The organism is Polaromonas sp. P1_F8 (assembly GCF_056405635.1).
Map to the genome: position 1 here is coordinate 1 of NZ_JBFUBS010000004.1, position 112,598 is coordinate 112,598.

Annotated in this window: 106 protein-coding genes (1 of these 106 running past the window's edge); 53 read left to right on the forward strand and 53 right to left on the reverse strand. The window is 61.5% G+C overall.

All coding sequences use genetic code 11. The features are described 5' to 3' along the window. The 10 genes from AC1D1J_RS14930 to sucC all read right to left on the reverse strand — a co-directional run. Positions 1-139 (reverse strand): pilin (locus AC1D1J_RS14930; protein ID WP_477695361.1); only part of this gene is annotated, 139 nt, incomplete at its 3' end. Between the two features lie 172 nt (positions 140-311). Then, positions 312-2,717: a GspE/PulE family protein gene (locus AC1D1J_RS14935; RefSeq protein WP_477687545.1), complete on the reverse strand. Its 2,406-nt coding sequence runs from the start codon at positions 2,715-2,717 to the stop codon at positions 312-314. Beyond that, positions 2,714-3,505 carry a 3',5'-cyclic-nucleotide phosphodiesterase gene (locus tag AC1D1J_RS14940; RefSeq protein WP_457282076.1) on the reverse strand — a complete coding sequence of 264 codons (792 nt, stop codon included), beginning with the start codon at positions 3,503-3,505 and terminating at the stop codon, positions 2,714-2,716. Before AC1D1J_RS14940 ends, AC1D1J_RS14935 begins: the two co-directional genes overlap by 4 nt. A 36-nt stretch (positions 3,506-3,541) precedes the next feature. Continuing rightward, positions 3,542-5,791: a CHASE2 domain-containing protein gene (locus AC1D1J_RS14945; RefSeq protein ID WP_477687546.1), complete on the reverse strand. Its 2,250-nt coding sequence runs from the start codon at positions 5,789-5,791 to the stop codon at positions 3,542-3,544. 59 nt (positions 5,792-5,850) lie between these two features. After that, the gene (locus tag AC1D1J_RS14950) at positions 5,851-6,510 is read right to left on the reverse strand and encodes an FHA domain-containing protein (protein WP_477687547.1); all 660 of its coding nucleotides are present in this window, start codon (positions 6,508-6,510) and stop codon (positions 5,851-5,853) included. A gap of 37 nt (positions 6,511-6,547) precedes the next feature. Further along, on the reverse strand, positions 6,548-7,333 hold the full coding sequence (locus AC1D1J_RS14955) for a Stp1/IreP family PP2C-type Ser/Thr phosphatase (protein ID WP_457282073.1): 786 nt from the start codon (positions 7,331-7,333) through the stop codon (positions 6,548-6,550). A gap of 13 nt (positions 7,334-7,346) precedes the next feature. Continuing rightward, positions 7,347-10,067 (reverse strand): CHASE2 domain-containing serine/threonine-protein kinase, encoded by a 2,721-nt coding sequence (locus tag AC1D1J_RS14960; RefSeq protein WP_477695090.1) that lies wholly within the window; start codon positions 10,065-10,067, stop codon positions 7,347-7,349. Positions 10,068-10,389: 322 nt separating this feature from the next. Further along, complete coding sequence (locus AC1D1J_RS14965) at positions 10,390-11,091, reverse strand: TerC family protein (RefSeq protein ID WP_457282071.1); 702 nt, start codon at positions 11,089-11,091, stop codon at positions 10,390-10,392. 146 nt (positions 11,092-11,237) lie between these two features. Further along, complete coding sequence (gene sucD, locus AC1D1J_RS14970) at positions 11,238-12,131, reverse strand: succinate--CoA ligase subunit alpha (protein WP_477687549.1); 894 nt, start codon at positions 12,129-12,131, stop codon at positions 11,238-11,240. Between the two features lie 16 nt (positions 12,132-12,147). Further along, positions 12,148-13,308 carry an ADP-forming succinate--CoA ligase subunit beta gene (gene sucC, locus AC1D1J_RS14975; protein ID WP_477695091.1) on the reverse strand — a complete coding sequence of 387 codons (1,161 nt, stop codon included), beginning with the start codon at positions 13,306-13,308 and terminating at the stop codon, positions 12,148-12,150. 239 nt (positions 13,309-13,547) lie between these two features. On the opposite strand from sucC, the gene argC reads away from it, so the two are divergent. After that, positions 13,548-14,459 (forward strand): N-acetyl-gamma-glutamyl-phosphate reductase, encoded by a 912-nt coding sequence (gene argC, locus AC1D1J_RS14980; protein WP_477687551.1) that lies wholly within the window; start codon positions 13,548-13,550, stop codon positions 14,457-14,459. A 2-nt stretch (positions 14,460-14,461) separates the two neighbouring features. Here argC and recX read toward each other — a convergent pair whose 3' ends face one another. Beyond that, entirely contained in the window at positions 14,462-14,953 is a 492-nt protein-coding gene (gene recX / locus AC1D1J_RS14985) for a recombination regulator RecX (protein WP_477695092.1), read from the reverse strand. Positions 14,954-15,057: 104 nt separating this feature from the next. Then, positions 15,058-16,194, reverse strand: a complete 1,137-nt coding sequence (gene recA / locus AC1D1J_RS14990) for a recombinase RecA (protein ID WP_477687553.1) — start codon at positions 16,192-16,194, stop codon at positions 15,058-15,060. A 165-nt stretch (positions 16,195-16,359) separates the two neighbouring features. On the opposite strand from recA, the gene AC1D1J_RS14995 reads away from it, so the two are divergent. From AC1D1J_RS14995 to AC1D1J_RS15005, 3 genes are all read left to right on the forward strand, one after another. Then, positions 16,360-16,869: a MarR family winged helix-turn-helix transcriptional regulator gene (locus AC1D1J_RS14995; protein ID WP_477695093.1), complete on the forward strand. Its 510-nt coding sequence runs from the start codon at positions 16,360-16,362 to the stop codon at positions 16,867-16,869. Positions 16,870-17,075: 206 nt separating this feature from the next. Continuing rightward, complete coding sequence (locus AC1D1J_RS15000; RefSeq protein WP_477670586.1) at positions 17,076-17,750, forward strand: response regulator; 675 nt, start codon at positions 17,076-17,078, stop codon at positions 17,748-17,750. Between the two features lie 151 nt (positions 17,751-17,901). Further along, a complete protein-coding gene (locus tag AC1D1J_RS15005) occupies positions 17,902-19,413 on the forward strand; it encodes a sensor histidine kinase N-terminal domain-containing protein (RefSeq protein ID WP_477687601.1) in 1,512 nt (503 codons plus the stop codon). Positions 19,414-19,518: 105 nt separating this feature from the next. Here AC1D1J_RS15005 and AC1D1J_RS15010 read toward each other — a convergent pair whose 3' ends face one another. The 6 genes from AC1D1J_RS15010 to AC1D1J_RS15035 form a co-directional block, all read right to left on the reverse strand. Further along, the gene (locus tag AC1D1J_RS15010; RefSeq protein ID WP_477695094.1) at positions 19,519-21,933 is read right to left on the reverse strand and encodes a GcvT family protein; all 2,415 of its coding nucleotides are present in this window, start codon (positions 21,931-21,933) and stop codon (positions 19,519-19,521) included. A gap of 117 nt (positions 21,934-22,050) precedes the next feature. After that, positions 22,051-22,908: an EamA family transporter gene (locus tag AC1D1J_RS15015; protein ID WP_477687556.1), complete on the reverse strand. Its 858-nt coding sequence runs from the start codon at positions 22,906-22,908 to the stop codon at positions 22,051-22,053. Beyond that, positions 22,898-23,467, reverse strand: coding sequence for a phosphonate degradation HD-domain oxygenase (locus tag AC1D1J_RS15020; RefSeq protein WP_477695095.1), 570 nt, complete (start codon positions 23,465-23,467; stop codon positions 22,898-22,900). The genes AC1D1J_RS15015 and AC1D1J_RS15020 overlap by 11 nt, the downstream gene beginning before the upstream one ends. A 16-nt stretch (positions 23,468-23,483) precedes the next feature. Beyond that, the gene (phnY, locus tag AC1D1J_RS15025; protein ID WP_477695362.1) at positions 23,484-24,905 is read right to left on the reverse strand and encodes a phosphonoacetaldehyde dehydrogenase; all 1,422 of its coding nucleotides are present in this window, start codon (positions 24,903-24,905) and stop codon (positions 23,484-23,486) included. A gap of 99 nt (positions 24,906-25,004) precedes the next feature. Continuing rightward, positions 25,005-26,243 carry a phosphonoacetate hydrolase gene (gene phnA, locus AC1D1J_RS15030; protein WP_477695096.1) on the reverse strand — a complete coding sequence of 413 codons (1,239 nt, stop codon included), beginning with the start codon at positions 26,241-26,243 and terminating at the stop codon, positions 25,005-25,007. Continuing rightward, complete coding sequence (locus tag AC1D1J_RS15035) at positions 26,230-27,036, reverse strand: phosphonate utilization associated transcriptional regulator (protein ID WP_477695097.1); 807 nt, start codon at positions 27,034-27,036, stop codon at positions 26,230-26,232. Before AC1D1J_RS15035 ends, phnA begins: the two co-directional genes overlap by 14 nt. A 189-nt stretch (positions 27,037-27,225) precedes the next feature. Here AC1D1J_RS15035 and AC1D1J_RS15040 point away from each other — a divergent pair, with 189 nt between their 5' ends. The 5 genes from AC1D1J_RS15040 to AC1D1J_RS15060 all read left to right on the forward strand — a co-directional run bounded on the left by AC1D1J_RS15040 (position 27,226) and on the right by AC1D1J_RS15060 (position 32,873). Beyond that, complete coding sequence (locus AC1D1J_RS15040) at positions 27,226-28,284, forward strand: putative 2-aminoethylphosphonate ABC transporter substrate-binding protein (protein WP_457282057.1); 1,059 nt, start codon at positions 27,226-27,228, stop codon at positions 28,282-28,284. A gap of 135 nt (positions 28,285-28,419) precedes the next feature. Further along, positions 28,420-29,472: a putative 2-aminoethylphosphonate ABC transporter ATP-binding protein gene (locus tag AC1D1J_RS15045; RefSeq protein WP_477695098.1), complete on the forward strand. Its 1,053-nt coding sequence runs from the start codon at positions 28,420-28,422 to the stop codon at positions 29,470-29,472. Further along, positions 29,472-31,187, forward strand: coding sequence for a putative 2-aminoethylphosphonate ABC transporter permease subunit (locus AC1D1J_RS15050; protein ID WP_477695099.1), 1,716 nt, complete (start codon positions 29,472-29,474; stop codon positions 31,185-31,187). The genes AC1D1J_RS15045 and AC1D1J_RS15050 overlap by 1 nt, the downstream gene beginning before the upstream one ends. Positions 31,188-31,194: 7 nt before the next feature. After that, positions 31,195-31,707 carry a DinB family protein gene (locus AC1D1J_RS15055; protein WP_477695100.1) on the forward strand — a complete coding sequence of 171 codons (513 nt, stop codon included), beginning with the start codon at positions 31,195-31,197 and terminating at the stop codon, positions 31,705-31,707. 32 nt (positions 31,708-31,739) lie between these two features. Continuing rightward, positions 31,740-32,873, forward strand: a complete 1,134-nt coding sequence (locus AC1D1J_RS15060; RefSeq protein ID WP_477687563.1) for a 2-aminoethylphosphonate--pyruvate transaminase — start codon at positions 31,740-31,742, stop codon at positions 32,871-32,873. A 113-nt stretch (positions 32,874-32,986) separates the two neighbouring features. Here the strand turns inward: AC1D1J_RS15060 and AC1D1J_RS15065 are convergent, their stop codons facing one another. Next, positions 32,987-33,943, reverse strand: coding sequence for a helix-turn-helix domain-containing protein (locus tag AC1D1J_RS15065; protein WP_477667718.1), 957 nt, complete (start codon positions 33,941-33,943; stop codon positions 32,987-32,989). Between the two features lie 189 nt (positions 33,944-34,132). Between AC1D1J_RS15065 and AC1D1J_RS15070 the strand changes: the two genes are divergently transcribed. The 7 genes from AC1D1J_RS15070 (at position 34,133) to AC1D1J_RS15100 (ending at position 41,764) form a co-directional block, all read left to right on the forward strand. Beyond that, positions 34,133-35,623 (forward strand): amino acid permease, encoded by a 1,491-nt coding sequence (locus AC1D1J_RS15070; protein ID WP_457282051.1) that lies wholly within the window; start codon positions 34,133-34,135, stop codon positions 35,621-35,623. 20 nt (positions 35,624-35,643) lie between these two features. Further along, positions 35,644-37,029, forward strand: coding sequence for a glutamine synthetase family protein (locus tag AC1D1J_RS15075; protein ID WP_477695101.1), 1,386 nt, complete (start codon positions 35,644-35,646; stop codon positions 37,027-37,029). Next, positions 37,016-37,537: an N-acetyltransferase family protein gene (locus AC1D1J_RS15080; protein WP_477695102.1), complete on the forward strand. Its 522-nt coding sequence runs from the start codon at positions 37,016-37,018 to the stop codon at positions 37,535-37,537. The genes AC1D1J_RS15075 and AC1D1J_RS15080 overlap by 14 nt, the downstream gene beginning before the upstream one ends. Continuing rightward, positions 37,534-38,667: an iron-containing alcohol dehydrogenase gene (locus tag AC1D1J_RS15085; RefSeq protein WP_477695103.1), complete on the forward strand. Its 1,134-nt coding sequence runs from the start codon at positions 37,534-37,536 to the stop codon at positions 38,665-38,667. The genes AC1D1J_RS15080 and AC1D1J_RS15085 overlap by 4 nt, the downstream gene beginning before the upstream one ends. A 148-nt stretch (positions 38,668-38,815) precedes the next feature. Continuing rightward, positions 38,816-39,634: a gamma-glutamyl-gamma-aminobutyrate hydrolase family protein gene (locus AC1D1J_RS15090; RefSeq protein WP_477648783.1), complete on the forward strand. Its 819-nt coding sequence runs from the start codon at positions 38,816-38,818 to the stop codon at positions 39,632-39,634. Next, complete coding sequence (locus tag AC1D1J_RS15095) at positions 39,612-40,985, forward strand: aldehyde dehydrogenase family protein (RefSeq protein ID WP_477695104.1); 1,374 nt, start codon at positions 39,612-39,614, stop codon at positions 40,983-40,985. Before AC1D1J_RS15090 ends, AC1D1J_RS15095 begins: the two co-directional genes overlap by 23 nt. A gap of 119 nt (positions 40,986-41,104) precedes the next feature. Next, entirely contained in the window at positions 41,105-41,764 is a 660-nt protein-coding gene (locus tag AC1D1J_RS15100; RefSeq protein ID WP_477695105.1) for an HAD family hydrolase, read from the forward strand. 139 nt (positions 41,765-41,903) lie between these two features. Here AC1D1J_RS15100 and AC1D1J_RS15105 read toward each other — a convergent pair whose 3' ends face one another. Together AC1D1J_RS15105 and AC1D1J_RS15110 are read right to left on the reverse strand one after the other, a co-directional pair. Continuing rightward, complete coding sequence (locus AC1D1J_RS15105) at positions 41,904-44,858, reverse strand: DNA topoisomerase III (protein ID WP_477687569.1); 2,955 nt, start codon at positions 44,856-44,858, stop codon at positions 41,904-41,906. Beyond that, positions 44,855-45,388, reverse strand: a complete 534-nt coding sequence (locus tag AC1D1J_RS15110) for a TlpA family protein disulfide reductase (protein WP_477695106.1) — start codon at positions 45,386-45,388, stop codon at positions 44,855-44,857. The genes AC1D1J_RS15105 and AC1D1J_RS15110 overlap by 4 nt, the downstream gene beginning before the upstream one ends. An 84-nt stretch (positions 45,389-45,472) precedes the next feature. On the opposite strand from AC1D1J_RS15110, the gene AC1D1J_RS15115 reads away from it, so the two are divergent. From AC1D1J_RS15115 to AC1D1J_RS15125, 3 genes are read left to right on the forward strand one after another with little or no spacing between them, the layout of a single operon-like run. Further along, complete coding sequence (locus AC1D1J_RS15115) at positions 45,473-46,147, forward strand: SET domain-containing protein (protein WP_477695107.1); 675 nt, start codon at positions 45,473-45,475, stop codon at positions 46,145-46,147. 59 nt (positions 46,148-46,206) lie between these two features. Next, positions 46,207-47,124 carry a biotin--[acetyl-CoA-carboxylase] ligase gene (locus tag AC1D1J_RS15120; protein ID WP_477695108.1) on the forward strand — a complete coding sequence of 306 codons (918 nt, stop codon included), beginning with the start codon at positions 46,207-46,209 and terminating at the stop codon, positions 47,122-47,124. Then, on the forward strand, positions 47,118-47,783 hold the full coding sequence (locus AC1D1J_RS15125; protein ID WP_477695109.1) for an SPOR domain-containing protein: 666 nt from the start codon (positions 47,118-47,120) through the stop codon (positions 47,781-47,783). The genes AC1D1J_RS15120 and AC1D1J_RS15125 overlap by 7 nt, the downstream gene beginning before the upstream one ends. A gap of 429 nt (positions 47,784-48,212) precedes the next feature. Here the strand turns inward: AC1D1J_RS15125 and ypfH are convergent, their stop codons facing one another. Then, positions 48,213-48,860: an esterase gene (gene ypfH, locus AC1D1J_RS15130; protein WP_457282039.1), complete on the reverse strand. Its 648-nt coding sequence runs from the start codon at positions 48,858-48,860 to the stop codon at positions 48,213-48,215. 221 nt (positions 48,861-49,081) lie between these two features. Here ypfH and AC1D1J_RS15135 point away from each other — a divergent pair, with 221 nt between their 5' ends. The 6 genes from AC1D1J_RS15135 (at position 49,082) to AC1D1J_RS15160 (ending at position 54,803) form a co-directional block, all read left to right on the forward strand. Further along, on the forward strand, positions 49,082-49,558 hold the full coding sequence (locus AC1D1J_RS15135) for an FKBP-type peptidyl-prolyl cis-trans isomerase (RefSeq protein WP_457282038.1): 477 nt from the start codon (positions 49,082-49,084) through the stop codon (positions 49,556-49,558). A gap of 170 nt (positions 49,559-49,728) precedes the next feature. After that, entirely contained in the window at positions 49,729-50,133 is a 405-nt protein-coding gene (locus tag AC1D1J_RS15140) for a response regulator (protein WP_457282037.1), read from the forward strand. Positions 50,134-50,433: 300 nt separating this feature from the next. Next, entirely contained in the window at positions 50,434-50,721 is a 288-nt protein-coding gene (locus tag AC1D1J_RS15145; RefSeq protein WP_477687575.1) for a DUF2249 domain-containing protein, read from the forward strand. A 40-nt stretch (positions 50,722-50,761) separates the two neighbouring features. Further along, on the forward strand, positions 50,762-53,038 hold the full coding sequence (locus tag AC1D1J_RS15150) for a nitric-oxide reductase large subunit (protein WP_477695110.1): 2,277 nt from the start codon (positions 50,762-50,764) through the stop codon (positions 53,036-53,038). A 14-nt stretch (positions 53,039-53,052) separates the two neighbouring features. Next, the gene (locus AC1D1J_RS15155; protein ID WP_477695111.1) at positions 53,053-53,520 is read left to right on the forward strand and encodes an RrF2 family transcriptional regulator; all 468 of its coding nucleotides are present in this window, start codon (positions 53,053-53,055) and stop codon (positions 53,518-53,520) included. A 74-nt stretch (positions 53,521-53,594) separates the two neighbouring features. Next, positions 53,595-54,803 carry an NnrS family protein gene (locus tag AC1D1J_RS15160; RefSeq protein ID WP_477695363.1) on the forward strand — a complete coding sequence of 403 codons (1,209 nt, stop codon included), beginning with the start codon at positions 53,595-53,597 and terminating at the stop codon, positions 54,801-54,803. 123 nt (positions 54,804-54,926) lie between these two features. Here the strand turns inward: AC1D1J_RS15160 and AC1D1J_RS15165 are convergent, their stop codons facing one another. From AC1D1J_RS15165 to AC1D1J_RS15190, 6 genes are all read right to left on the reverse strand, one after another. Further along, positions 54,927-55,121 (reverse strand): CsbD family protein, encoded by a 195-nt coding sequence (locus AC1D1J_RS15165; protein ID WP_477695112.1) that lies wholly within the window; start codon positions 55,119-55,121, stop codon positions 54,927-54,929. Positions 55,122-55,319: 198 nt separating this feature from the next. Beyond that, the gene (locus tag AC1D1J_RS15170; protein WP_477695113.1) at positions 55,320-57,419 is read right to left on the reverse strand and encodes a D-(-)-3-hydroxybutyrate oligomer hydrolase; all 2,100 of its coding nucleotides are present in this window, start codon (positions 57,417-57,419) and stop codon (positions 55,320-55,322) included. Between the two features lie 265 nt (positions 57,420-57,684). Then, positions 57,685-58,830, reverse strand: coding sequence for a transporter substrate-binding and LysM peptidoglycan-binding domain-containing protein (locus AC1D1J_RS15175; protein ID WP_477695114.1), 1,146 nt, complete (start codon positions 58,828-58,830; stop codon positions 57,685-57,687). Between the two features lie 48 nt (positions 58,831-58,878). Continuing rightward, the gene (locus AC1D1J_RS15180; RefSeq protein ID WP_477695115.1) at positions 58,879-59,925 is read right to left on the reverse strand and encodes a hypothetical protein; all 1,047 of its coding nucleotides are present in this window, start codon (positions 59,923-59,925) and stop codon (positions 58,879-58,881) included. Positions 59,926-59,973: 48 nt separating this feature from the next. After that, positions 59,974-60,672: a zinc ribbon domain-containing protein gene (locus AC1D1J_RS15185; RefSeq protein WP_477695116.1), complete on the reverse strand. Its 699-nt coding sequence runs from the start codon at positions 60,670-60,672 to the stop codon at positions 59,974-59,976. A gap of 205 nt (positions 60,673-60,877) precedes the next feature. Beyond that, positions 60,878-61,510 (reverse strand): helix-turn-helix transcriptional regulator, encoded by a 633-nt coding sequence (locus AC1D1J_RS15190; RefSeq protein WP_477648756.1) that lies wholly within the window; start codon positions 61,508-61,510, stop codon positions 60,878-60,880. A gap of 305 nt (positions 61,511-61,815) precedes the next feature. Here AC1D1J_RS15190 and AC1D1J_RS15195 point away from each other — a divergent pair, with 305 nt between their 5' ends. The 4 genes from AC1D1J_RS15195 to AC1D1J_RS15210 all read left to right on the forward strand — a co-directional run bounded on the left by AC1D1J_RS15195 (position 61,816) and on the right by AC1D1J_RS15210 (position 63,922). Further along, positions 61,816-62,391, forward strand: a complete 576-nt coding sequence (locus AC1D1J_RS15195) for a DUF4142 domain-containing protein (RefSeq protein WP_477695117.1) — start codon at positions 61,816-61,818, stop codon at positions 62,389-62,391. Between the two features lie 61 nt (positions 62,392-62,452). Further along, positions 62,453-62,698, forward strand: coding sequence for a GlsB/YeaQ/YmgE family stress response membrane protein (locus AC1D1J_RS15200; RefSeq protein WP_457282025.1), 246 nt, complete (start codon positions 62,453-62,455; stop codon positions 62,696-62,698). A gap of 287 nt (positions 62,699-62,985) precedes the next feature. Beyond that, positions 62,986-63,423, forward strand: a complete 438-nt coding sequence (locus tag AC1D1J_RS15205) for an Hsp20/alpha crystallin family protein (RefSeq protein ID WP_477695118.1) — start codon at positions 62,986-62,988, stop codon at positions 63,421-63,423. A 112-nt stretch (positions 63,424-63,535) separates the two neighbouring features. Further along, the gene (locus AC1D1J_RS15210; protein ID WP_477695364.1) at positions 63,536-63,922 is read left to right on the forward strand and encodes an Hsp20/alpha crystallin family protein; all 387 of its coding nucleotides are present in this window, start codon (positions 63,536-63,538) and stop codon (positions 63,920-63,922) included. 28 nt (positions 63,923-63,950) lie between these two features. Here AC1D1J_RS15210 and AC1D1J_RS15215 read toward each other — a convergent pair whose 3' ends face one another. Continuing rightward, a complete protein-coding gene (locus AC1D1J_RS15215) occupies positions 63,951-64,328 on the reverse strand; it encodes a nuclear transport factor 2 family protein (RefSeq protein ID WP_477670550.1) in 378 nt (125 codons plus the stop codon). Here AC1D1J_RS15215 and AC1D1J_RS15220 point away from each other — a divergent pair. Further along, positions 64,327-64,524 carry a hypothetical protein gene (locus tag AC1D1J_RS15220; protein ID WP_477695119.1) on the forward strand — a complete coding sequence of 66 codons (198 nt, stop codon included), beginning with the start codon at positions 64,327-64,329 and terminating at the stop codon, positions 64,522-64,524. The genes AC1D1J_RS15215 and AC1D1J_RS15220 overlap by 2 nt on opposite strands. On the opposite strand, the gene AC1D1J_RS15225 is transcribed toward AC1D1J_RS15220, so the two are convergent. Further along, the gene (locus AC1D1J_RS15225) at positions 64,521-64,946 is read right to left on the reverse strand and encodes a YybH family protein (protein WP_477695120.1); all 426 of its coding nucleotides are present in this window, start codon (positions 64,944-64,946) and stop codon (positions 64,521-64,523) included. The two genes, AC1D1J_RS15220 and AC1D1J_RS15225, sit on opposite strands and share 4 nt — an antisense overlap. Before the next feature lie 536 nt (positions 64,947-65,482). Here AC1D1J_RS15225 and AC1D1J_RS15230 point away from each other — a divergent pair. From AC1D1J_RS15230 to AC1D1J_RS15270, 9 genes are all read left to right on the forward strand, one after another. Further along, on the forward strand, positions 65,483-65,677 hold the full coding sequence (locus tag AC1D1J_RS15230; protein WP_477695121.1) for a hypothetical protein: 195 nt from the start codon (positions 65,483-65,485) through the stop codon (positions 65,675-65,677). Between the two features lie 40 nt (positions 65,678-65,717). Continuing rightward, entirely contained in the window at positions 65,718-66,026 is a 309-nt protein-coding gene (locus AC1D1J_RS15235; protein WP_477695122.1) for a helix-turn-helix transcriptional regulator, read from the forward strand. Positions 66,027-66,132: 106 nt separating this feature from the next. Beyond that, entirely contained in the window at positions 66,133-67,074 is a 942-nt protein-coding gene (locus AC1D1J_RS15240; RefSeq protein WP_477695365.1) for a reverse transcriptase family protein, read from the forward strand. Positions 67,075-67,321: 247 nt separating this feature from the next. Then, positions 67,322-70,051: a polysaccharide deacetylase family protein gene (locus AC1D1J_RS15245; protein ID WP_477695123.1), complete on the forward strand. Its 2,730-nt coding sequence runs from the start codon at positions 67,322-67,324 to the stop codon at positions 70,049-70,051. A 53-nt stretch (positions 70,052-70,104) separates the two neighbouring features. Further along, a complete protein-coding gene (locus AC1D1J_RS15250) occupies positions 70,105-70,890 on the forward strand; it encodes a tRNA-uridine aminocarboxypropyltransferase (protein WP_477695124.1) in 786 nt (261 codons plus the stop codon). Further along, positions 70,890-71,249 (forward strand): hypothetical protein, encoded by a 360-nt coding sequence (locus AC1D1J_RS15255; protein ID WP_477688119.1) that lies wholly within the window; start codon positions 70,890-70,892, stop codon positions 71,247-71,249. The genes AC1D1J_RS15250 and AC1D1J_RS15255 overlap by 1 nt, the downstream gene beginning before the upstream one ends. 126 nt (positions 71,250-71,375) lie before the next feature. Then, positions 71,376-71,744, forward strand: coding sequence for a hypothetical protein (locus AC1D1J_RS15260; protein ID WP_477695125.1), 369 nt, complete (start codon positions 71,376-71,378; stop codon positions 71,742-71,744). Between the two features lie 109 nt (positions 71,745-71,853). Further along, positions 71,854-72,753: a hypothetical protein gene (locus AC1D1J_RS15265; RefSeq protein ID WP_477695126.1), complete on the forward strand. Its 900-nt coding sequence runs from the start codon at positions 71,854-71,856 to the stop codon at positions 72,751-72,753. A 228-nt stretch (positions 72,754-72,981) separates the two neighbouring features. Next, positions 72,982-73,902, forward strand: a complete 921-nt coding sequence (locus AC1D1J_RS15270; RefSeq protein ID WP_477695127.1) for a hypothetical protein — start codon at positions 72,982-72,984, stop codon at positions 73,900-73,902. A 157-nt stretch (positions 73,903-74,059) separates the two neighbouring features. Here AC1D1J_RS15270 and AC1D1J_RS15275 read toward each other — a convergent pair whose 3' ends face one another. Beyond that, positions 74,060-74,248 (reverse strand): hypothetical protein, encoded by a 189-nt coding sequence (locus AC1D1J_RS15275; RefSeq protein WP_477695128.1) that lies wholly within the window; start codon positions 74,246-74,248, stop codon positions 74,060-74,062. Between the two features lie 193 nt (positions 74,249-74,441). On the opposite strand from AC1D1J_RS15275, the gene AC1D1J_RS15280 reads away from it, so the two are divergent. From AC1D1J_RS15280 to AC1D1J_RS15290, 3 genes are read left to right on the forward strand one after another with little or no spacing between them, the layout of a single operon-like run. Continuing rightward, a complete protein-coding gene (locus AC1D1J_RS15280; RefSeq protein ID WP_477695129.1) occupies positions 74,442-75,254 on the forward strand; it encodes a MipA/OmpV family protein in 813 nt (270 codons plus the stop codon). 32 nt (positions 75,255-75,286) lie between these two features. Next, positions 75,287-75,994, forward strand: a complete 708-nt coding sequence (locus tag AC1D1J_RS15285) for a response regulator transcription factor (protein WP_477695130.1) — start codon at positions 75,287-75,289, stop codon at positions 75,992-75,994. A 7-nt stretch (positions 75,995-76,001) separates the two neighbouring features. Beyond that, positions 76,002-77,270: a sensor histidine kinase gene (locus AC1D1J_RS15290; RefSeq protein WP_477695131.1), complete on the forward strand. Its 1,269-nt coding sequence runs from the start codon at positions 76,002-76,004 to the stop codon at positions 77,268-77,270. Between the two features lie 198 nt (positions 77,271-77,468). On the opposite strand, the gene AC1D1J_RS15295 is transcribed toward AC1D1J_RS15290, so the two are convergent. From AC1D1J_RS15295 to AC1D1J_RS15320, 6 genes are all read right to left on the reverse strand, one after another. Next, positions 77,469-78,176 carry a B3/B4 domain-containing protein gene (locus tag AC1D1J_RS15295; RefSeq protein WP_477695132.1) on the reverse strand — a complete coding sequence of 236 codons (708 nt, stop codon included), beginning with the start codon at positions 78,174-78,176 and terminating at the stop codon, positions 77,469-77,471. 72 nt (positions 78,177-78,248) lie between these two features. Continuing rightward, complete coding sequence (locus AC1D1J_RS15300) at positions 78,249-79,136, reverse strand: AraC family ligand binding domain-containing protein (protein WP_477695366.1); 888 nt, start codon at positions 79,134-79,136, stop codon at positions 78,249-78,251. 70 nt (positions 79,137-79,206) lie between these two features. Then, a complete protein-coding gene (locus AC1D1J_RS15305) occupies positions 79,207-80,211 on the reverse strand; it encodes an ABC transporter ATP-binding protein (RefSeq protein WP_477688130.1) in 1,005 nt (334 codons plus the stop codon). Continuing rightward, positions 80,208-81,182 carry an ABC transporter ATP-binding protein gene (locus AC1D1J_RS15310; protein ID WP_477695133.1) on the reverse strand — a complete coding sequence of 325 codons (975 nt, stop codon included), beginning with the start codon at positions 81,180-81,182 and terminating at the stop codon, positions 80,208-80,210. The genes AC1D1J_RS15305 and AC1D1J_RS15310 overlap by 4 nt, the downstream gene beginning before the upstream one ends. Beyond that, complete coding sequence (locus AC1D1J_RS15315) at positions 81,179-82,120, reverse strand: ABC transporter permease (RefSeq protein WP_477695134.1); 942 nt, start codon at positions 82,118-82,120, stop codon at positions 81,179-81,181. The genes AC1D1J_RS15310 and AC1D1J_RS15315 overlap by 4 nt, the downstream gene beginning before the upstream one ends. 15 nt (positions 82,121-82,135) lie before the next feature. Beyond that, the gene (locus tag AC1D1J_RS15320) at positions 82,136-83,107 is read right to left on the reverse strand and encodes an ABC transporter permease (protein WP_477688133.1); all 972 of its coding nucleotides are present in this window, start codon (positions 83,105-83,107) and stop codon (positions 82,136-82,138) included. A gap of 464 nt (positions 83,108-83,571) precedes the next feature. Between AC1D1J_RS15320 and AC1D1J_RS15325 the strand changes: the two genes are divergently transcribed. From AC1D1J_RS15325 to AC1D1J_RS15335, 3 genes are all read left to right on the forward strand, one after another. Further along, entirely contained in the window at positions 83,572-84,615 is a 1,044-nt protein-coding gene (locus tag AC1D1J_RS15325) for a porin (RefSeq protein ID WP_477695135.1), read from the forward strand. Positions 84,616-84,697: 82 nt separating this feature from the next. Then, positions 84,698-85,858 (forward strand): ABC transporter substrate-binding protein, encoded by a 1,161-nt coding sequence (locus AC1D1J_RS15330; RefSeq protein WP_477695136.1) that lies wholly within the window; start codon positions 84,698-84,700, stop codon positions 85,856-85,858. Positions 85,859-85,899: 41 nt separating this feature from the next. Next, on the forward strand, positions 85,900-86,673 hold the full coding sequence (locus AC1D1J_RS15335) for an IclR family transcriptional regulator (protein ID WP_477688136.1): 774 nt from the start codon (positions 85,900-85,902) through the stop codon (positions 86,671-86,673). Between the two features lie 36 nt (positions 86,674-86,709). Here the strand turns inward: AC1D1J_RS15335 and AC1D1J_RS15340 are convergent, their stop codons facing one another. The 5 genes from AC1D1J_RS15340 to AC1D1J_RS15360 form a co-directional block, all read right to left on the reverse strand. After that, the gene (locus AC1D1J_RS15340) at positions 86,710-88,581 is read right to left on the reverse strand and encodes a CocE/NonD family hydrolase (protein WP_477695137.1); all 1,872 of its coding nucleotides are present in this window, start codon (positions 88,579-88,581) and stop codon (positions 86,710-86,712) included. A gap of 92 nt (positions 88,582-88,673) precedes the next feature. Next, the gene (locus tag AC1D1J_RS15345) at positions 88,674-90,272 is read right to left on the reverse strand and encodes an ABC transporter substrate-binding protein (RefSeq protein ID WP_477695138.1); all 1,599 of its coding nucleotides are present in this window, start codon (positions 90,270-90,272) and stop codon (positions 88,674-88,676) included. Between the two features lie 260 nt (positions 90,273-90,532). Continuing rightward, entirely contained in the window at positions 90,533-91,531 is a 999-nt protein-coding gene (locus AC1D1J_RS15350) for an aldo/keto reductase (RefSeq protein WP_477695139.1), read from the reverse strand. Between the two features lie 46 nt (positions 91,532-91,577). Beyond that, positions 91,578-91,976 carry a MerR family transcriptional regulator gene (locus AC1D1J_RS15355; RefSeq protein ID WP_477695140.1) on the reverse strand — a complete coding sequence of 133 codons (399 nt, stop codon included), beginning with the start codon at positions 91,974-91,976 and terminating at the stop codon, positions 91,578-91,580. Positions 91,977-92,075: 99 nt separating this feature from the next. Beyond that, positions 92,076-92,513 (reverse strand): universal stress protein, encoded by a 438-nt coding sequence (locus AC1D1J_RS15360; RefSeq protein ID WP_477695141.1) that lies wholly within the window; start codon positions 92,511-92,513, stop codon positions 92,076-92,078. Positions 92,514-92,667: 154 nt separating this feature from the next. Here AC1D1J_RS15360 and AC1D1J_RS15365 point away from each other — a divergent pair, with 154 nt between their 5' ends. Further along, complete coding sequence (locus AC1D1J_RS15365; protein WP_431099316.1) at positions 92,668-92,919, forward strand: hypothetical protein; 252 nt, start codon at positions 92,668-92,670, stop codon at positions 92,917-92,919. 21 nt (positions 92,920-92,940) lie between these two features. Here the strand turns inward: AC1D1J_RS15365 and AC1D1J_RS15370 are convergent, their stop codons facing one another. Continuing rightward, complete coding sequence (locus AC1D1J_RS15370; protein WP_477688142.1) at positions 92,941-93,354, reverse strand: hypothetical protein; 414 nt, start codon at positions 93,352-93,354, stop codon at positions 92,941-92,943. 155 nt (positions 93,355-93,509) lie between these two features. Here AC1D1J_RS15370 and AC1D1J_RS15375 point away from each other — a divergent pair, with 155 nt between their 5' ends. Beyond that, positions 93,510-94,079, forward strand: a complete 570-nt coding sequence (locus tag AC1D1J_RS15375) for a DUF1439 domain-containing protein (RefSeq protein ID WP_477695142.1) — start codon at positions 93,510-93,512, stop codon at positions 94,077-94,079. Between the two features lie 23 nt (positions 94,080-94,102). On the opposite strand, the gene AC1D1J_RS15380 is transcribed toward AC1D1J_RS15375, so the two are convergent. After that, the gene (locus AC1D1J_RS15380; protein ID WP_477695143.1) at positions 94,103-94,984 is read right to left on the reverse strand and encodes an NmrA family NAD(P)-binding protein; all 882 of its coding nucleotides are present in this window, start codon (positions 94,982-94,984) and stop codon (positions 94,103-94,105) included. 211 nt (positions 94,985-95,195) lie between these two features. After that, complete coding sequence (locus tag AC1D1J_RS15385; protein WP_477695144.1) at positions 95,196-95,693, reverse strand: hypothetical protein; 498 nt, start codon at positions 95,691-95,693, stop codon at positions 95,196-95,198. 217 nt (positions 95,694-95,910) lie between these two features. On the opposite strand from AC1D1J_RS15385, the gene AC1D1J_RS15390 reads away from it, so the two are divergent. Then, positions 95,911-97,089: an NAD(P)/FAD-dependent oxidoreductase gene (locus tag AC1D1J_RS15390; RefSeq protein WP_477695145.1), complete on the forward strand. Its 1,179-nt coding sequence runs from the start codon at positions 95,911-95,913 to the stop codon at positions 97,087-97,089. A 95-nt stretch (positions 97,090-97,184) separates the two neighbouring features. Here the strand turns inward: AC1D1J_RS15390 and AC1D1J_RS15395 are convergent, their stop codons facing one another. Continuing rightward, positions 97,185-98,201, reverse strand: coding sequence for an aldo/keto reductase (locus tag AC1D1J_RS15395; RefSeq protein ID WP_477695146.1), 1,017 nt, complete (start codon positions 98,199-98,201; stop codon positions 97,185-97,187). A 135-nt stretch (positions 98,202-98,336) separates the two neighbouring features. Between AC1D1J_RS15395 and AC1D1J_RS15400 the strand changes: the two genes are divergently transcribed. Next, on the forward strand, positions 98,337-99,266 hold the full coding sequence (locus tag AC1D1J_RS15400) for a LysR family transcriptional regulator (protein ID WP_477695147.1): 930 nt from the start codon (positions 98,337-98,339) through the stop codon (positions 99,264-99,266). A 76-nt stretch (positions 99,267-99,342) separates the two neighbouring features. Here AC1D1J_RS15400 and AC1D1J_RS15405 read toward each other — a convergent pair whose 3' ends face one another. After that, the gene (locus AC1D1J_RS15405; RefSeq protein WP_477695148.1) at positions 99,343-101,745 is read right to left on the reverse strand and encodes a glucose/quinate/shikimate family membrane-bound PQQ-dependent dehydrogenase; all 2,403 of its coding nucleotides are present in this window, start codon (positions 101,743-101,745) and stop codon (positions 99,343-99,345) included. A 181-nt stretch (positions 101,746-101,926) separates the two neighbouring features. Further along, complete coding sequence (locus AC1D1J_RS15410) at positions 101,927-102,904, reverse strand: LysR family transcriptional regulator (RefSeq protein ID WP_477695149.1); 978 nt, start codon at positions 102,902-102,904, stop codon at positions 101,927-101,929. Between the two features lie 143 nt (positions 102,905-103,047). Here AC1D1J_RS15410 and AC1D1J_RS15415 point away from each other — a divergent pair, with 143 nt between their 5' ends. Continuing rightward, the gene (locus AC1D1J_RS15415) at positions 103,048-103,914 is read left to right on the forward strand and encodes an oxidoreductase (protein ID WP_477695150.1); all 867 of its coding nucleotides are present in this window, start codon (positions 103,048-103,050) and stop codon (positions 103,912-103,914) included. A 48-nt stretch (positions 103,915-103,962) separates the two neighbouring features. On the opposite strand, the gene AC1D1J_RS15420 is transcribed toward AC1D1J_RS15415, so the two are convergent. The 4 genes from AC1D1J_RS15420 to AC1D1J_RS15435 all read right to left on the reverse strand — a co-directional run bounded on the left by AC1D1J_RS15420 (position 103,963) and on the right by AC1D1J_RS15435 (position 109,684). Beyond that, on the reverse strand, positions 103,963-104,769 hold the full coding sequence (locus tag AC1D1J_RS15420) for an oxidoreductase (RefSeq protein WP_477695151.1): 807 nt from the start codon (positions 104,767-104,769) through the stop codon (positions 103,963-103,965). Positions 104,770-104,808: 39 nt separating this feature from the next. Beyond that, positions 104,809-107,883: an efflux RND transporter permease subunit gene (locus tag AC1D1J_RS15425; protein ID WP_477695152.1), complete on the reverse strand. Its 3,075-nt coding sequence runs from the start codon at positions 107,881-107,883 to the stop codon at positions 104,809-104,811. Next, entirely contained in the window at positions 107,880-108,989 is a 1,110-nt protein-coding gene (locus tag AC1D1J_RS15430; protein WP_477695153.1) for an efflux RND transporter periplasmic adaptor subunit, read from the reverse strand. The genes AC1D1J_RS15425 and AC1D1J_RS15430 overlap by 4 nt, the downstream gene beginning before the upstream one ends. Positions 108,990-109,066: 77 nt before the next feature. Beyond that, positions 109,067-109,684 (reverse strand): TetR/AcrR family transcriptional regulator, encoded by a 618-nt coding sequence (locus tag AC1D1J_RS15435; protein WP_477695154.1) that lies wholly within the window; start codon positions 109,682-109,684, stop codon positions 109,067-109,069. 93 nt (positions 109,685-109,777) lie between these two features. Between AC1D1J_RS15435 and AC1D1J_RS15440 the strand changes: the two genes are divergently transcribed. Continuing rightward, complete coding sequence (locus tag AC1D1J_RS15440; RefSeq protein WP_477695155.1) at positions 109,778-111,238, forward strand: efflux transporter outer membrane subunit; 1,461 nt, start codon at positions 109,778-109,780, stop codon at positions 111,236-111,238. Positions 111,239-111,301: 63 nt separating this feature from the next. After that, a complete protein-coding gene (locus tag AC1D1J_RS15445; RefSeq protein WP_477695156.1) occupies positions 111,302-111,595 on the forward strand; it encodes a hypothetical protein in 294 nt (97 codons plus the stop codon). Positions 111,596-111,614: 19 nt separating this feature from the next. Here AC1D1J_RS15445 and AC1D1J_RS15450 read toward each other — a convergent pair whose 3' ends face one another. Beyond that, a complete protein-coding gene (locus AC1D1J_RS15450; RefSeq protein ID WP_477695157.1) occupies positions 111,615-112,517 on the reverse strand; it encodes a LysR substrate-binding domain-containing protein in 903 nt (300 codons plus the stop codon). Positions 112,518-112,595: 78 nt separating this feature from the next. Between AC1D1J_RS15450 and AC1D1J_RS15455 the strand changes: the two genes are divergently transcribed. Further along, a protein-coding gene (locus AC1D1J_RS15455) for an N-formylglutamate amidohydrolase (RefSeq protein ID WP_477695158.1) crosses the window boundary here: on the forward strand, positions 112,596-112,598 show its 5' portion. 900 nt of this gene lie beyond the right edge of the window; 3 of the gene's 903 nt are visible here — the first part of the coding sequence; it begins with the start codon at positions 112,596-112,598; the stop codon falls past the right edge of the window.

Sequence of the window (112,598 nt, forward strand, 5' to 3'; positions counted from 1 at the left end):
CCAAAATCAGTTCCGACAGTTTGGCGCGCTTGGTGTAGTCCTGGTAAGCAGGCAGAGCCACAGCGGCCAAGATACCAATGATCGCCACGACGATCATCAATTCGATCAGGGTAAAACCCTTTTGCATTGAACGTTTCATAAATACTCCTGGGTAAGGATGGTCACATCAATTTAAATAATTACAGCAAGTTAAACAGTTAAAGCAGTTTTTATACCAATATTGAAATATCTTCTTTTTCGTGACTTTGGGCTTCAAAAGACCCAAAAACTTACCCTTTTGACTCACGTCTCTAAATTCAACGACATTTTCGTCATTTGATGCAGACAGATCGGACCATCTTCAAATCTGTCAGGCCCATGAGTACTTTTTCCATGCCGTCCATCTTGAGCGTGCGCATGCCGCTGTTGACCGCGCTTGCAAATAGCTCCGCTACGCGAGCCCGCTCCTGGATCAGTTTTTTGGCAGCATCGTCAGCAATCATCAGCTCATGCAGACCCACGCGGCCCTTGTAGCCGGTTTTATTGCATTTGTCACAGCCAACCGCTCGGTACAAGGTTAGTTTGTCATCTTTTCCGTATCGTTCCATCCAGTCTTCATAAAGCTTTTGTGACTCGCCACCGGGATCGGCCTTCCATGCTTCGGTATTGCGCAGTTCTTCCGAGTATTCCTTGATGAAATCCTTGACTTCCTGCGCACTTGGTTGATAGGCCTCTTTGCAATCACAGAGTTTTTTAGCCAGGCGCTGGGCCAGGATGCCCAACAGTGCATCCGCAAAATTAAAGGGATCCATGCCCATGTCCAACAAGCGGGTGATGGATTCAGGGGCAGAGTTTGTGTGCAGCGTCGAGAAAACCATGTGACCCGTCAGTGAGGCTTCCACCCCCATGGCCACGGTTTCCTTGTCCCGAGACTCACCGACCATGATGATGTCGGGATCAGCCCGCAAGAATGCACGCATGACCAGCGCGAAGTCGATGCCTGCCTTCCGGTTGATTTGCACCTGGCGCAAACCCTTCTGGGTAATTTCCACGGGGTCTTCGGCGGTCCAGATTTTGGTATCCGGCGTGTTGAGAAATTTCAGGATGGAATGCAGCGTCGTTGTCTTGCCGGAGCCCGTGGGACCACATACATAGAAAAGGCCATAGGGTTTAGAAACGGTTTTTTCCAGTCGCTCTTTGTTGTGCGCCGTCAGCCCGAGTTTTTCAAGTGGAATTGGTTCGCCCGCGGCCAAAATCCGCATAACCACATCTTCCACGCCACCGGCTGAGGGAATCGTGGCCACACGCAATTCGATGTCGAGTGGGCCGTATTTTTTGAACTTGATCTTCCCGTCTTGCGGTTTGCGTTTTTCAGAGATATCAAGATCGCACATGATCTTGAGCCGCGTGACCATGGCCTGGCGAAACTGCGCCGGCACTTCGATGTAGGGCTGCAAGGTACCATCAATGCGAAACCGGATACCGGTTTTGGCTTTTCCGGGCATGGGCTCGATATGAATGTCCGACACCTTCTGGTTATACGCGTCGATGATGACCTTGTTGACAAACTTGACCAGCTCGTTGTCGGCCGCCGCAGACTCCAGGGAAGAGTCATCACCAGACTCGCTGTCCAGTGGCGAGTCCATGTCCGCGAGCAACTGGTCGATGGAGCTGCCTTCTGCAGCCGCACCAAACAGCTGCCCCAGTGTTTCTTCAAATTCCGTCTGGGTTGCGACACGATAGGAAAATTTGGAGACACGGGGAAACACCTGCGGAACTACGCGTGCACCCCGCACGGCCTCTGGATCCACACACATGATCACCAAGCCGTCCGTGGTTTCTTCCAATGGAATCCAGCCCTGCTGTTCAATGAAGTCCCGTTTCAATGCCCCGTGAAGCATTTCCGAACGGATCCGCCCGGCATTGAATGGCTCGTAGGGAACGCCGAAAAACTTGGCGAGCGAAGCACCGATCTGAATGGGCCGGATATGGAAACTGGCCATCAGCATGTGCTCGACCGACTTGCCTTCCTCCCTAGCCTGGGAGATGCATTGCTGCAGCTCCTCCTGGGACAACACGCCCTCGGTCACGAGACCGTCGTATTTGGTGGCTTTGCGCCTTTGACTGTCCCCTGCTCTTTGCATGCGCTGGCGTATGGCAATGCCCAAGGTCTTGCACAGCTGCAGTGCGCCGTCCTCCTCAAGCTTTCCAAAAGGCTGATCGCTCCGGTTGTTGATAACCTGCAGCACGCCGTACAACGTATCTCCGTCCATGACGGGAGCCACCAGCATCTGCTTGGTTCTGTACCCGGATCGCTTGTCAACTTCCTGGAGAAAACTCAACGCAGGATGAATTTTCTTCAGCGCCTCTTCATCGTAGACGTCCGCAATATTCACCATCTGGCGAGCCATGGCAACGTAGCCCGCAATGCTCTGCGCACTGACCGGGAGTTTCAGGTCACGGCTGGTATTAAGCCCCGTTTTGACCTTGGAAACAATGGAACTGCGATCTTCGTTGACAGCATAAAGCGTCAACCGGTCTGCATTAAAAAGCTTGCAGATGTCCTGGCTGGCTTCGAGCATGATCTGCTCAACATTTTCCGTCTCGTGAATCCGTGTGGTGACCAGCTGTAGCTGCCGAAAATACAAGGCCTCAAAAGTAACGCCGCGCTCCTGAGGAGGCAGCATCTGCGAGTCAAAAAACTCATCCTGGGGGTCACGTTGCAATACGGCACTCATAGCTCAAACTCCTGACCCGCCCTCAACCACCGGATGTCGTGCGATACATTCGGGCCAAACGGGCGGGTTTGGTCAAAACGCTGTATCTCGGCCATGATCAGGTCGGTCTCGGCCGGTTTGGTATGGGTAATGTAGATGGGATAACTGTTTCCTCGCTCGATACAATCGAGTTCATTGGCAAGCGCATGAGGAGAAAGATGAAGGCTCCGCTTGGCAAGGTCGCGCTCGCGATTGCTAAATGCCGTTTCGATGACCAGCATGGCAACCCTTATCTGATTAATACGGGCCCACAGAGCCGGATTCTGCTCTGTGTCGCCCGTGAACACCCAATATCCCTTGCCCGTGGCCACCGCGTAGCCTGCAGCCGGAACGGTATGCACGGCAGGTAGAACCTCTATTTGCTTACCAGCCAATAACAAGGTTTGTCCGATTTCGAGAGGGTGAAAACTGACAAACGGGGCCTCGGGGCTGGGAATGCGGGAAAAATCGGGCCAAATGGTGTTGTTGAAAATATGCGCCTTCAGTGCGTCAATCGTGCCCTGCAGCGCATGAATCTGGATAGGTGTTGTGCGCCGGGCGGCAATGGCGTCCACCATCAACGGTAGCGCAGCCACATGATCGAGGTGCGAATGCGTCAACAGAACATGGTCAACACCAGCCATCTCATCCAGCGTGAGATCTCCAACTCCCGTACCGGCATCAACCAACAAATCATGGTCAAGCAAAAAAGACGTGGTCCGGCAGTCTTTGGCAATGGCTCCCGAGCAGCCGAGTACACGTACTTTCATGAGATTTTCCGGTTGGCCTTGACTTGGAGGGTTGTGCTATTTGGTTTCAAAATTGGTTGCGCCATCCCATTCCGGATCAAAAGGCAACAGCCTCATAGAGGCTACACGCTCCGCATACAGCCGGTAAAGGAACTTTTTGCCATTTATCCGATGTAAATTGAGCAATTGCACATCGCATTGATCCCAATCCTGCGCGCGGTAAGCTTTTAGCGCCATTCCCCAGGTTTTCAGCTCAGCCGCAATGTCCTTATCGATCTGGTCTACCGGCACCGACGGCCAGAAAATGGAAACCGCCTGATCTTTGCCTTTTACGCGAACCTTGTCGAGTTCCTGCCATGCAAAATCATTCGCCTGCTTTCGGGTTGACTCACTGACCACAATGTCCACCCCGTAGGTTTTTGACAGCCCCTCCAGACGCGAACCCAGATTCACGGAATCGCCAATCACGGTGTAACTGCGGCGGATATCCGAACCCATGTCACCTACACACATCGTGCCTGTATTGACACCGATACCTATGCCAATCTCGGGTAAACCCTTGATTTTGTGTTCCTCGTTGATCTTCTTGACTGCATTCGACATCTCGAGTGCCGTTTTGACTGCAAGACCAGCATGATCTGGCGTATCGACAGGGGCCCCCCAAAAAGCCATCACGCAGTCACCCATGTATTTGTCAATGGTGCCTCGATTGCTGCGAATCAAATCTGTCAGCCGGCTGAAAACACTGTTTAGCAATGCCTGTAGTTGGGTAGGCTCCATCGACTCCGACATTTTGGTGAACCCGCGCATGTCGCAAAACATGACAGTCAACTCCTTGGTCGTTGCCTTCATGCTGTAGCTGTCGGGATCTTTCACCATCTCGTCAACCAGTTCGGGGGGTACATAGGTGCCGAACAGATGGGCCAACTCCCGCTTGGATCGGCTTTCCACGAAATATCCATAACTCATGTTCAACGCAAATGCGGTCAAAGCCATAACCAGCGCACTGGCCAACGGCAGCACAAGACCGTAACCAGAGTAAAGCCAGAAATTCAAGCCGGCTATGGCGGCAATCACCGCCAGGCTGACCAGCACCGCACGGGATGCTGAAAGCAGGGGCAGTGCAAAAGCCAGCGTCAGCCCCGAAAAAAGCAGGATGACTACCTCGAATCCGATGGCGTAGTCGGGCTTGACGAATACCTTCCCGTCAAGGAAACCGGAGATGACATTGGCATGCGTTTCCACCCCCGGATAGGTTTCCCCCACCGGAGTCACTCTCAAATCGAGCAGGCCGGGCGCTGTGGTGCCGACCAGGATGATCTTATCCTTCAGCGTGCCAGGCGCAAGGCGTTTGGCAAGGACATCCGCCGCGGAGATATACCGAAAAGAGCCGCCGTTGGCACCACCATTACCCCTGAAGGGCACCAAAGTGGCTACGCGATCATCGACCGGAATCGCCAGGGTTTTGTTGCCTTGCTTGAGCAGAATGCTTTCCAGCCCTTGATAGTTTCGGGTCAGGAATTTTTCCTGCGGAAAACCAGGCTCGACCTTGGGTAAACCCGCAAGCGTGCGAAACATGGCGAGCGCCAATGACTCGTAGTACTGCCCCTTGAACTCCGCCAGCAAGGGAATAGAACGCACCACACCGTCGCCCTCGGTAATGGAGTTGAAGAAACCTCCCAAAGGGGCCGCTTTGGCCAGCAACTCTATGTTGGCCCCGTATCCGTTCCAGCTGGTGAATTTGATAGGACGGCCACCAAGCGCATCGCTGCCCATAACCGGTGGCGGCAAAACTCCATTGACCCGGCCATCTCTGTCGCTGGTGAAGTAATACCCCATTACGACGGGGCGTTTTTCGATCGCTTTCGCGAAAACCGCGTCGTAATCCAGGCTGGTCTGCAGCTGGCTGAGTTTTTCCGAGAAACCCGGTTGATCTTTCAGTTCCGCCTGTGCAAGCTGCTTGAGCCGCTTTAGACCCGAGCTTTCGTCGGCTTCGGCAAATACGACGTCAAACCCCAACAACGCCGTTTTTTGACGATCCTGCAGCTCTTCGACCAGCTCCGCCAACCTGTTACGGCCCCAAGGCCACCGCCCCACCTCCGCAAGGCTCTTCTCATCGATGTCAACGATAACAATGCGTTCGTCCAGCGTATGCGGCATGGTCGCGCGCAGGCGTGCATCGTAGATGATGTCGTCCAACCTTTGCAGAACGCCAATGCGAGCGACCCCACTGGCATGCATCAATGCAAACACCAGCGGAATCAGCGTGACGGCGATACGAGGCCAGTGCCGGGAGAGGAGTCTCATGCGACCTCGTTTGAAGGGTGCTTGCGGTCCGCTTGGTGCGAGACCGCTCAACACCAATGTCAGTGTTGGACGAACTGCATTTGCGTTCCGGCCAGCTCAAGCATGTCCCCATTTTTCAGGACAACCGGCTCTGCCCCGATGGGGGCTCCGTTAAGCGTCGGCTTGCCTGTGCCCTCCACATGGGCAACGACAAAACCCTGAGGCCGCTTGGTAATGGCGGCCACTGCGACCCCGGGCTTTCCGATGGTTGTGACTACCTTCACCAATGCCACTTCACGGCCAGCTGCAGCGCCTGACATCACTTTGATCGCCGCCGTGAGGCCCGCACCACCGGCTTCAGTTGATGCCGCCGGCGAACCTGTCGGCGCCGGGGGCGCAAGACCGGCAGAGCCGGCTTTGATAATCATGGTCTTCTCAAAGCCTGCGGGCGCAGCTTCGTTGACGTACTTGATTTTGTACTTGCCAATTTCAACGGTATCGCTATTCTGCAGCAGCAGCTTTTTGACGGCCTTCCCGTTGACATAGGTGCCATTGGTGCTGTTGAGATCCTCTAGATAGACCTCGTTGCCGGTCATTTGCAAAACGGCATGCTCCCCGCTGACAGCTAGGTTGTCGATGACGATGTCGTTGTAGGGCCTACGGCCCAAAGAAGTCCGGTCTTTCGTCAACTGGACTTCCTTGATCACAACGCCGTCAATAGAGACGATCATTTTCGGCATGGCCGACTCCTGTCTGTTTGTAATATTTCAGTCATCGCTATTTTCCCAGCATTCTGGACAAAAGGCCGCGCTTGGTCGAGTCTTCTTTCGCGTATGCCAACAGTACGGAAATATTATCGCGTCCACCAGCCTCATTCGCCGCAACAATCAGCTGTTTCGCTTTTTGCTCCAAGGTCCCTGCGCCTGTAAGGATAGCCGCAATGCCCGGGTCCGCAACCATGTCCGAGAGCCCATCCGAACACATCAGATAAAGGTCCCCCGCGTCCACACGATGCTCGTTGACCTCAACCAGCACCGTGTCTTCGACGCCCAAGGCGCGTGTGACCAAGTTCTTGTTCAGGGAAGTCAGCGCCTGCTCGGGAGTTATCAGCCCGGCGTCAATCTGTTCTTGCAACAGCGAGTGGTCTTTGGTGATTTGCTGCAGTTCCTGGCCGCGCAGGCGATAGCAACGGGAATCGCCAATATGACCCAGCATCAGTCGCCCGTCCTGGAACACCCCCACCACCAGAGTGGTACCCATACCCGCGTACTGGGGGTTGGAGTTCGCCGCGTTGAAGATCGAATGATTGGCATTTTCCACGCAGATTTCCAGAGCCCGGCGCACTTCCTTGGCATTGGCATGCCTGCCCGCCTGGGAAAGCCAACGGCCCATTTCCGACTTGATGAAAGCGGCAGCCATGCCGCTTGCAATTTCACCTGCGTTATAGCCACCCATTCCGTCCGCCAGGATGCAAAGCCGCGTCGCAGCATCAAAAGCAACCGCATCCTCGTTGTTGTCCCTCGTCAACCCCGGGTCGGTATGTGTACAAATCTCGTAGTTCATCTTGTTCGTGTGATCACTGGGTGTCGGTATCGGCAGCAGGTGCTTTGGAAACCACGGTTTTCTCAAATGTCTGCGTGCCGTCGACATTCACGGCCTGGGTCGCATCATAGGTCTTCGGGCCAGCAGCTGGTATAGCCGCTGATTGCACGACTGTGGCGTCAAATTGGGTTGCTGGCGCACCCTGTTGAGGCGCAAACGATGGGGCCGGTGCAGTACCTTCCATTGTGGCAATGACAGCGCGCAGATCTGTCGCCAATCGATCACCATCCTGATACCGCAACTCCGGCTTCTTGGCCAGAGACAGCGCAACAATCTCGGCCAGCCGCGCCGGCAGCTCTTTACGGATGATACGGATATCGGGGGCTTCTTCGTTCGCGATCTTGTACATCAGTTCGGCCATGGAATCGCCACGGAATGGCAACACGCCAGCCAGCATCTGAAAGAGCATGACACCCAGCGAATACAAGTCCGAGCGCCCGTCGACCTTTTTACCGGCAATCTGCTCCGGCGACATGAAGCTGGGCGTCCCCAATACAAGACCGGTCTTTGTTTTGCTTGAATCCGTAATGCGGGCGATGCCGAAGTCGGTCACCTTCACCGTATCGCTTTCGATTTCATACATGATGTTGGCCGGTTTGATGTCCCGGTGCACCACATTCTGCTTGTGCGCGTAAGCCAGGGCTTCAGCCACCCGTGCCACGATGGACAGGACCTTCGGGACCGGCAACAAATGGCCGTCCTTGGTGACATCTGCCAGATCCTTGCCCTTCAGAAACTCCATGGCAATGAATGCCAGGTCGTGTTCTTCACCTGCATCAAAAATCGTGACGATGTTCTGGTGCTGCAGCCGGCCAGCGGTCTCGGCTTCCCTGAAGAAGCGCTCCCGCGCATCGTCAAGCTCCTCGCCCTCGAACTCCTGGCTCAAGGCCATGGTCTTGATGGCGACGACACGGCCAATCTTTGGATCCTTGCCGAGGTACACCACGCCCATGGCGCCCTTGCCCAATTCCTTTTCAACCTGATAGCGACCCAACATGGGCTTTTCAACACCCCCGCCGTCAAGGAGCATGGTCCCGCCCGGGTGCGCGCCGCCACCGCCCAAAATGACGGTTTCCGACAGGTTTTTGGCCCGATTGAGCTTGGACTGCAGGTCTTTGTGGTTCTTGTTGTAGGTGGCCATGTACTCGTACACGGCCTGAGCCTTGTTGAACTGGCGCTTGCGCTCGAAATCCAGCGCCAGGTTGTTCATGTTGTCCATCAGCGCATCGGTGAAGGGCACGCGGCGAAAGCGGTCAAACGCCATGTCGAGCTGGCCTTGACCTTGCAGCGCCAGACCCATCATGCGATTGGTCTCGGCCGATTCCTCGTCGGACTTGAGCTTGCCGGCTTCGGTCATGAGGAAGCGCTTGGTCGTCAACGCCAGGTGGCCGATTACCAGCAGGGCTGCGGGAAAGACGAACTTGAGCCAGGTCGCGGCCGCCGACAGCAAGCCGAACTCAACCACCAGCAACACAAGGAACAGTGCCAACGTGATGACTGCAGCCTTACCAGCGGAGAGGCGAGGCAACCCGGCGATAAGGTAAGCAGCAACCACAAGCAGAACAGCCAACGTAGCCCAGACACCCCAAGTCGGCTGGACAATGAAGTGTTCACTCAGGATGCTGGAAGTGATATGTGCAATGGTCTCTGCTGGTGACAGCCCCGGACCGGCCGGCGTCGTGAAGAGGCTACCCACGCCCTGCGCCGTGGCGCCGATCACGACAATCTTGTCCGCATATTTGGTGGCAGGGATTTTGCCAGTCAGCACGTCATAGAAGGAGTCAACCGCAAAAGCAGGCTTGCCGCCGCTGCCTTTATAAAACTGCGGCAACATCAGGGCCGACTCGTCGGTGCGCACTCGGAGCTTGCCGATTTGCACCGACTCCCCCACGTTGAGCTTGATATCAGAGGTGTTGAGGTTGAGACTTTTTGCGGCAGCCAGCAGCGCCATTGAAGGCACACCCTTGCCGTAATAATTGACAAGCAGCGGCTCCTGGCGAACTGCCCCATCAACGGGATCCTGTATCTGGTTCAGGTGGCCTATACCGGCGGCGGCATTGCCTATGGCTTCAATCGGCTGGGTGCCCCGTATTGCTGCGGTGGAAAAACCATTATTCTCGTCAATAGCGCTTTTGAGCGCATAGGCCGGCAATGGGTTGTCTGACTTGCCCAACGGCTCGCCCAGGTTGAATACCGAGGGGACAAGCACATTGCCGGCACGGGCCATACTGGCGGCCAACTTGGCATCGCTATCCAGCGCCACCTCGGCATCCGCAATCACCTTGCCCAATTGTTCACCAATGCCGGTTTGCGCGACAGCTGGGTCGCCAAGGACCTCTTTCATCTTGCGGATAAAAGCAAGACCTCGGTCGGTTTGGGGCTCGAAGAAAAACACCGTGTGGACAATTGTCTTGGCCTTGGCAGCTGTCAACTGGTCTATCAGCTGCGCGTGGACGTCACGGGGCCAGGGCCAACGACCTATATTCTTGATGCTTTGGTCGTCAATCGCAATGACCGCTATGCGGTCTGAGGGCTGACGATTGCTGCTGGTGCTCGCATAGTCATAATAGCGGCGCTCAAGTGTGCCGAAAAAATCCGTCAGGCCATGCAAAAAAAGGACGGCCAGCACCACCAGAACGCCCACAAACCAGTCGGCCCGCCAGAACTGACTCAATTTCCTAGATGTTTTGGCCACTTCCCGTCCCTTGTCCTGATTCGCTATGCATAGCCCCAGCCATTTTTGTAATTGCTTTGTACTATCGCTCCTCCGGCAGCAAATTTCGTGCGCCGGATACCACCCGCCGACTGTTTCGGCAGGTTACAAGTCTCCTGACAATGGACATTAACAGACGGGGTGCAGCTGGACAAGCGACTTCTGCACCGCAAGCGTGCCGACTGTTGCAAATAAGTGGTTTTCTGGTATGCGCGGTGCGCATCCGGTCCGCAGCAGGTGGCGAACGCTAAGAAACGACCCTAACCGCCAAAGGGGGGCTGCGGCGGCTGGGCCGTACGCCAGTTCAGGCGGAAGGCGCCTTTGTCTGCTGCCGTTTGGTCAGGTAGGTGCCCAGAGCCACCACAAGCACGGCACCCACAATCCCACCGGCAGTCACCGTATGGTCGCTAACGGCACCAAAATAGCTCACTACCGCGGGATCCGTCAGCAGCATCTCACCCGCCAGAAAGCCCAAAAGAGCTGCGCCGATGGTAATGATGATGGGGAAGCGCTCCATCACCTTGGTCAACAAGGTGGCGCCGAAAATAATCAGCGGGATGCTCACCAGAAGACCCAGTACCAGCAACGGGAGGTTGCCCTTGGCGGCTGCTGCGACTGCCAGAACGTTGTCCAGGCTCATCACAAGATCGGCAATCAGGATGGTGCGGATGGCTGCAGCCATGCCATTGATCTCGTGTCCCTCGCCGTCTTCATCTTCTTCGCCCTTGAGCAGGTCCACGCCAATGTAGACCAGCAGAACCGCACCTATCATCTTCAGGTACGGCAAGCTCAACAGCTGAATGGCCACGATCGTCAGCACGATACGCATCACGATCGCGGCGGCGCTGCCCCAGAAGATCGCCTTGCCGCGCTGCTCGGGTTTGAGTGTGCGCGCAGCCATGGCAATTACCACGGCGTTATCGCCAGACAGCACGATGTTGGCAAGAAGGATGGAGCCGAAAGCACTCCAGAAGAGGGGGGACGCGAGGTCCAGTCCGAAAAACATGGCAGCTCCTGTTATGAATTAAAAAAGCGCCGGGAAGCGCTTTTTTGTTTTGGAGAGTCTAAGCCGCAATAGGCCAATCCCGATTGGTATTACTGCTTACCTGCTTGACCGCGGTCAAGTTTTTAAATCACTTTTTCGTTGGTGGCTTACAGCAGCGCCTTAAGCAATTTGGCCATTTCCGACGGGTTGCGCGTCACGGTGAAGCCGCAAGCCTCCATGATGGCCAGCTTGGCATCCGCCGTGTCGGCGCCACCGGAGATCAGCGCACCCGCGTGACCCATACGCTTGCCGGCAGGGGCAGTCACACCAGCAATGAAGCCAACGATCGGTTTTTTCATATTGGCCTTGCACCACTGGGCGGCTTCGGCTTCATCGGGACCGCCGATTTCGCCGATCATGATGACGGCGTCAGTGTCCGGATCGTCATTGAAGGCTTTCATCACGTCAATGTGCTTGAGGCCATTGATCGGGTCACCGCCGATACCGACAGCACTCGATTGGCCCAGGCCGATTTCGGTCAATTGCGCCACAGCTTCATAGGTCAGCGTGCCGGAGCGGCTGACTACGCCGATACGGCCCTTGCGGTGGATATGGCCGGGCATGATGCCGATCTTGATTTCTTCAGGTGTGATCAGGCCGGGGCAATTGGGGCCCAGCAGCAGGGTTTTCTTGCCGCCGGCAGCTTCCTTGGCTTTCATGCGGTTGCGCACTTCCAGCATGTCCTTGACCGGAATGCCTTCGGTGATGCAGATCGCCAGGTCCAGGTTGGCTTCAACAGCCTCCCAGATGGCGGCGGCAGCGCCTGCGGGCGGCACATAAATCACCGAAACCGTCGCACCCGTGGCCTGAGCCGCTTCGGTCACGTTGGCAAAAATCGGGATGCCTTCGAAGTCTTCGCCGGCTTTCTTCGGATTCACACCGGCCACAAAAGCTTCTTTGCCATTCGCGTAGTCGCGGCACATGCGGGTGTGGAATTGACCGGTTTTGCCGGTGATACCCTGGGTGATGACTTTGGTGTTTTTGTTGATGTAGATGGACATGTTCTTGGCTCCGGGCTTATTTGACAGCAGCGACGATTTTGGTCGCGGCTTCGGCCATGGTGTCTGCGGCGATGATGGGAAGGCCAGAATCGGCCAGCATCTTCTTGCCCAGGTCTTCGTTGGTGCCCTTCATGCGCACGACCAGTGGAACCGAAAGGTTCACGGCCTTGCAGGCGGTGATCACGCCGTCGGCGATGGTGTCGCACTTCATAATGCCGCCGAAGATGTTGACCAGGATGCCTTTGACATCAGGGTTCTTCAGCATGATCTTGAACGCTTCGGTGACTTTTTCAGCCGTTGCGCCGCCGCCCACGTCCAGGAAGTTGGCCGGCTCACCACCGAACAGCTTGATGGTGTCCATGGTCGCCATGGCCAGGCCTGCGCCGTTGACCAGGCAGCCGATGTTGCCGTCCAGGCTGATGTAAGCCAGGTCGAACTTGCTGGCTTCGACTTCGGCCGGGTCTTCTTCGTCCAGATCGCGATAGGCCACGATTTCGGGGTGGCGGAACAGCGCGTTGGCATCGAAATTGAACTTCGCGTCCAGTGCCATGACTTCGCCCTTGCCGTTGCGGTTCAGGGGGTTGATTTCAACCAGCGACGCATCGGTTTCCATGTAGCACTTGTAGAGCTTTTGCAGGATATCGACGGTTTGCGCCACGGAGTCCGCAGGCATGCCGATGCCGGCGGCGACTTCCTTCGCCTGGGCATCCGTCATACCGACCAGCGGATCGACAAACACCTTGATGATTTTTTCAGGGTTGGAATGAGCCACCTCTTCGATGTCCATGCCGCCTTCGCTGGAGGCGATGAAGGCCACCTTTTGCGACTCACGGTCGGTCACGGCCGAAACGTAGTATTCCTTCTGGATGTCGGCGCCGTCTTCAATATAGAGGCGGCGGACTTTCTGGCCTTCAGGGCCGGTCTGGTGCGTTTTCAGCTGCATGCCGAGGATTTCGCCGGCAATGCGCTTGACGTCGTCGATGGTCTTGGCAACTTTCACGCCGCCACCCTTGCCGCGGCCGCCCGCGTGGATCTGGGCCTTGACCACCCACACCGGGCCACCTAGCTTCTGGGCGGCTTCCACCGCTTCCTGCACCGTGAAGGCCGGGATGCCGCGCGGCACTGGCACACCAAAATTGCGCAAGATTTCCTTGCCCTGGTACTCGTGAATTTTCATGAAAGACCTTCAGAATTCAGTAAAAGAGGGGGGTGCAACAGGGATTTGGGCAGAGGAATGGGGTGTCGGAAACAGGCCACACCGGCCCAAAAAACCACGTCGGCGGTCACTGCAGGCAGCAACGCAGAACTGTATCATGGTGCGACGCACAACTCTTGTGCCCGCCTTACACCCCGAAATGGGCCGAAATTGACCTCTGGGGGCCCCAGCCGCCCAATTTGTTTTGTACCTGGAAGCTCATGCCTAAAGTATTTATTGACGGCGAAGCCGGCACCACGGGCCTGCAAATCCGCGAGCGGCTGCAAGCCATGCCGCAGATCGAACTCGTCAGCATCGCGCCCGAGCTGCGCAAGGACGCGGCCGCCAAGCGCGCCCTGATGGCGCGGGTGGATATGGTGATCCTGTGCCTGCACGACGACGCGGCACGCGAGTCGGTCGCCATGATTGACAGCTTGACCGGCAAAAAGCCCAAAATCATTGACGCCTCCACGGCTCACCGCACCGTGTCCGGCTGGGTTTATGGCTTTCCCGAACTGACCCAGACCCAGCGCGCCGCCGTGGCCGCTGCCGACCGCGTGGGCAACCCCGGCTGCTACGCCACCGGTGCGATCGCGCTGATCCGCCCGCTGGTTGACGCCGGCATGATCCCGGCCGACTTCCCGTTGAGCCTTCCCGCCGTGAGCGGTTACTCCGGCGGCGGCCGGCAGATGATTGAAGACTACGAAGCCGGGACCGCTCCCCTGTTTGAACTTTACGGCTTGGGCCTGAAACACAAGCACCTGCCCGAAATCATGAAATACACAGGGCTCACACGCCGCCCGGTGTTCATTCCGTCGGTAGGCAACTTCAAGCAGGGCATGCTGGTGCAATTGCCGCTGCACCTTGACTTGCTGCCCGGCAAACCAACCGGGGCGCAGTTGCAGGACATACTGGCCAAACACTATGCCGGCAGCGAATGGGTAACCGCGGAGGCCGCGCCCGAGTCAGGCAAGCTGGATGCGCTGGCGCTGAACGACACCAACAAGATGGAGTTGCGCGTGTTTGCCAATGAAGAGTACCGCCATGCGGTGCTGGTGGCGCGGCTGGACAACCTGGGCAAGGGCGCATCCGGCGCTGCAGTACAAAACCTGAAGCTGATGCTGAGCTTGTAAGCTCAGTCCTCGTCAGCCTGCGACACCACGCGGCGGATCACATCCCCGCCAAAACCGCGCGCAGCCAGAAAACGCATCTGTTTCGCACGGCTGGCGGCATCGGACGCAGGCCCCTCAAATTTCTTGCTCCAGATATCGCGGGCGCGTTCAAGTTCGCTGCCCTTCAGGCTGTTCATCGCTCCCGCCACGAGATCGGCACTCAGCCCCTTAGTCAGCAGCTCGTGCTTGATGCGCGCTGCGCCAAATCTGGCCGCACGCCGGTTGATCACCGACTCCACCACGCGCGCTTCACTGATGAAGTCCTTGGCCTGCAGGTCATCGAGCACCTGGGCCAACTGGCCCGGTGTTTCTTCATGCGGGGCCAGCTTGCGTTCGAGTTCGGCGCGTGAATGTTCGCGCGCGGCCAGGTAACGCAATGCGCGGCCCTTGAGGGAAAGGCCAAAACCCGCACGGCGGGCGGGTTTGACGGAGGAGCTGTCTGCCGGGTTTTCCATGTCAAAGGATCCAGCCAGGTTGAGATGCAAGCGCTACTCTTTTGATAGCTGCTTGCGCCCGTTCCGATTGGTCTGTCGCCTTATTTGGCATTCAAAAAACAGGCTCAGGCGGCTACTTTGGCGGGTTTTTCGGGTTTTTCGGCCTTGGCAGCCTTTTCAGCCGGTGCTGGCTCGGTACCGGCCGCGGCTTGCACCAGCGGAATACCCAGCGATTCGCGCACCTTGTTTTCGATCTCGATGGCGAGTTCGGGGTTTTCTTTCAGGAACTCACGCGAGTTGTCGCGCCCCTGGCCAATTTTTTCACCGTTGAAGGCATACCAGGCGCCGGCTTTTTCGACGATGTGGCCGGCCACACCCAGGTCCAGCACTTCGCCCAGACGGCTGATGCCCTCGCCGTAGAGGATGTCGAACTCCGCCGTCTTGAACGGCGAGGCCACCTTGTTCTTGACCACCTTGACCCGGGTTTCGTTGCCGATCACCTCTTCACCCTTCTTGATGGAGCCGATGCGGCGGATGTCCAGGCGCACCGAGGCGTAGAACTTCAGTGCATTGCCACCGGTGGTGGTTTCGGGCGAGCCGAACATCACGCCGATCTTCATGCGGATCTGGTTGATGAAGATGACCATGCAGTTGGCCTTCTTGATGGTGGCGGTGAGCTTGCGCAGCGCCTGGCTCATCAGGCGGGCCTGCAGGCCGGGCAGCGAGTCGCCCATTTCGCCTTCAAGCTCTGCCTTGGGCGTGAGCGCCGCCACCGAGTCGACCACGATCAGGTCGACCGCACCGGAGCGGGTGAGCGAGTCAACGATTTCAAGCGCCTGCTCACCGGTGTCGGGCTGGCTGATCAGGAGGTCTTGCAGGTTGACACCCAGTTTTTGCGCGTACTGGATGTCCAGGGCGTGCTCGGCATCGACAAAGGCGCAGGTGCCGCCCAGTTTTTGCATTTCGGCGATGACCTGCAGGGTCAGCGTGGTTTTGCCCGACGACTCCGGGCCGTAGATTTCAACCACACGGCCGCGCGGCAGGCCGCCGACGCCCAGGGCGATGTCCAGGCCCAGGGAGCCGGTGGAAACGACCTGGATGTCCTCGATCACCTCACCGTCGCCCAGCTTCATGATGGTGCCTTTGCCGAACTGCTTTTCGATCTGGGCCAGGGCGGCTTGCAGGGCCTTGGCCTTTTCGGTGTTCAGGGCGGCGCTTTGTACAGGGTTTTGGGCGGGGTTCAGTTTGCTGGTCAGTTCCATGAAAAACTCCTTAAAAATCAATGATGTAAAACTTTTTGCTTTAATTTCCAGTCTCTGCTTTTAATCACAGCGCTGGATGCATGACCAGTACTTTATGGGCACCATTGAAATAAGTAAACCCTATTTTTAGTCAGTTTGCCTGATCAATTGGGTTACCATGATTTCATGGCCGAAACGACCATTTCCCCGCCCCTGTCCAGCCCCTTTGGCGCCACCGAAGCAAGCTGGCGGCAGACCCACTTCGGCCGGCTGATGGGCCACGCGCTGCGCCGCTTCGACGAGCGCGTGCTGTCGCTGATGGCCAGCAGCATCGAGGTACCGCTGGCGCTGTCCAACCTCGCGGCGCGCAATCAGGTCGGCGCTGCGCATATCCACATCACACGCCACCTGGCCGTGGGCGGCTCGCGCCTGACGGACCTCGCGCAAAGCGCCGGCATGAGCAAGCAGGCCATGGGCGACCTCGTCGACCAATGCGAAGCCTGGGGTTTGGTGACGCGCCAGCCCGACCCGCACGACAAACGCGCCCGCCAGGTGCTGTTCACCGAATCAGGCCTGCTCTGGCTGGAAGCCTTTCACCGGGCGGTCCGGCAAGCCGAGGATGAGTTCCGCCAGGCTGTGGGGCATGATGTGGCCACGGTGGTGGCGCTAGGGCTGGAAGCGTATGCTGGGGCATAACGAAACGGCCCAGAGCAGATCTGCATACCCAACCAGCAGGGGCCGCGGAACCGGCTTAGCCGGGCCGCAGGCGCAGCGGCCCCCTCGGGGGGCAGGAAGCTACACGAAGTGAGCGACCGTGGGGGCCCTGTTCCAGCCTAAAATTTGCCGAACAAGTAAAACTGGCCCACAGCCCCTTAATGCGGACCAATCCCCCGGAGACAACCATGCGTATCCTGATTGCCGAAGATGACCAGGTCCTGGCCGACGGCCTGCTGCGCACTTTGCGCGCCTCCGGTGCGGCAGCCGACCATGTGGCCAGCGGCACCGAAGCCGACGCCGCGCTGCTCACCAACACAGAATTCGATCTGCTGATCCTGGATCTGGGCTTGCCGCGCATGCACGGGCTGGAAGTGCTCAAGCGCCTGCGTGCACGCGGCTCGGCCATGCCGGTGCTGATCCTGACCGCCGCCGACAGCGTGGAAGAACGCGTCAAGGGCCTGGACTACGGCGCCGACGACTACATGGCCAAACCGTTTTCGCTGCAAGAGCTGGAAGCCCGCGTGCGTGCGCTGATCCGCCGAGGCATGGGTGGCGCCAGCAGCACCATCAAGCACGGCCCGCTGGTGTACGACCAGGCCGGACGCGTGGCCACCATTGATGGCCAGATGCTGGAGCTGTCGGCGCGCGAACTCGGCTTGCTCGAAGTGCTGCTGCAACGCGCCGGCCGCCTCGTCAGCAAGGACCAGCTGGTGGAACGCCTCTGCGAATGGGGCGAAGAAGTCAGCAACAACGCGATCGAGGTGTACATCCACCGGCTGCGCAAGAAGATTGAAAAAGGCCCGGTGCGGATCGCAACAGTTCGCGGCCTGGGTTACTGCCTCGAAAAAATACCAAATTGATGAGCCCCCACGGTTGCTCACTGCGTGTAGCGCCCTGCCCCCCGAGGGGGCCGCTGCGCCTGCGGCCCGGCAAAGCCGGTTCCGCGGCCCCTGCTGGCATGAAGAGCATGCGCGCCGGACGGACGTCCCGCACGCTTCTTGACCTGTGGCTCTGAGACTCTTCCAGCGCGAGCGCCGAAGCCTTTTCGGCGAGATCCTCGACTGGATGCTCACGCCGTTGCTGCTGCTGTGGCCGATCAGCCTGGCGCTGACCTGGCTGGTGGCGCAGAACATCGCCGGCAAACCGTTTGACCGTGCGCTTGAATACAACGTGCAGGCACTGGCCAAGCTGGTGGCGGTCAAAAACAACCAGGTGCAATTCAACCTGACGGCGCCGGCGCGCGAGATCCTGCGCGCCGATGACACCGATCTGGTCTATTACCAGGTCGTGGGCACGCAAGGCGAACTGCTCAGCGGCGAGCACGATCTGCCCCTGCCGCCCGATGAAGACAAGCCCACCAACGGCGAGGTGCGGCTGCGCGAAGACCTGATCCAGGGCGAAGATGTGCGCGTGGCCTACACCTGGCTCAAGGTCGAAGTCAAAGCCCCGGCGCCGACAGGCAAGGCGGCTGCGCCGCGCAGCGATAAGGGCGCTGGTGCACCCGAAGCCGTGTCCGCCCAGATGGTGCTGGTGCAAGTGGCCGAGACACTGGAAAAGCGCAAGACCCTGGCCACTGAAATCGTCAAGGGCACCATGGTGCCGCAGTTCGTAACGCTACCGCTGGCCGTACTGCTGGTGTGGCTGGCACTGGTGCGCGGCATCAAGCCGCTGGCCCAGCTTGAAAAGCGCATCCGCGCACGCAAGTCCGACGACATGAGCCCGCTCGATGAAACCGCGGTGCCGGAAGAGGTAGCACCGCTGGTGTCCTCCATCAACGATTTGCTGAGCCGGCTCAAGGTGTCGCTGACCACGCAGAAACGCTTTCTCGCCGATGCCGCGCATCAGTTGAAGACACCGCTGGCGGGCCTGCGCATGCAGGCCGACCTGGCGCAGCGCGAAACCGACGCCGACGAACTCAAAAAGTCGCTCAAGCACATCGGCCGCGCCAGCATACGCGCCACCCACACCGTCAACCAGCTGCTGGCGCTGGCGCGCGCCGAAACCACGGGCCGCAGCCTCGCCAAGCTGCACATCGACCTGGTGCATATCGTGTCGGAAGTGATGGCCGACTCGGTGCCGCGCGCCCTTGAAAAACAGATCGACCTCGGCTACGACGGGCCCGCCGCCGGCGAGCAGGCGACGCAGCTGGAAGGCAACCCGACCCTGCTCAAGGAGCTGGTGCGCAACCTGCTGGACAACGCCATCAACTACACGCCCGAAAAAGGACAGGTCACGCTGCGGCTCATGACCGACCGCTTCAGCGGCGTGCTGGTGCTGCTGGTGGAAGACTCCGGGCCGGGCATCCTGGAGTCGGAGCGCGAGCTGGTGTTCCAGCCGTTCTACCGGACGCTGGGCACCAACGTCGACGGCTCCGGCCTAGGCCTGGCCATCGTGCTGGAAATCGCCAAGCAGCATGGCGCCACCATCACCATTGAAGATGCGGCCCTGCCGGGCCACCCACAGACACCGGGCACACGCGTCACGGTGCGTTTTGTCGGCATGGATTTGCCTGACGGCCAGTAGTAGCCTGTGCCTGCGCCGATGCCCTGGAACGCCGGGAATCCATAAATAAAATGGGCCTGCAAATCATACAAAACGGGCGCGAACAGCTCCTGAAATGATAGCAAATCAGGGTTTGGCAGGCGGCCACTTGTCGTAAAGCTTCACACCGATGCACTCGCCCCACAGCTCGATTTGCGCGGGCGTTCCGGCATGCAGCTGATTGGCGCTGCCGCCGCGCACATAACCCAGGGCCACGCAGGCGCCGGCCAGCGGGCTCCAGCCGACCGATGAGATTTCGCCCACCGTTTGCCCGCCCATCACAATCGCTTCCCCGCCCCAGGCAAAGGCGTCCGGCGTGTCAAACACCAGCGTGACCAGCTTTTTGCGCAGGGCCAGTCCCTGTGAATTGAGCAACGCGGCCTTGCCGATGAAGTCAGCGGGCTTGTCGAGCCTCACACTGAAGGCCAGCCCGGCCTCCCACGGCGTTTCGTCCGGGCCAAGCTCTGCGCCCCAGGCGCGCCGGCCCTGTTCGATGCGAAGCGCATCCAGCGCGTAGTAGCCCGCATCGCGAATGCCCAGCGCCTTGCCGGCCTCCATCAGTGCCAGGTACACATGGCGCGCCATTTCGATCGGCGTGTACAGCTCAAAGCCCGGCCCGCCCACATAACTCATGCGGGCGGCGCGCACGCGGGCAAAGCCGACATCGATGTCCTTCGTCCATGAGAACTTCAGCGCCTCGGGCGACAGGTCGTCCGGGCTAACGAGCGCCAGCAGCTCACGCGCCTTCGGCCCCATCACCGACAGCACCGAGTACATCGCAGACACATCGGTGAGCACCGCATGCTCCGCCTCGCCGATATGCCGAGCGATCCAGTCGAAGTCCCTTACCGTTTGCGCGGAGCCGGTGATGATGAGGAATTGGTTCGCGGCTTGCCTCATCACGGTCAAGTCACTTTCAAAACCGCCGCGCTCATTGAGCATGGCGGTGTAGACCATCTTGCCGACAGGCACGTCCATCTCGTTGGCGCACAGGCGCTGCAACACGGCCAGTGCATCGCGGCCCTGCAACAGGTATTTGGAGAACGAGGTCTGGTCGTAAAGGGCAACGGTTTCGCGCGTGGCCTTTTGCTCTTCAATCATCCAGGGTAGCCAGACCGGTTTATCGAGGGAGTATTCCGGGCGCGCCTGCCCCTCCGGCCTGAAATAGCTTGCACGCTCCCAGCCATTCTTGCTGCCGAACTCCGCGCCTCTGGCGGCCAGGATGTCGTACAGCGGTGAGGTACGCAACGGCCGCGCCGTTTCCAGTTCCTGCCTCGGCCAGCGCATCGCATAGTGCAGGCCCAGCGTCTCGCCGGTGCGTTCGGCCAGCGCCCTGCGGTTGCCGGTGAAGCTGCCGAAACGGCGTATGTCCACGTCCCACAAATCGGTGCTGGGCTCGCCACCCACAATCCATTCAGCCATGAGCCGGCCCGCACCGCCGCTGTTGGCGATGCCGGCGGAGTTGAAACCCGCGCAGACAAAGTAGTTGCGCAGTTCAGGCGCCTCACCCAGGATGAAGTTGCCGTCGGGCGTAAAACTCTCCGGCCCGTTGAGCAGCATCTTGATTTCGGCCGTCTCCAGGCAGGGCGTGCGGTGCATGGCTGCGGTCATCAGCGGCTCGAACTGGTCCCAGTCTTCGTCCAGCAATTCGAACTGGAAGGTAGCCGGAATCGGGTCCATCTTCCAGGGTTTGGCCTGGGGTTCAAAGCCGCCCATCACCAGGCCGCCGACTTCTTCCTTGTAGTAGATGTAGCCGTCCGGGTCGCGCATGACCGGCAGCATGGGGTGCACGCCCGGAATCTTGCCGGTGACGATGTAGAAATGCTCGGCCGAATACAGCGGCACATTCACGCCCGCGAGCTTGCCGAACTGCCGCGCCCATTGGCCGGCGCAATTGCCGACGACTTCGCAACGGACGTCACCCTGCGCGGTCTTCACGCCCACAGCCCTGCCGTTTTCAATGATGACACCGGTCACCTCGATGCCTTCAACCATCTTCACGCCGCGGTTGCGCGCGCCCTTGGCCAGCGACATGCAAAGGTCCGCCGGATTGGCCTTGCCGTCGCCCGGCAGCCAGATCGCGCCCTGCAGGTCGTCGGTGCGCATGATGGGGTATTTGTCGCCGGCTTCCTGCGGCGAGATCTCATGGCATTCCACGCCAAAGCTGTTGGCCATGGCGACCTGCTTTTTGAGCACCTTCATGCGCTCCGGCGTGCGCGCCACGTTGACGCTGCCGCATTGTTTCCACCCGGTGGCCAGGCCCGTTTCAGCCTCAAGCGAGGCATACAACTCGATGCCGTACTTGCTCATCTGCGTCATGTTGCGGTTGGGCCGCATCTGGCCGACCAGGCCGGCCGCGTGCCAGGTGGTGCCGCTGGTGAGCTTGCCCTGCTCGAGCAGCAGTACGTCTGTCTTGCCCATTTTGGCCAGGTGATAGGCCACGGAGCACCCGGCGATGCCGCCACCCACAATGACGATCTGCGCTTGAGTCGGGATATTCATGCGTGCAATCCTCTACGGTATGAAATCAGCGGCTGCCGCGGAACCGGCTTTGCCGGGCCGCAGGCTGCGCCCCCTTGAGGGGGAGGCGCCGAAGGCGCTTTGGGGGAGAACTCATATCTAGGCTAACCGTATGGCCATGACGCCGCCGACGATGGCGCAGGTGCCGATGAATCGGCGCACGGTAAAAACTTCTTTCAATAGCCAGCAACCCAGCAGCACCGCGAACAGCACCGAGGTTTCGCGCAGCGCCGCGACAGTGGCTACCGGCGCGCGCGTCATGGCCCATAACGCAATGCCGTAGGAGCCCAGCGAGGCCAGCGCGCCGCCCGTGGCCACCGGCCAGCGATGCAGCGCATAGTGGCCCATGGCGCGCCCCCGCCGCGCCATCATCAGCAGGCCGAATGGCCAGCCATCAAACAGGAAGAGAGCCGCAACGTATTGCAACGCGTTTCCTGAAGCGCGCACGCCCAGCCCATCGACGACGGTGTAGACGGCAATGATGACGGCGTTGGCCAGCGCAAAACCGACGGCCTTGGGCGCATGCAGGGCGTGGCGGCTCAGGCCCAGTACCAGCACGCCGCAGCAAATACCCAGGATGCCTGCCCAAGCCAGCGGCGTGAGCGTTTCACCGAGAGTGAAGCTGGCTGACAACGCCACCAGCAACGGCGCCACGCCGCGCATCAGCGGGTAGGTCAAGCCCAGGTCGCCATGCTGGTAGGCGCGCGTGGTGGCAATGTAGTAGCCGATGTGAATCAGTACCGATGCGCCGATGAATGGCCAGGCCTCAGCCCGCGGCCAGCCAACCAGCAGCACCAGCGGCAACGCCAGCACAGAGCCAATGAGGTGAATGACCGCCATGTCCAGCGCTTTGTCGGCACTGGACTTCACCAGGGCATTCCAGCCTGCATGCAGCAGCGCGCCAAACAGCACAGCACCCAGCACCGGCCACGTCAGCGCAAGAATTTCAGGCGGCAAGCGAGGGCTCTGCGGCGGGAAGGGCACAGCGCCTGGCCCGTGCCAGGTAGTGCGCCAGTGGCGGCGTGGCCTTGTGCGCATCTTTCGCAAGATCGTCCCAGAGGCGCAGCTTCACCGCATCCCCGGCACCGGGCTGCGCGATGAAGCGCGCCGCTTCTTCAGCGGAAAAGATGCCGCCCTGCAGCTGCAGACTGCGCTTGGAGTCCACCGAAAGGCTTGAATGGTAGCCGCGCCGGGCTGCGCACAGATAGCGCTTGGCGTCCACATGCAGCTTGATGGCGTCCAGCACTTCGTCGGGGAAAAGACCCCGAAGAAAAGGCAGCGCGCGGTACTGATGCACGTCGTCCACACCACGCAGCGACGGTGTTTCGCCCAGGTCGTGCAGCAGGTGCCCCAGGTCATGCAACAGCGCCGCGGTCACCAGCGCATCGCTCGCGCCTTCGGCTTCGCCGAGTGCCGCAGTCTGCAGCGCGTGCTGCAATTGCGTCACGGGCTCGCCGCTGTATTGTTCGCCGCCGCGCTCCTTGAAGAGGTGTTCGATGTCGTCAAAGTTCAGCATGTAGATTCCTCACAGGTCAGGCATTCCAGGGGAGCGAGTAGGTCTTGAGGTTGGTGAAACTCTTGATCGCTTCCTGCACGCCCTCTTTATAGCCCAGGCCTGAGTCCTTGATGCCGCCGAAGGGCGTGAGCTCCAGGCGATACCCAGGCACCTCGCGCACATTGACGGTGCCGACATGCAGCTCGCTGACAAACCGGTTGATGTAGTCCAGGCGGTTGGTGCAGACGGCGCTTGAAAGGCCATAAGCTGTACCGTTCGAAATCTGGATGGCTTCGTCGATGTTTTTGAAACGTATGACCGGAGAGACGGGCCCGAAGGTCTCCTCGCGCGCCACCGTCATCTGCGGCAACACATGGTCCAGCAGCGTAGGTGAATAAAGCGCGCCGCGCCTGTGGTTGCCAGCCAGCAATTTCGCGCCCTGCGCCACCGCTTCATTCACACGCGACTCAAACAGCATGGCTGCCGGTTCATCAATCACCGTGCCCATGTCGTTGGCCTTGTCGGCCGGGTCGCCGTATTTCCAGGCCAGGGTCTTGGCCAGCACCTGCTCCACAAATTCGCCGGCCACCGCCTCATGCACCATGAGCCGCTTGATGGCCGTGCAGCGCTGGCCCGAATTCTTATAAGAACCCTGCACGGCCAGCGTGGAGGCCTCGTTGAGATCGGCATCCTCCATCACGATGATGGGGTCGTTGCCGCCCAGCTCCAGCACCACGCGCCGGTAACCGGCCTTGCCTGCAATGTACTTTCCGATGGCCACGCCACCCGTAAATGTCACCAGGTCGACCAGCGGATTGGTGATCAATTCGTCCGCAATCTCGCGCGGGTCGCCCGTTATCACGCTGAGCATCTCGGGCGGCAGGCCCGCTTCGTACAGGATGTCGGCGAACAGGAGGGCCGAGAAAGGCACCTTCTCGGAGGGCTTGAGCACCATGCGGTTATTGGTCGCAATGCTGGGCACCACCTTGTGCGCCACCTGGTTCATCGGGTGGTTGAAAGGCGTGATGGCGGTGATCACGCCCAGGAGCGGGGAGCGGTGCGTGTAGACGCGGCGCTTCTTTCCATGCGGCGTGAGGTCGCAGCTGAAGATCTGGCCGTCGTCCTTGAGCACCTCGGTTGCACCGAAGAGCAACACGTCACTGACACGGCCTGCTTCGTAGATGGAGTCCTTCAGGCACAGCCCTGCCTCCGCCGTGATGAGATTCGCGACCTCCATCAACCGCGACTGGACGATGGCCGCCGCACGGTTGAGGATGGCTGCGCGTTCATAGCGACTCAGCTGGGGCTTGCAGGCGTGCGCCTTGGCGAAAGTCTCACGGACTTCTTCAAGCGTGGCCTTGGGCACGCTCCCCAGCAGCTTGGCCGTGTACGGATCGAACACCTCGATGGCACGGTCACCGGTCCGGCCGGTGCCAACCTTGCGGCCAGCCAGTCGCATGGCATTGAGCTGATGGTCGCGGATGTACTGGTCAATCACTCTGCGGCTTTCAGGACAGGGTATGTGCGGACATGTTTCTTGCGTTTTGTTGCCGGATATCTATTGGGCGTAATTGAGCGCCAGGTCGAAGGCATCGAAATTGCGAAAACGCCGGTTGCGGTTCAGGCCCGGCAAGTCCCGGTTCACGATCAGCGGCACACGCTGCTCGCTCATGCCGCCGTGGGACCGCAAAGGCACTTCGAGCGCAGAAAGATCGTGGCGCGAGGCCGATGTGCCGATCACAGTGAAGCGCTCGGACACCGCCACAATGTCGCCGATCCGGTCGACCGGGAGTTCGAAGCGCTCGGCGGCCTGTTCACGTGAAAGCACCAGCTCCATGCCCTTGAGCCCCGCCAGCCGTTTGCGGGCGGCCTCGATGTTTGTGCCCTCGGGCAGGTAGACCGTGGCGAAGGATCCCAGCGCGCCGTGATGCACCACATAGGGGTCGGTGATCGGAAGGATCACACGCGCAACGCCCGCGCCCAGCCAGTTGTCAAACCAGTCCTGCAGGTAAATCACGTCGGGCGTGCCGTCCATGGCGACCTTGGCGTTCATGCCGTGGTCGGCCGTGAGCACGATCACGCAACCCAGGTCGTCGAGCTGCTGCATGTAGCCGTCCATCATGCGATAGAAGGAATTGGCGCCTTCGGTGCCGGGCGCGTGCTTGTGCTGCACATAGTCGGTGGTCGACAGGTACATCACATCGGGCTTGTATTTCTGCATGATCTTCACGCCGGCCGCAAACACGAACTCCGACAGGTCCGCGCTGTAGACGCTGGGTAGCGGCTGGCCGACCAGGCCCAGCACGTCTTCAATGCCGTTTTCTTCCAGCGTGACCTGGTCGGCCTTCTCGGACGAAAAGCAGATCCCTTTCATCTTGTGGCCCAGCAGCTTGCGCAATTTGTCTTTGGCTGTGACCACCGCCAGGGACTTGCCCGCGTCCGCAAGGGCCGCCAGCAGGGTGGGCGCACGCAGCCACTTGGGGTCATTCATCATGACCTCGGTGTCGGTGGCGGTATCGAACAGGTAGTTGCCGCAGATGCCGTGCACGCTGGGCGGCGCGCCCGTCACGATGGACAGGTTATTGGGGTTGGTAAAGCTGGGTACCACGCAATCACCCGTCAGGCCAGAACCCAGCGCCAGGGTGCGCTTGAGCCACGGCATGTGGCCGGTGGCCACGGCCTGCGCCAGGTAGTCAGGCTCGCAGCCGTCAACGCACACCACCACGACGGGCTGGGTCGGCAGCCTGTATGCCCGGCCATTGACTTTCACTTCGGTCTTTTTATCAGCGACTGCCACGTTGGAGCCTTCCCTTGTCCATGTTTTTCTCCGAGCCTTTTGCGATGTCGTCATCGATCAGGTGCGACGCCCTGGCTTGTGCCGAACGGGTAGCCGGGCTGGCCTGCAGGCGCGCCTGTCGCCGCAGGTCGTTTTCAATCGTGCGCTCTTTGCTCTCGATCACGTGGTCGTACATGGCCCGGCCTGCGACGTCCGCGTCACCGGAGGCGATGGCCTTGACGATCTGCCGGTGTTCGTTGGCCGAGATCGGCATGAGCCAGCCGTCGGCCAGGTTCAGGCGCCGGAACAGCGACAGCTCCTTGATGAGCTTGCGATAGATGGCCGTGAGCTTGCTGTTGCCTGCCATTTCCACCAGCCGGTCGTGGAATTTCAGGTTAAGCAGGTGGTAGTTGTAGGCGTCTTCTGCCTTGACGGCCTTTTCCATCGAGTCGACGAGGCCCCGGATTTCCTTGAGTTGGGCCGGCGTGATGTTCCTGGCGAGCTGGCGGCCGACGAGTTCGTCCATCGCGGCGCGCAGGTCGAAAATCTCGACGGCTTCCTCGATGGGAATGTCACGCACGAAGACGCCGCGATTTTTTTCGTTGCGCACCAGGCCAGCTTCCTCCAGCATTCGGAAGGCTTCACGCACCGGCCCGCGGGAGACGCCCATCTTTTCAGCCAGCGCTGCCTCAATGAGTTTGCTGCCCGGTTCGTATTCGCCAACAAGAATGGCGCGCTCGATTTCCTGCTGCACCACCGTGGTGAGGGAACTGGTCTGCAACAGCGCGATAGTGGGATGAAACACGGCATTCATGCCCTGCATTGAAGCACAAAACCGAAGATTGTCAACAATCTGCAAAAAACAATTGACAAGATAAAAGGGGCAGCGTTAAATAAATATTGAGCTGGGTTGATATGACCTGAACACAGGTTGGTCATCGCAGTGTCACTGCCCCGACACGAACAGGTCACAACATTGCAGGTTTTCCACAAAGGACTTTTTATGCAGCTGGCTACCCATCTCAAATCCCTGCCAAAGGCGATCGCTCTTATCGGCTTTTTCGGCTTGCTCACCGCCTCCACCGGCGCATTCGCCCAGAAGACCCAGTTGCTGGTCTACACCGCGCTGGAAACAGACCAGATCAAGGCCTATCAAGAGGGCTTCAACAAGGTCTACCCCGATATCGAAATCAAGTGGGTCCGCGACTCGACCGGTGTGATCACCGCCAAGCTGCTCGCCGAAAAATCCAATCCCCAGGCCGACACCATCATGGGTGTGGCTGCCTCCAGCCTGGCCCTGCTCGACAAGCAGGGCATGCTCGAACCCTACGCGCCGATCAACCTTGACGGCATCATGAGCCAGTACCGTGACAAGAAGAAAGTTCCCGCCTGGTTCGGCATGGACGTGTGGGGTGCCACCGTGTGCTTCAACACCGTCGAAGCCAAGAAGAAAAACATCCCTACACCCGAGACCTGGCAGGACCTGACCAAACCCATCTACAAGGGTCAGATCGTCATGCCCAACCCCGCCTCCAGCGGCACCGGCTACTTCGACGTGACCGCCTGGCTCACGCTCTTTGGCGACAAGGACGGCAAGGGCGGCGGCTGGAAGTACATGGACGCGCTGCACGAAAACATCGCGCAGTACACCCATTCGGGTTCCAAGCCCTGCAACATGGCCGCCTCCGGAGAATTTCTGGCGGGCATTTCGTTTGAATACCGCGGCAACACCAACAAGGCCAAGGGTGCGCCGATTGATCTGGTGTTCCCCAAGGAAGGCCTGGGCTGGGACCTGGAAGCCTTTGCCATTCACAAAGGCACCAAGAAGCTGGATGCCGCCAAGAAACTGGCTGACTGGGCTTCGAGCAAGGACGCCATGATGCTGTACGGCAAGAACTTCGCGATCACCGCGCAGCCTGGACTGGCACCGCCGCTGGCCAATGTGCCGAAGGACTATGAGGCCCGCCTCGTCAAGATGGATTTCAGCTGGGCAGCAGACAACCGCGAGCGCATTTTGAACGAGTGGACGAAGCGCTATAACTCCAAAACAGAGAAGAAGTAGCCCCCTGTAGGCGGCCTGTCGGCCGCCTCTCCCCCTCAGGGGGACAGCCGCTGTGGCCCGGCGGAGCCGGTTCCACGCCGCTGCTTGCCTTTGCGCCGGCGCCGACCGTTCAGGTAATACATGTATGGCTCACGAATGAACAACGACACCTTTCTGAACCTGCGCCATATCCGCAAGGAATTCGGTGCCTTCACCGCGCTGCAAGACATCAACCTGGACATCCGCAAGGGCGAGTTCGTTTGTTTTCTGGGGCCTTCGGGTTGCGGCAAGACGACGTTGTTGCGCATCATTGCCGGGCTGGAGGTGCAGACCTCGGGTGAAGTACACCAGGGCGGGCGCGACATCTCGCGGCTGCCGCCGGCGCTGCGCGACTACGGCATCGTGTTCCAGAGTTACGCGCTCTTTCCCAACCTCAGTGTGGCCGACAACGTGGCCTATGGACTCGTCAATCGCAAGACGCCCAAGGCCGAGGCTGCCCAACGGGTGACTGAACTGGTCAGGCTGGTGGGCTTGCCGGGCAGCGAGGCGAAATATCCCAGCCAGCTCTCGGGCGGTCAGCAGCAGCGCATCGCGCTGGCGCGCGCACTGGCCACCTCGCCAGGCTTGCTGCTGCTCGATGAGCCGCTATCGGCACTCGATGCACTGGAGCGCGTACGCCTGCGCCAGGAAATCCGCGCGCTGCAACAAAAACTGGGCGTGACCACCATCATGGTGACGCACGACCAGGAGGAGGCTTTAAGCGTCGCCGACCGCATTGTGGTGATGAACCACGGCCTGATCGAACAAGTGGGAACACCGATGGAAATTTACCGCGAGCCGGCTTCGCCGTTCGTGGCGGACTTTGTCGGCAAGGTCAATGTCATGCCGGCGCAGGTCAGCGGCGGCCAGATGAGGTTCGGCGCCTTGTGCCTGCCTTGCGACGGCACCGACCGCGAGGTCAAGGTTTACCTGCGCCCGGAAGACGTGCTGGCCCGGCCCATTGCAGCGGATGACGCCCACGTGTTCGACGCCACCATCGAAAAGATCGAATTCCTCGGCTCCTTCTGCCACGTTCATGTGGCTTCTCCTGCGCTGGGCAGCCACAAGCTCACGGTTTACCTCTCGCTCAACTTCCTGTCGGAGCAATCCTTGCAGGTCGGCTCGTCCCTTCCCCTCAAGTTGCTGCCAGAGCGCATCAAGGTGTTCTGATGCCCGTCTATACACCTCCTGCTTTGCCCCTGGTGCGGCAGCGCGTGCACTGGATTGACCACCTGGCCTACGCCGCCCTTGCGCTGGCAGCTATTATTTTGATAGCGTTTCTGGCAGCCCCGTTGCTGGCCATCCTGCAGCAGGCCGTGCAGGACAAGGCCGGGGATTTCATCTGGCTTGACAACTTCATCGAGTACGCCAAAACCCCGGCACTGCTCGAAAGCCTGTGGAACAGCCTCTGGATTTCAGGCGCCGTCACCCTGATTGCGGTACCCCTGGCGTTTGGTTTTGCCTATGCGCTGACCCGTTCGTGCATGCAGTACAAGGCGCTGTTTCGCGGCATCACACTGGTTCCCCTGCTGGCACCTTCCCTGCTGTCAGCCATTTCGCTGATTTACTGGTTTGGCAATCAGGGGGTGCTCAAGGGCTGGATGCAGAGCATAGGCATCGACCAGATTTATGGTGCGCCCGGCATTGTGGTGGCCGAATGTTTTGCGGTGTTTCCGCATGCGCTGATGATTCTGGTCACCGCACTCAGCCTGTCCGACGCTCGGCTGTACGAGGCGGCCAATGCCATGGGCACCAGCGCCAGGCGCAAGTTCTTCACCATCACGCTGCCCGGCGCCAAGTACGGCCTTATTTCCGCGGCGCTCGTCACCTTCACGCTGGTCATGACGGACTTCGGCATTCCCAAGGTGATAGGCGGCAACTTCAATGTGCTGGCCACGGACGTTTTCAAGCTGGTGATCGGCCAGCAGGATTTCGCCAAGGGCGCCGTCGTCGCCATCTTGCTGCTGGCGCCCGCCGTCCTGACATTCGCGGTAGACAGCTACGTCAGCAAACGCCAGACCGCGATGCTGACGGCGCGTGCCGTGCCCTACCGGCCCACGCCTTCGCGCGGCTACGACCGGGTCATGACGCTGTACTGCTGCGCGATTGCCTTCCTGGTGCTGGCCATGCTGGGCATGGCGGTGTTCGCATCCTTCGCCAGCTTCTGGCCCTACAACCTTACGCCCAGCCTGCGCCACTACACCATGGGCCTGATCGACGCGGAAGTCGGCGTCGGTTTTCTCAACAGCCTGAAAATGGCGGCAGGCACGGCCTTCTTCGGCACCGCGCTGGTGTTTTGCAGCGCCTACCTGCTCGAAAAAACCAAAGGCATGGACGGCCTGCGCGGCTTTGTGCGCATGCTGGCCATGTTGCCCATGGCCGTACCCGGCCTGGTGCTGGGATTGGGCTACATCTTCTTTTTCAATGCGCCCGGCAATCCGCTGAACGGCCTGTACCACACGCTAACCCTGCTTACGCTGTGCACCATCGTGCACTTCTACACCACCGGCCACCTGACAGCCGTAACCGCACTCAAGAGCCTTGATGGCGAATTTGAGGCCGTCAGCGCCTCGCTCAAGGTGCCCTTCTTCAAAACCTTCTGGCGCGTCACCCTGCCTATCTGCACGCCCGCGCTGGTCGACATTGCGCGCTACTTCTTCATCAACGCCATGACCACCATCTCCGCCGTGGTGTTTCTCTATTCGCCCGAAACCAAAGTTGCGTCGATCGCCATCCTGAACCTGGATGAAGCCGGCGAAATGGGCGCCGCCGCAGCCATGGCCGTCCTGATCGGTATGGCATCAACGATTGCAACCCTGCTTTTCATGGCCCTGGCCTGGTGGGTCAACCGCCGTACGCAAGCGTGGCGAACCAGCTCGCGCTAGGAGCTTCATGACAGCCCAGCGCAACATCCGCATGCTCACGCGTTACACCGCATGGGCCAACGACCGCCTGTTCGGCGCATTAAAGCAACTTCCTGCAGGTGAGCTCCTGGCGCCACGCGCAACCGGCTTTGGCAACATGCTTCGTACGCTGAACCACGCCTATGTGGTGGATCTCATCTGGCAGGCGCACCTGCAGGGGCGGCCGCATGGCTTCAGCTCCCGCAACACAGAGGCCACTCCCACACTGGAAGCGCTGTGCGCAGCTCAGGGGCAAATCGACACCTGGTACATCGAATACGCGGACACCCTGAGCGCCGGGGCACTCGACGAAATCGTGCATTTCACGTTCATCGATGGCGACGCGAGTGCCATGACACGGGGAGACATGCTGCTGCATGTCGTCAACCACAAAACCTACCACCGGGGCTACGTGGCCGACATGATCTACCAGGTTCCGGCGCGCCCCCCAGGCATGGATTTGCCCATATTCCTGCAGGGATACCCGGCCCGACTGAATTGAATCGCCCGCAACGAAGACCACAGGCATAACAAATGGACAGAGACAAAATCCTCCTCACCCCCGGGCCGCTGACCACCACCCTGCGCACCAAACTCGCGATGCTGAAAGACTGGGGCTCCTGGGACAGCGATTTCAACGCCGTCACGGCCAGCGTGCGCAAAAGCCTGCTGGCCGTCATCCATGGGCAGGATTCGCACGTCGTCGTTCCGCTTCAGGGCAGCGGCACTTTCAGCGTGGAAGCGGCAGTGGCCACCGTGGTGCCGCGGGACGGCCACGTGCTGGTGATGGACAACGGCGCCTACTGCAAACGCGCGGCAAGGCTCACCACGCTGATGGGACGGCGCTGCACCATCATGCCCTTCGACGAAGCTGCGCAGGTCTCTCCCGCCGCACTGGACGCCATGCTGGAAGCCGACACCAGCATCACCCACGTCATGCTGATCCACTGCGAGACAGGCGCGGGCGTGCTCAACCCGCTGAAGGAAGTGGCCGATGTCTGCAAAACCCATGGCAAGGGCCTGTTGGTGGACGCCATGAGCTCCTTCGCCGCGATAGAAATCGATGCGCGCAAGGTGCATTTCGACGCACTGGTGGCGGCCAGCGGAAAATGCCTTGAAGGTGTGCCCGGCATGGGTTTTGTCTTCATCCGCAAGGCCGTACTGGATGGCTGTGCCGGCCGCAGCCAGTCGCTGGCCATGGACCTGCACGACCAGTACGCCTACATGGAAAAAACCACGCAGTGGCGCTTCACGCCTCCCACCCATGTGGTGGTGGCGCTGGCCGAGGCGATTGCGCAATTCGAGGAAGAAGGCGGCCAGCCCGCGCGCCTGGCGCGCTACGAAAGCAACTACCGCACGCTGATTGCGGGCATGGCGAAACTCGGTTTCAAGCCCTTCCTGGACCCGGCCATCCAGGCACCCATCATCGTGACCTTCCACGCGCCGGCCGACAGCCGCTACGACTTCAAGAAGTTCTATGCCGCTGCACGAGATCGCGGTTTTGTCCTATATCCCGGCAAGCTCACGCAGGTGGAAACTTTCCGGGTGGGCTGCATCGGTGCAATCGGCCCGAATGAGATCGAGCAAGCCGTACTGGCGGTGGCGGGTGCCCTGCAGGACATGGGCATCAGCTCCGCCGCACCGGCAACCCACGCGCACGGAGCGTAGGCCCTGAGAACGTCTCTTTACAAGCATGAGCCGTGGAACCGGCTTTGCCGGGCCACAGGCGAGCGGCCCCCTCGGGGGGCAGGGAGCTACACGAAGTGAGCGACCGTGGGGGCCTAGTGACTTCGGCGAAACGCTTCGGAAGGAAGTTCGCCAAACATTTGCTGGTAGTCGTGCGCGAAATGACCAAAATGCCAAAACCCCAGGTGCGTTGCAGCCGCCGTCACAGACGTAGCGGTCTTCAATGCCTGCCTGGCGGCGTTCAAGCGCACGGCGCGCAGATAAGCCAATGGGCTGATGCCCAGCGCTGTCTGGAAGCCGTTTTGCAAGGTCCGCCGGCTCACGCCGAGCTGCTCGCACAGCGCCAGCACCGTGGGCGGCTGATCGAGCTGCGCGTGCACCAGTTCGCGGGCACGTCGCGTCAGCGTCCAATGCCCATGAGTGCCGACAGCGTCCGCGCTACCCGCGGGCGCAAGAACGCGGCCGAGCTGCTCCACCACGCTGTCGAGCATCGCAGCCTGCACGGCGGGCGACTGCAGCAGCGCAGGGGCCGCCTCCACCGTATCCAGCACACCGGTGAGGCACTGCCTGAGCCCCGCCTGCGCCGCGCCATCCAGCCGGCGCAACCCTGCCTGCGCACCGAGCCGGGCCTGCAGCGCCGGGTCATGCTCGCCGCAGCGGCGCCAGGCCGCTTCGTCAAGCTCCAGCCCCAGCATCACATGACGCCGGGAAGAGCGGAACTCAAAACCCGACGCCCCCGAAAACACATGCAATGCACCTGCGTCGCTGGGCGCGCCGCAAAAAACGCTGGGGCCTTCGACCTGGAGCGGCAGCCCCAAGGCCAGGGCACCATCGCGTATCCGTCCGGTCTGGTACACCGACTCCCGCAGGCTTTCCACAAAGAGGCGAAGGCCCGCGAATTCCAGCTGGCGCACCTCGCCGCCAAAGGCGCCGCGAGACAGCTGGAGGTAGCTCTGGTTCCAGCCCGTAAGTGCCGCCGCCTGCTCGTCTGCGTCGGCGAACGACGCGCGGGACAGCAGGGCTGGCTGGAGAGTGTCAGGCGTGTGGACCATGGCCGCATTCTTGCAGGATTCGTGCCGTGCGCAAGCAACGCTTTGAAACACTTCGACTTACTCGCCATCTCCTTAAGCTCAATCTCGCTGCGTTACTTGCCGAAATGGGATTTCAGCGCACCTACGCTCGCCCTACGATGCAAGACAGCCCCACCGGGCCCTCAACCTTGCAACCTATAGGGAGCCACCATGTCAGAACGTTCCAGCGTGCAATACGCGAAAGTCGACGGCAGCTATTTTGAAAAGAGGGGGCTGCGCCGCTATGCCGGCGTCTGGTCGCTCTGGGCACTCGGCGTTGGCGCCGTGATCTCCGGCCACTTCGCCGGCTGGAACCTGGGTCTGGCCAACGGCTGGGGCAGCATGTTGCTGGCCACCATCATCATCTCCGTGATGTATCTTGGCCTGACCTTTTCGCTGGCCGAGATGTCACCCGCATTGCCCCACACTGGTGGCGCGTACTCTTTCGCACGCACCGCCATGGGGCCTTGGGGCGGCTTCCTGACGGGGCTGGCCGAAAACGTGGAATACGTGCTGACGCCGGCCGTCATCGTGTTCTTCATCGGCAGCTACATGGGCAGCATTTTCGGCACGCCACCGGCCTGGCAGCCTTTATGGTGGATAGGCTTTTACATCGTCTTCATCGGCCTGAACATCATCGGTGTCGAGCTGTCGTTCAAGATCACACTGGCGGTCACTTTGCTGGCGCTGGCTTGCCTGGTGGCGTTCTGGATCAGCGCCTTTCCCAAGATCGACTTCGCACGCTGGGCCATGAATGTCGGCGCCGGCGGCGCCGTGCTGCCCGAGGGCCGCGGCCCCTTCCTGCCGCTGGGCTTCGCCGGCGTGCTGGCGTCGCTGCCATTTGCGGTGTGGCTGTTCCTGGCAATCGAGCAGCTACCGCTGGCGGCTGAAGAGTCGGTGGACCCGCGTCGTGACATGCCGCGCGGCATCATTGCCGGCATCTTCACGCTCATCCTCTCGGCCTTCATGATCCTCTGGCTCAACCCCTCGGTCGCAGGCATAGGCTCGCACGCGCTGAGCACCTCGGGTGAGCCGCTGCTCGACGGCTTCAAGGCAATTTACGGCAACGGCATCGCCAAGATACTGGCGCTGGTGGCCGTGCTGGGCCTGGTGGCGAGCTTTCACACCATCATCTTTGCCAAGGGCCGGCAGATCTATTCGTTGAGCCGCGCCGGGTACTTTCCTTCGGCACTGTCCGTCACGCACGGCAGCCGCAAGACTCCGCACATCGCCATGATCGTTGGCTCGGTGGTGGCGCTGGTGGTCATGTTTGTGCTGTGGTTTTCGCTGGGCGTTGACAAAGGCTCGGCCGTCATCGGCGGCACCTTGCTCAACATGGCGGTGTTCGGCGCCATGTTCTCCTATGTGATGCAGGCGCTGTCGTTCATCCGCCTGCGTAGCAAGCTGCCGAATATGGAGCGCCCCTACCGCAGCCCGCTGGGCGTTGCGGGTGCGGTGCTGACTTTGGTCATCGCGCTGGTCACGATTTACTTCCAGCTCAGCGACCCGATCTACCGCGTGGGCGTGCTGTGGGTGGCGCTGTGGTTTGCCATCGGCATCAGCTACTTCGCAGTAATGGGCCGGCACCGGCTCATCCTCTCGCCGGAAGAAGAATTTGCGATTGGCCTGGCCGAAAAAGGCCGGGCAAGCGCCCACCCCTAAACCACAAGGTGCCCACGACCATGCCCCAAAAAGCCACCAAATCCTCCGCACCCCATCCAGCCCTGGAGATGCTGCGCAAGTCGGGCGCCAACAAGATGAAGGTTGCCGTCAGCGACATCGACGGCGTGCTGCGCGGCAAGTACCTGCACAAGGACAAGTTCTTCGGCGCGGCCGAGCCCTACCCGGCGGGCGGTTTTGGATTTTGCGACGTGGTGCTGGGCTGGGACATGATGGACAACTGCTACGACAACACGTCCGTCACAGGCTGGCAGCACGGCTTTCCGGATGCGCTGGCACGGCTGGACCTGGCCACCACACGCCACGTGCCTTGGGACAACAACGTGCCCTTTGTGCTGGGTGAATTCGTGAACGCCGACGGTACGCCGCACGCCGTGTGCCCACGCCAGACGCTCAAGCGCGTGCTCAAGCGTGCCGAGAAAATGGGCTTCATGCCCATGACCGGCATGGAGTTCGAATGGTTCAACTTCCTGGAAACGCCGCACAGCTGGGCCGCGAAAAACGGCGTAGGGGCCGAAAAACTCACGCCTGGCATGTTCGGCTATTCGCTGCTGCGCATGAACGAGAACCAGGATTTCTTCAACGCCATCATGGACGAGATGCTGGCTTTCGGCATCCCGATCGAAGGCCTGCACACCGAAACAGGGCCGGGCGTGTATGAAGTAGCCATTGGCTTCAGCGAGGCACTGGAGCAGGCCGACCGCGCCATCCTGTTCAAGACCGGCGCAAAAGAGATCGGCTCGCGTTTTGGCATCATGCCCAGCTTCATGGCCAAGCCCCACCAGCAGCTGCCGGGCTGCAGCGGCCACATCCACCAGAGTTTGTCGGACGGCAAGACCAACCTGTTCTTCGACGCAAAGCACCCGCGCAAGATGAGCAAGCTGTTCGAGAGCTACGTCGCCGGCCAGGTCGCCTGCATGATGGAGTTCGGCCCCATGATCTGGCCCACCATCAACAGCTACAAGCGCCTGGTCGACGGCTTCTGGGCGCCTGTGAAGCCGACCTGGGGCATGGACAACCGCACTGCAAGTTTCCGCGTGATCGCGGGCAGCGCCAAAGCCACCCGGCTGGAAACCCGTTGCCCTGGCGCCGACGTGAACCCTTACCTGGCGATGGCGGCCGTCATCGCTGCGGGACTGGACGGCGTCGAAAAAGGCCTCAAGCTGGGCGCGCCGATCAACGGCACCAACCAGGGAGCCGAACACATTGCCCGCGCACCGCGCACCCTGATCGAAACCACACGTATTTTCCAGAAATCGGACATCGCGCGCGACTGGCTGGGCGATACTTTCGTGGATCACTTCGCGGCAACGCGCGAGTGGGAATGGCGCCAATGGCTGGACGCCGTCACCGACTGGGAAATGAAACGCTATTTTGAAATCATCTGACCTCCTGATCCGCAGGCTGACCGTGCCCGACGCCGCCGTTTACCGCGAATTCCGCCTGCGCGGCCTGCGCGAGCACGCGGACGCCTTCACCTCCAGCTTTGAGGAAGAAAACCTGCGCGTGCTGGCCGACACCGAAAAGCGCCTTTCACCCGCCGGCGACACCGTCATGTGGGCCGCCTTTTTGGACGGCGCGATGGCCGGCGTGGCGGGGCTGAACCGGGAGACGCGGCTGAAGAACCGTCACAAGGCCACGCTGGTTGCGATGTACGTCGCGCCCGAATACCAGGGGCATGGCATAGGCCGGGCGCTGGTCGGCAAGGTGCTGGAGGAGGCACGCGCCGGCGGCGTGGAGCTCGTGGTGCTGACGGTCACCGCCGGCAACCGCGAGGCGGCGGCACTCTACGAGAAATGCGGGTTTAAATCCTTCGGCATAGAGCCCGACGCGATTCGGGTCAACAATGTCTCTTACGGCAAACAACACATGTACTTCCAGGTCGCACCACTATGAGCATCACCGGTTTTTCCTTCCCCACCACCATCAAGTTCGGCGCAGGCGCGCGCAAGCTCGTCGCCGACACCCTGAAAGAAGCGGGCTGCAAGCGCCCGCTCATCGTGACCGACAAGGCGCTGGGCGCCTTGCCCGTTCTGGCCGAATTCAGGACCCACCTGGCCGGCCTGGACGTGGCGGTGTTCTCGGGCGTGTTTGGCAACCCGACCTGCAGCCAGGTCATGGACGGTGCCGCAGCCTACAAGGCGCACAAGGCCGACTGCGTGATTGGATTTGGCGGCGGCGCAGCACTTGACGTCGCCAAGGTGGTCGGTATCGCCGCCACCCATGAAGGCGACATCCTTGAATATGTCTGGGACCATCCGCAGGTACGGCCCATCGTCAATGAGTTGCCTTACTTCGTGGCCCTGCCCACCACCTCGGGCACCGGCTCCGAAGTCGGCCGTTCCAGTGTGGTCAGCGAAAACGAGACGCACCTGAAGCGCGTGGTGTTCAGCCCAAAAATTCTGGCGAAAGTGGTGTTTGCCGATCCCGAACTCACGTTGGGCCTGCCGCCCGCCGTCACGGCCGCCACCGGCATGGACGCCCTCACCCATAACATCGAAAGCTACCTCTCGCCGGCCTATCACCCGCTGTGCGACGGCATTGCACTCGAAGGCACGCGCATCGCGGCGCATGCGCTGCTCAAGGCCGTGAAGGAACCTTCCAACCTGCAGGCTCGCAGCGACATGATGATGGCCTCCATGATGGGCGCCATCGCCTTCCAGAAAGACCTGGGCGCCGTGCATTCATGTGCCCACGCGCTGGGCGCTGTCTGCGACTTGCACCACGGCCTGGCCAATGCGCTGATGATCGACACGGTGCTGGCATGGAACTACGAATCGGCGCCCGCCAAATTTGACGAGCTGGCCCACGTATGTGGCGTGGCCGGCGGTGGCAAAGCTTTTGTAGCCTGGCTCAAGCAGCTCAAGGAGAGCGTTGGCATCACCGGCCCGCTGTCGGCCCACGGTGTCAAGCGTGAACACCTGCCGCGCCTGGTCGAGATCGCCACCGCCGACATCTGCCACCAGACGAATCCACGGCCCTGCAAGGCTGAGGACTTCCAGCGATTGTTCGAGGCCGCCTTATGAATGTGGCCCCCACGCTTTTCACTGCGTCTTCGACTTCGTGTAATGCGCTGCCCCCCGAGGGGGCCGCTGAGCCTGCGGCCCGGCAAAGCCGGTTCCGCGGCCCCGGCTTGGGCAGAACAGAACGATCACTTTTGAGAAGGGTACTCGCATGATCGCCGCTAGTCGTCTCAAGATTGGGTTGTCAGCGTGTTTCTCGCATGCCGACCCAACCCGCTCTTTCTTCACCGGCAAGACGCTGCAGTATGTCGAACAGTCGATTGCCCACTGGGTGATGTCTTCCGGCGCCATGGTCGTCATGGTGCCTTGCCCGACGGGCAGCACACAGCGCGGCGACGTGACCTATGAGCACTATGCCCAGTGGCTGGACGGCCTGGTGCTGCACGGCGGCGCCGACGTCTGGCCCGGCAGTTACGGCGAGGAGCCGCTGGAAGAAAAATGGTCGGGCGACCGTGTGCGTGACGAATACGACAAGGCACTGGTAGCCGCGTTTGAAAGAGCCGGCAAACCGGTGTTTGGCGTTTGCCGCGGCCTGCAATTGCTCAATGTTGCATTCGGCGGCACGCTCTACCAGGACATCAATACGCAGGTGCCTGACTCCTTCGTTCACCGCGACGCCGTCACTTACGACCAGAACTTTCACAGCGTGAACATCGTGCAGGGCTCCAGGCTTTCCGCCATGTACCCCGGCGTGGAGCGCGTGCGCGTCAACAGCATCCACCACCAGGGCATCAAGGATTTGTCACCCGAGTTTGAAGCCGAGGCTTTCAGCGTGGACGACGGCATCGTGGAAGCGATACGCCGCAAGGACAAAACCAAGAGCTATATCGCCGCCACCCAGTGGCATCCCGAATTCCATAAACCCGGCTCCGACACGATTGACGACGCCGCCGTACTCGATGATTTCCTCACCGCCGTAGCGGCGGCCAAAAGCAAAGCCAATAAACATGACCAAACTCGCCATTCATAACCCAGCCACAGGTGAGATGATCACCGAACTGCCTGCGGACGACGCGGCTTCCGTTGCTGCCAAGGCAAAGCAGGCACGCACCGCGCAGGCTGCGTGGGCCGCCGTGCCGGTGGCCGAGCGCAAGGCCTGCATCACGCGCTTTCGTGCCGGCATCGTTGCAGAGCTCGACACCCTGGCAGCCGTCATGACGCGAGAAACCGGCAAGCCGATCAAGATGTCACGCAATGAACTCAACGGCCTGCTGGGCCGTATTGATTTTTTCCTGGCAGAGCTTGATGCCTCCACGGCCACGCAGACCGTGTTTTCCGATGGCGGCATGACCGAGCAGATCGAGCACACACCGCTGGGCGTGGTCGCCAATATTTCGGCCTGGAACTACCCCTGGTTTGTCGGCGGCAATGTGTTCATTCCCGCACTCCTGACAGGCAATGCCGTGCTTTACAAGCCTTCCGAATATGCGGCCATGACGGGCCAGGCCATCGCGCGCCTGCTGCATGCGGCCGGTGTTCCTCAAGACGTGTTTGTGCTGCTGATCGGCGGCGGCGCAGTCGGTGCGGCGCTGATGGAGCAGCCGGTGGACGGCCTCTTTTTCACCGGCTCCTACGCCACCGGTGCAAAGATCGCAAAAGCCATCGGCCCGCGCATGGTCAAGCTCCAGCTTGAGCTGGGCGGCAAGGATCCGACTTACGTGACCGAAGACGCCAACGTGAAGAACGCCGCCGAATCACTGGCCGATGGCGCGATGTACAACACCGGCCAGAGCTGCTGCTCGGTTGAGCGCATCTACGTGCATGAAAAAATTTACGACGCGTTCGTTACCGCCTTTGTCGACACCGTGAAGACTTTCAAGACCGGCGACCCGATGAGCGAAGACACCTACATCGGCGCCATCACCCGCGCGCCGCAGCTGGAGGTGTTGGATGCCCAGGTCGCCGATGCCAAAGCCAAAGGGGCGACCCTGCTGGCAGGTGGCAAACGAGGAGCCGGTCCCGGCACCTGGTATGAACCCACGGTGTTCAGCAACGTCAACCACAGCATGGAACTGATGCGCGAGGAAAGCTTTGGGCCGGTCATCGGCATCCAGAAGGTGTCGGGCGACGCAGAGGCCGTCAAACTCATGAACGACACACGCTACGGCCTGACCGCCGGCGTCTTCACGCCCGATGAAAAGCGCGCCCGGGCACTGCTGTCCCAGGTCAACGCCGGCAGCGTTTACTGGAACTGCTGCGACCGTGTGAGCCCGCGTTTGCCCTGGAGTGGCTACGGTGATTCGGGTGTGGGCCTGACACTGTCCACCTACGGCATCCAGACCTTCACCCGGCCAAAGGCTTGGCATCTCCGTCAGGCTTGAAACATGGCCCCCACGCTTTTCACTTCGGGCCTGCGGCGCGCTGCCCCTTTCCCTGGGCTTGGGGCTAATTTTCCTTGGAGCGGCCCGGCGGAAAATTGTCTTTTCATGAGAGGGGTATTGTGCGATTGACCCTCTTCGACCTGGACCACACCGTGCTCAACGGTGACAGCGATGTGCTGTGGTGCGATTTCCTGATTGAAAAGGGCTACCTGGGCAAGACCGAGTTCACCGCGCGCAATGCCGACATGGCGGCGCGCTACAGGGCGGGCACCGTGGGCTTGAAGGAGTTTGCCGATTTTTATGTGGGCACCCTGGCTGGGCGCACAGCCCAGGAGTGGGAGCCGATGCGGCAGGAATTTTTGGCCAAATGGGTCGTGCCGCGCATCACACCGGCTGCGATCGCGCTGGTCGACAAGCACCTGGAAGCCGGCGACCTGGTGGTCATGACGACGGCCACCAACCGCTTCATCACCGAGCTCACGGCCATCTACTTCGACATCGAGCACCTGATTGCCACCGAGCCCGAGATGCAAGGCAGCCGTTTCACCGGCAGCACCACCGGCGTGCTGAACATGCGCGAAGGCAAGGTCGAGCGCCTGCATGCCTGGCTCACCGCACGCGGCCTGCGCTTCAAGGATTGCAAAACGACCGCCTACAGCGATTCCATCAACGACCTGCCGCTGCTGGAAGCCGTGAAACACCCGGTGACTGTGAATGCCGATGCGACGCTGGCAGCGATTGGGACTGAGCGCGGCTGGCCCGCGCTGCAGTTGCACTGAGCAGCCCGACCTGCGCAGCTGAAACAGCCCCGGAGAGGGCTGCATCCGCCTCATTTGAGTATAAAAATGGCCTGCAAGACCATCAGGGCGGGCGCCAGCAGCTATTAAAACAATAGCAACTTCTTCCCATATCTGACGCTTACTCCGCGCTCAGATGCTTGCCCACAATCCCGGCCAGCTCGAACATCGTGACCTGCGGCTTGCCAAACACCGGCAGCAGCTTGGCGTCGGCGTTGATGGCGCGCTTGTTGGCCGCATCCTGCAGGCCTTCGGCCTTGATGTAGTCCCAGAGCTTTTTGATGACCTGGGTGCGTGCCACCGGCTCGGCGCCGATCACCGCGGCCAGTGCGTCGCTGGGCTTGAGGCCAGCCCCCGGCTTGGCGACGCGGGGCGTCTTGGGCTTGGCGGTTTTGGCGGCGGGCGTTTTCTTGGCGGCGACTTTTTTGGCCGCCGGTGCTTTTGCCGTTTTCGCGGCGACGGTTTTGCCAAAAGGCGTCTTCACCGTGCCGGTCTTGGCAGCCGCCGGCTTGCGCGGCGGGAACTTGGACGGCGCAAACTCGAAGTTCACCTTGTCGGCCTCCTTGTCCCAGGCCAGCATGGCCTTGAAAGGGCGGCGCGTGCGCATGGAGACAAACTTGTCGAGCAGATCGGTCTTGCCGGTTTCCAGCAGCTTGTGCATTTGCTCACGCTCAATCGGCTGCTGCAGGATCACCTGGCCGGTCTTGAAGGTGCAGCTGGGCGTCGGTTGCGCCAGCGTGGGCACCGACTTTTCGCAGACGTAGTTTTTGCCAAGCTCGAACACCCGTGCGGCGCAGCGCGGGCAGGGGCCCAGCGACTGCTGGTCGCCAAAGTCGACGATCTCGCCGGTCTCGGCATTCTTGTCGTCGCCGAAGTCGAATTCGAGCTTGTAGTTCTTGGTCTCTTCGTCGAACTTGATCACCATCTCCGCGGTGAAAGGCCATCCGGCCTTGGAACGGAAGCCGTCCAGCGGACCGATCTTCTTGTCGCGCAGGAACTGCTCAACCTCAGCCACTTCAAAGGTGCGGCCCGCCGGCGTTTTGCCGAAGCTGAAACCACAGCCGTCGTCGCCGTTCTTGCCGGTGCAGGTGTAGCGCCGGTAGTTTTCCTTCATGACGCCGCCGCAGTTGGGGCAGGGCGCCGAGAGCGTAGCGTAGTCGCCGGGAATCGTGTCCTTGTCGTAGCCCTTGGCCTTGGCCACCATGCGCTCGGTCATGGTCGCAATTTCTGCCATGAAGGTTTCGCGGCTCAGCTTGCCGTGCTCCATCTGCGCCAGCTTGAATTCCCACTCGCCGGTCAGCTCGGCTTTTGAAAGCTCCTGCACATCCAGTCCGCGCAGCAGCGTCATGAGCTGGAAGGCCTTGGCCGTCGGGATCAGCTCGCGGCCTTCGCGCAGCATGTATTTTTCGGCAATCAGCCCTTCAATCGTAGCGGCGCGGGTCGCCGGCGTACCGAGGCCTTTTTCCTGCATGGCTTCGCGCAACTCGTCGTCGTCAATCGTCTTGCCGGCGCCTTCCATTGCGCCCAGAAGCGTGGCTTCAGAATAGCGGGCGGGCGGCCGGGTCTTGAGGCCCTTGGCCTCGACCACTTCGGCGCGCACCATTTCGCCCGGCTTGACCGGCACCAGGCTCTGGCCCTTGTCGCCATCCTTGGCGTCGGCCACTTCGTCGGCGGCTTCCTTGCCGTAAATCGCCAGCCAGCCCGGCTTGACCAGCACCTTGCCCTCAGTCTTGAAGCTGTGGCCGACCGACTGCGAAATACGCGTGGTGACCAGGTATTCGGCGCTCGGGAAAAACACCGCCATGAAACGGCGCACCACCAGGTCGTACAGCTTTTGCTCGGCTTCGCTCAGGCCGCTAGGCGCCTGCAGCGTTGGGATGATGGCGAAGTGGTCGCTCACCTTGGCATTGTCGAAAATGCGCTTGCTGGGCTTGATGTAATTGCCCTTGATGGCCGTGGCCGCATGCGGCGCCAGATGCTTCATGCCGCTGCTTTCCAGCATTTCAAAGGTCTTTTTGACCACCGGCAAATAGTCTTCCGGCAGCGCACGCGAGTCGGTACGCGGATAGGTCAGGGCCTTGTGGCGTTCATACAGGCTTTGCGCAATCGACAGCGTCGTCTTGGCCGAAAAACCGAACTTGCCGTTGGCCTCGCGCTGCAAGGAGGTCAAATCAAACAGCAGGCCTGCGGCCTGCGTGGTGGGCTTGCTTTCTTCCGTCACCGTGGCGGACTTGCCGCGCACGGCTTCGGCAATCGCCATGGCTTCGCGCTCGGACCAGACCCGGTCGGCCTTCAGTTCGGCGTCGGGCTCGGTGTTGTCGGCATTGGCGGCGGCTTTTTTCCACTTCGGGTCGAACCACTTGGCGGGGTATTCACCGGCCTCGGCCAGGAAGGTCGCGTGGATTTCCCAATAATCGCGGCTGACAAATTTGCGGATTTTTTCCTCGCGCTCCACCACCACCGACAGCGTCGGCGTCTGCACACGGCCCACGGTGGTCAAAAAGAAACCGCCGTCGCGCGAATTGAAGGCCGTCATGGCGCGCGTGCCGTTGATGCCGACCATCCAGTCGGCTTCCGAGCGTGAGCGCGCCGCATCGGCCAGGCCCTGCATCTGCTTTTCGGTGCGCAGGCTCTCAAAGCCGTCGCGGATGGCCGCCGGCGTCATGGACTGCAGCCACAGCCGTTTCACCGGGTGCTTGCTGTTGGCGTATTGCTGGATCAGCCGGAAGATCAGCTCGCCTTCGCGGCCCGCGTCGCAGGCATTGACGAGGGCGCCCACGTCCTTGCGTTTGGTCAGCTTGACGATCGCGTTGAGACGCGTCTTCGTCTTATCCATGGGTTTGAGGTCGAAGTAGGGCGGAATGACAGGCAGGTTGGCAAAGCTCCACTTGCCGCGCTTGACGTCAAACTCTTCCGGCGCCTGGATCTCGACCAGGTGGCCCACGGCCGACGTCACCAGCCACTCGTCGCTTTCAAAGTACTCGTCGTGCTTTTCAAACTTGCCGGCCGTAGGCGTGATCGCCCGCACAATGTCTTGTGCGACCGAGGGTTTTTCTGCAATCACCAGAGTTTTCATAAGTACTTCTTCAAACCTTCTACATCTTCGGGGAACATTTCCCCGCTTTCGGCAAATACGACTTTGCCTTCACGTCCGTTCGCCGCCACCTTGAGCACCACCACCACGGGCAGGCCCACCGGCTTGGGCAGGAATTTGGCGACCTCGGGGGTCAGCATCCCGGCGGGAAAGCTGTAGCCCTTGGTCTTCATATAGGCAGCTGCGGCTGCCGGCTGCTTGTCAATCGACAGGGCCAGCACCTCCAGCCCGTTGGCCTTCTGGGCCCGCCACAAAGCTTCTATATGGGGCGACTGCACCGCACAAAAAGGGCACCAGCTGGCCCACCAGTACACCACAAGCGTCTTTCCACCCACCTCGGCAGGCTTCCAGGCGCTGCCGTCCAGCAGCGTGACGGCCGGCAAAGGCAGGGTGCTGCCGACCTTCGGCAAGGGGCTTTCCCCGCCTTTGGCCCACGCCGGCAGGCCCAGCCCCACCGCGGTCGGCAAGGCAAGGGCAGCAGCTGTCTGCATCAGGTTTCTGCGGTTGAACACGGGGGCTCCTTGGGCGCATCACTACAATAGCGGCTCTCGCGCATGTACGCGCGCGGGTGCGCACGCATGCGCACGCACGCGCACATGCATGAATTAACCATACCAAAAAAATACGTCGTGTCAAAAACCCAGGCTTCCGCGGTCCCCGCATCTCCTTCCAAACCCGCGGCTCCGGCTGCCGACGGACGCCGCATCCAGACGCGGCGTTCCGGCGTCCACGGCAAGGGTGTGTTCGCCGTGCAGGACCTGGCCGAAGGTGAAACGCTGATCGAATACGTCGGCGAAATCATCAACTGGAAAGAGGCGCTGCGCCGTCACCCGCACGACCCGAAGGACCCCAACCACACGTTCTACTTCCACATCGACGAAGAGCATGTGATCGACGCCAAGCACGGCGGCAATTCCTCGCGCTGGATCAACCACAGCTGCAAGCCCAACTGCGAAGCCGACGAAGAAGGCGGCCGCGTTTTCATCAAGGCGCTGCGCAACATCAAGGCCGGCGAAGAACTGTTCTACGACTACGGCCTGATCATCGACGCGCCTTACACCAAGAAGCTGCTGGCCGAATACCCCTGCTGGTGCGGCGCCAAAAACTGCCGCGGCACACTGCTGGCGCCCAAAGACGACGAAGGCAAGAAAAAGAACAAGGACAAAAAGAAGTCCACCAAAAAAGCCGACAAAAAGGCTGAAGCCAAGGCTGACAAAAAGGCAGCCGATAAAAAGGCCGGCAAGAAACCCAAAAAGAAAAAGAAGGACTGAGCAGGCGCTCAACCCGCTTCACAGGCCATGCCGCCGGTGCAACCGGCAGCAACCTTCTCATGAGCACTCCCCTTACATCCCCCATCCGCTGGCCCGCCGAAGCTCTCTGGGAGGCCCTGGCGCCGTCCTTGCCGGGGTTCACGGTGGAAGTCCTGCCCGAGATTGATTCGAGCAACACCGAGCTGATGCGGCGTTTTCGCGGCAGCCCCTCCGGTAGCGGCGGCAGCCCCGGCATCGCCCCCCGGCCCGAGCCCCTGCTGCTGGTGGCCGAGCAGCAAACCGCCGGGCGCGGCCGGCTGGGCCGCCAGTGGCAAAGCCGCCGCGGCGACAGCCTCACGTTTTCGCTGGGCCTGCCGCTGGCGCCCGCCGACTGGTCCGGCCTCTCCCTGGTGGCCGGCATCAGCGTGGCCGAAAGCCTCGAGCCGTTCGCCGGCAGCGCCTCCGGCCAGGCCGCCAAACCCCGTATCGGCCTGAAATGGCCCAACGACCTCTGGCTATCCACCCCCGAAGGCGACCGCAAGCTGGCCGGCATCCTGGTGGAAACCGCCAGCTGGGAAGGCATCCGTTACGTGGTGGTCGGCATCGGCATCAACATCCGCGCGGTGGACATCCCCGTTGCGGCTGACGCATCCGCCATGCCCGGCATTCCGCCGGGAGGCTTGCAGACACTGCTGCCGGCGCTGGACGCACCCGCCACCTTGCTGCGCATCGTGCCGCCGCTGGTGCAGGCGATGCAGGCATTTGAGCGCTTTGGCTTTGCGCCTTTCCAGGCGCGTTTTGCGGCACGCGACGTTCTGGCAGGCCGGGCCGTGCAGCTGTCCGACGGCCAGAACGGCCTGGAAGGCACAGCCCACGGCGTGGGCGAAAACGGCGCGCTGCTGGTGCATACTGCGGCTGGCATGAAACAAATCACCAGCTCCGAAGTCAGCGTACGGCCCGTGGCAGCGCAGCCAGCGAAGGGCGCGGACCCATGCTGAGGCTGCTGGTGCTGGCGCTGGTCCTGGCCAACGCAGGCTACTTCGCCTGGACGCAAGGCCTGCTGGCCGACTACGGTTTTGCACCTGTCGTGCAGGCCGAACCCCAGCGCCTGGCGCAGCAGATCCGGCCCAAGGCGATGCGCCTTCTGAGCGCCACCGATGCCGGCCAGCTGGAAAGCGCCAGCACCGCCGCTGCAGCGCCGCCACCCGCCCCTGAATGCCTGCAAGCCGGCCTTTTCACCCCCGAGCAGACCATCGCCCTGCGCTTCGGACTGGAGGCCGGCCTGCCCATCGGCAGCTGGTCGCTCGAGAACAGCTCGGAGCCGGGCCGCTGGATCGTCTACATGGGCAAATACACCAACGAGGACGCGCTGGCCAAAAAGCGCAGCGAGCTGCGCGGCATGGGCGTGTCGTTTGAGCCCCTCGTCAACTCCTCGCTGGGACCGGGCCTCTCGCTCGGCCACTTCAGCTCCCAGGCCGATGCCGAGCGTGAACTGGCCAAGGTCGCCACGCGCGGCGTACGCACCGCCAAAGTGGTGCAGGAGCAGCCTGAAATACGCGGCCAGCTGCTCAGACTCCCGGCCGTCGATGCGCCGCTCATGGCCAAACTGGAGTTGCTCAAGCCGCAGTTGGCGGGCAAGCCCTTACGGGCTTGCTAGATAAGACCCCCACGGTCGCTCACTTCGTGTAGCTCCCTGCCCCCCGAGGGGGCCGCCCGCCTGCGGCCCGGCAAAGCCGGTTCCGCGGCTCATGCTGGCTTAAGAGCTCGCCGCGGTTACACGCTTCATATCCGATCATCCCGAGCCTGTCGAAGGTTCCGTATCCGGTGCGCACCCAGTTGCTATTGATTTAGGAGCTGCTTGCGCCCGTCCCGCTTGGCTCTCGGCACTATTTTCTTGAGAAATACCTGAGCCGCCACACCCAAGCCAGCAGGGGCCGCGGAACCGGCTTTGCCGGGCCGCAGGCGCCGCCCCCTCGAGGGGGGAACGAGCTACACGCAGTGAGCTTGGACAGGGGTGTACCAGTTTCACCGCCCCCCTCGAGGGGGGAACAGGCTACACGCAGTGAGCCTGGACGGGGGTGATTCTCTACACTGCTTTCCAGTGCCGCAGCGGCACGCAGGTCTGCAGACGCGTCACGGCCTGGTCCATCAGCGCGGGGTGCAGTTCGTGGCCCAGCCTGGCGGCCACGTCCAGGGTGGCGTCGGCGCCCAGTTCCATCAGGTGGTCGAAGTCGCCGCGCGTGCGTGCCAGCGGCACCACGTCGTCGTTTTGCCCGTGCAGCAGATGCAAGGTAGTCAGTGCGGGCGCTTTTGCCGGCCAGATCTGGTAGCCGCCGCCGAAGGCCAGCAGGCGGCCGGCCAGGCCGTCGTGCGCATCGCTCAGGGCCAGCGCCAGGCTGGCACCGGCGCCAAAGCCGGCCAGCGCGGTGTCCGACTGCAGGATCTCAAAGCGCTGCTGCTGTGCACGGACAAAGGCCGCCAGAACCTCCACGCGCGCTGCCAGCGCAGCGGCGTCGTCTTTGCCCGCCGCGGTAGCGCCTGCCGCATCGGCATGCGGGCCCGAAAGGCCTTCCGGGATCAGCACCGCCGCCTCGGGAAATGCGCCGCCCAGCAGGTTGCCCAGCTCGAGCATGTCGGCCGCCGTGCCGCCCGCGTCGTGCAGCAGCACAAACAGCTGCCGCGGTACGGCGGTGGCTGGAAGCAGTTCAATGGTTTCGGTGTCGATGGGGTTCATGGCAGGGCGTCGTGATCAAAAAACAGGCAAAAGCAGGCAAAAGCAGGCGGAAGCAGGCGGGAAGGCGGGGGGGAAAAACGCATCTGGGGCCTCCACGCCGGCTTTCAACATCAGCCGGGCGGCCCCGCGACAACAGCCTCCCGTTCCGGCCGTCCGGACAATTTTGGCCCGGGTCGGCGAGAATCAGCGTTTTTCACGCACCAGAGATCTGGAAAAACACCATGAAAATCGGAAAAAACACCGCCGTTACCCTTAGCTACAAGGTGGCAGACGCCCAGGGCAAGCTGGTTGAGCAAAGCAGCGCCCCCATGGTTTACCTGCACGGCGGCTACGGCAACACCCTGCCCAAAATCGAAGAAGCGCTGGACGGCCAGGAAAAGGGCTTCCAGACCGTGCTGGCGCTGGAGCCGGCGGACGCCTTCGGCCTGCGCGACGAAAGCCTGGTGCGCACCATCCCGCGCACGCAGTTTCCGCCCGGGGTCAAAGTGGGCGGCCAGCTCGAAGGCCGGGGCGACGACGGCCGCGAGCATGTCTTCAACGTCACCAAGATCAAGGGCGACACCGTCCTGCTGGACGGCAACCACCCGCTGGCCGGCAAGGCCCTGCGTTTCACCCTGAAAGTGACCGACGTGCGCGCTGCTTCGGAAGAAGAAATTGCCCACCGCCATGTGCACGGCGAGCACGGCCACCACCATTAATCTGCGCAACGTGACCGTTCGGCGATTAAGCCGTTAGCGTTACGTACCGTTACCGCTCTGGGGGGCCCGCTGAACTACAGTGGGATTGAGCCTACATCCCCCGGTGATGCACGACCACAGCCCCGGCGCAGGATGATCGCTAACTTCATGGATTAACTTCAGAGGTACCCATGGTCATCAACGCGTTTCTTGTCGAAGACAAGCCGGACATACGCAAAACACTGGTTGAGGCCATGGAAGAAATCGCACCCCTGCGTTTCGTCGGCCACGCCGATTCCGAGTCCAGCGCCCGCCAGTGGCTGGGTTCCCACCACGATGACTGGGACCTTGCAATCGTCGACCTCTTTCTCGCCGAAGGCTCCGGCTTTGGCGTGCTGAAAGACTGCCAGCACCGCAGCTCCCGCCAGAAGGTCGTGGTGCTGACCAGCCACAACCAGGAAAACATCCTGCACTACTGCCGCGAGCTCGGCGCCGACGAGGTGTTCGACAAATCGCAGGACGTGGAAAAGCTGGTGCTCTATTGCCAGGCCCATGCGGCCAGCCTGGGCGGTACGGCCCCGCTGCTGCCCCAGTAATCCCCACTTTCAAGCGGCAGGCGTTCTGCTCAGGCGCCCGCTAAAACAAGCCCACACACAAAAGCGGCGCCATGCCGCGACTCTCGCTGCCCGGCAGGCCCTGATGTGAACGCCCGCCTGGGCGCGCTGCATCGCCGCGCCCGCACTCCACGCCGGCTTCTGCGGCAAAACCAGAAAAGTGCTGCCTGCAGCGGCTCCGTTTGATCTGGATCAACAGCGCCCAGGGACCGATGGCTAACCATAGGTGTATCTCGAATGCATCTTATGAAGACCATTCGCGATTCCTTTGAAAGAGTCCCCATGACACACACCGCTTCCCACACCAGGGTCGATCTCCGCGAGCTTGCGCCCAGCGAGCGCCATCCGCTGGTCTTCTCGACATTCGACCAACTCGGCACCGGCCAGGCCATGGAGTTGATCAACGACCACAACCCGAAGCCCTTGCATGCCCGGTTCATGATGGACCTGCCCGGCAGATTCTCCTGGGACTACCTGGAGCAGGGGCCCGACACCTGGCGCGTCGCCATCACCCGGCTTGCACCTGCACAGGGCGGCCGGCAGTGCTGCGGCGCCTGCGGTGGTGGCTGACTTCCACGCATTCCCACTCAAGACTTCCCAAGGAAACCCGATGAAAAACAACAACATGCTGTGGCGCTGGCTCGGCTTCGTATTCGTCCTGTCCTTCGGGGCGCTCGGCTACCTCGGCTGGCAGATCTACCTGACCGCACCACCCATCCCCAACGCCGTCGTCAGCACCACAGGCGACGTGCTTTTCACGGGCGAGCAGGTGCAAAGAGGGCAGCGCGCCTGGCTGGCCAGCGGCGGCCAGCAGCAAGGCAGTGTCTGGGGCCACGGCGCCTATGTGGCGCCGGACTGGTCTGCCGACTGGCTGCACCGGGAAGCTTTGGCCCTGCAGGCCCTGCGCACGCAGGAGCTTCGCAAGGCGCCCGCCGCGCTCACGGCCTCAGACCGCGGCGCAATCGCAGCGGCGCTCAAGGAAGAAATGCGCCGCAATACCTACGACGCGGCCAGCGGCGCCGTCACCGTCACGCCCGCGCGGGCGCAAGCCATTCGCGAGGTGGCGCGCCACTACGAAGGCCTGTTCGGCCACGACGCCAGCCTGGACGCCTTGCGCGAGCAGTACGCCATGAGCGAAGGCGCGCTGCCCGACGCGGCCGACCGCCAGGCGCTCGCGGCATTCTTCTTCTGGACGTCCTGGGCTGCCGTTACCGACCGCCCGGGAGAAGAGAACCTCTCGTACACCAGCAACTGGCCGCATGAGCCGCTGGTGGGCAACACCATGACCAACTCGGCCGCCATCTGGTCGATGGTCAGCATCGTGCTGCTGCTGGCCTGCATCGCCGCCATGCTGTGGCTGCACGGAAGCCAGCGGCATGGGCCCGAGGCGCAGCCGCCCCAGGCCGACCCTTTGCTGGGCGCCGTTGCCACACCTTCGATGAAGGCCACGCGCAAGTACTTCTTTGCCGTGATCGGCCTGATGCTGCTGCAGATCGGCATGGGCGTGGTCACCGCGCATTACGCGGTTGAAGGGTCGTCCTTCTTCGGCCTGCCGCTTGCGCAGGTGCTGCCCTATGTGGTCAGCCGCACGGTGCACACGCAAGTGGGCATCTTCTGGATCGCCACCGCCTGGCTGGCCACGGGCCTTTACATCGCGCCGCTGCTGTCGGGCCGCGAGCCCAAACTGCAAAAGCTCGGTGTTGATGTGCTGTTCTGGGCATTGATCGCGATCGTGGTCGGCTCCACGGCCACCGGCTGGCTGGGCACGCTGCAGCATCGCGGCGTCGACTTCAGTTTCTGGATCGGCAACCAGGGCCTGGAGTTCACCAGCATGGGCCGTGTCTGGCAGCTGCTGCTGTTCGTGGGCCTGCTGTTCTGGGTATTCCTGCTGGGCCGCGCGCTGTGGCCGGCGCTGGTCAAACCTTCGGAAACGCGCGGCATGATCGCCATGGTGTTCCTGTCGGCCATGTGCATAGGTGGCTTCTATGCCTCGTCACTCACCTGGGGCCAGCACACCCACTATTCGATGATCGAGTACTGGCGCTGGTGGCTGGTCCACCTTTGGGTCGAAGGCTTCTTTGAAGTGTTCGCCACCGCCGTCGTCGCGCTGATCTTCACCAAGCTGGGCTTGGTGCGCGCGGAAAGCGCCAACCGCGCCATCATCGCCGAGACCATCATCTTCCTGTTCGGCGGCATCCTGGGCACCCTGCACCACCTGTATTTCACCGGCACGCCGATCTCGGTCATCGCCGTCGGCGCGGTGTTCTCGGCGCTCGAAGTGGTGCCGCTGACCCTGATCGGCCTGGAAGCCCTGCAGACTTACCGGCGCTCCAAAGCCATGCCGTGGCTCGCCACCTACCAATGGCCCGTGATGTGTTTTGTGGCAGTCGGTTTCTGGAACACCGTGGGCGCCGGCCTGCTGGGCTTTGCCATCAATCCGCCGGCCTCGCTGTACTACGTGCAGGGGCTGAACATGACGGCGGCCCACGGCCATGCCGCGCTGTTCGGTGTCTACGGCATGCTGGGCATCGGCCTCATGCTGTTCTGCCTGCGCGGCCTGTATGCGCGCCACCTGCATGCCGACAACCTGCTCAAGCCCGCCTTCTGGAGCCTGAACATCGGCCTGGCGATGATGGTCTTCCTGTCGCTGCTGCCTGCCGGCATCTACCAGGCCTGGGCCAGCGTCACCAAGGGCCTGTGGTACGCCCGCTCGCCCGAGATCATCCACTCGGGCGTGATGGAAACCCTGGTCTGGATGCGCGTACCCGGCGACATCCTGTTTGCCATCGGCGCGTGCTTCCTGGCCTGGTACGCCGCGCGCCTGCTGCGCCGCCCGGCCGTGCAGCCGGCCGGCATGACCGCGGTACCCGCAACGGCGGAGCCCTGACCCGGCAAGCCGCCATGAAACTCACGGCTTTCACCGACTACAGCCTGCGCGTGCTGATCTACCTGGCGGCGCAGCCAGAGCGGCGCGCCACCATCGCCGGAATTGCAAACGCGTTCGACGTGTCCGAACACCACCTGACCAAGGTTGTGCACTTTCTCGGCAAGAGCGGCTGGCTGGCCAACGTGCGCGGCAAGGGCGGCGGGCTGGCATTGGCGAAAGCGCCGGAGCTGATCGTTGTGGGCGAGGTGGTGCGCGCAACCGAAGGAACGGACGTGCCCGCCGAATGCTTTGAAGCGGCGGGCGGCCATTGCGCCATCACCCGCATCTGCCGACTGCGCGGCGTGCTTGGCGAAGCGGTCGATGCCTTTTACGGCGTGCTCGACCGCTACACGCTGGCAGATCTCGTTCGCAACCGTCAGTCGCTCGCCAGCTTCTTCACCAGCAGGACGGCACCCGCTTCGCCAGCCGGGCGCGCCTCATGAGCGCAGTCCCTGTTGTCGCGAAGCGCGTCAGCAACAGCGCGCCGCACACCACGCTACCCACGGAATATTCCCGCATGACACAGCCCATCCAGTTCAAAAATCCGCCCAAAAGCGCTCCTGTTCCATCGGCGCAAACGCAAGGCATCGCGCTCTGGCAAACCGGCTTTCGGCCCTTCTACCTGCTGGCAAGCGTGTTCGCTGCGCTGTCGATTGGCCTGTGGGCGCTGCAGTTCGCCGGCTGGCTGGGCCAGCCCTACCTGCAGGGTCCGATGTGGCATGCACACGAAATGCTGTTCGGCTTCACGCTGGCCGTGGTGGTGGGCTTCCTGTTCACGGCCGGGCGCAACTGGTCCAACCGCCCCACGCCCACCGGCCTGCCCCTGGCCGCGCTGGCAGCGCTCTGGGTTGCCGGGCGGGTGCTTGTGCTCACGCCCTTCGGCTGGGCAGCGGCGGCGGTCAACGTCGCGTTTCCGCTGGCCGCGGCCGTCGCGCTGGCGATTCCCTTCATCGCCGCGCGCAATCGCCGCAACTACTTTTTCATCGGCTTGCTGTTGCTGATGGCGGTGGCCGTGCTGGCGGTGCATCTTGCACAGCTCGGGCTCATGCAGCTGCCCGGCTGGGTCGGCATTCAGGCCGCGCTTGACGTGATGCTCTTCATCATGGCCGTGATGGGTGGCCGCGTGATTCCCATGTTCACCAACAACGGCGTGCCAGGCGCCAACGCCACCCGCCGCCCCTGGCTCGAGAAAGCCGCGCTGGGCTCGGTGCTGGCGCTGCTGCTGGCCGATGCGCTGCAGATCCGGGGCGCGCCGCTGGCGGCGCTTGCCGGTGTTTGCGCGGCCACACACCTTGCGCGCTGGGCACTGTGGCAACCATGGAAGACCACGCACACACCGCTGGTCTGGGTGCTGCATGCCGCCTACTTCTGGATTCCGGTGCACCTGGTGCTGCGCGGCCTGGCTGCGGCTGGTTGGGTCACACCTTCGGCGGCAACCCACGCATTGACGGTGGGCGCCATCGGCGGGCTCATCATCGGCATGATGACCCGCACCGCGCTCGGCCATACCGGCCGGCCGCTCCAGGCGGGCCGCACCGAAGTCACCTGCTATGTGCTTGTCCTCGCCTCGGCGCTGGTGCGCGTGTTCGTGCCGGTCATCGCGCCGGCCGAGACGCTGCACGCCGTGCTGGTCTCTGCCGCGCTGTGGTCCGCCGGCTTCGCGCTGTATGCCCTGGGCTACTGGCCGGCCCTGACCCGCGCGCGTGCAGACGGGCATCCCGGCTAGGTGACTGGCCGGGTCGGCTTACGCCGCCACGCCAAAGCTGAAAAACAAACACCCATAAAAAAGCGGCGCCAATGCGCCGCTGTTCATGCTGCCCGGCAAGCCGGGCATGCAGGCTCAAAAGCCTCAGAAGCGCTGGTTGCCCTTGGTCACGTCCTTGACGACTTCCTTGGCATCACCATAATTTTTCTGCACAGAGCCTTCCACCTGTTTGACCAAGCCCTTGGCTTGCTGGTCCTTGCTGCCCACGAGCTTGCCGGCAGCTTCCTGTGCCTTGCCAGCTGCGTCTTTGGCTGCGCCTTTGACTTGATCCTTGTTCATGATGACTCCTGATGAATTCGACGGGAAGGTCCAGGAAACCCTGGCGAGACCCTTGCGAGGCCATCGCGAGGGGTATCCCGGGCCAACGTTCGTCGTGTCACGTCAGCCAGTTACCAAGATACCGGGCTGTCGGGAACGCAGCGTAGGCCAAGCACCCAAACGCATGTCGGTCCCTGTTTGCCTGTACGCCTTCATCACTCAATCAGCCACCGTCACCACATTGCTGGAGAACGTGATCCGGTCCGGCGCATCCGCCTGCAGCTTGATGGGCGGCACATTGGCGGGCGTGATCGGGTTGGGCGTGGTGCCACTCAGGCCGCGCGGCACAGTGCGCACCACCTGGCTGCCCGGCAGCGGTGCGCCGGTTTTGAGGTGGGCATACATCATGTCCATGGCCTGGATGAAATAGCGGTGCAGCGGCACCAGCCGCTGGCCGTAGCCCGGAAACCCCAGGAAGGCGTCAAAGTGCTGGGCGTTGGTGACTTCGATGTACGAGAGCTTGCTGCGCGAACCCTCCACCATCTTGTTCAGGCCAAAGTAGGGGCGCGAGGTGAACGCCACCGGCACCAGCGTGTCAGAGCGGCCATGCACGATCAGCGCGGGCTTGCCCTGCAGGTTGGCGGTGCGCAGCACCTGCTGGATGCCTTCGCGCACGCGCAGGGCGTCGGGGGTGTTTCCCGTGGCCAGGTTGCGCAGGCACAGGGCGCCGGCGCTGTTGTAGTCCTGCACGTTGCCGGCAGAGATGGAAGCCGCGTCCAGCATCGGGCCACCCAGGCTGGCGTTGTTGACGATGTTCACGCCCACCGTGGGCGGCACGCCATTGCCGGTGCCGAATGACGTGGCCAGAGGGCCCGCCGGCGCAGGCACCGGCAGGTTGGGTGTGGGCGAAGCGGCAGGGGCCGTGGCGGCAAAGCTGTAGCCGCAGAGGTTGTCCTGCACGCCTGCACGCCCGTAGGCATTGGCATACGTCAGCGCCACCGGCAGGGTGGCAAACGAATAGTGCGACGCCTGCAGGTCGTTGCCCTCGGGCTGCCAGCCTGCCTGCACCAGCGTGGCCATGGCGCTGCCCGCCTGCTCGGCGGTGGTGTTGCCGGCGACCATGCCGTTGGCCTTGAGCGCACTGCAGCGGCTCGCGGCGATGACCGGGTTGATGGTGTTGAAGACGTTGGTGCCGGGAGAGGCCAGCGCGGCACAAGGCTGCAGCAGGTTGGCCAGCGTGGTGTAGTCGTACAGCGGCTTGCCGGTGCCGGCCAGCGTGCTGCTGCCGCGCCGCACGCTCAGCCGCGCATCCGGCACCAGCTGCACCTGCGGCTCGCCCACGGCCACACCGCTGATGAGCCCCTGCGTGTCCTGCTCGGCCGCGGCCAGCGCGGCACCCGCGCCGTTGGACACGCTGGACGCGATCACGATGGTGTTCGACGGGTTCAGCGTCTTCAGGCGGCCGCCGCCGTTCGGCGAAGGCTTGCCATAGCGCTCGTTCAATACGAAGTAGGCAAACTCCACCGCCTGCAGCGTGTAGCGACCCCAGTCTTTTTCAGAGTTCTGCTGCGAATGCGCATGCTTGACGGCAAAGCGGTTGGGCGTGGCCGCGTTGAAGGCTGTGCGTTCAGCCTGCGTCAGGTTGGCGGTGAAGTTGGAGGCCATGCCTGCCGCCACTGCATCGGCGCGCAGGCCGTTTTGCAGGTGCACCGTGTTGTTCTGCAGGTCGTGCATGCCGCTGCCGGTGCCCTTGTCGGTGTAGGCCACGGCGCAGCCGTTTTTCAGACCCCATTCACCCGACGACCCAATGGCGCCGTAGATACCGCGCGAACCGCTCGAGGTGCCGGTGACGATGCAGGGGCTTGCCGGGTTGAAGCTGGCCGGCACCTGCACCATCATCGTGACGTTCTGCCGGCCGCTGCCGTCGTCTGAATAGGCGATGTATTCGGTACCGGCGATCTTGCCTTCACTGGCGGTGACGTTGCCTTTGGCATCCACATTGGGGCCGTACAGCGTGCCGTAGCCGCCGCCGGGGGAAATATCCAGGATGGCGCGGTAGTTGTTGTAGATGGCAATCCGGCGCAACTCAGCCGCACTCGGGTTCAGGGGGTCGACGGGCAGCGGCGCCGTTGCGGCCAGGCCGCTCTTGCCCAGGCCGGCAGTCAGCAAGTCGTCGTTGCCGCCGTCATACACGCCGGTGGTGATGCCGCCCAGCCAGACCGGTTTGATATTGGGCTGCACGCCCACACCGCTTGCGCAGCCGCCCAGCGCTGCCATTGCCGCCAGGGCCACAGTTGTTTTGATCAGGGTGAATTTCATGTCGTCCTCCTCGGGTTATTCGTACAACATCATCAGCGCAATGCCGTCTGTATGGGCGTTTTGGATTGTCGGATTTGTAAGGTTTTTCTTGTAAGGGTTTTGCCTCAACCTCGCGTTGGCCCTGGACCGCCTCAAAGGCTTGGTCGCCCCCGCTGTCACAGCGGATAGACGCAGCGAAAAGCGTACGGCCAAAAAAAAGCGGCGCCATGCGCCGCGATTCAGCCACAAGCCAAACCGGTTGCAGCATTGGGATTCAACGTGTGCTTCAGCCCTTGGGAATCACCAGCTTCTGGCCGACGTGAATCAGGTTCGGGTTGGGCAGGTTGTTGCGCGACTCAATCTCGCCAAAGCGCATGTTGCTTCCCAACGTGGCGGCGGCGATTTTCGAGAGTGTGTCGCCCGCTTTCACCACATAGACCGTTTCGGTCTTGTCGGCGTTCTTGACCTTGGCCAGATTGGTGCTCGTGAAGTATTTCTTCACCAGTTCGCCGTACTCGGGCAGCACTTTGGCCTTGCGAATGGCGATGTTGATGTTTTCAAGCAGCTGGCTGTCTGCCTTGCGCACACCTATCTTGTACTTGATGTTGGAACCCGGGAGCTTGGACACCGCGAACTGCAGGTCCGTCCCGCGGATTTCGGCCACTCCGAAGGGGTAGTCGTAAATCACCGCATCTACCTGGCCCTTTTTGATGAAGTTGTTGATCCAGTTGCGCTCGCCATTGACAGATTCGTCGCTCAGCTCGATCAGACGCGCCTTCGGGAACTGGCGCGACACATACGCCTTGACGTCCGGGTCACCCTTGAGGATGCCGACGGTCAGGCCGTTGAGGTCTTCAACGCTCCGGATAGAGGACACCTTCGGTGTAATGAGGGCGTAGCCGAAGTCCTCGACATACGGAATGGAATACACCACGCCGGGCAGGTCTTCATCCGTAAAGGTGAGGCCGTCGATGGCGATGTCCACCGTTGAATTGCCCCGGTTGTCGTTCTTGAGCAGCGCAGCCGGCACGTCGGGGTAGGTGTCCACGATATGGTCGGTGTCGATGTTGATTTGCCCGCCCTTGGGCGTGAACTCGCTTTGGGAAAACAGCACCTTCAGGAATTCGTAGTTAAACCCCTGCGGCTTGCCGTTTTCAACGTAATAAAAGGGCTTGGCCGGCGACTGCACGCTGACGCGCACAGTGCCCTTGTCCACGATGCTCTGGAAGGTTGCCCCGCCGCCCGCGGCCGGAGCGACAGCCGCCGCCTTGGGCGCGGGCGCGTCGGCGGGCGGGGCCGGATTGGCCCCTGCGCCGGGGTTGCCGCTCATGCTGGCAGGGGCGCGCGAATCGAGGTATTTCATGCCGCCATACACGGCGCCGCCGACGACGGCAACAATCAGGATCAATCGGGGAATAGGTTTGAGGGCCATGGCTTTAGTCCGCTTTGCGTTTTCTGGTTTCGGAAGTCTTGTTGAAGCTTATTTTTTGTCTGCTGCGTTTTTCTGGAACCAGTCCACCCCGTCAGCGCCCGCCTCAACGGGTACACCCTGCGGGCTGCTGACGATGTTCACCGGCAGGCCGGGCGACGGGTTGTTCTCGATCAGGAGGCGCTTTGAATCGCCCAGCACCAGCGACTCGGCATTCTTTTCCCACTCGGCCAGCATCTGCATCGCATCGCCTTCGTACACACCATTTTGCAGGTCGACGGAGCGCATGAAACTATCGGACATGCGGGCGAAATCCTCGATCTCGCCGATCTTCATCGCATAGTCGGCCGCCAGGTATTCGTTGGCCATGTCGAACATGGCGCGTGTGTCGGGGTCGCCGTTGATGATGGCCTGCGCAGACTTGATGGCCGAATGGGCGTTGTCCATCATTTCCTTCTTGCGCTCCTTGACCTTGATCTCGCTTTGCATGTCTTTAATGAGGAAGTTCGACACCTCCTGGTACTTGGCGAGCACGCGGTACAGCAGTTCCAGTTTGGCCAGCAGGTCCTGGTAGGTCAGGTTGGCGTCGTTCATGCGCCCCACTTCACGCGAAGCCAGCGCCGCGTCCATCGTCTTGTTCTGCTTTTTCGCCTCGCTCATCAGCCGCAGGGATCCGTCGCGCGACTTGTTGTTGTTGGCAATCTCTTCCTTGCACTGGCGAATCATCCCGGAAAGCTTGGCGATGCGGGTGTTCATGTTGGCGAGCTTGTCCTGCAGCTCTTCCACATAATTTTTCATGATGCCGATGGGATCGATCTCCACGAACACTTGCGTGATCTTGCGCATCAGGCTCATGTACATGTACTTGCCGAGGCGCCAGAAACGCTTGTCGGTAATGATGAAGCCGAGCACCACCACCACAACGCCCAGCAATGCGGCATAGATGGTGTTTTGCAGCAGCGTGATGATGTAGGGCAGCGCCTTGTAAAGCAGGAAACCGGCGCCGGCGATCAGGCTGACGCCCACGATCTGGCCGGTCACGCCTTCCGGGCGCTCCCAGAACGATTTGGGTTTGAAATTCTGTGGAATGAGGTTCACAGTTCTGTCCTTTGATTCTGCGTATACGGATCGGGAATGTTCAGCGATTCAGGCGCCGAGGTAGCGCACGACTTTTGCCCTGGCTTCCACCAGCTGGGCCTTGACCACGGCCAGAGCGCTTTCAAACCGGATGTTGACTTCAACGATCTCCGCGCGCTTGGCCGCGATTTCTCTTTCGAATCCGGCGATTTTTTTGTGGGCGGTCTCCACTTCCTGCTGGATCTGCCCCAGCCTCTCCTGCAGGCGTGCGCGCTCTTCATCTACCTTGGCGACCGAAGCACGCAGGGAATCTATCTCCCGGATTCGCGCATTGATCTGCAGGTCCTGCTGGTTTTTGGCCTGGCCATGAAAGCGCTGGGACTCCGCTTCAAGCGCGGGAAGATGCTGCATGTCGATGGACTGGACGATCTGGTCCACCGTCCGCGTCTTGCCCACAATGCCGAATGCGGCCTTGTAGCGCGACGCCTCGTCAGGAATGAAGGCCTCCAGCGGCGTGACGGCCTCTACCAGCGCCGTATAGGCCGTGGTTTTTTCCATCACGACTTCCATCATGCGGTCCACCATCGGGTTTTTGGCTTTGGCAGCCGCCACATTGGCCGCGGCCGATGGCAAGGGAGCTGGCGCCGTGATGGCCGATTTGTCCGCAGAGGCAGGCGCGCCGGGCGCGGGTTCAGGCTCAAACAAGACGTCCCGGAGTTTTCCAAAAAAGCCGGATCCGCCCTCGGGTGGCGTTGTGTTGTCTGTCATGGTTCCCTCACTCCTCGGTAACAATTTTTTCGGCTCACTTGCGGCTGTTTTCCAGGCGCAGGCGCGTCTCGCGGCCATTAGTCGTTGATGACTATATAGCAGCACCTGGTTTCTTCCCCAAAACCAAGGGTACGAGCCCCTTTCAGCCGGACACAATGTCTGATTTCCCAGACACCCCGCCCACCTTCCCTGCTTTACTTTTTACTTACTTCGCGTCGCTGTACACCGTGGCGCGCGAAACGCCCATGTGCGCGGCGGCAATCTCGGCGCCGCGGCGGATTTCCAGGTAGCCGGCTTTCTTGAGGTCTTGCACCAGCTGCTTGCGGTCTGCCGGCTTGAGCGAGCGTGAGGTGGTGGCGCGGGCCGCGGCAAATTCGTCAATGCACTGCTGTATGCGGTCGGCATTGGCGGCGTCCAGCGTTTCGGTGACGGCGCTGCTTTCAATGGCGGTGAACTGCGACATCGCCGCCTGGAAGCCGTTGAACAGCGTCAGGTCTACGTTCAGGCAGATCGCCGCCACATACTCGCCTTCTTCATTGCGAATGCCTACCGACGTGCTCTTGACCTTGCGGCCGTCGGCAAACTGGTTGGCGTAGTTGGCGATCACCGCGGGGTAGTCCGGGTCCTGAATACGCGCCAGGCCCAGCTCGGTAGCAGGCTGGCCCAGGCGGCGGCCGCTCAGGTTGTTTTCAATTGCCAGGATCGCGTTCTTCGGGTGCGTCAGGTCATGCACCACCACTTCGCAGAACGGCGCAAACGTTTTGCCCAAGCCTTCGGCAATGTTTTTCAGCTCGGCGAGCAAATGTTTGTTGCTGGGCGTGTTGCTGGGTTTTTTCATGGTGCGTGGCCTCCGGCAAGTCAGCCGATTCAAATTTCAGACAAATTGTCCAGGCGGCCATCGTATCGCACCACGCGGCATTTGTTGAACAAAAGGCCGGCGCCCGTGCGCGGCAGCCGGACACCACGCGCAAGCAAATTCCTACACAGAGCCTGCCCGGCCTCCTGCACCGCACGGCCGCCACAGCAGCGAAAGTACAACGCTATCTGCCGCGGCTTGCTGGCTTGCTAATTCCTATCTTCGCGGCGTCTGTTCCCCCATACCGAATCAACCCATCAACAACCACCCCTTCAAAGGAGGCCCTCATGTTGAACCGATCAAAATTCAAACTCAGCAGCGTGGCGCTGGCTGCCGTGGCCGCTTCTGCCCTGGCACTGGCTGCCCTGCCCGCCGCGGCCCAGACCAGCACCACCGCAGGCACATCAACAGCGGCAGATGCCGGCAAGCTGGCCCGTGCCGACAAGGGCATGCTGGACGACCTGGCCCAGGCCAACATCGCCGAGATCGAAAGCGGCAAGATGGCGCTGGAAAAATCACAGAATGCCGAGATCAAAAAATTTGCGCAGCAAATGATTGACGACCACAACAGCGCGCTGGCCGAAGTGCAAGCACTGGCCCGCGCCAAAGGTGTGACCCTGCCCGACGGCCCGGGCGTGATGGCCAAAACCAAGGCCACCGCACTCAAGGCTTTGTCGGGCAACCTGTTTGACACGGAATACGCCAAGCGCGCCGGTGTGGGCGACCATGAAGCCACCATCAAGCTGCTGAACAAGATCCAGAAGGACGCCAAAGACGCCGACCTGAAGGCGCTGGCCGGCAAGATGCTGCCCAAGGTGGAAGCCCACCTGGAAATGGCCAAGGCCGTAGTACCGACCAAGTAAGCCAGTCATCGCGGGCTGTTGCCCGCGCCCCGGGTTTCCCCATTTTTTTTAGGAAGACGCTATGTCAATTATCTGGACCATCATCATCGGCTTCATCATCGGCTTTGTCGCCAAGTTCCTGATGCCCGGCCGCGACCCTGGCGGCTTCATCATCACCGTGCTCATCGGTATTGCGGGCTCTTTCCTTGCCACCTACCTGGGCGCGGCCATGGGCTGGTACCAGCAAGGCGAAACGGCCGGCTTCATCGCCGCCGTGCTTGGCTCCATCGTGCTGCTGCTGGGTTACCGCCTGATCGCCAAGCGCTGAGCAGGCCGTAAAAACGCCAGCCAGACGCCCCGGTGCATTCACGTGCACCGGGGCGTTGTGCTGTGCGGCTCACTCGCGGGTGTCTTGCGAAAAAAGTTTTAAACCTGACCGCCGCGCCGCTGCCTGGGCCGCCCTTTTGCAGGCCCGCCGCGCCTGCGATTGACGCGCGCACATTCACTCTTGAAATTTTTTTGGCAATTCCTACATCCTCTTCCCGGGCGCCGGGAACCGCTTTTTTGGGCGGTTTTCCAGCGCACTGATGTTCAACCCGAATGGAGGTTTTCGCCATGTACCGATCGTTATTTCCGCGCGACATGTTCGCCGAACTCGATCGCCTGCAGCGCGACGTGCAGCAGGCCTTCGATCTGTTTCCCAGCATTCGCGGCTTTGGCCGCAGCAGCTTTCCCGCTCTGAACATTGGCGGCACGCCGCAAACCGTAGAGGTGTATGCCTTTGCGCCGGGCATTGACCCGAAGTCGCTCGACGTCAGCCTGGAGCGCGGCCTGCTCACCATTGCCGGTGAGCGCAAAACCGAACTGCCCGAAGCGGGCGCGCAATCGACCCTGCACATCAATGAGCGCTTTGCCGGCAGTTTCCGCCGCGTGCTCACCCTGCCCGACGATGCCGACCCCGAGGCCGTGAACGCCAGCTTCAAGGACGGCCTGGTGCACATCACCATCCGGCGGCGCGCATCGGCCCAGCCGCGTCGCATCACCATCCAGTGAAAGGAGGCAAACCATGAACTACGCAAACACCCAACAAACCGGCGGCAACAGCGGCGCCGCACGCAGCAGCGGCAATGGAAGTGCCAACAACGGCGGCGCCTCCGGCCGCAGCATGCAAACCAGCCAGGCGGGCGAGGTGGCGCAAAAAGACGCATCGCGCTACGCCAATGGCGCACTGACGCCACCCGTCGATGTGGTGGAAGACAGCACCGGCATTACGCTGTATGCCGACCTACCCGGCGTGCCGCGCGACAAGCTGCACCTGCAGGTAGAGGCCGACACGCTGACGATTGACGCCGAGTCAGCCCTGTCTGCGCCCGAAGGTTTGCAGTCAACCCACACCGAAGTGGGGCTGGGCCGCTTTCACCGCGTGTTCACACTCAGCAAGGAGCTAGACACCGAGAAAGTCAGCGCCGAGCTGGCCAACGGCGTGCTGAAGCTGCGCATACCCAAGGCGCAGCACGCACAGCCCCGGCGCATCGAAATCAAGGCAGCCTGATCGCCTCCGCACGGCCGCGCCGGCCTGCTTACTTGGCCGGCACCGGCGTGCGCTGCGCAGGGTCGTAGAAAAACGTTTCTTCGGCAATGCGCTCGCCTTCCCAGCGCTGGTAAGCCAGCTCTTCCATGCGCATGGTGCTGCCGTCGGCCCACACAAAATTGAACACCCAGCGAATGACGACCTTGTCACCACTGATGAACACCGGCCGCACGCAGGTTGACGTGACCGACTTCACGCGCGCCATCACTTTCGCTTCACCTTCCACCAGCTTGTCGCGCCCACGGCGCGGCGGCTGCTGGTTTTCCTGCATGGTGGCGTCGGGCGTGTAGAACTCTTCAATCGCTTCGGTGTGCGCGTTCTGTTCAACGCGGGCAACAAAGCGGTCTACGGTTTCAGGCGTGGGCATGGGTTTCCTTGGCTTGTTGTTTGATTCACGGCTGTTGATGCGCATTGGTCTCATGGCCGTTTCATCGCAGCCATGGTTCTACGGCAAAGCGCAAGTGTTGCATGCCGCGCCATTTGCTGCAGACAGCAACGGCCATCCTGACAACGGGCCAGGATCATTCGAGTTTCAGAGGAAGAAGAAGAAAACCCAGCGCTAGCCTGGGCGCTTGGCGACGTCGACCAATGGGTCCGCATGCCTGTGCACCAGCTTCCAGGCATCACCTTCGCGCCTGTACACCTCGGTTACCCGGAGCTTGTTCGCCACAGGCTCAGGCTCACCCTTCATGCGGGCCTGCGCTTTTTGAATGCCCGTCCAGAAGGCAACGGTATCGCCCGCCGCCATGTCAAGAATCTCCAGCTGGGTCGTGCTGCCCGACTCAAACCGGCCGGCATCCTGCTGGTAGCGCGACCACACTTCCTGCGTGCCCCGCACCACCCCGCCGCCCGGGCTCATAAAGGTGGCCGGTGATTCCTGCGCCACAACACGCCCCAGTGGTGCTGCGTCACCACTGACATACGCGGCTGCGACGTGCTGCCGCTCTTTCATCAAGGTTTTGAAATCCTGCTGCTGTTTGCTCATCTTGTCTCTCCTTAAAAGGACAAGGTAGGCCCCGACGTGTGGGCTGTAGCGTAGGACAAGGGATAAGAGGGAAGGCGGAGAAGTCGCACTGCGTTGGCGACGCTCGCTCTGCACAAAGTGCGGCACTTCACGCGCCTCTCACCATAATTCACCTTGAAATTCCCGCGACAAGGTCTTGTCGGCCAGCAATTACTGATCGCGGAGAAATATTCGCTCACAGCGAATATTTTTGTTGACATGGCGAATTAAGTCGTTCTACAATAGCCCCAGCGGTAAGAGATTCAAATCTCGCGATTTGTGGGACTAGTTCCTGTGGGGGCGAAAGCTTCTAATCTCTCCCAAGCTGCAGGTCGAGCCCGTCATCCGTCACTGGTCGATGTCTCTTCACGCAGTGCGGGATAGTCCGGTTTGGCGAGAGAGCCAAACCGGTGCTTTAGGCCGGGGAAATAATGCAGTTCACTCTGTTTGTCATGTAAAGGTTGTGCGAGAGATCTAGGCAATCCTGCCCAGGTCGACCTTTATATAGGAGTTTCTCTATGACAAGCGATAAATCCGCTGAGTTGCGTTCGTTGAAGAAGAAGGATGAGTTGGAGGCGACAAATGTCGAACGGTGCCCGAAGCGCCCAAGTCTGCTGTCCCTTCTCCAGGCCATGTTGATGTTTGTAGGCGGTTTTGGCCGAGTGCTGAAATTCGTTGAGGACGTAGTGGAATGGTGGAACGACCTGTCTTAATCTAAAACTTACCCTACCTTTATCACTTATTGGAGTCGTCATGCTTAACGAAGCTCTTAGGCTGATTCGTGTTTATCACGATCTCACGCAGACTCAACTTTCTTACGAGCTGGCAATATCCAACTCGTACTTGTCAGAAATCGAGTCTGGTAAAAAAGCACCTACGCTGGAATTACTGAGTAAATATTCGCAGCGATTTGAAATTCCTGTGTCCTCGCTTTTGTTCTTTTCAGAAAATCTTGAGAAGTCAAAAGTTACGGATAAAGTCCGCCTCAGCGTTGCTCGTAAAGTCGTTGCATTGCTTGGTTGGGTTTCGAAGACTTCGAAGCGCTCTGTAGCCGGAGCTTAAAGTGCGCAAGGCTTTGTATGACATCACGCAATGTGCTCTGTACAAGGTCCAGTCTAAAGCGCGGCTAGCGGGTCTTTTGCATGTAAGCGTCCCTGCGTTGATGGGGATGGCGTCCACACGTAAATATCGAGAGTTCCCCCTTCCCGAGGAAACCTGCCCTTTTACGGGGAAGGTGAAAAATGAGCGAGAGGTGCAAACCCCTGCGGAGGCACTTAGGCCATTGCATGATCGTATTCACGACCTACTTAGGCGATGCGTCCCTCCTCAGTATGCACACGCTGCAGTCAAAGGTCGCTCATATCGTTCCAATGCTGACGCACATAAGAATGGCGTCGTAGCGGCAACATTTGATTTGCGCAAGTTTTACCCCTCGACATCTGAGTCGGCTGTTTTCCGTTTTTTTGCGGAACAGATGCTGTGTGCGCACGATATCGCGGGGCTCCTCGCTCGGTTAATTTGCGTGAAGCGTGCAGGGACGTATGCCTGCCTTCCTACCGGTAGTCCATTGAGTCCTCTGATATCAATTTATGCGAATAAGCCGATGTTTGATGACTTGAACGCATTGGCACAGAGGCATGGATTGGTGTTCACTTGTTACGTCGATGACTTAACATTTTCCGGACCAAAAATTCCTAGGCGCTTCGACAGTATGGTCGCCTCCTTGGTTCGGCGATATGGTCACACTCTGCACCCGACCAAGACGAAAAAGTTTGGCGCTACCTCCGCGAAACATATCACCGGTGTGGTGATCCTGAGTGGGAAAGTCACCGTCCCCAATTCACGTTTCCATAAAGCGCGAAAAATTCAAGAGGCCATTAATGGTGAAGCAGATAGAGTGAAAAAAATCGCTCTCATGGAGAAACTTGGTGGGCTTCTAGGTGAGGCAGCATATCTGGACAGTCGTTATCGCAGTCTGGCCACAAAATCTCGAGAATCTCTCACGAAATTTCGACTGGGCGCTCCGGCGATAACGGTCTCCGACATTCCAATTACGGCTGAAGGCGTACGTGTGGCCGGATTTGATTTATCCGACTCACCTTCGTTCTGATAAATCGTTTCAACTAATTGGGCTTCCTTCATCGCCTTCTTAGTAGCTGATTTCTCCCCAGACCAATGTCCTAACACTGTCTCCCGCCTGTGGACCAAGCGCTTGGCGCGCACGCCCCAACACCTTCAGGCCCCGTGGTGGTCCACGCAATACGCACTGCGTCAGCTACCGGCTATCCGAGTCAATGGATACGCCTCAGATGGTAGATTCAGAAAAAGCCCAGCCCCGGGCCGAATAAAAACAACCCATGAACAAAAAGACCAAGATCGCCCTCGCCGCAGCCGGAGGAACCCTGTTACTGGTAGTGGCCACCGCCATCGTCATTACCCTTGACTCTGACCGCAGCAAGAAAGACGCACCACCGCCTGCCACCGCTCTGGTCGCCACGCCACTCGACACCAGCAAAATCCTGACGGGCATGCAGGACCTGCTGGCCAGCTACCGAAAAATCATTGTGCTGTTTGCCGATGAGAAAAAGCTGGGGGCGGGCGAGCGAGCCATGGCCAACCAGGTGGGGCAGGGGCTCTTTCATGACAACCGTGCGCGGGTGGCCGAGATTGAGGCGCAGCTGGCGGCGCTGGTGGCTTCTGGCAGTGCGCAGCGCTTTGATGCGATAGCGGGCATCCTGGACTATGTGGAAAGCGACAAGGGCCTCTTTGACGCTGACCGGCTGGCTTTTCGGGAACTGCTGCGCAGCCTGCAGGCCAGTGTGGCGGCTGATTCGTCGCTCCCGGCCATCAAGCTGCACAAGCGCATTGGTGAAGACCTGGACGCGCTGGTGGAGATTGAGCGCAACTACGAAAAAGAAATTCGCCTGGTGTTCGGCCGCTTTGAGCCGCGGGCGATTGAGCTGAAGCGTGAGCGCTGGGAAGATTACGTAGCTAGCCTGAAGAAGCGCTACACACGTGAGCAGATTCTGAAAGACTTTGGCGTGGTGATGCCTTACGCGTTGCCCAAGCCCACCACGCGCAAAAGCAAAGACGAAGAAGAGGGCGAGGTGTTTGGCTACAGCCTGCCGCCCAAGACCATCGTGCTGACGTTTGACGACGGCCCGCACGGCGTTTACACCAATGAGATTGCGGCCATCCTGAAGCAGTACGGCGCGCCGGGCATTTTCTTTCAGGTGGGCAGCAACCTGGGCACGGTGGCGGCTGACGGCAAAACCAAGCTGGGGCCGCGTGCAGACATCAGCCGCAAGCTGCTGGAAGCCGGCCATACGCTGGCCAACCACAGCATGACGCATGCGCAGCTTTCCAAGCTCAATGGCGCGGGCCTTAAATCAGAAATGCTGGGCACTGATGAATTGCTCAAAGCGGTGGATGCGCGGCGTTCGCCGCTTTTTCGCTTTCCGTATGGCGCGCGCAATGACGAAGGGTTGGACGTGCTGTCGGCCGCGCACCTGCGCTCTGTCATGTGGAACATTGACTCGCTCGACTGGGCCGACCCGGTGCCCAGCTCGATTGTGGAACGCGTGCTGAAGTCGGTAGAAAAAGAAGGCCGCGGCATTGTGCTGTTTCATGACATTCATGAGCGCACGGTGAAGGCGCTGCCGGCCATTCTGGAGCGCCTGGTGGCCGACGGCTACCAGTTTGCGAGCTGGGACGGCAGTGGCTTTACCGTGGCCAAGGGCGCTGGCGTGGCACCCGCCCCGCAGGCCACCAACCCGGGCTACAGCGACTCGTGGGCCATTGTGATTGGCATTGACGACTACGCCAGCTGGCCCAAGCTGCAGTACGCGGTGCGCGACGCGCGTGCCATTCGTGAAACACTGATCCAGCGCTTTGGCTTTGCCGCCGACCATGTGATCTCATTGGAAAACCGTGAGGCCACGCGCACCGGCATATTGGCCGCCTTTCATGACAAGCTGGCGCACAGCGGCATGAAAAAGAACGACCGGCTGTTCGTGTTCTTTGCCGGGCACGGCGCCACACGGCAGCTGAGCTCGGGCCGCGATTTGGGCTACATCATTCCGGCAGACTCAGACCCGAACAAGATCGCGACGGACGCGGTGCCGATGACGGAGCTGCAGAACATTGCCGAAAGCCTGACGGCCAAGCATGTGCTGTTTGTGATGGACGCCTGCTACAGCGGGCTGGGCCTGACGCGCGGCGCGGGCTCTGGCAACTTTCTGCGCGACAACGCCAAGCGCCTGGGCCGGCAGATGCTGACGGCCGGCGGCGCCGACCAGCTGGTGGCCGACGGCGGGCCGAACGGGCATTCGGTGTTTACCTGGACGCTGCTGCAAGCCATGGGCGGCAAGGCCGACCTGAACGGCGACGGGCTGATCACGGCCACCGAGCTGGCCGCCTATGTGGCGCCGGCCGTGGCGTCAGTGTCGCGGCAAACGCCGGCCTTTGGCAGCCTGCCGGGCTCGGAAGGCGGCGACTTTGTGTTTGCGCTGCCGGCAGAGGCCGAGTTTTTGAGCGCGCAGACAAGCCAGCTGTCTGGCGATGCGATTGCGCTGAACAGCAAGCTGGACGCCACACGCCCGCCTGCTGCGGCGCCCACAGCCGGCAGCGATGCACCGGTGACGGCACCGCCCACGGCAACCGTGGTGGTGAAAGACCTGCAAGGCGGTGAACAAAAAATCACCACGCCGCTGGCCGTGCCCAGCTCGGCACGGCAGCTGGCCCAGCGCGCCAATGACCGCGGCCTGCAGCTCTACAAAGAAAAGCTGTATGCCGAGGCCGAGGCCCAGTTCACCGAGGCGCTGAAGCTGCGCCCCGACTTTGCACTGGCTGCCAACAACCTGGGGTTCGTGTATTTCAAGCAAGACAAGTTCAAGGAAGCGGCGCGCTGGTTTGAGAACACCGTGAAGATGGACCCTTCGCGTGCGATTGCCTACCTGAACCTGGGCGACGCCCATGCGCGGGCAGGCGATGGCGAGAAAGCGAAGAAAGCCTTTCGCAATTACCTGGAGCTGACGCCCAACGGGCCGGGTGCAGCGCATGCGAAGCAGGAGCTTGAGAAGGCCTGAAGCCGCTTGAAGCAGGCTGGAGCAGCCTGGGGCGATTTGGCGATACTCTGCCTATGACTTCCACTTCCCCAGCCGCTCACGCAGTTTCCCGGCTGCGCACCGCTCGGCTGGCGCGTGCCTCCAAACCTTTCCTCGCCCGTGGCGGCCCGCGCAATGTGCGCTGCGCCGGTTGCCGCCTGATGCCCAGCCACTGCATGTGCGCCCTGCGCCCCAGCGTGCCCACGCGCGCGGGTGTGTGCCTCATCATGGCCGACATCGAGGCGCTGAAACCCAGCAACACGGGCTGGCTGATTGCCGATGTGGTGGCGGACACGTTTGCGTTTGAATGGGCGCGCACCGAAGTAGACCCCGCGCTGCTGGCCCTGCTGGCGGATCCGCAGTGGCAGCCCTACCTGGTGTTTCCAGGCGAGTTTGTGGCGGCTGAGCGGGTGGTGGCGGATGTGTTGCCTGCCGGCTCATCAGATAGCCAGAATGCCAAACGCCCGCTGTTTGTGCTGCTCGACGCGACCTGGCCCGAAGCACGCAAGATGTTTCGCAAGAGCCCCTACCTCGATACATTACCGGTGCTGAGTTTGCAGAGCGAGCAGCTCTCGCGCTACAAGCTACGCCGCTCGCAGCGCGAGACGCACTTTTGCACGTCTGAAGTGGCCGCCCTGTGCCTGGAGCTGGCCGGTGAAACGCATGCAGCACAAACGCTGGAGGCTTACCTGGATGTGTTTACCAACCGGTACCTCAAGGCCAAGCAACAACAACCTTTGGATCTGGAAGATGCCGCGCACCAGCGGCTGCGCGAGCTACGCTCAGGGGCAACACCTTCGGTTTTTGAAGGTGTACCCTGATGTGCAGCCCCCTGGTTTTGGTGCATGCCTTGGCTATCGCCGGCATCGTGTTCGCTTTCATCGCAGGAGCGCTCCACGAGGGAAAGCTGGCATCCCATCTCCAGCAAAAGCATCCCGAGGTGTGGGCGGACCTTCGCCAGCGCAAGGTCATGTTTGCGGATGGTGACATGCAGAGCGCCGCCATGAATCAGTACCTGTGGCGTGGTGAGCATAAAAACCTCCAGGATGCGAAGCTCAATTCCATGGTTTTCACAGGCTGGCTGTGGGCTGCGCTTTTTCTCGGCAGCACTGTGGCCTTGATACTTGTTCAAGACCGGGTATCCACGGCCACCTACCGCGCTTGCCTTCCCTTTCTTTAAGCAAGCGCGGGACCATCCTGGCTGGCGGCCAAACGCGAAGCGGCGCAAGCAACATCCGCTAAATCGGCTATGTCGGCCCTATAGTCCACACTGTCAAACCAGCACTCAGCATTACCGGCACTATCCATGAACCAACCTGGCTACCTGCGCAAACGGCATTCCCCGTCGGACGAAAGCGAAGGCCTGCTATGGCGGCTGGTGGCTGCGCTGGTGGCCGTGCCGCTTTTTGAGGTTTCGCTGTTTCTGGGCATGTACCTGATTTATCCGTCGCGGGGTGTGGCGTATTTTTTCCTGTCGATCCCGCTGTGGATGCACGGTGTCTACGTCGGCACGGCCGTTCTCATCGGGCTGCTGTTTGGCTTCAAGGGCATCACCTGGCTGCTGGGCCACCTCTTCATGACGCACCATGAAAACGAACGCAACCGGCTGGTGACGGCGCTGCTGTGGGGCGGGCTGGCGGGGCTGGCGTTTGTGGCTTCGCACTTTGTGCCTTAGTGGCATAGTCCGCGCGCTGACATCTGCTTGCATTGAGCCCGGCGCCGCTGGGCGGCCGCTGTAATACATTCACTGCCTTCCTCACCCTTTCACCACCACCTGGATACCCATGCGCCCAAGCTCCCGGCCTCTTTGCACCACGCTTGCCACCTTCGCCCTCACCTTGCTGCCGCTGGCCGGCACGCTGGCCGTTACCCCGGCTGAACAGCCGTATGTCGGTGGCTACACCCAGGGCTCGGTCGATTCGCGTGCGCAGCTGATGCTGCTGGACGACAACACGTTTTGTTTTAGTTTCATGGGCGGCTCGCTCGACATGCTGGCTGGCGGGCGCTGGAAGGCCGAAGGCAACGGTGTGCGCCTGCAGGAAGTGCGACAGAACGGCTCCGTCTTCCCCGTCTTTGGCAGGGCGGTGCTGCCTGAGAAAGGGCCCGTGGAGTTTGACTTTCACGGCCATTCGCTGTCTCGCGCGGCGTCGGTCGCGTTTGCCACGGGCACCGACGAGGCCTTGCCCACCAGCTTGCGCCGGCTCTTCAAGGACGGCCACAACGGCTGGTCTTCCAGCTACAAGCTGCCGCCCCTGCCGGCGGCGCAGGTGCGCTACTTTTATATAGCCGACGCGGAAGTGGATGCCAACGGCCAGCCCAAACAGCTGCGCGTGGTGCAGTACCGGCGTGGCGATGCGAACACGCTGCGTGTGGGCTACAACCCGGCGTTTGGCAACCCGCCGCTGAACCAGCTTGCCACGCTGAAAGATGGTGAAGTGCTGCATGTCGACGGCAGCCGCTTTGGCCCGCGCAAGGAGCTGCCGGAAAAAGCCCTGGAAAGAATACGCTCGGCCTGCATACGGCCCGCGCTGGCTGAGCCCAAGCGCCCCAGCGAAGAAGAAGCCGCTGAGATAGCGGCCGGACGCGCGACGTCCGTGAAACAGCCGCCGCTGGTGCCGGTGAAAACCTTCTACCTGCCGCTAACGGCGATTCAGGGCGCGGCGTACTTTTCTGAAGACAAGTAGGCCAGACAGTTTGCTGGGTCGTCGCACGGTCCGCTACTAAATTAATAGCTGCTCGCGCTCGTTCTTATTGGGCTGCAGGCATATTTGATGCCTGAAAATGCTCTACAGGAGTGTTTTTCCAGCACCCGGAATCCGTCGCGCAACGAAGCCCTGTTATTTATACCGGCGCGGCCAGGGCACCCGCTGTAATACATTCATTGGCTTCAACACCCACCGGACTCACTGCCCATGCGCTCCATCTCCCAGCCTCTTGGCACCACGCTTGCCGCCATCGCCCTCACCTTGCTGCCGATGGCCGGCGCGCAGGCGCTGACTGCGGCTGAAAAGCCTTATGTGGGTGGCTACACACAAGGCTCGGTCGATTCGCGTGCGCAGCTGATGCTGCTGGACGACAACACCTTCTGCTTTACCTTCATGGGCGGCTCGCTCGACATGCTGGCCGGTGGGCGCTGGAAGGCCGAAGGCAACGGTGTGCGCCTGCAGGAGGTTCGGCAGAACGGCGCGATTTTTCCCGCCTTTGGCAAGCAGATGCCTGAGCAGAAAGAGACGGTGGCGTTTGACTTTCACGGCTATTCGCTTTCGAACGCAACGTCTGCCGTGTTTGCCACTTCCAGCAACGACGCGCTTCCCACCACGCTGCGCCCGCTGTTCAAGGAAGACCAGAGCAACTGGTCTGACAGCTACAAGCTGCCGCCCCTGCCGGTGGCGCAGGTGCGCTACTTTTATATAGGCGACGTGGAGGTGGACGCCAACCGCCAGCCCAAACGGCTGCGCGTGGTGCAGTACCGGCGCGGCGACGCGAACACGCTGGCCGTGGGCTACGACCAGTCGTTTGGCAACCCGCCGCTGAACCTGTCTGCCACGCTGAAGGGCGAGGTGCTGCATGTGGACGGCAGCCGCTTTGGCAAACGCGACGAGCTGCCGGGCGAAATCCTCGAAGGCATACGCGCTGCCTGCATACGGCCGGCGCTGGTGCCCGGCGCCAAACGCCCGGCGGAAGAGGGCAGCGAAGAAGAAGCCCAGGACAAAGCCGCCGCAGCCTTGGGCAAGGTGGTGGTGCGCAATGCGCCGCTGGTGCCGGTAAAGACTTTCTACCTGCCGCTGACGGCGATGCAGGGCGCGCCGTACTTTCCCGGCACGGAGAAGTAAGACAAGTCACGCTGGCTGCCGGGGTGGCCGCGCACCGCTACTAAATTCATAGCTGCTCGCGCAGATTCTGATTGGGCTGCAGCCACTTAAAATTGCGATTGCGCATTGAGGTTGGCGGACCCGCAGCCCGCGCACCACCTTTCCCGGCATCACCTCCTCACCGCTTGCGCCCGCGCAGCGCGCCGGGCTTGCCGGCCCATGCGCCCAGGAAAAACATCGAAAAAAGCGGCAGCGCAGCCGTGGCGGAAGGGTCGCGCTTGAGCGGGTGCGGGTTTGTTTCGGCGCGGACTGCGGGCCTGGTGGCCGGGGAAGGTGCGGCGTAAGGGCGGGCTTGGCGTTTTGTCATCCGATGGGTCCAGTTTCAAAAAGGAAAGCAAAGGCGGTGATGGTCGGCGCTGGCTGTCGCCGGGATGTCGCGATGCGTGCTTCCACGCGGCATCCCGGCCGCGACATCTCCGCGACAGCGGGGCGGCACAGTGCGTCCAGCCTGGCGGTCCGCCGGCGGCCTTTTTCCAAAAACCGTCCAAGAGGAGTTCCCTATGAAGCGCAAATCTGTTGTTGTTCCCGCCGGTGTGGTGTTGCTGTCGGCGCTCACGGGCGTTACGGGCATTACGGGCGCCTATGCGCAGCCGAAGCCCGAGCCCGGGGCTTCACCCTGGGGCCTGGGTGTGGGCGTGGCGGCCCGAACCGACATTTACGCGGGCGAAAGCACCAAGCTGCGCGCAGTGCCGCTGATCAGCTACCAGGGCGAGAAGTTCTTCTGGCGCGGCATCAGCGGTGGCTACCACTTGCTCAGCCGCGACGGTTTCACATTCGATGCCACGCTGGGCGCCCGGCTGGGCGGCATCAAGAAAGAAGATTTCGGCGTAGCCGAGCTTGCGGCCCGGGGCATCAACCGCAACCTGCTGGAAGACCGCGACGGCGGCCTGGACCTGGGGATTGCCGGGTCCTTCAAAGGCCAGATGGGCGTGGTGGAGCTGGCGCTGAAGGCCGATGTGTCGGGCGCGAGCAAGGGTTACGAGGCCTCGGCCAAATACGGCTACCCGCTGCAGTGGGGATCGACCACGATCACGCCCAACATCGCGGTCAGCCATTACTCGGCCAAGCTGGCCAACTATTACTACGGAACACTGGACGCGGAAGTCGCCCGGGGTGTGGTGAACTACAAGCCGGGAAGCGCAGTGATTCCGCGTGTCGGTATTGAGGTGATGCGGCCCTTCGCCGACAAGTGGATTCTGGCGGGCGGCCTGTCTTACAGCGCGCTGCCAAACAAGATCCGCAACAGCCCCTTGGTGGACAGGGACGCTAATGGAGTAACTTCTGTTTTTGTCGGGGTTTCGAGGAAATTCTGACACCCGCCGCGCCACCACGCGAAAGAACCGAGATGGACATGATTGAAGGCCCCTTGAGCATCCTGATCGTCGAGGACAACGCGCCCATGGCGGCGAACATCTACGACTACCTGGAAGCCTGCGGCCACAAGCCTGACGCCGCGCCCGACGGCAAATCGGGGCTGGGCATGGTGCAGGCGAATCACTACGACGCGATCGTGCTGGACTGGATGATGCCGCGCATGGACGGCCTGACGATGCTCACGCAGCTTCGGTGCGAACTCAAGTCCAGGACGCCGGTGATCATGCTGACGGCCAAGGACCAGCTGGACAGCAAGCTGCAGGGCTTTGAAGCCGGGGCCGACGACTACCTCGTCAAACCCATCGCGCTGCCGGAACTTGAAATGCGGCTGCGCGTGCTGGTGACGCGCAGGCATGCGGCGCAGGCGCCCGGGCAGGTGCTGGAAGTCGGCGACCTGCGCTTCAACCTGCAGTCGCTGGTCGTGACCCGGGGAGACCGCGAGCTGTCGCTGTCACCGATCAAGCGGCAGATACTGGAGGTCTTGATGCGGCGCTCGCCGCACATCGTGAGCCGCGAACACCTGGAGTCGCAGATCTGGGGCGAGCGCACACTGGACAAGGACATCCTGAGGTCGCACATGCACCTGCTGCGCAAAGAGGTTGATGGCGAGGGCGCCCCGAAAATCCTGCACACCGTGCTCGGGCAGGGCTACAGCTTGCGGGTGCAGGATGGCGAATAAACCACGCATGTTCGACCTGCATTGGCGCATCAGCGCCCTGTTCGTCGCTTTCGGGGTGTTGCTGGCCCTGGGTGTCATTGTCTCGGTCGGCTTCGGCCAGGTGATGATCACGCACCCGGTGTGGGAGCAGATACTGCGCTCGACCACCCAGCATTACATTGCCGGCAGCACGGGCAAGCAGCCCGTGCCCTTGCCGACACAGGGCGCCTACAAGGGATGGCACCTCAAGAGCGGCGCGGCCTTGCCCGCCGACATGCCGCCCTACCTGGCCACGCTGCCCGCCGGGTTCTACAGCGAACAGGACCTGGACCGGTTTGACGAGCACGACTACGCGGCCCTGGTCACACCGGTCGCGGACGGCCGCGTGGTCACCGTCATCGACATGACCGACATCGAGACCCTGCAGAACAAGGTGGGCATCGGGGGCTTGGTCTTTGTGCTGGTCAATCTGGCGCTGGTGGGCGCCACGCTGCTCTGGCTTCACGGCAGCCTGCGCAAGCCGGCCAGGGCCCTGGCGCAGCACATGGAAGCGCTGGACCCGGAGCAGCCGTCGCAGCGGCTGTCGGTTGATTACCCGCAGGCGGAGCTGCACGACATCGCGGTGCAGGTCAACCGCCACCTTGAAAGGGTGGAGCGTTTCATCGAGCGGGAACGCAGCCTGCTGGACCAGGCCAGCCATGAGTTCCGCACCCCGGTCGCCGTGATCAGCGGCGCGGTGGACGTGCTGGCCAAACAGGCGCTGCCCACGCAGGCCAAAGGCCCGCTGGACCGGATTCGCGGCACAGTCGACAACCTGACCGAAACCATGGGCGCCCTGCTTTACCTGTCGCGCGAGCCGGATGGCAACGCAAGGGTGGAGACCACCCGGGTCGACCTGATTTTGCAGGAGCTGATGCAGGACCATGAGCACCTGCTGGCCTTCAAGCCCGCGCGCTTTGTGCTGGTCGAGTGCGTGAGCCTTTCGGTCAGCGCGCCGGAAGCGATGGTCAGGATCGTCATTGCCAACCTCCTGAGGAATGCGGCCGAGAACACGCAGAAGGGGGACGTCACGGTCAGCCTGACCGCACACAGGCTGCGGGTGAGCGACTCCGGCGAAGGCTTCGACGCGGTGGAGGCCGCGCGCAGCTACAGCGCGGCCTTGCAGACGTCCATGAAGCCCGGCGGCGGCCGGGGGCTGGGGCTGTTTTTGACGAAGCGGATCTGCGAGCGCTTCAAATGGTCGCTGGCCATTTCGTCAGCGGTGAGCAAAGGCTCGGTGGTGGACATTCGCTTCTAGTTTCCAGCTTCTGGTTTCAGGCATTCACCGTGCCCGGAAAAGACGCGGGGTAACGCAGGGCGGCAGCAACGCCGGGCGGGCAGGACGGCCCCATGTTGCTACCAAATTAATAGCTGCTTGCGCACATTCTTATTGGGTTGCAGCCACTTTTTATGCCTGAAAATGCCTTGAAAAGACCTCAATCAGACCCTGCGACCTTTATCCACCCGGAAAATCAAACTGCGGCGCGGTGCTGCTGAGCACCGCGGTGACGGGCGCCGCCGGCCAGACGGCGGCCAGCTCAGCGGCGAGTGTGCTGATGAGGCGGCGCACGTCGTCTGCCGCCGTGGCGTGCAAGGCCTCGGCCACGATGAGCACGCTGCGCGTTCCGGCACTGACGGCCGAGAGGCCGCTTTGCCGGTGCGTCCAGCGGCGGGCGTGAGCTGCGGGCGGCTGTGCTGCGTCGGCAAAGATGACTTCATGCGGCTCGGGAATTTCTGTTTCGCCGCTGAAGGCCTGGTAGCTTTCGGTGCCGGTGGCGTAGCGCACCTCCAGCTGCTGCACCACCGGCGCTACATCAAACACGGCGATGGGAATGGCGAACGCGATTGACACGGCGTTGCACAGGTCAACCAGCGGGTGCAGCTGCGGCAGTGCGCCCTCCTTGCGAAAGCGGCGCAACAGTGATTCAGACGCGCAGCGGTACTGCGTGGGCTTGAAGCCCATTTTTGAAAAGGTACGGCGCCAGGCCTGCACTTCGGGCAGTTCGCCTTCGGCGCAGTTAGCAAGGCGGGCGGCAGCGATGGCATTGAAGCGGGCGACTTGGGCGGAGACGTCTGCATCGGCTGTGATGCCGCTGGCGGCCAGCACACCAGGCACCAGCTCGGGGTAATCGGCCCAGATGGCCGGGGAATGGCGAAAGAACATGCGCGGCTGCCTTCTTTAGATGGGTGAAAACAGCGGCCAGCATGCCACTGCGCGCGCACGCCGTCTTGAACGTTATTGCAGCGGGGTTTTATTCATGGCCTGCTGCCAGGCGCCGGGCGTGAAGCCGAACTGGCGCGCAAACAATCGCGTCATGTGGCTCTGGTCGGCAAAGCCGCAGGCCGCAGCCGCTTGCGCCAGCCCGGCGCCGCCGCGGATCAGGCCGCGCGCACGCTCGGCACGCTGCTGCAGCAACCAGGCGTGGGGCGTAAGGCCAAAAGCCTTTTCAAAACGGCGCAGCAGCTGAAACTTGCTGAGGCCTGCGGTGCGCGCCAGCTCCGTCAAGGTAGGCGGGGCCAGCAAGTCAGCGGCCAGGTGGTCGCGGGCGCGGTGCAGCTCAGGTGAAGAGGGTGAAGTGGACAATGAGACTTGCGAGTGCGTGACAGGTGAAGCAACATGGCGGTGCAGCAGAAGGGCACAGGCGCGAACCAGCGACTCCTCACACGCGAGGGCATCTGCGCCGCTGCGCTCCACACCAGCGTCCCACTGCTGCAAGCGGCCGAGCAGGTGTTGCAACGCTGTGCGCAGGCGCGCGTCCTGCGCGACGGGGCGCGTGAGTTCGATCTCAGTGGCCGGCGAGGCATCTGGCGCATCGGCCACCAGGGACGCGATGACCGCCGGCTCAAAGTACAGCATGCGCCAGCGACGCGAAGTGCCGCCCAGCGGCCGGCCGTCATGCACCTCACCGGGGTTGCACATGATGACGTCACCGGCATAGGCATCGACCGGGCCGCGCCCGCTGGCCGAGCTTTGCGCACCATGCTCCATCAACCCTACGCCATAGACGGAGTGCCAGTGGCGACCGAAGTGGCGCGCGCTTTGCATCTCTGTTGTGTAAATGCCTGCCCACGGCGAGCCGAAAACGCGGCCCTGGTGGGCGGGTGATGCAGATGTGGAGGGCATGGGCGTCATGATGCCTCGGGAATGCGCGGCGGGCCAGCCCTCCTGGAGCCCCTTCAAGACAGCACCGGCGTCAGGGCTCTGCGGCTTTTGAAGTGGCAGTATTCAGATGACAGGCCGATATCTGCGATGCCCCGACCTCGATCAGGGCCGGCCGGACTTCCCGGCAAATGGGCATGACATGCGGGCACCGGGGGTGAAACGCGCAGCCACTGGGCACGTTCATCGGGCTCGGCATCTCGCCCGCGATCGGCCTGTACGTGAGCGGTTTCGCGTCCATGCGCGGTGCGTCGGCAATGAGTGCCTTCGTGTAGGGATGGTTGGGTTGACTGAAGAGCGTCTCTGTTTTGGCCAGCTCCACAATGCGGCCAAGGTACATGATCGCGACCCGGTCGGCAAGATATTCCACCACCGCCAGGTTGTGGCTGATGAACAGGTAGGCAAGGTTCTGCTCGCGACGGAGCTTCTGGAAGAGATTGAGCACCTGCGCCTGGATGGACACATCAAGCGCGGAAACGGCCTCATCGCAGACGACAAGCGACGGCTTCAGTGCCAGCGCCCTTGCGATGGCGATTCGCTGCCGCTGCCCACCCGAGAACTGGTGCGGATAGCGTTCGCCGTAACTGGCGTCAAGACCCACCTGCCCCAGGAGGCCTCTCACGAACGGGGCCTTGTCCTTTGCGGAAATCAGCCCGTGATAGATCGCCGCCTCACTGAGGAGCTGGTCAACACGCAGCCGCGGATTGAGCGAGCCATAGGGGTTTTGAAAGACCATCTGGACGTTTCGATGGACATCCGAAAGATAGGGCTTGCCCGGCACCTGATGAACCACAACGTCACCGCTGGACGGTTCCAGAATGCCCGCGACGATTCGCCCGAAGGTTGATTTTCCGCAGCCCGACTCACCCACCAGGCCGACCACCTCCCCTGCCTCGATCTGCAGGCTGACGTCACTCACTGCGGACACCTGTTTGGGTGTCTTGCGGGCCAGCTTCAATTTGTGCGCCAGTTGCCCGCTCCAGGTTTGCGCGGCACCAAACCGTTTCGAGACATTGGCCGCTTCAAGTATCGTGGTCATGAGTTGTGGGTGGTATAGGGATGAAAGCAAAGAAACTCCCGGTCATCTGTCCGGGTCAGGCCGGGCATCTTTGTGCACGCTTGCGTTGCCCGGCTGCAGCGGGGTGCGAACGCGCAACCGGACGGCAGGTTGAGCAATGGCGGTGTACTTCCGGGGATGGGCTTGAGCAGGGAGCCGCGATCCTGTGACTTGGGCAATGAGTCGATCAAGCCGCGCGTATAAGGATGTCTCGGCGACCTGATCACATCAGCGACCGCGCCTTTCTCGACAATGCGGCCGGCATACATCACACACACGTAGTCGGCGAGGTCTTTCACCACACTCAGATCGTGCGTTATCCACACCAGTCCCGTTCCGCGCTCTTTTGTCAGCTTGCGGATCTGGTAGAGGATTTGCGCCTGGATCGTGACGTCGAGGGCGGTCGTCGGCTCGTCGGCGATGATCACCGCCGGCTCATTGACGATGGCGTTCGCGATGGCGATTCGCTGGCGCATGCCACCCGACAGTTCATGCGGATACGCCCGCATTCTTTCGGCCGGCGCCGGAATTCCCACCGCGGCCAACGCGGCGCATGCCCGCTCCGTGGCATCTGACCGTGATACTTTGGCGTGAATCCGGATGGTTTCCGTCAACTGGTCTCCCACCCGGATAACAGGGTTGAGCGACATCATGGGATCCTGGAAAACCATCGCCATCTCTTTGCCCCGAATCCGGTTCCATTCGCGGGCGGAGACGGAGCGCAGGCTATTTCCCCGAAGGAGAATTTCACCGGCAACGATCCGGCCGGGAGGATCCACCAGGTTCATCAAAGACATCGCCGTCACGGACTTCCCCGATCCCGATTCGCCCACCAGGGCAACGATTTGCCCTTGTTCGACCGAGAAGGAAACGTCGTTCACCGCCCTGGCGACGCCGGCCTTGATCTCGAAATGGGTCGTGAGCCCACTGACCTTTAACGCGCTTGTGCTCATACCTGATCCAGCTTGGGGTTGAAAACAACACGCAGACGATCACCGATCAGGTTGATCGACCCCACCAGGAGCACCAATGCCAACCCCGGGTAGACCGAGATCCAGTATTTGTTCGTGAGCATGTACTCGAAGCCATTGGCAATCAGCAACCCCAGCGAAGGTTCTGTCTGAGGGAGCCCTATGCCCAGGAAACTCATCGTTGCCTCCAGGCTGATGGCGTGCGCCGTCTGGAGGGTGCCGGTGACGATCAGCGTTCCCATGCAGTTCGGCAGCACGTGCCTGAACATGATCCGCCTGGGGGGCAAGCCTTGCCCCATCGCCGCCTCCACATACTCTTTTTGTTGCTCCACCAGCGCGGCCCCGCGCACGTTGCGGGCGTAGTAAGCCCATTGAACAATGATCAGGGCCAGCAGGGTCTTGTCGACGCCCTGGCCCAACGATGCCAAAAGTACCAAGGCGATCAAGATGGCCGGCAAGCTCAGTTGCAAGTCAACGATTCGCATGAAGAACGAATCAACACGCCCGCCAAAGTAGGCGGCCGTCAGGCCCACTGTTGTTCCGATGCAAAGCGCGGCCAATGCACTGAGAAGGCCGACGGCCATGCTGATGCGAAGCCCATAGAAGATTGCGCTGATCAGATCCCGTCCGGCGCCATCGGTGCCGAGGACATGCAGCATTCCGGTCGCTTCGCTGCGCGCACCTGGGATGAGTTCCGCGTCCACTATCGATACGGCGGCCAGGTCGTACGGATTTTGCGGTGAGAAGAGCGGCGCGCCCAGCGCCACGATGAGCAGCAGTCCAAAGACGACAAGCGCTGCAAACGCAATTTTGCTGAGCAGGAATTGCCGCCGGATCCGGCTCCACGGGGTTTGCGCCGGCTGCGCCGCCGGCGGGTCCGCCAGCTTTTCTTCCGGATTCAACGATTCGGTCTGGATCATGGGGTCACCTCGTTTTTATTTGCTGCGGGCTCTGAGCCGGGGATCAAGAATCACATACAGGAGATCGACCAGAAGGTTGATGGAGACCACCAGAAGAACGGTGACCATCAGGTAGGCCACGACAACCGGCCTGTCGAGATGGAGGATCGAGTCAATGATGAGTTTTCCCATGCCCGGCCATGCAAAGACCGACTCGGTCACCACGGAAAAAGCAATGAGGTGACCGAACTCGAGCCCGACGGCGGTGGCCACGGGGATCATTACGTTCGGGGCAATGTGTCTCGCCAGGAGCCTTAAGCCGGACACGCCTTTGGCACGCGCAAACCGCACGTATTCCTGTTGCACCACATCGCGGGTGCCGGTCTCCGTCAGGCGGATCACCATGGCGATCTGGAATATGGCAAGCGTCGTTGCCGGAAGGATCATGTGCTTGAGGCCGTCCCATGTCAGGAAGCTGAAGGCGATGCCGAAGAGCTGTTCCGTATCGCCTCGCCCGCCTGACGGAAGCCATCCGAGGTTCACGGAAAAGATGAGGATGAGGATGAGCCCCTTCCAGAACGTGGGAATGGTGACCCCCGCGATTGAAAATCCCGCAATGAGCTTGTGAACCCAGGAGTCCGGCATCAAGCCCGCGACGAGCCCGAGAGGAATGCCGATGGCCAGCGCCAGTATCAGCGCGACAAACGCCATCTCCAGGGTTGCGGGCATGCGCTCCAGAACAATTCCCAGCGCCGGCCGGTTGAAGACAAACGATTTGCCAAGGTCTCCCTCGACCGCATGCTTCACAAACAGTGCGTATTGCTCGTAGATCGGCCGGTCCAGCCCCAGGCTGCGCGCCGCGACCTCCACCTCTTCGGTGGAGGCATTCGGGCTGACAAGCAGGTGTATGGGATCGCCAATGAGGTGAATGCCCGTAAACGCGATGGCAGACATCAGCGCAACGACGACGAGGCTGTCGCGCATTCGCTGGAATATGGGGCCAAACATCAGATTGCGTCCTTATCACTGACCGCGACAAGGGCCAACCCTTCATATCGCACACCGCTTCGCTCGAGCCCGCGGCCTCCACCCGGGGAGGCCACAACAGGTCCCCTATTGCACGTCACTTTCATCAAAAACTCCAGTCAGCGGGAGGCCTCCCGCAGATACGTCACGTTCGCACAACTGCTCGCAATTTAGGGGCCAACCAACGCCCTTGCCAGCTTTCACCTTGTGCATTCGCGGCAACAGCGCCGCGAAATTTCTTGACAGCCATCACCGCTTCATGATCTAGTTGTAACGCTGTTTGATACAGTGTATCGCTAGTCAATACAAAAAAGCAAGCGAGTTTTCAGAATTTATGGCGGTCGGCGAGGAGGGAAGCAGGAAAGACCTGGGCGAACTTCGCCCGTGAACACCCATGCGGCGGCGAATGATTCGCCGCCATTTACAAAACTTTTCAGGAGTGAGAAATGAAGTTGAAGATAGCCTGCCTGGCTGCGATTGGCGCCGGCGCAATAACCGCAATAGCCCCTGTTGCCGCGCTGGCGCAAAGCACAGTAACCCTATACGGAAGGGTCGATACGAGCTTCGAGAACTCAAAGACCGGCTCGGTCTCGCAGACGCTCATCACGGGCAACGCGTCCCGGTTCGGCTTCAAAGGAACCGAGGACCTGGGCGGAGGGCTCAAGGCCTTCTTCGGGATCGAGGCTGCGATCTCTTCCGACACCGGGGCGACGACCTCGCCGATGTACCGCAACTCTTTCGTGGGGATAGGCGGTGACTTCGGGGTGGTCAACATCGGCCGAATCGACTCAGCCGCGCCCAGCCGCACGCCCATCTATGCGATCCTGGGCCGCAACGTGGAGTACGTCATCCACGACGCCGGCGCCACCGCGATTGGCTCCTCCATCTTCAATGCACGCACCCGGGTGTCCAATGCCATCGGCTACGCCAGCCCGGTGATCAGCAACTTCGTCTTCCGCGCCGGCCATTACTTCAATGGTGAAGGCCTGGCGGAAGCGGCGGCCGGCCCGATCCGCTTCGAGAGCGACTACAAGCAGACCGATGTCTCGCTGAGCTACGGTGAGGGTGCTGGCCCGCTTGGGCTGGGCGTCGGCTACGGAAGGGACAGCAAACGCGGCGGCGCCTTGCTCAATGATTTCAAGAACAAGTGGATGCTGGTGGGCTCCTACGACTTCGGCGAGATCCGGGCCTGGGCGGTTTACAACCGTGACAACTTTGAGGGCAATGCGCTGTCGCGCAGCAAGGTGGCGGCGCAGATGGTCGGCGCCTCGTGGGACATCACGCCCAGCAGCAAGGTCATGGCCAACTACATCCGCAAGGATGTGCAAAGCGATCCTGCGGCCAAGCTCAAGCGCTTCCAGGCGGGCTACTCCTACAAGATGAGCAATCGCACTTCGCTATACGCCTTCTACGACCGAAACGATCCCAACAACCGCGTCGCCAATGACGTGATCCGCGTTTACGGGGTTGGCATTCAGCACAACTTCTGAGCGCCCAGGCGTTGGCCTAAATAGCTGGTACACAAAGCCCGCCTCCGGCGGGCTTTTGTCATGGATAGCAGGAACGCCCTGGATGGGCGCCATCATTTTGGAAAGCATGGGTATGTCACTTAAACATTGGATCAGTACAGTCATTCTGGGAACAGTTTGTGTCGTTGCCTCATCCGCTCCGCAAGACATCGTGATAGGCCAGATCGGCCAGCTTAAGGACCCGAATTCCGCGGCAAGCCAGGTGAAGGTGGGCGTGCAACTGTATTTTGATGTCGTCAACGACCGGGGTGGTGTTAACGGGGCGAAGCTGAAACTTGTCACCAGAGACCGGGGACCGGACGGGCCGGACTCAGTGGAAAAAACACGGGAAATCATCCAGGAAGAAAAGCCTGTTGCATTGATCGGATTTTCCGGAACTGCGCCTGTTGAAGCGCTGGTTCAGGAAAAGGTGCTGGCTGCGGCCGGCATCCCTTTGGTCGGGCCACGAACGGGCGCTGTCTCGCTTCATCAACCGGTGAACCCCTGGATTTTTCACACACGCGCCAACTATGCCCAGGAGGTGCAAAAGATTGTGTCCCACATGAGCATCATCGGGCACAAGCGCATCGCGATTCTCTACGAGAAGAGCCCGTTTGGCGTTGAAGGTTACGACCGGGCGCAGCGCGCGATCAAGGGGAAGAACCTTCAACTCTCCGGTAGTGCGAGCTACGAATACGGCACGACCAATGTCAGCGAAGCGGTCGAAACGATTCTCAAGGCCAAACCCGACGCGGTTATTTCAGTGGCGACGAGTGCTGCGACCGCCGAGTTCTACAGGAATTTTCGTCAAGGTGGAAGTTCGGCGTTTGTCGTCGCGCTTTCGGTCACCGACGGTGCCGCCGTTGTGAAAAGAATCGGCAAGCAGGCCGCATACGGCCTGGGGATAGCGCTGGTGGTGCCCGATCCGTCCAGCAAGACCTCCACGCTCATCAGGGAAATGCAGGAGGACCACAAGAAATTTGGCGCACCAGGATCTGATTTAAATCTGGCGGTGACCGAAGGCTACATTGCGGCCAGGGTACTGGCCGAAGGCCTGAAACGCGCCGGACCGAATCCCACTTCCGCAAAGCTGAAGCGATCCCTGGAGTCATTGAGGGATCTAAATCTCGGCGGATTCTCCGTCAACTTTTCCCCGACAAATCACTCGGGCTCGACTTATGTCGACGTAGTCGTACTAGGCCCTGACGGTAGAATGCTTCGCTAACTCAAACATACCCGTTGAAGCAAGCCAGCGGCAAGAAGGCAATGGACTATAACGTAGCGTCGGTAGATGAAGCACTCGGCTTATTGATGCTTGTAGCCCAGAACCCCGGCCTGGGTGTGACCGAGCTTTCCAAAAGATCTGAAATTACCAAAGCCAGGGCGTTCCGCCTTTTGAGCACGCTGGAGCGGCGCGGTTTTGTGCAGCGATCGGGTGATGCTGCGACCTACCATCTCGGCTACAACGCGTTGCTTGTGGGGTTGGCTGCCGACGAGCAGGTCAGCCTGGTCAGGCAGGCCAGCAAGTATCTTCAGCAGTTGGCCAGCAAATTCAACGAGATTGTCCAGATCCGTGTCCGTGACGGTTTTGAATCCGTCTCTGTGGCCCGATGGGACTCTACCCATGATGTGCGTATCCATGGGTCCGTCGGCATGAGGCGGCCTCTTCATGGCGGTGCTTCGGGCAAAGTCCTGCTGGCCTATGCCCCCGCAGAGTTTCTGAGCGAATTTTTCGCGCAGGACTTTCAGAAGTTCACGCCCAACACCATCGTTCAACGCGCCAAATGGAACGAGGAGCTGATCAAGATCCGCAAGCAGGGTTACGCCACTTCCTTGGGCGAAATCACGAATGAGGTGCTTTCCGTGGCGGCACCGGTGCGCGACGGCACCTCAAAAGTCATCGCCGCAATGGCCATCTCCATTCCTTCAAGCCGCATCACGGCCAAAGGGCTGGAGAAGCTGGCCAAGCCGCTGTGCGCGGCTGCCTACGACCTTTCGGTTGAGCTCGGATATCGCCGCTCCGACGCCTCTGCCGATTAGCGGCGGCGCACCTGGTGGGGCGCGCTGCAGCCACCATTATTGAGAACGCTTCGGGATCACGGGAAGCACCACATGCGATGGATGCTGGCTGTTCATGTACACCTTGTTGAGCGCCGTTCTGCTCGTCGTCGCCTGCGCCTCGGGATCCCCGGTGTTCGGGTTGACGTCAAAGTGCGGAAAGTTGCTGCTCGAAATGTCCACCCGGATGCGATGCCCTGCCTTGAAAAGGTTGCTTGTCGGAAACGCCTCGATGCGGATGGGGTACACCGTTCCCGGCGTCATCAGCTCCGGGCGCTCCCATGAGTCCCTGTATCTCACCCGCAGAATCCCGTCAGTGAGGTTCATGGCGAAACCCTTTGGGTAGTCTTCGCTTTGCGGATACACATCGACCAGCTTGATGGTGAAGTCCGTGTCCGGGCAGTCAGAAGATATCCACAAGTTCGCCACCACCGGCCCTGTAATCTCAACATCCTCCACCAGCGGTTCGGTTGAAAAGGCAAGCACATCTTCACGGTCGGTCAGCGGGTAAAACGGTTCTGCGCAACCAAAGAAGCGCTCATCGGTCGTCTGGTCAAATGCACCGGCCAGTATTCCGGGCGGACGTGAAACCACGCTGCCGCCCAAGGTAGGAACCGGATTTTTGGGGTCGAACCGATACGCCAGCGCACCGTGATGCCTCTCGGGAAGAGAGGGGGACAGCGAACGATCAACGTGAAGATGGTAGGGCTTCCACTGCGTATCCGGAATCGGCCAGTCCTGCTCGGAGCGCCAGGTTCCGCCGTGGTCAAGACGCCCCTCGCTGTTTTTTCTGCCGGAGCCGCCGCCCATCACGAACAGCCTCACGTTGGCGTTGTCTTCAGCGGCCGGAAGGCCTTTCAGCCAGTGGTCAAACCATTTGAGCCTTGCCTCAAGAAAGCTTGTGGCAACGTGATGGCCAAAAGTGGATTTCTCGCCGAAATCCACATCGCCCGAATAGGTCAACCACCGGTTTCCGTGCACCCACGGACCAAAGACGAGCTTTACCGGAGCGCCGATTTTCTTGAGGCTGCCGTAATTTTCGGCTGCGGTGCGCGTATAGACGTCATACCAGGAAGACATATGGACTGTCGCCACATTCTTGAGGTGATGGTAGAACCCCTCCGCATAAATTCCGGGCTGCTTCCAGTACGCATCGAACGTACCACGCTCCCATTGATCGAAGAGAAACTCTTCATATTCCGGTGCTTCCGAAAGCGGTGAGTTTCCACGGCGCCATGGCATTCTTCTGAACCAGTCGTCGACGTCGATATTCTTCAAGGTGCTGGCGACGGCCGTATTTTCCGATCGCTGGGCAATGCTCGATGCGAAGAGAACGGCCCACGCGGCCTGCTTCAACTCATATGCCCCCCCCTGCCGGATGCCGCTTTGATAGCCATTTGAAAACCCCCCGGAGTCGACATACATGGCCAGCAAGCCGGGTGCGCCGGTAGACGCCAGGGCCATTTGCGTATGTGCCGCATAGGAAAGGCCCTTGGTTCCAATCCTGCCGTCGGACCAGGGTTGGCGCACGATCCAGTCACATGTGTCGTGGCCGTCGTTGGCTTCGCTCAGGTATTTCGTGAATGTGCCTTCGGACCCATATCTGCCGCGGCAATCCTGGTACACGACGATATAGCCCTGGGCGACAAAATACGTTGCCACCTCTTCACGCGACATGGGGCGCGTGCTCCCTGGTTCGCGTTCGGTGCGGCTTTCAAGGTGCTTCCCATAGGGAGTGCGTTCCATGATGACCGGGAGTGGTTTCGGATCTTCTCCCGCCTCTTGTCTCGGGCGATATATATCGGTCGAGAGCCTCACGCCGTCCCTCATCGGCACCATCACATTGCGTTCAATCACCACAGCAAGATTGCTGAACGTCGAGTCTTTCATTGATTACCCTGGTTCGGCTCGGATTGGAGCGCCACCGGTGCTGACACCAGCACCGGTGACCCCCTCACCTCACCCCTATTCGTTGATCTGTTTTACTTCGAAGCTGCGTCCTTGATGGCACTCGCCACCGTGAACCCGTCACTTCGCGGGACCATGCTCAGGCCTTTGCGCAACCCCCACGCCACCTTCGCGTTATGCACCGGCACGATGGCAACGTCCTCCGCGGCAACCCTTGCGGCCGTTCGCAGCAACTCTTCGCGTTCCTTTTCACTCAATGTTTTTGACGCAGAGCGGATCGCCGCGTCAAACTCCTTGTTGCTGTACCGGCCATAGTTGTTGGCTCCGGTCCCCAGGGCCTTGTCAAAGGTATGGACAACGGCGGTGGAAGGCTCCAGCGAATCACCGAGAACCGCACCAATGCCAAACATGGCCAGGCTGAATTCAGGCTCGCCACCAGCTCCGCCGCTTGTCGCCCGGGTAACAAAGTTCGCGTAGGGGAGCGTCCTTGCGTCGGTTTTTATCCCCGCCTGGGTCAACATCTGGGCAATGGCTTCGCAGACCCGTGCGTCGTTGAGGTACCGGTCATTGGTGCAGTGCAGAACCACCTTGAATCCGGAGGGGTAGCCTGCCTCGGTCAGCAAGGCTTTGGCCCGCGCCGTGTCCCCGGGCTGAAGCTTCAGTGCGGGCTCGTACCCAAAAAAGCCGGCGGGAACGATCTGCATCGCTGGTTCCGCATCGCCTTTCATGACGAACTTGTTAATGGCGTCCCTGTTAATGGCCACTGTGATGGCCTGGCGGACTCTTTTGTCCTGGAACGGGTTCTTGGCCAGCGGTTTCCCGTCATGGCTGGTGACATAAGGCGAAACCGTCCGAAATTGATCCATGGACAGGTAGTTGAGTAGATAGGAGGTCGTAGAGACCACCGACACCTTGTCGCTTTTCTTCAAGGTCTCGCTCAAGCTACCGGCAGCGCCATCAATGACATCGACACTTCCGCCCAGCATTGCCGCCGCTCTCGCCGGTTCTTTCGGTATGAATTGGTAAATCACTTTTGACCAGGCCGGTTTTGAGCCCCAGTACGCGTCATTGCGTGTCATGGTCACTTGCTGGCTTGGAATGAGTCCTGCGTACTTGAAGGGACCGGTGCCCACCGCCGCCTTGCCGTTCTCGAAGTCTTCCTCCTTGATCTCCGCCCCGCTTCCTTTCGAAAGAATGGCCACTAGACCTACGTTTTCAGGCAGAGTGGGCGCGGCTTCCTTCGTCTTGATGATGACTGTCAGCGGATCCTGGACCCGAACGCTGTCGACCGCTCTCAAATACGTCTTGAATGTTCGCGGGCCGGCCAGCGCCCTGGCCCTGTCCAGCGAGAACTTCACGTCGTTGGCCGTCATCGGTTCGCCGTTGTGAAATTTGACGCCGGGGCGCAACTTGAATTCCCATTGTTTTTCGTCGATCGCTTTCCAGGACAAGGCCAGCAGAGGAATGGGATGCAGCTTTTCATCCTGGCCAATCAGCGAGTCGTAGACGTTCATCCAGACGCCACGATTTGCGGCACCCAGAACGTGGGGATCGGCAGAAGTGACTTCGGCCTTGAACCCGATCCGTAAATCGGCAGCTGACGTCATACCCGAAAGCGTCACAGCCACAGCAGCCGCCAGCAACCGGCGGGGACAAGTTAGTGCGATTCCCATTCTGAAGCTCCATGAAGTTAGGCCAGGCCTTTACAGCAAGGCAAATACAAATGTATCGTTGAATGATACATCGTATTGTTGTACGATACAACAACCCCGGGATTCTCGCTGCACCGGCCTTACAGAATCATCAGGCGGCGAGGGACTTTTGACCAGAGGGAACACAGAACCGGGACGCTTCACGGAATAGAACTCTACGGCCCGGGCTCAGCGCAGGTGGAGCCCGCTGGCTTGCCCCACGTAAGGAATGTCAGCCGGCGTCACGCATTGACCGTACCCAGAAATGACGCGGGATACCGCAGGCCTGCGGCGGCGTCGGGCGGGAAGGCCTTGTCGAGCTGGACCAGCTCGGCCGGGCTCAGCGTGACGTCGAGTGCGGCGATATTCTGGTCGAGGTAGCTGCGGCGCTTGGTGCCGGGGATGGGAATGATGTCATTGCCCTGCGCCAGCACCCAGGCCAGCGCGATTTGTGACGCGGTTACGCCTTTGGCTGCGGCCAGCTGCTTGACGGCATCGACCAGTGCCAGGTTGCGCTTGAAGTTTTCTTCGGCAAAGCGGGGCGAGAACTTGCGGCGGTAGTCGTCGGCGGGCAGGTCTTCGGGCTTGCTGAAGGCGCCCGTGAGAAAGCCGCGGCCCAACGGTGAATACGCGACAAGGCTCACGCCGTGCTCGCGGCAGGCGGCGAGCGTGCCGGTGACTTCGGGGTCGCGCGTCCACAACGAATATTCGCTTTGCAGCGCGGCGATGGGGTGCACCTTGCAGGCGCGGGCAACCGTGGCGGCCGACGCTTCAGACAGGCCCAGGTAGCGCACCTTGCCGGCCTTCACGAGCTCTGCCATGGCGCCCACGGTGTCTTCAATGGGCACGGTCTTGTCGACGCGGTGCTGGTAATACAGGTCGATCTGGTCGATGCCCAAACGCTTGAGGCTGGCGTCGCAGCTGGCCTTGACGTACTCGGGCCGGCCGTTCACGCCACGTGTCGCTTCGTTGGCCGGGTCGCGTGTGATGCCGAACTTGGTGGCGATAAAAATGTCTTTGCGGCGGCCGGCGATGGCCTTGCCGATCAGCAGCTCGTTGGTGTGCGGGCCATAGATGTCCGAGGTGTCGAGAAAGTTGAGGCCGCGGTCCAGGGCATGGTGAATCGTGGCGATGGATTCGGCGTCGTCGCGGTTACTGTAGAACTCGCTCATGCCCATGCAGCCGAGGCCGATGGCGGAGACGGAAGGACCGTTACGGCCGAGGGTGCGGGTTTTGATCATGGTGTTTATTCCTTTGGAGGGTGTGTGTGAAATGGCGAGTGGGTGTTCAGGCCCGCTTGGGTTCGGCGCGCATCTCTTCATAGAGACGGATTTTTTTGCGGATGTAGGCCAGGGTTTCGCGCTGGGCGCGTATCTCGGCTTCCAGGCGCTCGGCATGGCCTTCCAGCAGGGCCTGACGCTCGGCCAGGCTGGCGGCGGAGGAGTTGCCTATGCGCAGCAGCTGGGCATAGCGCTGCATGTCGCGCATCGACATGCCGGTGGCGCGCAAGCGCACCAGGAAGTCGAGCCAGCGCATGTCGGCGTCGCTGTAGCGCCGCGCGCCGCTGCGCCGGCCTATGGGGGCGATGAGGCCGATCTGCTCGTAGTAGCGCAGGGTGTAGGCGCTGAGGCCTGAGGCTTCCGCGGCTTCGGCGATGCTTAAAGAGACGGTGGGAGCGTTAGTCATGTGGGGACTGTAAAACTTCGAGCGCGCTCTAAGTCAAGCCCTCTTTGGAAACCCTTTTGTTGACCGGCCGATTGGGGTGGACCGGACCCGCGCCTTGCCTCAGCGGGTAATCACCACCAGCACACTACAGGGCGCCTGCGCGATCAGCGATTTGGATACCGAGCCGCGCCACCAGCGCGCGGCCCAGCCTTCGAGGTGCTTGTGACCGACCACAATCAGGTCGGCGTCTATCTGTTTGGCGTACCTCGCAATTTCATCGACGGTTTCGCCGTACAGCACCTCGCCCCCAGCCTCATGGCCTGACTCCAGCAACTGGCGCAAGCCGTCGTTGAGGATGCCCTGGTACCTTTCCCTGTCCTGGTCGGCGACGCTTTGTTCATAGATCACGCCTTCAGCGGCGACCACCTGCCGCTGCAGGGGGGTGATGGCAATCAGCGTCAATGCCGCCCCGCTCCACTGCGCGATCTCGCGGCAGTCCAGCAGCGCTTTTTGGCCCGATTGGGAGCCGTCGTAAGCCAGCAAAATTCGCTTGTACATGATGTATCTCCCGAATGAAGTGACTGGGCAATTCAAGAATAGGCCTGCTGTCTGAGCCGGTCAAATGATCGCCCCAGCGCCAACAGGGTCGCCTCATTTTGCGCAGCCCCGCACCGGCGACAATCGGGGTCAACAACCGATTCCAAAGCAGCCCATGACCCAAGACCCCAACCGCGCCAGTGAACTCAAGAAAATGGAGTTGTGCGACTCCTGCGCCGGCATACAGCGCAACTGGCGCAAGGCGCCGGGCCACCCGGAACTGGTGCAGGGCGACCCCCGCCATGAAACCCGTCGCCATGGGCTGATCACCATCACCCGCTACAAGTGCGACCGCTGCGGTACGGCGTGGGAGTATGAGAACGACAAGACCAACCAGAAGGCCGGCTGGTCGGTGGTGGGCCGCTAAGGCGACTCAACCACAGGCGGCTTACCGCTCTGCGTTGGCGCGCTTGATGAGCGCATCGCACTCGGCGCGAAGCTTCTGCAGCTTGTCTTTCCCGGCATGAAACACCTTGTCGTCGAGCGCACTGACGGCCTTCTTGCCCGAAAGCCCAGCAAGGTAAGACGCTGTTTCAAGCGCATTTTTGCAAGGCCGGAATTGATCAAATGGATCAGGCCCTTCCTTGGCCGCAGGCCACTGCTTGCGCTGCCCGTCCAGCGCTGCCTGGGTCAGGCGCAGCCGCTGGGCGTACTTCATGGCCTCCGGCTCCATGGCCCCGATGGCGTATTCATTGAGGACACGCTGCGACCTGATCGCCAGGGCCAGCGCATCCTGCTCGCCCTTGGTGGGTTGCGCCGTCGCCAGCGTGGCGGCCGGAAACAGCAGGAAGGTCAAAAGCATTCGCATCAGGCCGACCATACAGGAATATCAAACCGCGCCCCGCTGTTGCAGGCAGCTTAACCTTCATCGGTTGAACGCTGACCCTGATACGGGCTTTTGAATGACATGTGCGGCGGAAGACCAGGCGCACTATTCCTGGGCTGAAAGGACAATGAATGAAACGAAGGCTGCTTCTTGCCACCACCGCACGGCTCTGCCTGGGTGGGGCTGTGTATTTCACCCTGCCGGGCGCACAGGCCCAGCCCAGCTACACCGTCAGCATGGCCCAGCTGCAGGACGCGGTGGCCAAACGCTTTCCCGTGCGCAAACGCGCCAACGGCCTGCTGGACATGACCGTGCAGGCGCCGCAGTTGCGCCTGCTGCCCGAACAGAACCGGCTGGGCGCCGCCATGGCGGTGGAAGCCGCCGGCCCGGCATTGCAGCGCGCCTACCCCGGCACCTTTGACCTGGACTTTGCGCTGCGCTACGAAGCCAGCGACATGACGATACGCGCGCACCAGCCGCGCGTGAACACCTTGCAGTTTGAGGGCCTGCCCCCGCAGGCGTCGATGCTGGTGTCAGGCTATGGCCCGCAGCTGGCCGAGCAGGCGCTGCAGGGCGTCGTGCTGCATTCACTCAATCCGCAGGACCTGGCACTACCCAACAGCATGGGCGTGCAGCCCGACCGCATCACCGTGACGGCGCGAGGGCTGGTGATTGAGTTTGTGAGCAAACCGCTGAGCTGAGCCCACCTGCCGGCTTGGATGCGCTAGCTACCCTGCCTGTCCACCAGCGCCCGCACATACGCGCGCAGCGTAGTGCGGCCGCGCACGGGCGTATCGGCGGTGTAGGGATGGTCCCGCGTCAGTTCTGTCATGGCCGCATAGGACTGGGCCGCAGCAGGCGAAAAGCCCATGGCCTTGAAGCCCTCTACCCACTTCTCGCGCGGCGTAACGCGCACCGAGACCGGTTTGTCCAGCGCTTCTGAAAAGGCTGCGGCCACATCGCCAGGGCTGTATTTCTCAGGGCCTTCGGCATAAAAGATACCGGTTTTACCGGCGGGCTCCGTCATCAGCCGGGCGGCGAGCTCGCCCAGGTCTTGCGGCGCCACCATGGGCAGCTTGAAGTCCACGGGATACATGGAGTCGATCACGCCTTCTTCCTGCGCGGTCTTCAGTGCTGCATCCCAATTGCTCATGTAGTAGGCCGCGCGTATCACGCTGAAGGGCACAGCTTGTGCCTCCAGGGCTTTTTCCATGTCGTAAAGGATGCCCAAGTCGCCTGCGCGCTGGACGGGCTGCGCGCCATAGGTGGACTCGGCCACGATTTTCTCGAGCTGCGTGCCTTGCAGTGCTTCGATGATGGATTTGACCGTGGCGCGCTCTTCGGCATCGGTGTCGGTTGTCGGGTCGGCGGACGGGTTGAGCAGAAAGAGGCGTGTGCCCTGCTGGAACACCTTGCGCAGCGCGGGCACGTCGTGAACGTCGGCCAGCGCGACCTTCGCCCGTTGGGGCACGTCGTTTTTTGCCTTGCCGACCCGGCCGGATTTTTTGGGGTCGTGTGTGATGAGGGTGACGGGCTCGCCCGCGCTGATAAGGCGTTTGACCAGCGCCGAGCCGACATGGCCTGTTCCGCCAAGAATGATATGCATGGGAATCTCCTGGTGTCAAAAGTTCCATGCTCGAGGCAGGCGAGACTCCCCAGTGACAGCCACTGGAGCCCTGGAAAGTCGGAATGCGCTGACAAGGGACAAGGAAGGGCTGCGACGCGTGCGGTCACAAGGAGACAGGCAAAAAAAGACAGGCCTCAGCCTGTCTTTTTGGATCAGCGGGTGTCAGCGGGTATATGGCCCGCGTTGCCGCTTACTTGGTGCCGGCTGCCTTGACGTCGGTCTTGGCTTCTGCCTTGACTGCACTGGTGTCGACAGCAGCGTTGGCCTTGTCGGCGGCGGCTTTGGCCTTCACGGTATCAACCTTGGCATTGGCATCGATGGCAACGCCGGCTGCTTTGGCATCTGCCTTGGTGGTGGCCTTTTCAGCTTTGGTGGTGGCCTTGGCTTTGTCGTCAGCATCTGCCTTCTCAACCTTGGCTTCGGCCTTGACCTTGGCTTTAGCGGCCTTGGCATCTGCCTTCGCGGTTTTCGCCGCGGCTTTCTCTTCAGCCTTCACCACTTTGGCATCGGCCTTGGCGTCAACCTTGGCTTCGCTTTTCACGGCGGCTGCCACAGACTTGTCGGCCTTGGCTTCAGCCTTGCCGGCAACCGGAGCGGTTTGCGTGGACGATTCGACAGGTGCCGGCGTTTGTGCAGAAGCAATGCCAACGAAGAGGGTAGCAATAAGAGTAGCGAGCAATTTGTTCATGAGAGAGTCCTTTGAATGAATGGATGATGGAAATTATTGTTATCACGTAGCCCATGTTCAACGGGATGGGGTGCGGCACTGTTGACCGGGCATACACACCGTTGCACAACACACCTGCGCCTTACATCGCTTGTCGCTGTATGGCGACAATAGCGCCCCGTTTCGGGCTGGCCTGTAGGATGTGGCGCTTCCACCGTGTAATGAATGAAGCACCAGCATGAACCTCGCAACATCCGCACAAAAGATCGTCATCGTCGGCGGTGGCGTGATCGGCAGCGCCATCGCCTACTTTCTGGCGATGCATCCGCGTTTCGATGGGAGCATCACTGTCGTCGAGCGTGACCCGACCTATACGCAAGCCTCTTCGGCATTGTCGGCCAGCTCGATACGCCAGCAGTTTTCACAGCCCGTGAACATTGCGGTGTCGCAGTTCGGCATTGATTTTTTACGCAACATCCAACAGCACCTGGCAGTCGATGGTGATGTGCCTGATATTGGTTTGACCGAGCGCGGCTATTTGTACCTTGCCACTGAAGCCGGCGCGGCCACGCTGCAAGAGAATCATGCGACACAGCGCGCAGCCGGTGTGGATGTGATGCTGATGACACCTGCCGAGCTGCAGCAGCGCTTTGCGTGGCTGCAGGTGGACGACCTGGCGCTGGCGTCGCTCGGCCTTTCGGGCGAAGGCTGGTTTGACGGCTATGGTTTGCTGATGGCCTTCAAGCAAAAAGCGCGCAGCCTGGGTGTGCAGTATGTGAAGGCCGAGGCCACGGCCTTCGCGCACAGCAACGGCCGCGTGAGCGCCGTGATGCTGCAGGGCGGCGCGCAGCTGCCGTGCGACTGGGCTGTGAATGCGGCAGGTGCATGGGCGCGGCCGCTGCTGGCCGGCACGGGCCTTGACTTGCCGGTGTATGGGCGCAAGCGCTGTGTGTATGCATTTGCCAGCCCCGCGAAGACGCCTGACTGCCCGCTGGTGATTGACCCGAGCGGTTTGTGGTTTCGGCCCGAAGGCGACATCTGGATTTGCGGCCTGCCGCCGGCACAAGACCACAACGATGCGCCGCTGGATGTGGACTACGACCTCTTTGATGAAGCCTGGCTGACACTGGCCAACCGCGTGCCAGGCTTTGAGGCCGTGCGCATGCAACGCGCCTGGGCCGGCTACTACGAATACAACACGCACGACCACAACGCGCTGCTGGGCCCGCACCCGGCCTTGCCGAATCTGCTGCTGGCCAATGGCTTCAGCGGGCACGGGCTGCAGCAGTCGCCGGCGGTGGGGCGCGGCCTCGCGGAGTGGATTGCCGAAGGCGGCTACACCAGCCTGGACTTGTCGCCGCTGGCGGCGCAGCGGCTGGTGGAAGGGCGTGCGTTGGTAGAAAAGAACGTGATTTAAGTTTCACGTCTCTCGTTTTCACGCCGGCGGTTGCTCCTGAATTAATAGCTGCTTGCGCTCGTCCTGCAAGGGTTGCAGGCCGTTTTCGCATAAATTTACGCCTGCTTCTCGCTGTCCAGGTGGCCCATCTGGTAGGCGTCGTAGCGTGTGCCGGCCACCGCGTCGGCGGGCAGCGCGGCTTCAATGCGCTGCAGGTCTTCGGCGCTGAGCTGAAGTTTCAACGCGCCCAGCGCTTCATCAAGCTGGCCCGGCTTGCGGGAACCGACCAGCGCCACCATGTCGACACCCAGGGCCTTGCCGCGTGCGATGACCCAGGCAATCGCTATCTGTGATGCTGTGGCGCCCATGCCGGTGGCCAGCTGGTGCAATACATCAACGAGCTGCTGGTTCTTCACCGCGTTGTCGCCGGTAAAGCGCGGCAGGTGGGCGCGGAAGTCACCAGGCCCCGTGGGTTTGGAGCCCGACAGCAAACCGCGCGAGAGCACGCCGTAGGGCGTGACGCCTATGCCCAATTGCTTGAGCACGGGGAAGATTTCTGCCTCGGGCCCGCGGCTGACCAGCGAATATTCAATCTGCAAATCGCTGATGGGGTGCACGGCGTGCGCCTTGCGGATGGTCTGCACGCCGACTTCGCTGAGGCCGATGTGGCGCACGTAACCGGCTTTCACCATGTCGGCCATCGCGCCTATGGTCTCTTCGATCGGCACGTTCGGGTCGAGCCGCGCGATGCGGTAGATGTCGATGTGGTCGGTGCCCAGGCGCTGCAACGTGTAGGCCAGGAAGTTCTTCACCGCTTCGGGCCGGCCGTCCATGCCGATCCAGCCGGCAGACGGGTCGCGCAGCGCGCCGAACTTGACGGAAATCAGCGCTTCATCGCGCCGGCCTTTCAGCGCCCGGCCGATCAGCATCTCGTTGTGGCCCATGCCGTAAAAGTCGCCGGTGTCGATGAGGTTGACGCCTGCGTCGAGCGCGGCATGGATGGTGGCGATGCTTTGCGCCTCGTCGTGGGCGCCGTACATGCCCGACATGCCCATGGCGCCCAGGCCAATGGCCGAGACGGATTGCGGGCCGCGAAAGCCCAGGCGGGTGGAAGACAGGATGTTGGTGGTCATGGGGAGCCTTTTCATAAAAAGTGAATCAATGCATGGATGGGCAGGTGAATGAACTGTATTGGTTTGAATAAAAAGAATAAACTGCCTTTAATTGAAATAACTGTTATCCATTTAAAGAACAATAAGGGCGAAATCATGAGCGTTGATCGCTACAAGGCGATGGAAGTCTTCACACGCGTGGTGGACCTGGGCAGCTTTACCGCGGCAGCCACCGCGCTGCACATGCCCAAAGCCAGAGTGACGACGGTGGTGCAGGAACTTGAAGCACACCTGGGGGTGCGCCTGCTGAACCGCACCACGCGCACGCTGAGCCTGACGGACGACGGCGCGCTGTACCACCAGCGCGCACAAGCCATGGTGCAGGACATGGGCGAGCTGGAAGGCACACTGCGCCGCGCAGTAGCCACGCCGGCCGGGCGGCTGCGCGTGGATGTGCCGGCGGCGGTGGGCCGCCACGTGATATCGCCGGCGCTGCCGGAATTTTTCAAACGCTACCCCGACATGGTGCTGGAACTGGGTAGTACCGACAGGCCGGTGGACCTGGTGGCTGAAGGCGTGGACTGCGTGATTCGCGGCGGTCTGGTGCACGACGAGACGCTGGTGGCGCGGCCGCTGGGCCGGCTGGCGGTGGTGACCTGCGCCGCGCCTTCTTACCTGGCGCAGTACGGCACACCGCAGACCCTGGAAGACCTGGAGCAGCACCGCTTTGTGAACTTTCATTCCGCCAAGACGGGGCGGGTGTTTCCGTTCGAGTTTTCCAGGGACGGTGACGTGCGGCAAATTCACCGCCCGCACTGGGTGAGCTGCAACGACGCCGACAGCCACATGGGTGCGGTGCTGGCCGGGCTGGGTTTGTCGCAGCCGCCGCTGACACGCCGTACCTGCGCGCTGCTTGCCAGCGGCGAACTGGTGCGCGTGTTGCCCGACTGGCAGCCCGAAGCGCTGCCGATGATGGTGCTGTACCCGCGCAACCGCCACCTGACGGCCAAGGTGCGTGCCTTTGCCGACTGGGTGGCCGAGGTGTTCAAGGCCGAGTTTGCGGCGGGGGCGAAGTTGTATTCGTGAAGTCGCTATCTTTTTGATAGCTGCTTGCGCCCGTTGTTATTGCCCTGGAGGCCGGATTTGTTTACAAACTCCGCCGTCAGCTGCCCGCCGGAAGCACGTACGCCCTGACATAATCGCCCGCCTTGGTGCCCAGTGACCCATGGCCGCCGGCCACCACCAGCAGGTATTGCCGGCCATCGGCGCCGGTGTAGGTCATGGGGGTGGCTTGGCCGCCGGCGGGCAGGCGGCTCTTCCAGATTTCCTTGCCGGTGTTCACGTCGTAGGCACGCACGTAGTAGTCGAGCGTACCGGACAGGAAGGCGACGCCGCCCGCCGTGGTCAGCGGCCCACCCAGATTGGGCACACCCATGCGAAAAGGCAGGGGCACGGGGGCCAGGTCGCGCACAGTGCCGTTTTTATGCTGCCAGGCAATCGCACCCGTCGTCAGGTCGGCGCCCGCCACATAGCCCCAGGGCGGCGCCTGGCATGGAATGCCCAGCGGCGAGACAAATGCGCTCAGCTTGACGGCGAACGGCGCGCCGAAATTTTCATTGAGCGAGGGCAGGCTGCCTTCGGGCCGCTCCTTGCCCTGCACCAGGAGGCTGGTGTCGTCGGTGCGGGGCACGAGTTTGGAGACAAAGGCCAGGTAGGTCGGCGTGGCGAAGACCATCTGCCGCTCCGGGTCCACCGCCACGCCGCCCCAGTTGAACACGCCGAAATTGCCAGGATAGATCAGTGAGCCTTGCGTGGAAGGCGGCGTGAAGCGGCCCTCATAACGCAGCCGGTGAAAAGCAATGCGGCAATAGAGCTGGTCGAACAGGGTGGCGCCCCACATGTCGCGCTCCGTCAGCGGCGGCGGGTTGAACGACAGCGCCGAGTTCGGCTGGGTGGACGCGGTGCGGTCGCCCTGCGCGGCTCCCTGCGGTGCCGCTGTTTCCACAACAGGCAAAAGCGGCGTGCCGGTGCGGCGGTCAAGCACAAAGATCTCGCCCTGCTTGGTGGGCTGGACCAGTGCGGGCACCCGGTTGCCGCCCACGGTAAGGTCTACCAGGCTGGGCTGGGCCGGCACGTCGTAATCCCACAAGTCGTGGTGCACGGTCTGGAAGTTCCAGCGCACCTTGCCGGTGGCCAGGTCCAGCGCGACGACGGACGACGAATACGTTTCCACCGCGGGGCTGCGCTGGCCGCCCCACTGGTCGGGCGGCTGGTTGCCCAGCGGCACATAGACCATGCCCAACGCTTCGTCGACGCTGGAAACGGACCAGCTGTTGGGCGAATTGGCGGTGTAGGTTTGCCCCGCCGCGAGCGGAGCGGTGGCGTCCGGCTTGCCGGAGTCCCAGTTCCAGACCAGCGCGCCGGTGTCGATGTCATAGGCGCGGATCACGCCGGACTGCTCTTTGGTGGAAACGTTGTCGAGCACCGTGCCGCCCACGATGATGAGCTTGGCTGTCACCACCACCGGTGAGGTGGAGTAGTAGGCGCCGGGCTTGACGTTGGGCATGCCGGCCCAGAGATCGATCTGCCCTTTGCCGCCGCCGAAAGAGGCGCAGACCTTTCCGGTGTCGGGGTTCAGGGCAATCACGCGGCCGTCTGCCGTGGGCATGAACAGTTTGGCCGGGCAGTCGGTGGACGTAGCGGCAGCTGCCCTAGTCGCAGCGGCAGGGGGCTGGTAAGACAGGCCGCGGCAGGTCAGGTGCTGCAGCGCGAGCTTGTTCTGTATCTCGGGATTAAAACGCCAAGCTTCCGCGCCGGTGGTGGCATCGAGCGCAATGACGGACTGATGCGGCGTGCACAGGAAAAGCCGGTTGCCCACTTTCAGCGGGGTCACCTCGAAGGTGGTTTCTGCCGGGTCGCCAGGCTGGCCACGCATGTCACCGGTGCGGTACTGCCACGCCATTCCCAGGTTTTCCACGTTGTCGGGGGTGATCTGGCTCAGCGGCGAATACCGCTGCCCCTGGCCGGTACGCCCGTAGGCATGCCATTCGCCGGCGGGCACGGCATCAGTCGGTCGCGCGGCCGATGCGCCGGTGGGCGGCAGCGGCAACATACCCGTCACGCGGTTGGCATCATGCAGCCAGGTCGCCACCGAGGCGATGAAGAAGAGCGCCAGCGCGGCACCCAGCGCCCACTGGCCGGCGCGCACGCCGGATTGGCCCGGCACTTCGGCCTGCATGGCACGGGCAAGCATGGGGGTCAGCAGAAAGAGGCCAATGAGAAATGGCACACCCCCCCGCGCAGCCAGCGGCCACCAGTCAAGCCCGCCTTCCGACAACGCCCATGCGAGCGTGCCCACCAGCAGGAGCGCGTAGGTCCACAACGCTATCGGTCCGTACTGGATCAACAGTACGCCCGTCAATACAAAAGCCAGGCCGGCCACCAGGTAATACCAGGAGCCTCCCAGCACCACCAGCCAGATGCCCGGCAAGGCCAGCACCCCTCCGATCAGCACGAGCACCAGGCCGGTGAAAAAGGCGGAGCGAAGGCGCGGGATAGCTGACACTTTTTATTCTTCCTGATGCGTCCGTACAGGCTCCCAATCTATTCCCACATCGGCCCGCCGCGCGTCAGCCATGAGCTAACGCAGCTGTAGGCGACGCCAAGAAAACGGCCGCGCGCAAACCGATGGATAAGAAAGATACAGAAAGAGATGTCTGCGCGACGTTGATGCCGCGACAGCCGGGTCAGCCGGCCGCGCGGGTGCGGCGCGTTTTTCGCGCGATAGCATGCGGGCGCAATTCATGCGGCTCCAGGTAGAACTGCGTGTTGCCAACCAGCCGTTCCACCGCCAGGTCGATGAAGGCCCGCGCACGGGCAGGCTGCGCATTGCGGCTGCCGTAGTAGACATAGAGGCCGAGATGCTCGGTGACATGCTGCGTCAACAGCGGCACCAACCGGCCGGCGCGCACCAACGGCGCAGCGGTGGCGCCGATCAGCTGGCCGATGGCCTGGCCGGCCACGACAGCGCGGGCTTCAAGGTCCACGTCATTGGTGAGGAAGGACGCGGCGACGGTACGGGCCACCACTTCTTCACCCACCTTGAACTCCCAGGGCATGGTCTTGCCGGTGCCCGTGTGGTGAAAGCCCGTGCAGCGGTGCCCGGCCAGGTCTTCGATGGTCTGGGGCGCGCCATGCTGCGCGATGTAGGCGGGTGACGCGCACACCACCAGCTGCAGCGGCAGGATGCGGCGCGAGATGATGCCGCCCGCGGGCGGCGCACCGGCGCGAAAGCCGACGTCGACGCGGTCTTCCACCCAGTTGCCGATGCGGTCGTCCATCTGGATGTCGGGATCCACCTGCGGATAGCGGCGGCAGTATTCCTCGAGCACGGGCCACAACACCTCCAGCATGATGGAACGCGGCGCGACGATGCGCAGCGGCCCGGCGATTTCTTCGCGGGTGCGGCGCGCGCCCTGCAACGCCCGCTGCAGTGTCGAAAGGCCGGGCTGCGCGGCCTGCAGGAACTGCTCGCCCTCTTCGGTGAGGCTCAGGCTGCGCGTGGTGCGGTGAAAGAGGCGCACGCCCAGGTGCTGCTCAAGCTGGACCAGCGCCTGGCTGGCGGCTTGCGGTGTGATGGCCTGTGCGGCAGCGGCCTGGCGCAAGCTACCGAGTTCAGCAGCTTTGACGAAGGTGGAAACAGCGCGCAATTCATTGAAGGCCATGGCGGCTCCTGGCGGTTTTACGGGGAGCAAGCCCCTCATTGTCATGATTAGCTTGATTATGAACTCACCGATTGCCATCTATTCAGCACGCAATCGAAAACCTACATTGCCCTCCTCAGCAACATTTTTTAAGGGGCAAGACCATGAATGCAAAGACTGACTTCAAACGTATCTGGATGATCACCGGCGCGGCGCGGGGCATTGGCTCGCGCATTGCCGAAGCGGCGCTGGCGCACGGCGACGCGGTAGTGGCGACTTCGCGCGACGCCGCCTCAGTGCAAAAAAGATTTCCCGCGAGCGCTGCGCTGCTGGCGTTGCCGCTGGATGTGACCGACGAGGCACAGGCGGCGGCTGCCGTGCAGGCCGCATTGGCACGTTTTGGCCGCATCGATGTGCTGGTCAACAACGCCGGCTACGGCCTGCTGGGCGCGGTGGAAGAAGCCACCGGCGACGAGGTGCGGCGCCTGTACGAAACCAATGTGTTCGGCCTGCTGAACGTGACACGCGCTGTGCTGCCGGCCATGCGTGCACGCCGCAGCGGCCACGTCATCAACATCTCGTCGCTGGGTGGTTACCAGTCCGGCCCGGGGTTTGGCGTGTACTGCTCGACCAAGTTTGCGGTGGAAGGCCTGACCGAAGCACTGCATGGCGAACTGGCGCCGCTGGGCATTCACGTCACCAGCGTGGAGCCGGGTTACTTCCGCACCGACTTCCTGGACAACGCCTCGCTGGCAGTGTCGCCACGTATCCTGGACGACTACGCCCAAAGCGCGGGCAGGGTGCGCGAAACTGCCAAAGAGATCAACCACAACCAGGCGGGCGACCCGCTGCGCCTGGCGCAAGCGATGCTGAAGTTGGTGGAGGCCGACACCCCACCGCTGCGCCTGCCGATGGGCACCGACACGCTGAAAGTGATTGCAGACAAGCATGCGTTTGTGGAGGCTGAGGTGAAGACATGGAAGGCGCTGTCGGCTTCGACGGATTACACGCGGGAAGAGCTGGCCGCCTAAGCTGCGTTGCTCAGGCAGGAGAAGGGTTTGATTTCTTCAGTGCCCTGTTTAGCTCAGGCCGAACGTTTTTCTCAGGCTTGCATCGATAGAGCCTGCAGGCATGAAGCGACGCAATTTACTAAGGAGGGACGCCCGTCCGGGTGGCGTGCGGCGCATATGCCAGCAGCCAAGCGCCGCTTCGACGATGGTGTTTGCCACCTCCGAGGGTTCGGGTGCGCCATTGACGCTCGCGGCTAGCGTGCGCGAGACAATGTCGCGCTCACGTTCATAGTCCGCGATTTTTGCCTTTGCCTGAGGCGAGCTGGCTTCCAGGTTGGTCCTGGTGTGGGATGGCTCAACCAGCGACACGCGGATGCCGAACTGGCGCACCTCATGATCCAGGGTTTCGGACAGCCCTTCCACCGCATGCTTGGAGGCGGAGTAAAGCCCCATGTACGGAGCCGGAAGAAAACCGAGCACGGAGCTGATATTGACGATCCTGCCGTAACGCTGTGCGCGCATGTGTGGAAGTACCGCCTGTGTGGTGCGCAATATGCCAAACACGTTGGTGTCGAACAAGGATGCAGCCTCGCTGATGGTGGTTTCCTCCACCGCGCCGATCATGTTCATTCCCGCGTTGTTGACCAGCACGTCGACACAGCCGGCCTGGTCGATGATGGACTGGATTGCGCGTTGAACGGAAGCTTCGTCGCGAACATCCATTTCGACAAGTTCGACACCGGGCAGAGGTATCGCTTTGGCGATGCTGCGCACGGTGCCAAACACCCGGCATCCCAGCTTCGCGAACTTTTCTGCGGTAACACGCCCGATGCCTGATGACACCCCGGTAACAACAACAACGATGGAGTTCGGCATGGCAGATCTTTCGATACGCAAATGGGGAAGGAGCGCAAATCAGCGCGGATCCGCTTCTGGCGCCGGGCGGATCTTGAACCAGATGGAATACATGGCCGGCAGGAACACCAGCGTCAGCACCGTCCCGGCGAAGGTGCCACCGATCAGCGTGTAAGCGAGGGTGCCCCAGAACACCGAATGGGTCAGCGGAATGAAGGCCAGGATCGCCGCCAATGCGGTCAGGACCACCGGCCGGGCGCGTTGCACGGTGGCCTCAACAACTGCGCGGAACGGATCCAGTCCCTCCTGTTCGTTATGGCGTATCTGGCCAATCAGGATCAGCGTGTTGCGCATCAGGATGCCCGAGAGCGCAATCAACCCGACCAACGCATTGATGCCGAACGGTTGCCGGAACAGAATCAAGGTAGGCACTACACCGATCAGCCCCAGCGGGCTGGTCAGGAAGACCATGACCATCGCCGAGATCGAGCGTGTCTGGAAGATGATGATGAGCAGGGTGATTGCCAGCATGATCGGGAACAGCGGCAACATCGCCGTCATCGCCTTGCCTGATTCTTCGATGGCGCCGGCTTCCTCAATGCGGTAGCCGCCCGGCAGCTTGTCCATGATGGGCTGAACCTGCTGGCTGATGGCTGCTGACACGTCCGGTGGCTGCATGCCTTCGGCAATATCACCCCGAACGGTGATCGTCGGCATGCGGTCACGTCGGCGCATGACCGGTTCCTCCGCGCGCACGTCGACCTTGCCCAACTGCGACAGCGGTATGCGTTGCCCGTTGACGCCGGTCAGTGTGAAGTCTGCGATCCTGGCTGGGTCAAGGCGGATGGCGCCGGCCGAGCGGGCTGTGACCTGCACGGTGCGAATGTCCTCACGCACGGCGGTCAGTGGAACACCGCTCAGCAGGAACTGCAGTTGTTGCGCCACGGCGCTGGAGGTCAAACCCACGGCCTGCAATCGATCTTGCTGCAAGGTAAAGTGCAGCGCGGGTGTGCGCGTTCCCCAATCATTGTTGACGGTACGCATCATCGGGCTGCCATGCATGACCTGCTGCACTTCGGCCGCGATCTCGCGCAGCTTGTCCGGGTCTGGCCCCGTGATCCGGTAGGCGACCGGATACGGCGAGTAAGGACCAAACACGAGCTGGGTGACACGCACGCGCGCCCCAGGGGCGAGGCCACCGGCAATCGCCTCGCGCAGCCGCATTTTCAACACCTCGCGCTCATCCTGGTTGTCGGTGCGCACCACGATCTTGGCAAATGAGGGGTCGGGCAGTTCCGGGCCCATGGCCAGGTAAAAGCGCGGCGCGCCCTGGCCGATGTAGGCCGTGACGATCTTCGCTTCCGGCTGCCTGGCCAACCAGGCTTCCACCGTCGCCGTGCTGGCGCTGGTCTGGGTGATGGAGGTGCCGTACGGCATCTGCACCTCGACCAGCACTTCGGGGCGGTCGGAGATGGGGAAGAATTGCTTCTTGACCACGGCCATCCCCAACACGGAAACCACAAAAAGACCCACCACTGCAACGGCGACCAGCCACTTGCGAGCGATGACGCGCGCCAGTATTTGGCGGAAGCGGTTGTACCGCGGCGTGTCGTAGAGCGCGTCGTGGCCGCCCTCGATCTTTTTAAGTTCAGGCAGCAGCTTGACGCCAAGATAGGGTGTAAAGACCACGGCAACCACCCATGACGCGATCAGCGCAATGCCGACGATCCAGAACATATTGCTGGTGTATTCCCCTGCAGTCGATCGGGCGAAACCGTTCGGCATGAAACCGACGGCCGTGACCAGCGTGCCCGAAAGCATGGGCGCGGCAGTGTGGCTCCAGGCATAGGCGGAGGCTGCGATGCGGCTATAGCCTTCCTCCATCTTGACCACCATCATTTCGATGGCGATGATGGCGTCGTCGACCAGCAAGCCCAGCCCCAGGATCAGGGAACCCAAGGTGATGCGGTCGAAATTCTTGCCGGTCGCGGCCATCACCACAAAGACCGCCGCCAGCGTCAGCGGCACGGCCGCGGCGACCACGATACCGACCCGCCAGCCCATGCTGACAAAACACACCAACATAACCACCAGCAACGCGACGAAGAACTTGACCATGAACTCATCGACCGCCGAGCTGATGTTGACGGCCTGGTCTGTGACCTTGGCAAGACTCATACCCTGCGGCATATCGGCATTGATCGCGCCGACCTCTTTATCGATCGCCTTGCCCAGGTCGAGTCCATTCCAGCCGTCACGCATGATGATGCCCAGCAACAGGGCGGGTTCGCCGCCATTGCGAATCATGAAAGTCGCCGGGTCTTCATAGCCACGCTTGACTGTGGCGATGTCCGACAGTTTTAACGTGCGGCCTTGCGCCACGACCGGCGTATCGCGGATTTTTTGCAACTCATCCAAAGCACCATCCAGGCGAATGAACACTTGCGGCCCCTTGGTCTCCACGGAGCCGGCCGGCGTCAGGGCGTTCTGGCTATTGAGTGCGGCGAACACTTCCTGCGGGCCAATGCCCAGTGTCGCCAGGCGTTCGTGTGAGAACTCGACATAAATCCGTTCGGGCTGCTCACCAACGATGTTGACCTTCTTGACACCCGGCACGTGCAGCAACCGCTGGCGCAGCGTCTCCGCATCGCGCACCAGCAAGCGCTGCGGCTCGCCTTTGGCCTTGAGCGCGAACAGGGCAAAGGTGACGTCCGCATATTCGTCGTTGATCATCGGCCCAATGACACCGGGCGGAAGGTTGCCGGTTTCGTCTCCGACCTTCTTGCGGGCCTGGTAGAACTGCTCCTGTACTTCCGAGGGTGGTGTGCTGTCGAGCAGGGTCAAGGTCGTGAAGGCCAGGCCCGGTCGGGTATAGGTCTCGGTGCGGTCGTACCAACGCAGTTCCTGCAGCCGCTTTTCAAGTTTCTCGGCGACCTGGTCTTGCATTTCCTGTGGGGTTGCTCCGGGCCAGGCTGTGATGATCGTCATCACCTTGACGGTAAAGGACGGGTCCTCGGCCCGGCCCAGCTTGAAGAATGCAATAAGCCCGGCCAGCGAGATCAGGCAGATCAGGAACAGGGTGACGGAGCGCTCGCGCACGGCGAGCCCCGAGAGGTTGAAACGGCCTTCGCTCATGGCCGCACGCTTGCGGTTGCAGCCGCCTGGCCCGCCACGCGAATTTGCTCGCCTTCGCGCAGCAGGTGCGTGCCGAGTGCGACGATCCGGTCACCCTGCTTGAATTGCCCTGCAATCTGAGCGGTGTCGTCGCCCAGACGCTGGACCTTGACCGCCCGCCACGAAACCTTTGCCGGCTCGCCCTGGATGACCCAGACGCCCGGCCCCTTGCCTGCGTCGGAGAGGGACCCGATAGGTACCGAAAAGCCGCCTTGCGTGGTGGATTTTTCATCTGGAATTTGAACAGTGACCGTGCTGCCCAATGGCGCGTTGGACAGCTCTGCATCCAGCACATAGCGCGCCTCGAACGTGCGCGTCAGGCGGTCCGCAGAGTTCGAGATCTGCCTGAGTTTGGCCGGAACGGCAGTGCCTTCCTGGCCGAAGAGCGTGGCCAGACCGGTTGAGCCAACCACAGGGCGCAAGGTTTCCGGGAGCTGAATGACGGCTTCACGGCGGCCGGCATGGGCCACACGCACCACGACCTGCCCAGCGTTGACGACCTGGCCGGGTTCCACCAGCGTTTCCATGACGATGCCATCGCCATCTGCCACCAACTCCGTATACCGGCTCGCGTTTCGGGCGACTTCGGCCTGGGCCTCGGTTGCGCTGAGCTGGGCTTTGGCCGCATCGGCTGCCGCCTTGACTTGGTCATAGGCTGAGGCCGAAATGGCACCGGTTCCACGCAGGTCCTGGTAGCGGGCTTCGTCCTGCGCCGTTTGCTGCGCCCGCGCCCGGGCGGCGGCGACCGCTTCCTGCTGCGCATGCGCGGCAAGCTTCAGGTCGACGGGATCGATGCGCATGAGCACCTGCCCGCGCTTGACGGTTTGCCCGGTATCCACAAGGCGTTCCAGCACCTTGCCGGCGACCCGGAAGCCCAGATCGCTTTGTACCCGCGCCGCTACGGTGCCGGTGAACGTGCGAGACGCAGCAACCGAGCCCTGAATGGTGGCCACCCGTACCAGAGGCGCCTCGGTACGTGGATCCGGTTGCGCCTTGTCGCCGCAAGCGGCCAACGCAAGAGGCAATGCACAAATGACTGCAGATGTAGCGAAGTAACGCCTGAGCATGAAAGTCCCACCGACGAAGTGAATTGGACTTTCATTATGGTACTAGTGACTAAATTAGTCAATAGTCACAGTCTTAATCAAGGAGAAAGACTGCGGAGCACCAGGCTCGACAAATGCGCCGGCGCCTCTTTGTTGTAGTCAAAGCTATGCTGCAAGAGCAAAGGGTTGAGGTAGGGGCGCATGACCAGATAGATGGCCAGCGCCGTCTCGTCCAGGGGTGTCTTGCGCTCAAAGTCCCCGGTTTGCCGGCCTTCCTGCAAGACATCTCGAAGCAGCTTCTGGATGCGTTCTTCGTAGGCATGGACCGCCTGCCAGCGCTCTGTCGCGGCCGATGCGGCAATCTCGTAAAGCTTGCGGTCCTGGAAAAACAGGCGAAGGCTCGCCTCGGTCATGGCTTTAAACATTCGCCGCAGCTTCTCTGGCGGCGTGTCGGCCCCGGCAATAGCCGCACTGACCTCGGTTTCGATTTCGCGCAGGCAGTTCGCGCAGATCATCTCGCCGATGGCCTGCTTGGACTCAAAGAACTTGTAGATGTAAGCCTTGGAGAACCCTATGGCCTTGGCGAGATCGGAAACAGTCGTTTTCTCGTAACCGTAGCGGCTGAAGTGCTCGGTGGCCGCGGTAACGATCTGGTCTCGCACGTCGTGGTCGACCGGGCCGCGGGCGGAAACCGGATAAGTGGTCGCTTTGTTCATGGTCTGAAGCTTACCCGCTTCCGAAACATTGAACAACGAGTGACCATATTGTATTATAGTCACTACATCGACCAATTCTCTGGAACAAGCCCCATGTTGCCCAAATCCGCCCTTGCCATCTTCATTGCTGCCGGCCTCTCGGCGGGCTGCGCCGTCGGTCCCGACTACGTCAGGCCGGATACGCCCATGCCGCAACAGTACCTGGGCCAGCCAGCGATACACCAGCGGCATGCCACGGCCCATGCCGATCTCGTCACATGGTGGACGGGTTTCGGCGATCCGCAACTGACCCGCTTCGTCACGCTGGCATTGGCGCAAAACCTCGATCTTGCGCAAGCGTCTGCTCGCGTCACGCAGGCGCGCGCAGAGCTTGGGGCGGCAAATGCTGCATTGCTGCCTTCGGGCAACGTCAGCGGCCAGGCAGCCAGAGCCTACCAATCCCTTGAAACGCCTCTGGGCAAGGTCTTGAGTTCGAGCCCTGGTTTTGACCGCCACGGCAGTTCTTACGAAGCCAATCTGGGCGCGAGCTGGGAGCTGGATGTATTCGGAGGCTTGCGTCGAGGCAAGGAAGCGGCGCTTGCCGGGTACCAGGCGTCGGAGGCGGGCGCTGCCGCCACCCGCCTGGCCGTGGCGGCACAGACTGCCGACACTTACATCATCATTCGTGGGCTGCAAACCCGCCTCGACCTTGCCCGCCGGCAGGTGCAGACGCAGCAGGAATTGCTGTCCATCACCAACCTCCTGTATGGGAAAGGGTTGGCGGCCGAGCTTCAAGTGAGGCAGGTCGAAGGTGCATTGGCCCAGGTTCGCGCGACCGTGCCGCTCCTCGAAGTGGGTCTGGACGTGGCCATGAACGCGCTTGACGTGATGCTGGGCTCATCGCCCGGAACGCATCGGCTGGAACTGGCCAATGCTGGCGCCATTCCCGCTGCCCCGCAAATCACTGCGACGGGCTCTCCGGGTGAGTTGCTAAGGCGCCGCCCTGACCTGATCGTGGCGGAGCGCCGCCTCGCCGCGTCGAATGCCCGTATCGGCGTCGCCATAGCCGAGTACTATCCCAAACTTTCTTTGGGTGGGCTGATCGGCAGCGCGACATCGGTGTCCGGTGGCAATCTGTTCACCAGCAATGCGAGTCAGGCCTCCGGCGTGCTGGGTCTTCGCTGGCGTCTGTTCGATTTTGGCCGCATCAACGCGCAGATCGACCAGGCCAAGGGGCAAGAGGCCGAGATGCTGGCTGCGTATCGGCTTGCCGTGCTGCGGGCAACTGAGGACGTGGAAAACGCCTTCTCGGCCCTGGTCAAACGCGAGGAGCAGGCTGCCTTGCTTGTCCAGGGAGTGGACTCTCTCGGCCGTGCACGGTCAACGTCGTTTGCGGGGTATCAAAAAGGCGTGCTCAGCCTGATCGAGGTCTTGCTGGCCGACGAAAACCTGCTGCGTGCGTCCGATGGGCGGGCACAGGCACAAACCGAGTCCGCACGCTCGGCGGTTGCAGCATTCAAGGCACTCGGCGGCGGCTGGCAACCCCAGGAATCCAACGCCGTCGCAATGAGATAGAAATAGCCCAACGTTGGGGAAATGCATCCGCTCTGCTCTGAAGAGATCGATTCATTTCCTCTTATGTCTTATGCCCCGCAGGGCGCTGGCTCTTGGGGCCACATCCGCACCAGCAACGCTGCCGCGCCCGACACCGCGGCCATCACGCACACGCCCTGCCAGCCGGCGTGCATGGCCGACGGCCGGCTGCTGCATCTGGCGCCGCAGTGGTGTGCCGAGCCCCTGCCGGTCTACCTGATCTACCCCTATTCGAATTTTTACCCAGCCAAGCTGCGCCGCTTTTTTGAAGCACTGCGCGAGGGGTTGCCCAAGGGCATGGGCCTGCCGGCCCGCGAGGACGGGGCCGGCACAGCCTGATCGCAGCGCCTGGGAGAGGTCAGGCGCCGGTCGTGCTGCCGGCCTGCTCTTGCAGCCATGAGGCAAACGCTTCAACGGCGCGATTGCTGTGGGCGGCAGCGGATCGTTGGCAAAGGTAATACCCGCGCGAGATCAGGACCCGGGTGTCGAAGGGCAAGACCAGCTTGCCGCTTTCGAGTTCGCTCTCGATGAGGCACGGCTGGATGACGATGGCTCCCATGCCGGCGCATGCCGCGACGATGAGGTTGTTGCCCAGATCGAACCCCGGGCCCAATACTGGCTTGGGCTGCTTTAAACCTGCACCCTCCATCCACACGGCCCAGTTGTCGGGGTAGTTGATGTGATGAAGAAGGGTATGTGCGGCGAGATCCCGCGGATGCTGAATGCTTCGCGCAAGTGCGGGCGTGCAGGCGGGCGTGATCTCGTTGCCCAGCAGATAGCGTCCGCGGATACCGCGTGGCCACCTACTTCCGGCACGCCTGAGCGCGATCCACAGGTCCACGTCGTCGCGTTTGAAGTCCTCGTCGAAATGAAATTGGCGCAGCTCCACCTCGACATTGGGGTTCAAGGACTTGAATTGCGCGAGCCTGGGGACCAGCCAGCGCGTTCCGAGGGTTGGTATGACGCTCACCCGCACTTTGCGTTGCGATGACGCGCCTCCGAACTGGGTAACGGCCGCCTCCAGCCCGGCGACATGGGTTTCGACCAGCTTCTGGAATTCGCGCCCGCGGGCCGTGGGCACAACGCCGGCCTGCTGGCGGTCGAACAGGCTGCAGCCGAGCCGTTGCTCCAGGCGCAGGATGGCCTGGCTGACAGCGCCCTGCGTGACGGAGAGAACTTCCGCCGCGCGGCGAAAACTTCCCAGCTGGCAGACCCCTAGAAACGCATGCAGTTCGGCGAGCGACGGCGACTTGAATTTCATGGCCGTATTAGATCATCTAATCAGCAGCTTTGAAATTGTCGTTTGTCGCGCGGCACTCGCGGCGTCAAACTGCCGGCCATG

Excerpts from the sequence above, each read along its gene's own strand:
- AC1D1J_RS14935 (WP_477687545.1), bottom strand. The coding sequence starts at position 2,717 with ATGAGTGCCGTATTGCAACGTGACCCCCAGGATGAGTTTTTTGACTCG.
- AC1D1J_RS14940 (WP_457282076.1), bottom strand. The coding sequence starts at position 3,505 with ATGAAAGTACGTGTACTCGGCTGCTCGGGAGCCATTGCCAAAGACTGC.
- AC1D1J_RS14945 (WP_477687546.1), bottom strand. The coding sequence starts at position 5,791 with ATGAGACTCCTCTCCCGGCACTGGCCTCGTATCGCCGTCACGCTGATT.
- AC1D1J_RS14950 (WP_477687547.1), bottom strand. The coding sequence starts at position 6,510 with ATGCCGAAAATGATCGTCTCTATTGACGGCGTTGTGATCAAGGAAGTC.
- AC1D1J_RS14955 (WP_457282073.1), bottom strand. The coding sequence starts at position 7,333 with ATGAACTACGAGATTTGTACACATACCGACCCGGGGTTGACGAGGGAC.
- AC1D1J_RS14965 (WP_457282071.1), bottom strand. The coding sequence starts at position 11,091 with ATGTTTTTCGGACTGGACCTCGCGTCCCCCCTCTTCTGGAGTGCTTTC.
- sucD (WP_477687549.1), bottom strand. The coding sequence starts at position 12,131 with ATGTCCATCTACATCAACAAAAACACCAAAGTCATCACCCAGGGTATC.
- sucC (WP_477695091.1), bottom strand. The coding sequence starts at position 13,308 with ATGAAAATTCACGAGTACCAGGGCAAGGAAATCTTGCGCAATTTTGGT.
- argC (WP_477687551.1), top strand. The coding sequence starts at position 13,548 with ATGCCTAAAGTATTTATTGACGGCGAAGCCGGCACCACGGGCCTGCAA.
- recX (WP_477695092.1), bottom strand. The coding sequence starts at position 14,953 with ATGGAAAACCCGGCAGACAGCTCCTCCGTCAAACCCGCCCGCCGTGCG.
- recA (WP_477687553.1), bottom strand. The coding sequence starts at position 16,194 with ATGGAACTGACCAGCAAACTGAACCCCGCCCAAAACCCTGTACAAAGC.
- AC1D1J_RS14995 (WP_477695093.1), top strand. The coding sequence starts at position 16,360 with ATGGCCGAAACGACCATTTCCCCGCCCCTGTCCAGCCCCTTTGGCGCC.
- AC1D1J_RS15000 (WP_477670586.1), top strand. The coding sequence starts at position 17,076 with ATGCGTATCCTGATTGCCGAAGATGACCAGGTCCTGGCCGACGGCCTG.
- AC1D1J_RS15010 (WP_477695094.1), bottom strand. The coding sequence starts at position 21,933 with ATGAATATCCCGACTCAAGCGCAGATCGTCATTGTGGGTGGCGGCATC.
- AC1D1J_RS15020 (WP_477695095.1), bottom strand. The coding sequence starts at position 23,467 with ATGCTGAACTTTGACGACATCGAACACCTCTTCAAGGAGCGCGGCGGC.
- phnY (WP_477695362.1), bottom strand. The coding sequence starts at position 24,905 with ATGCGACTGGCTGGCCGCAAGGTTGGCACCGGCCGGACCGGTGACCGT.
- AC1D1J_RS15035 (WP_477695097.1), bottom strand. The coding sequence starts at position 27,036 with ATGAATGCCGTGTTTCATCCCACTATCGCGCTGTTGCAGACCAGTTCC.
- AC1D1J_RS15040 (WP_457282057.1), top strand. The coding sequence starts at position 27,226 with ATGCAGCTGGCTACCCATCTCAAATCCCTGCCAAAGGCGATCGCTCTT.
- AC1D1J_RS15045 (WP_477695098.1), top strand. The coding sequence starts at position 28,420 with ATGAACAACGACACCTTTCTGAACCTGCGCCATATCCGCAAGGAATTC.
- AC1D1J_RS15050 (WP_477695099.1), top strand. The coding sequence starts at position 29,472 with ATGCCCGTCTATACACCTCCTGCTTTGCCCCTGGTGCGGCAGCGCGTG.
- AC1D1J_RS15055 (WP_477695100.1), top strand. The coding sequence starts at position 31,195 with ATGACAGCCCAGCGCAACATCCGCATGCTCACGCGTTACACCGCATGG.
- AC1D1J_RS15060 (WP_477687563.1), top strand. The coding sequence starts at position 31,740 with ATGGACAGAGACAAAATCCTCCTCACCCCCGGGCCGCTGACCACCACC.
- AC1D1J_RS15065 (WP_477667718.1), bottom strand. The coding sequence starts at position 33,943 with ATGGTCCACACGCCTGACACTCTCCAGCCAGCCCTGCTGTCCCGCGCG.
- AC1D1J_RS15070 (WP_457282051.1), top strand. The coding sequence starts at position 34,133 with ATGTCAGAACGTTCCAGCGTGCAATACGCGAAAGTCGACGGCAGCTAT.
- AC1D1J_RS15075 (WP_477695101.1), top strand. The coding sequence starts at position 35,644 with ATGCCCCAAAAAGCCACCAAATCCTCCGCACCCCATCCAGCCCTGGAG.
- AC1D1J_RS15085 (WP_477695103.1), top strand. The coding sequence starts at position 37,534 with ATGAGCATCACCGGTTTTTCCTTCCCCACCACCATCAAGTTCGGCGCA.
- AC1D1J_RS15090 (WP_477648783.1), top strand. The coding sequence starts at position 38,816 with ATGATCGCCGCTAGTCGTCTCAAGATTGGGTTGTCAGCGTGTTTCTCG.
- AC1D1J_RS15095 (WP_477695104.1), top strand. The coding sequence starts at position 39,612 with ATGACCAAACTCGCCATTCATAACCCAGCCACAGGTGAGATGATCACC.
- AC1D1J_RS15105 (WP_477687569.1), bottom strand. The coding sequence starts at position 44,858 with ATGAAAACTCTGGTGATTGCAGAAAAACCCTCGGTCGCACAAGACATT.
- AC1D1J_RS15115 (WP_477695107.1), top strand. The coding sequence starts at position 45,473 with ATGCATGAATTAACCATACCAAAAAAATACGTCGTGTCAAAAACCCAG.
- AC1D1J_RS15120 (WP_477695108.1), top strand. The coding sequence starts at position 46,207 with ATGAGCACTCCCCTTACATCCCCCATCCGCTGGCCCGCCGAAGCTCTC.
- AC1D1J_RS15125 (WP_477695109.1), top strand. The coding sequence starts at position 47,118 with ATGCTGAGGCTGCTGGTGCTGGCGCTGGTCCTGGCCAACGCAGGCTAC.
- ypfH (WP_457282039.1), bottom strand. The coding sequence starts at position 48,860 with ATGAACCCCATCGACACCGAAACCATTGAACTGCTTCCAGCCACCGCC.
- AC1D1J_RS15135 (WP_457282038.1), top strand. The coding sequence starts at position 49,082 with ATGAAAATCGGAAAAAACACCGCCGTTACCCTTAGCTACAAGGTGGCA.
- AC1D1J_RS15140 (WP_457282037.1), top strand. The coding sequence starts at position 49,729 with ATGGTCATCAACGCGTTTCTTGTCGAAGACAAGCCGGACATACGCAAA.
- AC1D1J_RS15145 (WP_477687575.1), top strand. The coding sequence starts at position 50,434 with ATGACACACACCGCTTCCCACACCAGGGTCGATCTCCGCGAGCTTGCG.
- AC1D1J_RS15150 (WP_477695110.1), top strand. The coding sequence starts at position 50,762 with ATGAAAAACAACAACATGCTGTGGCGCTGGCTCGGCTTCGTATTCGTC.
- AC1D1J_RS15155 (WP_477695111.1), top strand. The coding sequence starts at position 53,053 with ATGAAACTCACGGCTTTCACCGACTACAGCCTGCGCGTGCTGATCTAC.
- AC1D1J_RS15160 (WP_477695363.1), top strand. The coding sequence starts at position 53,595 with ATGACACAGCCCATCCAGTTCAAAAATCCGCCCAAAAGCGCTCCTGTT.
- AC1D1J_RS15165 (WP_477695112.1), bottom strand. The coding sequence starts at position 55,121 with ATGAACAAGGATCAAGTCAAAGGCGCAGCCAAAGACGCAGCTGGCAAG.
- AC1D1J_RS15170 (WP_477695113.1), bottom strand. The coding sequence starts at position 57,419 with ATGAAATTCACCCTGATCAAAACAACTGTGGCCCTGGCGGCAATGGCA.
- AC1D1J_RS15175 (WP_477695114.1), bottom strand. The coding sequence starts at position 58,830 with ATGGCCCTCAAACCTATTCCCCGATTGATCCTGATTGTTGCCGTCGTC.
- AC1D1J_RS15185 (WP_477695116.1), bottom strand. The coding sequence starts at position 60,672 with ATGACAGACAACACAACGCCACCCGAGGGCGGATCCGGCTTTTTTGGA.
- AC1D1J_RS15190 (WP_477648756.1), bottom strand. The coding sequence starts at position 61,510 with ATGAAAAAACCCAGCAACACGCCCAGCAACAAACATTTGCTCGCCGAG.
- AC1D1J_RS15195 (WP_477695117.1), top strand. The coding sequence starts at position 61,816 with ATGTTGAACCGATCAAAATTCAAACTCAGCAGCGTGGCGCTGGCTGCC.
- AC1D1J_RS15200 (WP_457282025.1), top strand. The coding sequence starts at position 62,453 with ATGTCAATTATCTGGACCATCATCATCGGCTTCATCATCGGCTTTGTC.
- AC1D1J_RS15205 (WP_477695118.1), top strand. The coding sequence starts at position 62,986 with ATGTACCGATCGTTATTTCCGCGCGACATGTTCGCCGAACTCGATCGC.
- AC1D1J_RS15210 (WP_477695364.1), top strand. The coding sequence starts at position 63,536 with ATGCAAACCAGCCAGGCGGGCGAGGTGGCGCAAAAAGACGCATCGCGC.
- AC1D1J_RS15220 (WP_477695119.1), top strand. The coding sequence starts at position 64,327 with ATGGGTTTCCTTGGCTTGTTGTTTGATTCACGGCTGTTGATGCGCATT.
- AC1D1J_RS15215 (WP_477670550.1), bottom strand. The coding sequence starts at position 64,328 with ATGCCCACGCCTGAAACCGTAGACCGCTTTGTTGCCCGCGTTGAACAG.
- AC1D1J_RS15225 (WP_477695120.1), bottom strand. The coding sequence starts at position 64,946 with ATGAGCAAACAGCAGCAGGATTTCAAAACCTTGATGAAAGAGCGGCAG.
- AC1D1J_RS15230 (WP_477695121.1), top strand. The coding sequence starts at position 65,483 with ATGACAAGCGATAAATCCGCTGAGTTGCGTTCGTTGAAGAAGAAGGAT.
- AC1D1J_RS15235 (WP_477695122.1), top strand. The coding sequence starts at position 65,718 with ATGCTTAACGAAGCTCTTAGGCTGATTCGTGTTTATCACGATCTCACG.
- AC1D1J_RS15240 (WP_477695365.1), top strand. The coding sequence starts at position 66,133 with ATGGCGTCCACACGTAAATATCGAGAGTTCCCCCTTCCCGAGGAAACC.
- AC1D1J_RS15245 (WP_477695123.1), top strand. The coding sequence starts at position 67,322 with ATGAACAAAAAGACCAAGATCGCCCTCGCCGCAGCCGGAGGAACCCTG.
- AC1D1J_RS15250 (WP_477695124.1), top strand. The coding sequence starts at position 70,105 with ATGACTTCCACTTCCCCAGCCGCTCACGCAGTTTCCCGGCTGCGCACC.
- AC1D1J_RS15255 (WP_477688119.1), top strand. The coding sequence starts at position 70,890 with ATGTGCAGCCCCCTGGTTTTGGTGCATGCCTTGGCTATCGCCGGCATC.
- AC1D1J_RS15260 (WP_477695125.1), top strand. The coding sequence starts at position 71,376 with ATGAACCAACCTGGCTACCTGCGCAAACGGCATTCCCCGTCGGACGAA.
- AC1D1J_RS15265 (WP_477695126.1), top strand. The coding sequence starts at position 71,854 with ATGCGCCCAAGCTCCCGGCCTCTTTGCACCACGCTTGCCACCTTCGCC.
- AC1D1J_RS15270 (WP_477695127.1), top strand. The coding sequence starts at position 72,982 with ATGCGCTCCATCTCCCAGCCTCTTGGCACCACGCTTGCCGCCATCGCC.
- AC1D1J_RS15275 (WP_477695128.1), bottom strand. The coding sequence starts at position 74,248 with ATGACAAAACGCCAAGCCCGCCCTTACGCCGCACCTTCCCCGGCCACC.
- AC1D1J_RS15280 (WP_477695129.1), top strand. The coding sequence starts at position 74,442 with ATGAAGCGCAAATCTGTTGTTGTTCCCGCCGGTGTGGTGTTGCTGTCG.
- AC1D1J_RS15285 (WP_477695130.1), top strand. The coding sequence starts at position 75,287 with ATGGACATGATTGAAGGCCCCTTGAGCATCCTGATCGTCGAGGACAAC.
- AC1D1J_RS15290 (WP_477695131.1), top strand. The coding sequence starts at position 76,002 with ATGTTCGACCTGCATTGGCGCATCAGCGCCCTGTTCGTCGCTTTCGGG.
- AC1D1J_RS15295 (WP_477695132.1), bottom strand. The coding sequence starts at position 78,176 with ATGTTCTTTCGCCATTCCCCGGCCATCTGGGCCGATTACCCCGAGCTG.
- AC1D1J_RS15300 (WP_477695366.1), bottom strand. The coding sequence starts at position 79,136 with ATGCCCTCCACATCTGCATCACCCGCCCACCAGGGCCGCGTTTTCGGC.
- AC1D1J_RS15305 (WP_477688130.1), bottom strand. The coding sequence starts at position 80,211 with ATGACCACGATACTTGAAGCGGCCAATGTCTCGAAACGGTTTGGTGCC.
- AC1D1J_RS15310 (WP_477695133.1), bottom strand. The coding sequence starts at position 81,182 with ATGAGCACAAGCGCGTTAAAGGTCAGTGGGCTCACGACCCATTTCGAG.
- AC1D1J_RS15315 (WP_477695134.1), bottom strand. The coding sequence starts at position 82,120 with ATGATCCAGACCGAATCGTTGAATCCGGAAGAAAAGCTGGCGGACCCG.
- AC1D1J_RS15320 (WP_477688133.1), bottom strand. The coding sequence starts at position 83,107 with ATGTTTGGCCCCATATTCCAGCGAATGCGCGACAGCCTCGTCGTCGTT.
- AC1D1J_RS15325 (WP_477695135.1), top strand. The coding sequence starts at position 83,572 with ATGAAGTTGAAGATAGCCTGCCTGGCTGCGATTGGCGCCGGCGCAATA.
- AC1D1J_RS15330 (WP_477695136.1), top strand. The coding sequence starts at position 84,698 with ATGGGCGCCATCATTTTGGAAAGCATGGGTATGTCACTTAAACATTGG.
- AC1D1J_RS15335 (WP_477688136.1), top strand. The coding sequence starts at position 85,900 with ATGGACTATAACGTAGCGTCGGTAGATGAAGCACTCGGCTTATTGATG.
- AC1D1J_RS15340 (WP_477695137.1), bottom strand. The coding sequence starts at position 88,581 with ATGAAAGACTCGACGTTCAGCAATCTTGCTGTGGTGATTGAACGCAAT.
- AC1D1J_RS15345 (WP_477695138.1), bottom strand. The coding sequence starts at position 90,272 with ATGGGAATCGCACTAACTTGTCCCCGCCGGTTGCTGGCGGCTGCTGTG.
- AC1D1J_RS15350 (WP_477695139.1), bottom strand. The coding sequence starts at position 91,531 with ATGATCAAAACCCGCACCCTCGGCCGTAACGGTCCTTCCGTCTCCGCC.
- AC1D1J_RS15355 (WP_477695140.1), bottom strand. The coding sequence starts at position 91,976 with ATGACTAACGCTCCCACCGTCTCTTTAAGCATCGCCGAAGCCGCGGAA.
- AC1D1J_RS15360 (WP_477695141.1), bottom strand. The coding sequence starts at position 92,513 with ATGTACAAGCGAATTTTGCTGGCTTACGACGGCTCCCAATCGGGCCAA.
- AC1D1J_RS15365 (WP_431099316.1), top strand. The coding sequence starts at position 92,668 with ATGACCCAAGACCCCAACCGCGCCAGTGAACTCAAGAAAATGGAGTTG.
- AC1D1J_RS15370 (WP_477688142.1), bottom strand. The coding sequence starts at position 93,354 with ATGCTTTTGACCTTCCTGCTGTTTCCGGCCGCCACGCTGGCGACGGCG.
- AC1D1J_RS15375 (WP_477695142.1), top strand. The coding sequence starts at position 93,510 with ATGAAACGAAGGCTGCTTCTTGCCACCACCGCACGGCTCTGCCTGGGT.
- AC1D1J_RS15380 (WP_477695143.1), bottom strand. The coding sequence starts at position 94,984 with ATGCATATCATTCTTGGCGGAACAGGCCATGTCGGCTCGGCGCTGGTC.
- AC1D1J_RS15385 (WP_477695144.1), bottom strand. The coding sequence starts at position 95,693 with ATGAACAAATTGCTCGCTACTCTTATTGCTACCCTCTTCGTTGGCATT.
- AC1D1J_RS15390 (WP_477695145.1), top strand. The coding sequence starts at position 95,911 with ATGAACCTCGCAACATCCGCACAAAAGATCGTCATCGTCGGCGGTGGC.
- AC1D1J_RS15395 (WP_477695146.1), bottom strand. The coding sequence starts at position 98,201 with ATGACCACCAACATCCTGTCTTCCACCCGCCTGGGCTTTCGCGGCCCG.
- AC1D1J_RS15400 (WP_477695147.1), top strand. The coding sequence starts at position 98,337 with ATGAGCGTTGATCGCTACAAGGCGATGGAAGTCTTCACACGCGTGGTG.
- AC1D1J_RS15410 (WP_477695149.1), bottom strand. The coding sequence starts at position 102,904 with ATGGCCTTCAATGAATTGCGCGCTGTTTCCACCTTCGTCAAAGCTGCT.
- AC1D1J_RS15415 (WP_477695150.1), top strand. The coding sequence starts at position 103,048 with ATGAATGCAAAGACTGACTTCAAACGTATCTGGATGATCACCGGCGCG.
- AC1D1J_RS15420 (WP_477695151.1), bottom strand. The coding sequence starts at position 104,769 with ATGCCGAACTCCATCGTTGTTGTTGTTACCGGGGTGTCATCAGGCATC.
- AC1D1J_RS15425 (WP_477695152.1), bottom strand. The coding sequence starts at position 107,883 with ATGAGCGAAGGCCGTTTCAACCTCTCGGGGCTCGCCGTGCGCGAGCGC.
- AC1D1J_RS15430 (WP_477695153.1), bottom strand. The coding sequence starts at position 108,989 with ATGCTCAGGCGTTACTTCGCTACATCTGCAGTCATTTGTGCATTGCCT.
- AC1D1J_RS15435 (WP_477695154.1), bottom strand. The coding sequence starts at position 109,684 with ATGAACAAAGCGACCACTTATCCGGTTTCCGCCCGCGGCCCGGTCGAC.
- AC1D1J_RS15440 (WP_477695155.1), top strand. The coding sequence starts at position 109,778 with ATGTTGCCCAAATCCGCCCTTGCCATCTTCATTGCTGCCGGCCTCTCG.
- AC1D1J_RS15445 (WP_477695156.1), top strand. The coding sequence starts at position 111,302 with ATGTCTTATGCCCCGCAGGGCGCTGGCTCTTGGGGCCACATCCGCACC.
- AC1D1J_RS15450 (WP_477695157.1), bottom strand. The coding sequence starts at position 112,517 with ATGAAATTCAAGTCGCCGTCGCTCGCCGAACTGCATGCGTTTCTAGGG.